Source organism: Hyalangium sp., from assembly GCF_045802625.1.
Lineage (GTDB): Bacteria > Myxococcota > Myxococcia > Myxococcales > Myxococcaceae > Hyalangium.
On record NZ_JBJMQP010000190.1, the window covers coordinates 1 to 113,627 of the forward strand.

The 113,627-nt window shown below is 68.3% G+C and carries 98 protein-coding genes and 2 pseudogenes (1 of these 100 running past the window's edge); 49 read left to right on the forward strand and 51 right to left on the reverse strand.

Going from position 1 to position 113,627, the window contains the following annotated elements; all coding sequences use genetic code 11:
* Positions 1-2,990 (reverse strand): protein kinase domain-containing protein (locus tag ACJ8AT_RS31680; RefSeq protein WP_407741677.1); only part of this gene is annotated, 2,990 nt, incomplete at its 3' end.
* Between the two features lie 274 nt (positions 2,991-3,264).
* Between ACJ8AT_RS31680 and ACJ8AT_RS31685 the strand changes: the two genes are divergently transcribed.
* On the forward strand, positions 3,265-3,720 hold the full coding sequence (locus tag ACJ8AT_RS31685; protein WP_407741678.1) for a PaaI family thioesterase: 456 nt from the start codon (positions 3,265-3,267) through the stop codon (positions 3,718-3,720).
* A 6-nt stretch (positions 3,721-3,726) separates the two neighbouring features.
* Here ACJ8AT_RS31685 and ACJ8AT_RS31690 read toward each other — a convergent pair whose 3' ends face one another.
* Positions 3,727-4,194 carry a DoxX family protein gene (locus tag ACJ8AT_RS31690; protein WP_407741679.1) on the reverse strand — a complete coding sequence of 156 codons (468 nt, stop codon included), beginning with the start codon at positions 4,192-4,194 and terminating at the stop codon, positions 3,727-3,729.
* 471 nt (positions 4,195-4,665) lie between these two features.
* On the opposite strand from ACJ8AT_RS31690, the gene ACJ8AT_RS31695 reads away from it, so the two are divergent.
* The 3 genes from ACJ8AT_RS31695 (at position 4,666) to ACJ8AT_RS31705 (ending at position 6,726) form a co-directional block, all read left to right on the forward strand.
* On the forward strand, positions 4,666-5,439 hold the full coding sequence (locus ACJ8AT_RS31695) for a zinc-dependent metalloprotease (protein ID WP_407741680.1): 774 nt from the start codon (positions 4,666-4,668) through the stop codon (positions 5,437-5,439).
* Complete coding sequence (locus ACJ8AT_RS31700; protein WP_407741681.1) at positions 5,436-6,182, forward strand: trypsin-like serine peptidase; 747 nt, start codon at positions 5,436-5,438, stop codon at positions 6,180-6,182. The genes ACJ8AT_RS31695 and ACJ8AT_RS31700 overlap by 4 nt, the downstream gene beginning before the upstream one ends.
* A 91-nt stretch (positions 6,183-6,273) precedes the next feature.
* Positions 6,274-6,726, forward strand: coding sequence for a hypothetical protein (locus ACJ8AT_RS31705; protein ID WP_407741682.1), 453 nt, complete (start codon positions 6,274-6,276; stop codon positions 6,724-6,726).
* Between the two features lie 121 nt (positions 6,727-6,847).
* Here the strand turns inward: ACJ8AT_RS31705 and ACJ8AT_RS31710 are convergent, their stop codons facing one another.
* Positions 6,848-7,612 carry an esterase family protein gene (locus ACJ8AT_RS31710; protein WP_407741683.1) on the reverse strand — a complete coding sequence of 255 codons (765 nt, stop codon included), beginning with the start codon at positions 7,610-7,612 and terminating at the stop codon, positions 6,848-6,850.
* Between the two features lie 236 nt (positions 7,613-7,848).
* On the opposite strand from ACJ8AT_RS31710, the gene ACJ8AT_RS31715 reads away from it, so the two are divergent.
* Positions 7,849-8,118, forward strand: coding sequence for a hypothetical protein (locus ACJ8AT_RS31715; RefSeq protein WP_407741684.1), 270 nt, complete (start codon positions 7,849-7,851; stop codon positions 8,116-8,118).
* 22 nt (positions 8,119-8,140) lie between these two features.
* Here ACJ8AT_RS31715 and ACJ8AT_RS31720 read toward each other — a convergent pair whose 3' ends face one another.
* From ACJ8AT_RS31720 to ACJ8AT_RS31730, 3 genes are all read right to left on the reverse strand, one after another.
* Complete coding sequence (locus ACJ8AT_RS31720; RefSeq protein WP_407741685.1) at positions 8,141-9,280, reverse strand: tetratricopeptide repeat protein; 1,140 nt, start codon at positions 9,278-9,280, stop codon at positions 8,141-8,143.
* Between the two features lie 193 nt (positions 9,281-9,473).
* The gene (locus ACJ8AT_RS31725) at positions 9,474-10,592 is read right to left on the reverse strand and encodes an ArsA family ATPase (RefSeq protein WP_407741686.1); all 1,119 of its coding nucleotides are present in this window, start codon (positions 10,590-10,592) and stop codon (positions 9,474-9,476) included.
* Entirely contained in the window at positions 10,589-11,503 is a 915-nt protein-coding gene (locus ACJ8AT_RS31730; RefSeq protein WP_407741687.1) for an ArsA family ATPase, read from the reverse strand. Before ACJ8AT_RS31730 ends, ACJ8AT_RS31725 begins: the two co-directional genes overlap by 4 nt.
* Positions 11,504-11,660: 157 nt before the next feature.
* Between ACJ8AT_RS31730 and ACJ8AT_RS31735 the strand changes: the two genes are divergently transcribed.
* Together ACJ8AT_RS31735 and ACJ8AT_RS31740 are read left to right on the forward strand one after the other, a co-directional pair.
* Positions 11,661-11,960 carry a hypothetical protein gene (locus ACJ8AT_RS31735; RefSeq protein WP_407741688.1) on the forward strand — a complete coding sequence of 100 codons (300 nt, stop codon included), beginning with the start codon at positions 11,661-11,663 and terminating at the stop codon, positions 11,958-11,960.
* Between the two features lie 28 nt (positions 11,961-11,988).
* On the forward strand, positions 11,989-12,789 hold the full coding sequence (locus ACJ8AT_RS31740) for a ParA family protein (protein WP_407741689.1): 801 nt from the start codon (positions 11,989-11,991) through the stop codon (positions 12,787-12,789).
* Between the two features lie 21 nt (positions 12,790-12,810).
* Here the strand turns inward: ACJ8AT_RS31740 and ACJ8AT_RS31745 are convergent, their stop codons facing one another.
* Complete coding sequence (locus tag ACJ8AT_RS31745) at positions 12,811-13,485, reverse strand: polyhydroxyalkanoate synthesis regulator DNA-binding domain-containing protein (RefSeq protein WP_407741690.1); 675 nt, start codon at positions 13,483-13,485, stop codon at positions 12,811-12,813.
* A 147-nt stretch (positions 13,486-13,632) separates the two neighbouring features.
* On the opposite strand from ACJ8AT_RS31745, the gene ACJ8AT_RS31750 reads away from it, so the two are divergent.
* From ACJ8AT_RS31750 to ACJ8AT_RS31760, 3 genes are read left to right on the forward strand one after another with little or no spacing between them, the layout of a single operon-like run.
* Positions 13,633-16,467, forward strand: coding sequence for a zinc-ribbon domain-containing protein (locus tag ACJ8AT_RS31750; protein WP_407741691.1), 2,835 nt, complete (start codon positions 13,633-13,635; stop codon positions 16,465-16,467).
* Between the two features lie 14 nt (positions 16,468-16,481).
* Positions 16,482-17,234 carry a hypothetical protein gene (locus ACJ8AT_RS31755; protein ID WP_407741692.1) on the forward strand — a complete coding sequence of 251 codons (753 nt, stop codon included), beginning with the start codon at positions 16,482-16,484 and terminating at the stop codon, positions 17,232-17,234.
* 57 nt (positions 17,235-17,291) lie between these two features.
* Positions 17,292-17,789 (forward strand): VOC family protein, encoded by a 498-nt coding sequence (locus ACJ8AT_RS31760; RefSeq protein ID WP_407741693.1) that lies wholly within the window; start codon positions 17,292-17,294, stop codon positions 17,787-17,789.
* Positions 17,790-17,796: 7 nt separating this feature from the next.
* Here the strand turns inward: ACJ8AT_RS31760 and ACJ8AT_RS31765 are convergent, their stop codons facing one another.
* The 4 genes from ACJ8AT_RS31765 to ACJ8AT_RS31780 form a co-directional block, all read right to left on the reverse strand.
* The gene (locus ACJ8AT_RS31765) at positions 17,797-18,228 is read right to left on the reverse strand and encodes an acyl-CoA thioesterase (RefSeq protein ID WP_407741694.1); all 432 of its coding nucleotides are present in this window, start codon (positions 18,226-18,228) and stop codon (positions 17,797-17,799) included.
* A gap of 20 nt (positions 18,229-18,248) precedes the next feature.
* Entirely contained in the window at positions 18,249-19,556 is a 1,308-nt protein-coding gene (locus tag ACJ8AT_RS31770) for a hydroxyacid-oxoacid transhydrogenase (protein ID WP_407741695.1), read from the reverse strand.
* A gap of 68 nt (positions 19,557-19,624) precedes the next feature.
* Positions 19,625-20,179 (reverse strand): hypothetical protein, encoded by a 555-nt coding sequence (locus tag ACJ8AT_RS31775; RefSeq protein ID WP_407741696.1) that lies wholly within the window; start codon positions 20,177-20,179, stop codon positions 19,625-19,627.
* Positions 20,180-20,199: 20 nt separating this feature from the next.
* A complete protein-coding gene (locus tag ACJ8AT_RS31780; RefSeq protein ID WP_407741697.1) occupies positions 20,200-20,418 on the reverse strand; it encodes a twin-arginine translocase TatA/TatE family subunit in 219 nt (72 codons plus the stop codon).
* A gap of 109 nt (positions 20,419-20,527) precedes the next feature.
* On the opposite strand from ACJ8AT_RS31780, the gene ACJ8AT_RS31785 reads away from it, so the two are divergent.
* The gene (locus tag ACJ8AT_RS31785) at positions 20,528-21,253 is read left to right on the forward strand and encodes a glycerophosphodiester phosphodiesterase (RefSeq protein WP_407741698.1); all 726 of its coding nucleotides are present in this window, start codon (positions 20,528-20,530) and stop codon (positions 21,251-21,253) included.
* Here the strand turns inward: ACJ8AT_RS31785 and ACJ8AT_RS31790 are convergent.
* The 3 genes from ACJ8AT_RS31790 to ACJ8AT_RS31800 form a co-directional block, all read right to left on the reverse strand.
* Positions 21,250-22,167: a hypothetical protein gene (locus tag ACJ8AT_RS31790; RefSeq protein ID WP_407741699.1), complete on the reverse strand. Its 918-nt coding sequence runs from the start codon at positions 22,165-22,167 to the stop codon at positions 21,250-21,252. The two genes, ACJ8AT_RS31785 and ACJ8AT_RS31790, sit on opposite strands and share 4 nt — an antisense overlap.
* 162 nt (positions 22,168-22,329) lie before the next feature.
* Positions 22,330-25,572, reverse strand: a complete 3,243-nt coding sequence (locus ACJ8AT_RS31795) for an MXAN_5808 family serine peptidase (RefSeq protein WP_407741700.1) — start codon at positions 25,570-25,572, stop codon at positions 22,330-22,332.
* A 235-nt stretch (positions 25,573-25,807) separates the two neighbouring features.
* A complete protein-coding gene (locus tag ACJ8AT_RS31800; RefSeq protein WP_407741701.1) occupies positions 25,808-26,620 on the reverse strand; it encodes an EI24 domain-containing protein in 813 nt (270 codons plus the stop codon).
* Positions 26,621-26,647: 27 nt separating this feature from the next.
* Between ACJ8AT_RS31800 and ACJ8AT_RS31805 the strand changes: the two genes are divergently transcribed.
* Complete coding sequence (locus tag ACJ8AT_RS31805; protein WP_407741702.1) at positions 26,648-27,988, forward strand: glutamate--cysteine ligase; 1,341 nt, start codon at positions 26,648-26,650, stop codon at positions 27,986-27,988.
* 82 nt (positions 27,989-28,070) lie between these two features.
* Here ACJ8AT_RS31805 and ACJ8AT_RS31810 read toward each other — a convergent pair whose 3' ends face one another.
* The 6 genes from ACJ8AT_RS31810 to ACJ8AT_RS31835 form a co-directional block, all read right to left on the reverse strand.
* Complete coding sequence (locus ACJ8AT_RS31810; RefSeq protein ID WP_407741703.1) at positions 28,071-29,045, reverse strand: nucleotidyltransferase family protein; 975 nt, start codon at positions 29,043-29,045, stop codon at positions 28,071-28,073.
* Positions 29,032-29,850 (reverse strand): hypothetical protein, encoded by an 819-nt coding sequence (locus tag ACJ8AT_RS31815; protein ID WP_407741704.1) that lies wholly within the window; start codon positions 29,848-29,850, stop codon positions 29,032-29,034. The genes ACJ8AT_RS31810 and ACJ8AT_RS31815 overlap by 14 nt, the downstream gene beginning before the upstream one ends.
* The gene (locus ACJ8AT_RS31820; protein WP_407741705.1) at positions 29,823-30,113 is read right to left on the reverse strand and encodes a PqqD family protein; all 291 of its coding nucleotides are present in this window, start codon (positions 30,111-30,113) and stop codon (positions 29,823-29,825) included. The genes ACJ8AT_RS31815 and ACJ8AT_RS31820 overlap by 28 nt, the downstream gene beginning before the upstream one ends.
* Positions 30,110-31,291: a radical SAM/SPASM domain-containing protein gene (locus ACJ8AT_RS31825; protein WP_407741706.1), complete on the reverse strand. Its 1,182-nt coding sequence runs from the start codon at positions 31,289-31,291 to the stop codon at positions 30,110-30,112. The genes ACJ8AT_RS31820 and ACJ8AT_RS31825 overlap by 4 nt, the downstream gene beginning before the upstream one ends.
* Before the next feature lie 11 nt (positions 31,292-31,302).
* Positions 31,303-31,548 carry a hypothetical protein gene (locus ACJ8AT_RS31830; protein WP_407741707.1) on the reverse strand — a complete coding sequence of 82 codons (246 nt, stop codon included), beginning with the start codon at positions 31,546-31,548 and terminating at the stop codon, positions 31,303-31,305.
* Between the two features lie 210 nt (positions 31,549-31,758).
* Positions 31,759-32,376, reverse strand: a complete 618-nt coding sequence (locus tag ACJ8AT_RS31835) for a hypothetical protein (RefSeq protein ID WP_407741708.1) — start codon at positions 32,374-32,376, stop codon at positions 31,759-31,761.
* A 177-nt stretch (positions 32,377-32,553) separates the two neighbouring features.
* On the opposite strand from ACJ8AT_RS31835, the pseudogene ACJ8AT_RS31840 reads away from it, so the two are divergent.
* The 4 genes and pseudogenes from ACJ8AT_RS31840 to ACJ8AT_RS31855 form a co-directional block, all read left to right on the forward strand.
* Positions 32,554-32,709: pseudogene (locus tag ACJ8AT_RS31840) on the forward strand (cytochrome P450); the annotation flags it as partial.
* A gap of 16 nt (positions 32,710-32,725) precedes the next feature.
* Positions 32,726-33,403 (forward strand): hypothetical protein, encoded by a 678-nt coding sequence (locus tag ACJ8AT_RS31845; RefSeq protein ID WP_407741709.1) that lies wholly within the window; start codon positions 32,726-32,728, stop codon positions 33,401-33,403.
* Positions 33,404-33,412: 9 nt separating this feature from the next.
* Positions 33,413-34,429 (forward strand): hypothetical protein, encoded by a 1,017-nt coding sequence (locus ACJ8AT_RS31850; protein WP_407741710.1) that lies wholly within the window; start codon positions 33,413-33,415, stop codon positions 34,427-34,429.
* A 1-nt stretch (position 34,430) separates the two neighbouring features.
* Positions 34,431-35,744: a Dyp-type peroxidase gene (locus ACJ8AT_RS31855; RefSeq protein WP_407741711.1), complete on the forward strand. Its 1,314-nt coding sequence runs from the start codon at positions 34,431-34,433 to the stop codon at positions 35,742-35,744.
* A 45-nt stretch (positions 35,745-35,789) separates the two neighbouring features.
* On the opposite strand, the gene ACJ8AT_RS31860 is transcribed toward ACJ8AT_RS31855, so the two are convergent.
* The 3 genes from ACJ8AT_RS31860 to alaS are packed head-to-tail and all read right to left on the reverse strand — an operon-like array spanning position 35,790 to position 41,714.
* Entirely contained in the window at positions 35,790-38,369 is a 2,580-nt protein-coding gene (locus ACJ8AT_RS31860) for a TIGR02266 family protein (protein ID WP_407741712.1), read from the reverse strand.
* Positions 38,370-38,391: 22 nt separating this feature from the next.
* Entirely contained in the window at positions 38,392-39,030 is a 639-nt protein-coding gene (locus ACJ8AT_RS31865; RefSeq protein WP_407741713.1) for a hypothetical protein, read from the reverse strand.
* Positions 39,027-41,714 carry an alanine--tRNA ligase gene (alaS, locus tag ACJ8AT_RS31870; protein WP_407741714.1) on the reverse strand — a complete coding sequence of 896 codons (2,688 nt, stop codon included), beginning with the start codon at positions 41,712-41,714 and terminating at the stop codon, positions 39,027-39,029. The genes ACJ8AT_RS31865 and alaS overlap by 4 nt, the downstream gene beginning before the upstream one ends.
* A gap of 182 nt (positions 41,715-41,896) precedes the next feature.
* On the opposite strand from alaS, the gene ACJ8AT_RS31875 reads away from it, so the two are divergent.
* The 5 genes from ACJ8AT_RS31875 to ACJ8AT_RS31895 all read left to right on the forward strand — a co-directional run bounded on the left by ACJ8AT_RS31875 (position 41,897) and on the right by ACJ8AT_RS31895 (position 44,374).
* Entirely contained in the window at positions 41,897-42,628 is a 732-nt protein-coding gene (locus ACJ8AT_RS31875; protein WP_407741715.1) for a HEAT repeat domain-containing protein, read from the forward strand.
* Between the two features lie 4 nt (positions 42,629-42,632).
* Positions 42,633-43,367 carry a signal protein gene (locus tag ACJ8AT_RS31880; RefSeq protein ID WP_407741716.1) on the forward strand — a complete coding sequence of 245 codons (735 nt, stop codon included), beginning with the start codon at positions 42,633-42,635 and terminating at the stop codon, positions 43,365-43,367.
* A gap of 34 nt (positions 43,368-43,401) precedes the next feature.
* A complete protein-coding gene (locus tag ACJ8AT_RS31885; RefSeq protein ID WP_407741717.1) occupies positions 43,402-43,677 on the forward strand; it encodes a hypothetical protein in 276 nt (91 codons plus the stop codon).
* A gap of 23 nt (positions 43,678-43,700) precedes the next feature.
* Positions 43,701-43,907: a hypothetical protein gene (locus ACJ8AT_RS31890; RefSeq protein WP_407741718.1), complete on the forward strand. Its 207-nt coding sequence runs from the start codon at positions 43,701-43,703 to the stop codon at positions 43,905-43,907.
* 209 nt (positions 43,908-44,116) lie between these two features.
* Positions 44,117-44,374 (forward strand): hypothetical protein, encoded by a 258-nt coding sequence (locus tag ACJ8AT_RS31895; RefSeq protein ID WP_407741719.1) that lies wholly within the window; start codon positions 44,117-44,119, stop codon positions 44,372-44,374.
* Here ACJ8AT_RS31895 and ACJ8AT_RS31900 read toward each other — a convergent pair.
* From ACJ8AT_RS31900 to ACJ8AT_RS31935, 8 genes are all read right to left on the reverse strand, one after another.
* Positions 44,332-45,645, reverse strand: coding sequence for a restriction endonuclease subunit S (locus ACJ8AT_RS31900; protein ID WP_407741720.1), 1,314 nt, complete (start codon positions 45,643-45,645; stop codon positions 44,332-44,334). The two genes, ACJ8AT_RS31895 and ACJ8AT_RS31900, sit on opposite strands and share 43 nt — an antisense overlap.
* Positions 45,635-47,170, reverse strand: coding sequence for an N-6 DNA methylase (locus ACJ8AT_RS31905; RefSeq protein ID WP_407741721.1), 1,536 nt, complete (start codon positions 47,168-47,170; stop codon positions 45,635-45,637). Before ACJ8AT_RS31905 ends, ACJ8AT_RS31900 begins: the two co-directional genes overlap by 11 nt.
* 132 nt (positions 47,171-47,302) lie before the next feature.
* Positions 47,303-50,254, reverse strand: coding sequence for a helicase C-terminal domain-containing protein (locus ACJ8AT_RS31910; RefSeq protein WP_407741722.1), 2,952 nt, complete (start codon positions 50,252-50,254; stop codon positions 47,303-47,305).
* Between the two features lie 43 nt (positions 50,255-50,297).
* Positions 50,298-50,699, reverse strand: a complete 402-nt coding sequence (locus ACJ8AT_RS31915) for a cupredoxin domain-containing protein (protein WP_407741723.1) — start codon at positions 50,697-50,699, stop codon at positions 50,298-50,300.
* Positions 50,700-50,710: 11 nt separating this feature from the next.
* Positions 50,711-51,511: a hypothetical protein gene (locus tag ACJ8AT_RS31920; RefSeq protein WP_407741724.1), complete on the reverse strand. Its 801-nt coding sequence runs from the start codon at positions 51,509-51,511 to the stop codon at positions 50,711-50,713.
* Between the two features lie 423 nt (positions 51,512-51,934).
* A complete protein-coding gene (locus ACJ8AT_RS31925; RefSeq protein WP_407741725.1) occupies positions 51,935-52,339 on the reverse strand; it encodes a hypothetical protein in 405 nt (134 codons plus the stop codon).
* Between the two features lie 47 nt (positions 52,340-52,386).
* Entirely contained in the window at positions 52,387-53,436 is a 1,050-nt protein-coding gene (locus tag ACJ8AT_RS31930) for a diguanylate cyclase (protein ID WP_407741726.1), read from the reverse strand.
* Between the two features lie 94 nt (positions 53,437-53,530).
* Positions 53,531-54,151, reverse strand: a complete 621-nt coding sequence (locus ACJ8AT_RS31935) for a tRNA (guanine(46)-N(7))-methyltransferase TrmB (RefSeq protein ID WP_407741727.1) — start codon at positions 54,149-54,151, stop codon at positions 53,531-53,533.
* Positions 54,152-54,232: 81 nt separating this feature from the next.
* On the opposite strand from ACJ8AT_RS31935, the gene ribF reads away from it, so the two are divergent.
* The 6 genes from ribF (at position 54,233) to ACJ8AT_RS31965 (ending at position 62,541) form a co-directional block, all read left to right on the forward strand.
* Positions 54,233-55,156 carry a riboflavin biosynthesis protein RibF gene (gene ribF, locus ACJ8AT_RS31940; protein ID WP_407741728.1) on the forward strand — a complete coding sequence of 308 codons (924 nt, stop codon included), beginning with the start codon at positions 54,233-54,235 and terminating at the stop codon, positions 55,154-55,156.
* A 199-nt stretch (positions 55,157-55,355) separates the two neighbouring features.
* Entirely contained in the window at positions 55,356-57,059 is a 1,704-nt protein-coding gene (pilB, locus tag ACJ8AT_RS31945) for a type IV-A pilus assembly ATPase PilB (RefSeq protein ID WP_407741729.1), read from the forward strand.
* Between the two features lie 44 nt (positions 57,060-57,103).
* Positions 57,104-58,216 carry a type IV pilus twitching motility protein PilT gene (locus tag ACJ8AT_RS31950; protein WP_407741730.1) on the forward strand — a complete coding sequence of 371 codons (1,113 nt, stop codon included), beginning with the start codon at positions 57,104-57,106 and terminating at the stop codon, positions 58,214-58,216.
* 55 nt (positions 58,217-58,271) lie between these two features.
* Positions 58,272-59,507 (forward strand): type II secretion system F family protein, encoded by a 1,236-nt coding sequence (locus tag ACJ8AT_RS31955; protein WP_407741731.1) that lies wholly within the window; start codon positions 58,272-58,274, stop codon positions 59,505-59,507.
* Positions 59,508-59,522: 15 nt separating this feature from the next.
* Positions 59,523-61,169 carry a two-component system sensor histidine kinase NtrB gene (locus tag ACJ8AT_RS31960; protein ID WP_407741732.1) on the forward strand — a complete coding sequence of 549 codons (1,647 nt, stop codon included), beginning with the start codon at positions 59,523-59,525 and terminating at the stop codon, positions 61,167-61,169.
* Positions 61,170-61,179: 10 nt separating this feature from the next.
* Positions 61,180-62,541, forward strand: a complete 1,362-nt coding sequence (locus ACJ8AT_RS31965; protein WP_407741792.1) for a sigma-54-dependent transcriptional regulator — start codon at positions 61,180-61,182, stop codon at positions 62,539-62,541.
* Positions 62,542-62,629: 88 nt separating this feature from the next.
* Here the strand turns inward: ACJ8AT_RS31965 and ACJ8AT_RS31970 are convergent, their stop codons facing one another.
* The 6 genes and pseudogenes from ACJ8AT_RS31970 to ACJ8AT_RS31995 all read right to left on the reverse strand — a co-directional run bounded on the left by ACJ8AT_RS31970 (position 62,630) and on the right by ACJ8AT_RS31995 (position 66,750).
* Positions 62,630-63,397 (reverse strand): ABC transporter permease, encoded by a 768-nt coding sequence (locus tag ACJ8AT_RS31970; protein WP_407741793.1) that lies wholly within the window; start codon positions 63,395-63,397, stop codon positions 62,630-62,632.
* Entirely contained in the window at positions 63,397-64,368 is a 972-nt protein-coding gene (locus tag ACJ8AT_RS31975; RefSeq protein WP_407741733.1) for an ABC transporter ATP-binding protein, read from the reverse strand. The genes ACJ8AT_RS31970 and ACJ8AT_RS31975 overlap by 1 nt, the downstream gene beginning before the upstream one ends.
* Positions 64,365-65,315, reverse strand: a complete 951-nt coding sequence (locus ACJ8AT_RS31980; RefSeq protein ID WP_407741734.1) for a pilus assembly protein — start codon at positions 65,313-65,315, stop codon at positions 64,365-64,367. The genes ACJ8AT_RS31975 and ACJ8AT_RS31980 overlap by 4 nt, the downstream gene beginning before the upstream one ends.
* A 77-nt stretch (positions 65,316-65,392) precedes the next feature.
* Entirely contained in the window at positions 65,393-65,965 is a 573-nt protein-coding gene (locus tag ACJ8AT_RS31985) for a pilin (protein WP_407741794.1), read from the reverse strand.
* Positions 65,938-66,031: pseudogene (locus ACJ8AT_RS31990) on the reverse strand (prepilin-type N-terminal cleavage/methylation domain-containing protein); the annotation flags it as partial. The gene ACJ8AT_RS31985 and the pseudogene ACJ8AT_RS31990, both read right to left, overlap by 28 nt.
* Before the next feature lie 80 nt (positions 66,032-66,111).
* Positions 66,112-66,750, reverse strand: coding sequence for a prepilin-type N-terminal cleavage/methylation domain-containing protein (locus tag ACJ8AT_RS31995; RefSeq protein ID WP_407741735.1), 639 nt, complete (start codon positions 66,748-66,750; stop codon positions 66,112-66,114).
* Positions 66,751-67,056: 306 nt separating this feature from the next.
* On the opposite strand from ACJ8AT_RS31995, the gene ACJ8AT_RS32000 reads away from it, so the two are divergent.
* The 18 genes from ACJ8AT_RS32000 (at position 67,057) to ACJ8AT_RS32085 (ending at position 92,524) form a co-directional block, all read left to right on the forward strand.
* On the forward strand, positions 67,057-68,073 hold the full coding sequence (locus tag ACJ8AT_RS32000) for a prepilin peptidase (RefSeq protein WP_407741795.1): 1,017 nt from the start codon (positions 67,057-67,059) through the stop codon (positions 68,071-68,073).
* Positions 68,074-68,089: 16 nt separating this feature from the next.
* Positions 68,090-69,208, forward strand: coding sequence for a sensor histidine kinase (locus ACJ8AT_RS32005; protein ID WP_407741736.1), 1,119 nt, complete (start codon positions 68,090-68,092; stop codon positions 69,206-69,208).
* A gap of 54 nt (positions 69,209-69,262) precedes the next feature.
* Complete coding sequence (locus ACJ8AT_RS32010; RefSeq protein WP_407741796.1) at positions 69,263-70,669, forward strand: sigma-54-dependent transcriptional regulator; 1,407 nt, start codon at positions 69,263-69,265, stop codon at positions 70,667-70,669.
* 198 nt (positions 70,670-70,867) lie between these two features.
* Positions 70,868-71,950, forward strand: a complete 1,083-nt coding sequence (gene pilM / locus ACJ8AT_RS32015; protein ID WP_407741737.1) for a type IV pilus assembly protein PilM — start codon at positions 70,868-70,870, stop codon at positions 71,948-71,950.
* Between the two features lie 38 nt (positions 71,951-71,988).
* On the forward strand, positions 71,989-72,672 hold the full coding sequence (locus ACJ8AT_RS32020) for a PilN domain-containing protein (protein WP_407741738.1): 684 nt from the start codon (positions 71,989-71,991) through the stop codon (positions 72,670-72,672).
* Between the two features lie 15 nt (positions 72,673-72,687).
* On the forward strand, positions 72,688-73,296 hold the full coding sequence (locus ACJ8AT_RS32025; RefSeq protein WP_407741739.1) for a type 4a pilus biogenesis protein PilO: 609 nt from the start codon (positions 72,688-72,690) through the stop codon (positions 73,294-73,296).
* Between the two features lie 21 nt (positions 73,297-73,317).
* On the forward strand, positions 73,318-73,875 hold the full coding sequence (locus ACJ8AT_RS32030) for a pilus assembly protein PilP (RefSeq protein WP_407741740.1): 558 nt from the start codon (positions 73,318-73,320) through the stop codon (positions 73,873-73,875).
* Between the two features lie 52 nt (positions 73,876-73,927).
* On the forward strand, positions 73,928-76,927 hold the full coding sequence (pilQ, locus tag ACJ8AT_RS32035; RefSeq protein ID WP_407741741.1) for a type IV pilus secretin PilQ: 3,000 nt from the start codon (positions 73,928-73,930) through the stop codon (positions 76,925-76,927).
* Between the two features lie 32 nt (positions 76,928-76,959).
* Positions 76,960-77,574 (forward strand): hypothetical protein, encoded by a 615-nt coding sequence (locus tag ACJ8AT_RS32040; RefSeq protein ID WP_407741742.1) that lies wholly within the window; start codon positions 76,960-76,962, stop codon positions 77,572-77,574.
* 50 nt (positions 77,575-77,624) lie between these two features.
* Positions 77,625-77,987 (forward strand): roadblock/LC7 domain-containing protein, encoded by a 363-nt coding sequence (locus tag ACJ8AT_RS32045; RefSeq protein ID WP_407741743.1) that lies wholly within the window; start codon positions 77,625-77,627, stop codon positions 77,985-77,987.
* 107 nt (positions 77,988-78,094) lie between these two features.
* On the forward strand, positions 78,095-78,673 hold the full coding sequence (efp, locus tag ACJ8AT_RS32050; RefSeq protein WP_407741744.1) for an elongation factor P: 579 nt from the start codon (positions 78,095-78,097) through the stop codon (positions 78,671-78,673).
* A 32-nt stretch (positions 78,674-78,705) separates the two neighbouring features.
* Positions 78,706-79,281, forward strand: coding sequence for an acetyl-CoA carboxylase biotin carboxyl carrier protein (gene accB / locus ACJ8AT_RS32055; RefSeq protein WP_407741745.1), 576 nt, complete (start codon positions 78,706-78,708; stop codon positions 79,279-79,281).
* 51 nt (positions 79,282-79,332) lie between these two features.
* Positions 79,333-80,718 carry an acetyl-CoA carboxylase biotin carboxylase subunit gene (gene accC / locus ACJ8AT_RS32060; protein ID WP_407741746.1) on the forward strand — a complete coding sequence of 462 codons (1,386 nt, stop codon included), beginning with the start codon at positions 79,333-79,335 and terminating at the stop codon, positions 80,716-80,718.
* 179 nt (positions 80,719-80,897) lie between these two features.
* A complete protein-coding gene (locus ACJ8AT_RS32065; RefSeq protein ID WP_407741747.1) occupies positions 80,898-84,068 on the forward strand; it encodes a hypothetical protein in 3,171 nt (1,056 codons plus the stop codon).
* An 18-nt stretch (positions 84,069-84,086) separates the two neighbouring features.
* The gene (locus ACJ8AT_RS32070) at positions 84,087-85,028 is read left to right on the forward strand and encodes an ExeA family protein (protein ID WP_407741748.1); all 942 of its coding nucleotides are present in this window, start codon (positions 84,087-84,089) and stop codon (positions 85,026-85,028) included.
* Between the two features lie 65 nt (positions 85,029-85,093).
* Positions 85,094-88,951 (forward strand): translocation/assembly module TamB domain-containing protein, encoded by a 3,858-nt coding sequence (locus ACJ8AT_RS32075; RefSeq protein WP_407741749.1) that lies wholly within the window; start codon positions 85,094-85,096, stop codon positions 88,949-88,951.
* 20 nt (positions 88,952-88,971) lie between these two features.
* Positions 88,972-91,971 (forward strand): POTRA domain-containing protein, encoded by a 3,000-nt coding sequence (locus tag ACJ8AT_RS32080; RefSeq protein ID WP_407741750.1) that lies wholly within the window; start codon positions 88,972-88,974, stop codon positions 91,969-91,971.
* Positions 91,972-91,981: 10 nt separating this feature from the next.
* The gene (locus ACJ8AT_RS32085; RefSeq protein ID WP_407741751.1) at positions 91,982-92,524 is read left to right on the forward strand and encodes a hypothetical protein; all 543 of its coding nucleotides are present in this window, start codon (positions 91,982-91,984) and stop codon (positions 92,522-92,524) included.
* 23 nt (positions 92,525-92,547) lie between these two features.
* Here ACJ8AT_RS32085 and ACJ8AT_RS32090 read toward each other — a convergent pair whose 3' ends face one another.
* From ACJ8AT_RS32090 to ACJ8AT_RS32100, 3 genes are all read right to left on the reverse strand, one after another.
* Entirely contained in the window at positions 92,548-95,859 is a 3,312-nt protein-coding gene (locus tag ACJ8AT_RS32090) for an FAD-dependent oxidoreductase (protein WP_407741752.1), read from the reverse strand.
* Between the two features lie 174 nt (positions 95,860-96,033).
* A complete protein-coding gene (locus ACJ8AT_RS32095) occupies positions 96,034-97,008 on the reverse strand; it encodes an NADPH:quinone oxidoreductase family protein (protein ID WP_407741797.1) in 975 nt (324 codons plus the stop codon).
* Between the two features lie 715 nt (positions 97,009-97,723).
* On the reverse strand, positions 97,724-98,548 hold the full coding sequence (locus ACJ8AT_RS32100) for an Ig-like domain-containing protein (protein WP_407741753.1): 825 nt from the start codon (positions 98,546-98,548) through the stop codon (positions 97,724-97,726).
* Between the two features lie 477 nt (positions 98,549-99,025).
* Between ACJ8AT_RS32100 and ACJ8AT_RS32105 the strand changes: the two genes are divergently transcribed.
* Positions 99,026-100,357 carry a lysophospholipid acyltransferase family protein gene (locus tag ACJ8AT_RS32105; RefSeq protein ID WP_407741754.1) on the forward strand — a complete coding sequence of 444 codons (1,332 nt, stop codon included), beginning with the start codon at positions 99,026-99,028 and terminating at the stop codon, positions 100,355-100,357.
* 38 nt (positions 100,358-100,395) lie between these two features.
* Here ACJ8AT_RS32105 and ACJ8AT_RS32110 read toward each other — a convergent pair whose 3' ends face one another.
* Positions 100,396-101,343 (reverse strand): hypothetical protein, encoded by a 948-nt coding sequence (locus ACJ8AT_RS32110; protein WP_407741755.1) that lies wholly within the window; start codon positions 101,341-101,343, stop codon positions 100,396-100,398.
* Positions 101,343-102,329, reverse strand: coding sequence for a hypothetical protein (locus ACJ8AT_RS32115; RefSeq protein WP_407741756.1), 987 nt, complete (start codon positions 102,327-102,329; stop codon positions 101,343-101,345). The genes ACJ8AT_RS32110 and ACJ8AT_RS32115 overlap by 1 nt, the downstream gene beginning before the upstream one ends.
* Positions 102,330-102,656: 327 nt before the next feature.
* Here ACJ8AT_RS32115 and ACJ8AT_RS32120 point away from each other — a divergent pair, with 327 nt between their 5' ends.
* Positions 102,657-103,574, forward strand: coding sequence for a hypothetical protein (locus tag ACJ8AT_RS32120; RefSeq protein ID WP_407741757.1), 918 nt, complete (start codon positions 102,657-102,659; stop codon positions 103,572-103,574).
* 6 nt (positions 103,575-103,580) lie between these two features.
* On the opposite strand, the gene ACJ8AT_RS32125 is transcribed toward ACJ8AT_RS32120, so the two are convergent.
* Positions 103,581-104,630 carry a fatty acid desaturase family protein gene (locus ACJ8AT_RS32125; RefSeq protein ID WP_407741758.1) on the reverse strand — a complete coding sequence of 350 codons (1,050 nt, stop codon included), beginning with the start codon at positions 104,628-104,630 and terminating at the stop codon, positions 103,581-103,583.
* Positions 104,631-104,732: 102 nt separating this feature from the next.
* On the opposite strand from ACJ8AT_RS32125, the gene ACJ8AT_RS32130 reads away from it, so the two are divergent.
* Positions 104,733-105,620 (forward strand): acetoacetate decarboxylase family protein, encoded by an 888-nt coding sequence (locus tag ACJ8AT_RS32130; RefSeq protein ID WP_407741759.1) that lies wholly within the window; start codon positions 104,733-104,735, stop codon positions 105,618-105,620.
* Positions 105,621-105,659: 39 nt separating this feature from the next.
* On the opposite strand, the gene ACJ8AT_RS32135 is transcribed toward ACJ8AT_RS32130, so the two are convergent.
* The 8 genes from ACJ8AT_RS32135 to ACJ8AT_RS32170 all read right to left on the reverse strand — a co-directional run bounded on the left by ACJ8AT_RS32135 (position 105,660) and on the right by ACJ8AT_RS32170 (position 112,721).
* Positions 105,660-106,022, reverse strand: coding sequence for a hypothetical protein (locus ACJ8AT_RS32135; protein ID WP_407741760.1), 363 nt, complete (start codon positions 106,020-106,022; stop codon positions 105,660-105,662).
* A gap of 21 nt (positions 106,023-106,043) precedes the next feature.
* Entirely contained in the window at positions 106,044-107,267 is a 1,224-nt protein-coding gene (locus tag ACJ8AT_RS32140; protein ID WP_407741798.1) for a spinster family MFS transporter, read from the reverse strand.
* A gap of 83 nt (positions 107,268-107,350) precedes the next feature.
* On the reverse strand, positions 107,351-108,280 hold the full coding sequence (locus ACJ8AT_RS32145; protein ID WP_407741761.1) for a Ppx/GppA family phosphatase: 930 nt from the start codon (positions 108,278-108,280) through the stop codon (positions 107,351-107,353).
* Between the two features lie 16 nt (positions 108,281-108,296).
* Complete coding sequence (locus ACJ8AT_RS32150) at positions 108,297-109,484, reverse strand: aminotransferase class V-fold PLP-dependent enzyme (protein ID WP_407741762.1); 1,188 nt, start codon at positions 109,482-109,484, stop codon at positions 108,297-108,299.
* Positions 109,481-110,761 carry a DPP IV N-terminal domain-containing protein gene (locus ACJ8AT_RS32155; protein WP_407741763.1) on the reverse strand — a complete coding sequence of 427 codons (1,281 nt, stop codon included), beginning with the start codon at positions 110,759-110,761 and terminating at the stop codon, positions 109,481-109,483. The genes ACJ8AT_RS32150 and ACJ8AT_RS32155 overlap by 4 nt, the downstream gene beginning before the upstream one ends.
* On the reverse strand, positions 110,758-111,531 hold the full coding sequence (locus ACJ8AT_RS32160; protein ID WP_407741764.1) for a TonB family protein: 774 nt from the start codon (positions 111,529-111,531) through the stop codon (positions 110,758-110,760). The genes ACJ8AT_RS32155 and ACJ8AT_RS32160 overlap by 4 nt, the downstream gene beginning before the upstream one ends.
* Positions 111,532-111,534: 3 nt before the next feature.
* On the reverse strand, positions 111,535-112,002 hold the full coding sequence (gene tolR, locus ACJ8AT_RS32165) for a protein TolR (protein ID WP_407741765.1): 468 nt from the start codon (positions 112,000-112,002) through the stop codon (positions 111,535-111,537).
* Positions 112,003-112,013: 11 nt separating this feature from the next.
* The gene (locus tag ACJ8AT_RS32170; protein WP_407741766.1) at positions 112,014-112,721 is read right to left on the reverse strand and encodes a MotA/TolQ/ExbB proton channel family protein; all 708 of its coding nucleotides are present in this window, start codon (positions 112,719-112,721) and stop codon (positions 112,014-112,016) included.
* A 162-nt stretch (positions 112,722-112,883) separates the two neighbouring features.
* On the opposite strand from ACJ8AT_RS32170, the gene ACJ8AT_RS32175 reads away from it, so the two are divergent.
* Positions 112,884-113,627, forward strand: the 5' portion of a protein-coding gene (locus ACJ8AT_RS32175; RefSeq protein ID WP_407741767.1) for a hypothetical protein. It continues 258 nt past the right edge of the window; 744 of the gene's 1,002 nt are visible here — the first part of the coding sequence; the start codon lies at positions 112,884-112,886; its stop codon lies beyond the right edge, outside the window.

Consider the following 113,627-nt stretch of genomic DNA (forward strand, 5'->3'; position numbering starts at 1 on the left):
TCCCGGATGATGACGGCTGTGGCCGGCTCTTCTCCCACGCGCACATCCAGCTCGAAGGAGCCTCGGCCGATGACCTTGCGGAACGTCACGGGCAGCGCGAGCTGGGTCCACGTGGGCGGGATCGACTCGGGTCTCCCCTCACCTTGCAGCACCAGGGTGGGGACCTGCTGCTCTCCGATCTGGGCAAAGGTCCCCATCCGGGCCGAGAGGCTCACAAGCGTCGTGTCCCCCGGCCTCTTGCAGCTCCGAAACAGCAGAAGCGTCACCGGCTGATCAGGGAGCGCGCGCCCCTGGTAGTTGATCTGCCCCACGCACTGCGCGGACTGCCACCGGGCCTCCTGCGGCTGGGTCGCGAGGAAATAGCCGCCGAAGAGCAACAGGGTCAGCGTCGAGCCCGCGGCCAGGTAGCGCAGGCGGCGATCTCGCCGCTGGTTCTCCACGCTGGCCGGGGGCGTGATGTGGTGCTGGACCCAGTCTTCCAGCAGGGGAATCGTGATGCGCTCGTGTCCTTCCCGGTGCTCGACGAGCCCCATGCGGCGCAGGCGCTCCAGGGACAGGTCACACTGCTCGGCGGAGACCTGGCCCTTCAGGCTGTTGCAGAGCGTCTTCACGGTGCGAGGGCGCTGGCTGGCCACCACCTCCAACACCTGCTTGTCGGTGGGGTCCAGCCAGGGGAGCAGGTTGCCCCGGAAGGTGTCGCTGGTCCCCGCGACCTGGACCGCGGCCCGCGCGATGTCCCTCTTGCGGACGTGCAGCTCCTGGAGGGGGCTCACCGCGCTCGCGCGCCGCCGCAGCTGAATGGCCTGGCTGCAGAGGCTGCGCACGACGCGGACATTGCCAGCGGAGAGCTCGTAGATGCGCCGCAAGGCGGCTTCGTCGAAGGTGACGTTGATCTGTCGGCCGAGCTCCGTGCACATCCTCCGCACATCCTCGAGCGAGAGCAGCTCGACGCGCAGGACATGCACCTGGTTGGCCAGCGGGTTGGCCCACCCCGAGAGCACGGTGTCGCTCAGCTGGGAGCCCGCCAGACTCGTCACCACCACCGCACAGGCACCCGCCCGGCTCTGGTCCGCGAGCGAGGTCCAGAACAGTCGCGCATCCCGGCGCTCCTCCTCCGAGGCCCGCTCGTCCGTCAAGGCGGAGATGCAGAAGTCCGCGTCCTCGATCACCAGGACGATGCGCTGCCCTTGCGCCCGCTCCTTCGCCGAGGAGATCGCTGCCTCGAGCCGCTCGCGAATCCCCGGTGGGGGCCCAGCGGTGGCAGGGGCCTCGAGCGCGCGCCCCACGAGCGCTGCCACCTCGGACACGCGGCGCTCGGAGACCTCGATGCAGCGGACGCTGACGAAGCGCGCGTCCTCGAGGCCATAGCGCGCCAGCTCGATGAGCGCGGTCTTGCCGGTGCCAGGCAGGCCCGTCAGCGAGATGAACGGGGTGGCCTCCTGGAGCAGCCGCGTCAGCTCGTTGACGAGGCGCCGCATGCCGAAGACGGCCGTCGGATCCACCTTCCGCGAGCCGATCGCGAAGACATCCGGGGGCGTGTGGAAGTCCGAGAGCCGCTCCAGGAAGATCTGGTGGGGCTGCTTCTCCTTGAGCGCGCTGGCCAGCTCCCGGACATGCAGCGGGAGGACGATGGCGCCGAACTTCTTCCGGAGCTCGAAGATCCGTCCGCGGACTCCGCCCCCGAGCTCCTCCGAGTCCACGATGGCGATGACGACCTTGCGAGCGCCGCTCTCCAGCAGGCTGAGGTGCTCTTCGAGCGGCTCGCTGTACTGGATGAAGGTCCGGGTCTGGAGACGCGCCTCGCGGCTGTCGGCGCCCGCGACGAAGATGGCGAAGAAGGGCTGCGAGCCGCTCTGCTCGAAGAGCGGATGCCCGAGCTGGACGACGTTGCGCGCCACGGGGTGAAAGCCGTCGAAGAGCGAGCGAAGGAATTGGACGACTGTCATCGCGTGCAGCTGGAAGGTGCCCGGCAGGAGGGGAGCCAGCCCCTCCCAAGGCGTCTCGCGTCCACTCAGCCCCGTGCCCGTCGGCCTTGGGAACCCCGGGAGCGTGAACTCCATGTCGTGGAACACGCTGGGATCAGATGCGGACGGAGGGGGCGGCGCGATGGGAAGGGGAAGGGGGACGCCCGTCAGCGGTCCGATGGCCTCGGTGAAGGCCGCGGCCAGCTCGTGGGCGCTTGGGAAGCGCTCGGCCGGAGCCTTGGCCAGCGCGCGGAGGAAGAACGCGTCGAGGCCCGTGCCCAGCTCCTGGAGGATCTGGGAGGGAAGCAAGGGCTTCTCCTGGAGGATCTTGGCGAACATCGCCATGGCGCTGTCCGCCTCGAAAGGAAGGTGGCCCGTGAGCGCTTCGAACAGGACGACAGCCAGCGACCAGAGATCCGCGGAAGGGCCTACCGCTGAGGAGCCGAGGAGCTGCTCCGGGCTGAGGTAGGAAGGGGTGCCGAGGACCAGGTTCGTCGGCGTCAGGTGCCGGGGTTCCTCATTTCGAGGCTGCGGGAACTTCGCGACCCCGAAGTCGAGCACCTTGACGGACTCGCTGCCGCCACGCGTATCGAAGAAGATGTTCCCCGGAGTGATGTCCCGGTGGATGAGCCCCACGCCATGTGCCGACTCCAGGGCGGCCGCGACCCCTTGAGCGATCAGGAGGCACGTCTTCAAGGGTACGCGTTGAGTACGCCCGAGCCGCGTGGAGAGCGACTCGCCCTCAAGCATCTCCATGATGAGATAGGGCGTGCCCTCCTCGATGCCCGTGCTGAAGATCTGGACGACATGGGGGCTGCGAAACCTGGCGAGCGAGCGCGCCTCATTCGAGAAGCGCTGCAGGGCGGAGGTCGATTCCGTGGCCAGGCTGCTGAGGAGCTTGATCGCCACGGGCCGATCGAGTTGGACATCGTGGGCTTCCCAGACCGCACCCGTGCCGCCCATGCCAATCAAGCGCTTGAGCAGGAACTGCCCGGCAATCAACTTCCCTTCTTGCGGCAAGAGCACGTGGCACTCCAGCGGGATCCAGGCAGGCTACCAGCCCAGGAGCGCACCTTAGCAGGGGTGTACGCTGCCCGGATTTGCGCTGGGCGAGGCCCTGATAACCCCCGCGCCACCGGCTGCGCCCACCATGCTTCCAGCGTGTTCATTTCTTCCCCCCCTCGTTGTTCTTCCAGAGGACGCGCAGGATGGCGAGCTCGGCCCGGGTGGGCTGGGGAGTGGCGCTCTCATGGGGCCAGATTACGACGAGCGTCGTAACTGTAAACGACGCTCGTCGTAGATGTCGCCGCTCGCGTTCTCCCCAGACTATCTTGCGGGGATGGACAGCATGGAGAGGACACCAGCGTTCTTCAATCAATGGAGCCAGGGACGGCTGCCCGGGCTGTTGGGGGTCGACATCATCGAGCTCGCTCCCGGGCGCTTGAGAGCGAGGCTGCCGGTACGGCCGGAGTTGCTGGCCCCCAACGGCTACCTCCATGCGGGCACCGTGGTGGCGTTCTCGGACACCTGTGCAGGGTATGGGTGCATCACCAGCCTGCCGGAGGGGGCGAGCAGCTTCACCACGATCGACCTGAGCTCCAACTTCCTGGGGACGGCCCGCGCTGGAGTCATCCTGGCGGAGGCCCTCATGCGCCACGGAGGACGCACCACTCAGGTGTGGGACGTCACCGTGACGCATGAGGAAAACAACAAAGTCATCGCTTTGTTTCGGTGCACGCAACTGCTGCTGAAATGAAAGGACCTACGCGAAGGCTTGCAGGGGGCTCAGCCGGAAGCGCGGCAGCGGCTTCAAGAGCAGGTACAGGCTGATCACCAGCAGGCTCACCTCCAGCGGCAGCCGCCAGGGTTGAGCGGTGACGGCAATGTCATGCACCCGCACCGGGTGGCCCATGGCGTTCGGCACGCCGACCGTGAGCGTGGCCACGATCATGTCCACCATGAGCGGGAAGGCTGTCATTCGCGTGAGCTGCGTGGAGAAGCGCTGGGGCAGGAAAGGGCTGATCATCAGCAGCGCGCCGCAGATCACCTCCACCAGGCAAACCATATAGGCATTGAAGAGCGGGAAGGGGACGCCGATCGCGGAGAGGTACACCGCGAAGCCCTCGGGCCCCCGCGGCAGGACGATGGCGTCGGTCCCCAGGTGGATCGAGTCGAAGAACTTCACCTGCCCGAGGAAGATGAAGATCACCCCTGCAAAGACTCGCAGCAAGAAACGCCCGCGGGACTCCATGAGCTGCGGAAGGTGAAAGGATGGCTCTCGCGATACAGTGCTTTGAGTTTTCATGAAACACCTCCCTGAAGTGTGAATCCGCGCAACGAATGACTGCCATTCACTGCTGCTGAGAGGTTGCAAGGGTGGGGCCAGCAAGGCCCTCACCCGTAACCGTGTGAATCGTTGGAAAGAAACCGTGGAACTCGCGCCAGCACCGCGCAAGCTGCGACGCGCGTGCGCACTCCATCTGTCCTGAAAGAAGACAGAATCCGAGGGTGAGATGCGATGGGCCACTGTAGTGCCTTGGCGGATGTTTCCATGCTCGCCGGGTAAAGCACGTTTGTTTGACTTCCTTATTTTGTTGGATTTCGGGGTTAAAATGTTCTAAAGAGTCTGTAATCCCCCTCGGGGAGCCCGTGCCGGGACCGTGGGATGGATCCATTCCGGGACAACAAGGAGACACCAAGCATGTTCAAGAAAGCGGCAGTTCTCGTGGCGAGCTGTGGCGCGTTGCTGGCCGGCTGCGGTACCGATCTGCAGACCGAGAACCAGGAGATCGTCTCCAACCTGATCGAGGCGGGGTTTCGGGCCGACGACATCATGATCGTCGACGACTCCGTGTACGTAGGTCTTGACGCTCAGGTGAGCCTCACGGCGTCCCGGGAGATGCTCCAGCACGACAAGCAGACCCAGGAGCAGTTCAGGACGACCAACCTCGTTGGCACCGGCGTGACGAAGATCTGCGTCGTCCCCACCTCCCAGTTCAACAGCTACCCCAATCTCAGCGCGGGGCTCGATCTGGCCATCGACAACTACAATAGCCAGGGGCTCCGGCTGACCTTCGCGCGGGGCTCGGCCTCCGACTGCACCGCGACCATCAGCGCGAAGACCACGACCGGCGCCGGCGGCTCTTCTGGATTCCCCACGGGCGGCAAGCCCTACGGCACCATCAATATCGGCACCGGGACGGACAGCTACGGCGCTGATGTGTGCGAGCACGTCATCACCCACGAGATTGGCCACACGATCGGCTTCCGCCACTCGGACTACTACGATCGGTCCATCAGCTGCGGCGGCGCGGCCTCCAACGAAGGCGCCTCGAACGTGGGTGCCATCCTCATCCCCGGGACGCCGAGCACGGCCAAGGTGGGCGGGTCGATCATGAACTCCTGCTTCCGGGCGAGCGAGACCGGCGAGTGGAGCACCTCTGACAAGACTGCGTTGAAGGCCCTCTATCCGTGACGCTGAGGGGGTCGATCCTCGCGGGCACCCTCCTCCTGGGCGTTGTGGCCTGTGGAAAGGATGAGGTGCCCGTGGATCCCCCGGTCTGCGGTAATTCGAAGCTGCCAGAGGTGCACAGCCTCTGGCAGTGCGGCCCGACCCTGGATTTCACCCCCATCAACAGCTACCAGGGCGAGTTCGCTGACGTCGTCCAGGACAGGGAAGACGCCGTCGCTCTGATCGACGGACGCTGCACCGGAACGTTGATTGCGGCGAGCGCGGGGCCGGTGGTGGTGACCGCGGGGCACTGTGTGGGGCTCGGGGACCGGTCGCTGCTGGTCTTCAACTTCGAGGACAACCCGGACGGCGATCCGCTGGTGACCGAGGGCTCTGTCATCGAGCAATCGCTCGACCCCGACTATGCGCTCATCCAGCTCGACGAGCTTCCCGCGGCCACGCCCGTCTTGCTGACGACCCAGGCCACCGAGCGGTTGGCGATCATCCAGCATCCCCGGGGCCATCCCAAGGTCATCGCTGAAGGCAACTTCCTGGCCTCATGTCATCAGCTTGTTTACTACACGGACCTGGACACCCTGGTCGGGAGCTCCGGCGCTGGCGTGCTCAACCGTCAAGGCTACCTGCTGGGCATCCACACCGACGGCGATTGCGACGAAGAGGGCCACGGAACCAACAGGGGCTGGACCGCGGAAGCCATTGTCGAAGCGTCCCCGTACCTGCAGAGCACCGACATCGCTGATCGTTGAGGCCCATTCACGAATGCGCCGATAACGGTTGGACAGCTCTGCCGGAGTCGCTCGGTTTTGACCTGTCGGCGCGGATCAGCGAGAACGGGGCATGGTCATTTGCCCGATGTGCCTTCAATCGACCGTCGGAGAGCAAGGCGAAGAGATCACCTGCACCCATTGCGCGACGCGATTTGTCCCGGGTCAGCCAGTTGCTCTGAAGGCGCGGCATCCTCCGCAGAAGAAGACATCGAGGCCAAGGGCCTCGCCTGCGTTGATTCTGTGCGCGCTGGTTCCCTTCGTCGCTCCGGTGGCCGCGCTGGTGGCCGGGCTGGCCGCAGACAACCTCAGCCCAAACTCCTTCGGCATGGCTTTTTTCCCTGTGGCGGTGATGACCTTCCTCGGCTGCTGGCTGTTGGGAGGTCTTGCGGTCGTGAAGGCCAAGAGAATCGGTTCGCGCTGGAGCACCGTGGCCGCCGTCGGAATCGGGTTCTCGCTCATCGAAACTCCGCTCTTCTGCTATCTCGTATTCACCGCCGCAATGCACGGGATGCCACGTGGCTGACTTCGGAGGAAGGCAGGAGCGGGAGCGCATCCCTTGATCTCCTCGGCGCTGATCTGGGCCGGAGTGAGGCCCGCGGCTGCGGCCTGGGCCTCCACTTCGGCTGATGAAACTCCCGCTCGAATCAGTACCCGAGCCGCTCGGCCACGTAGTGGTCGAGCTGCCGGTGCCAGGTGGACCAGTCGTGGGGCATGTCGTGGCCCCAGATGTCCAGGTTGTGGGGGATGCCGCGCTGGTGCAGCAGGTGGCTGAAGTGCTCCGAGAAGTGGGGGTGCTCCCACGCGCCGCGGCTGGACACCAGGTGGATGCGGCTGTGGTGGCGGAGCAGGTCCAGCGCAGGACCCTCGGACAGGTTCGGGACGTAGGAGACGGGGTTGTTGAAGTAGACCTCGTCACTCCAGTAGCCGTGGAGGAGCTCCGGCTGGAGATCGTAGAGGCCGCCCAGGCCCAGGAGCACCTCGAATTGATCCGGGCGCCGGAAGAAGGCGTTGGCGGCGTGGAAGGCCCCGAAGCTGGCGCCCACCGCGCCGATGCGCGCGTGATCATTTCCCAGGCAGCCGCGGATGTACGGGACGATCTCCTGCTCCACGTACTCCGAGAAGAGCGCCTGGTTGCAGGCCTTCTCGTGCATGGGCATGCCGTGATTCAGCCACGCCCAGGGGTTGATGCTGTTGATGCTGAAGAGCTGGAGCCGGCCGGCGAACAGGTGGTGCGCGACGGCCTGGATGAGCCCCATGCGCTCGGCCTCGAGGAAGTCGCCTCCGGCGGTGGGGAAGAGCAGCAGCGCGGGGCCCCAGTGGCCGTAGCGGGCGACGGGCATGTCCATGCCCAGCCGGTGGCTGTACCAGCCGAAGAGCTCCCGGCGCAGGTGCGGATCGACGAATGACATGAGGGTGGTCTCCTCGGTGAGTGGGCCCGCCCTCTCTTAGCAGGCTCGTGAGCACCGTCCAGCGGCCTGCGCCCCGCCGCCACCCGTCTCCAGGGTGGACACCTGCTGACAACCGCGTGGACAGCGGGCCCTGCCCCGCCCATGAATTCAATGGGATACAGTAGGGCACGGCCCTTGCTCTCCTCGAGAACATGAACCCGACCTATCCCATCCACCGCTCTTCCCTGGCGCTCCCCGTGCTCTCCTTCATGGCGGGGGGGATCACCCTCATCCTGGGGGCTGGCGCAGGGTTTTTCTGGCTCAGCTACTACTTTGTTTTCATTGGACTGGTGCTGGGGGTGCTGAATGTGGCCGCGTGCTTCGGGACGGTCTTCATGGGCGCCGCTGCGTACAAGGCCGCTAGCAGGGGAAGAGGCCTCGCCATCGCCGGGATGGTGATGGCGTTGCTCAGCCTGCTCCCCAACTTCCTCTGTTTTGGGTCTCTGTGGTTCCGCTCGAGCGAGTGAAGGCTGGCGCGCAGCGCCCCGCTCAGGAGTGAGGCTTCGGCGCCGTGTCCGGCTCGGGCGGTGGGGGCGCGTCGCCCTCCGCGTCCGCGTCCGCCAGCAGCAGCTCGCGCACCTTGCGCAGGCTCTCGCGCGTCTTGTCCACGAAGGCGTTCTGCGAGCCGATGCGCTCGGCCGCCTCCAGCGTCCGCTCGTAGATGTTGATGGACTTGGTGAGCAGCACGCGGATCTTCTTGCGCAGCTCCTGGCGGTACACCTGGGCCTCCTCCGCGTTCAGCTCCGGCGGGGCCTGGGTGTGCACCATGTGATCATAGAGGTTCTCGTACATGGCGCCGATCTGCGCGCCCGCCGCCGTGGCCCAGTAGCCGTTGCCCACGCGGATGGAGCGCAGGTAGTGCCCCTGCGCCGACAGCAGCAGCTCGGCCTTGTAGTTCAGGTCCTCGGCCAGCTTGTCGGTGCCCCGGGCCGGATCCAGCTTCACGTCCTCGTAGTGCAGCCGGTAGATCTCCCCCATGAAGAAGTGCGCCTGGGCGGGGAAGTAGTCCTCCACCTCGTCCTTGTCCGAGAGCGCCTCGTAGTCGCTCACCGCCTTGCGCAGCGTGCCCTCCGCCTGCTCGGAGTGGCCGGCCTCCAGCTCGCAGACGCCCTGCTGCACCCGCGCCTCCATGCGGCGGCCCACGGGAACGTCCTGCCGGTTGGCCAGCGTGGCCAGCACCTTCGCCGCGTCGTCGTAGCGCTCCAGGTGGTACTGCGTCTCCGCCACGCGGAAGGCGGCGTCCAGCGCGTCTCCGGTGCCCTTCTCCGCGTCCGCCAGCTCGGAGAAGCGGTGGTAGGCCTCCTCCCACTCCTTGAGCCGCTGGTGCGCCAGCCCCGCGTTGTAGAGCGCCTCGCGGCGGTGGCGGCTCTCGGGGTGGAAGTCGACGAGCCGCCCGAAGTAGCGTGCCGCCTGCTTGAAGTCCTCCGCCGCGAAGGCCGAGGTGCCGCCCGCGAACAGCTCCTCGTCGTTGAGCTTCTCCAGGTCGAGATCCGCCGTCACCTCCACCGGATCAAACTGGAGCTCCTGCCGAGGCTTCTTCCCGTCCTCGCGCACCGCCGTCCCCGTCGTGCGACAGCCCATCAGGCCAATCACACCCACCAATACCCACCGTTGCCATGTGACCGACATGTGCGTCCTCTTGCTCATGCTCTCCGTCCAGGCCCTCGCGAGCCGATGCCACCAGAGGACAGCATCGGCCGGCGCAGGGTTCCCTTGTGTCCGCGCGCCCAGCTTAATGCGCTCCGGGGCTTCTGGCTCCCCTGGCTGCCTGGTCGAGCGCAGGACAATGGACAGAAAACCCGGGGCGTGGCCCGGCGAGCCTTCAGGCGATCTGCTCGTCGCCCAGCAGGAAGCGGCCGGTGCGCCAGAGCGCCGTGAGATCGTGCACGTCCAGCTCGAAGCGGGGCACTTGGATGAGCGGCACATCCGGGCAGGCGGCCGAGAGCTGGGCGATGGCGGCGGCGTCCTGCTCGGCCAGCACCTTCAGCTCGTTCAGCGTCTCCAGCACCTTGGCCCGGCGGGTGCTCGCCAGCCGCGCCGCGTCATCCCACAGGGACGGGGGCGGCATGGGGTGAACGCGGTTCACCACCAGCGCGAGCACCTCCATCTGGTTCTGCTTCAAGAGCGCGCGGAAGTGCGTCACCTCGTCGAGCCGCTCCGGGTGCGGGCCGGTGACGAGCACGAAGCCTGTCTGCGGATCCTTGAGCAGCTCGCGCACGCCGCGGGCGCGCTCGCGGAAGCCCTCGTTCATGGTGGAGATGGCCAGCATGAAGCTGGAGAGCTCCTGGAGCGTCTCGACGCCGGTGAACTTGGAGAGCTGCTTGGCCACGTAGCTGCTGCCGAGGTTGAACAGGGACAGGCCGATCTTCCCCGCCTTGAGCGCCGGGGTGAGCAGCCACTTGGCCGCCTCGTTGTCCAGGAAGTCCAGGATGCGGTTGGGCGCGTCCAGGAAGTCCAGCGCGTGCGCGGTGGGCGGCGTGTCCAGGACGATCAGCTCGTAGTTGCTGCGGCGGCGCAAGTCCCAGAGCTTCTCCAGCGCGATGTACTCCTGGCTGCCGGCCAGCGCGGTGGACAGCGACTGATAGAAGCGGTTGGAGAGGATGCGCTCGCGCTGCTCGGGTGGGGCGAACCGGGTGATGAGCTCGTCCCACGTCTGCTTCATGTCGAGCATCATCGCGTGCAGCGAGGCCTTGGGCTTCACGCCCAGCCCCTCCAGCACCTGGGCGGGCACCTGCGTCTCGGCGTTCCCGAGCGCCGTGAGCCCCAGCGAGTTGGCCAGCCGCTTGGCCGGATCAATGGTGCACACCAAGCTGGAGCGGCCATCCACCGCGGCGCGCAGGGCCAGCGTGGCCGCCACCGTGGTCTTCCCCACGCCGCCCGAGCCGACGCACACCAGCACGCGCTTCTTCGCGAGCGCGGGGCCAAGGGAGGTGGTGCTCATTTCGCCCCCGTCACCAGCGGCTCGAGGTGTCCCATCACCTGCTCGATGGCCTTGCGCCCGAAGGTGGGCGTGAAGATCCGAGGCACCGTGTGCACGGGCACGTGGAGGTTGCGCTCCAGCTTCGTCTCGGCCAGCACCGCCAGGGATGCGCGATCGTGGTGCGCCTTCGCCACGTGGAGCAGCTCCGGGTGGCCCGCGAGCGCCTCCAGGTCTCCCTGGGTGAAGCGCTCGGTGAAGGCGCCGTTGAGGACCGCCGCGTGGGTGCGGATCTTCACCGTGTCGCGCAGCGCCGCGTGCAGCTCCAGGGCCTCGTTGACCGGCAGCTCCTCGGGCATGGCCACCAGCACCGCCGCCGTCACCTGGGGATCCACCAGCAGATCCCTCATCTTCAGCGCCTCCTTGGACATGGGGCCCGGCGGCACGGTGCGCAGCAGCACCTGCGGCACGTTGAGGAAGGTGATGGCGTGCCCGGTGGCCGGCGCGTCCAGGACGATCGTCTCGTAGCGGTAGCTCCCGTCCGGCCGCTTCTCCTGCAGGTGGAAGAGGATCTTCCCCAGCATCACCAGCTCCTGCAGCGAGGGGATGAAGCGCAGGAAGTAGCGCACCACGCGGTTCTCGAAGACAGTTTTGTAGAGCGTCTCGAAGCGCAGGACCATGAGCGCGTACTCGCGCATGGCCTCCTGGGGGCGCACGTCCACGGCCCAGAGGTTGTCCTCCAAGAGCTTCACCTCGGGGCCGGCGGGGGAGCGCTCCAGGAGGCGGCTGATGCGCTCCTGGGTGTTCACCTCGCAGACCAAGGTGCGGCGACTCGCGCGAGCCGAGCGCAGGGCCAGCGCGGCCGAGATGGTGCTCTTGCCCACGCCACCCTTGCCAGAGACGATCCACAGGCGCTTGTCGAGCAGGCCGGGCATAAGGGAGCGGCGAACCGTAGGGATGGCTCCGGGCGCTGTCAACGGGAGTTGACACGTCGCGTTGGCCGCCCCCACAGTGCGCAGTCTTCTTCCCGACTCGCCGGAGGCCCGGCGGGCCCATGAGGACCCAGCGAGGACCCACGAGGACTCAGAGACCATGCTCAAAGACAATCCGGTGATGAAGAAGCTGGTGGAGACGGGCGAGGAGCGCATCGGCAAGATCGCTCAGGCGCTGCTCTCCAACGAGAAGTTCGTCGGGATGGTGCAGTCGCTGGTGTCGCGCTCGCTGGCGGCCAAGGGCACGCTGGACACGGCGCTGCGCACGGCGCTGTCCGCCATGAACCTGCCGTCCACCGCGGACCTGGAGCTGCTGCGCGCCAAGGTGGATGACCTGGAGAAGCTGCTCGCCTCCGTCGAGGGAAAGATCGACACGCTGGTGGACAGCAAGAAGAAGTAGCTCGAAGGAGCCTGGGGAGCCCCAAGCCATGCGGCGCATCGCGTTCATCAACGAGAAGGGTGGCACCGGCAAGACGACGCTCGCGGTGAACACCGCCGCGTGGCTGGCTCGGGAGCGCGGGCTGAAGGTGCTCCTGGTGGACCTGGACACCCAGGGCCATGCGGGCAAGTCGCTCGGGGTGGACGTGCGCACGCTGCCGCGCAACGTCTTCCACCTGCTCACCGAGGACAGCGTGCGCCTGGAGGACGTGGTGCAGCCCTCCGCCGTCGAGGGGCTCAGCGTGCTGCCCTCCTATAAGGAGATGGCCGACTTCCCCGTCGTCGTGTCCCAGGACGCGCGGCGCGCGCACCGGCTGGCCGAGCGCCTCGCTCCGGCGGAGGCCGCGGGCTACCAGGCCCTTGTGTTCGACGCGCCGCCCTCCATGGGGCTCACCACGCGCAACATCCTGGTGGCCGCCACGGAGGTGGTGGTGCCCGTGGCGCTCACGTACCTGGCGCTCGATGGGTGCGCGGAGATGGTGGAGACGGTGCGCCAGGTGGGCGAGGCCGAGGGCCGGCCGGACCTGCGCGTCACCAAGGTGGTGCCCACGCTCTACCGGAAGACAGCCCTGGCCGACGCCATCCTCGAGCGCCTCAAGGCCTACTTCCCGGAGGCGCTGGCCTCCACGCCCCTGGGCTTCAACGTGAAGATCGACGAGGCCCAGAGCCACGGGAAGACGATCTGGGAGTACGCCCCCAGCAGCCGCGGCGCGGAGCTGCTCGCGGCCATTGCCCAGGAGATCCACGACGCGGCCTCCCCCAAGAAGGGGAAGGCGCCTCGGGTGGCTTGAGCCCCGGAAGGGCGGCTCAGCTCAGGGCTTCTTCTGCTGCTCGACTTCCGCGAGCTTCTTCTCCAGCTCCTCGAGCCGCTGCGTCAGCATCTGCAGATCTCTCCCGAGCGCCGGCAGGTTGCCCGTGAGGCCCTCGACGACGTGCTTGACGCGATCGTCGATCTTCCGCTGCCACTCCTCGAAGGCGCGCTGGCTGGCCTTGAGCAGCTCCGAGGGGTTGATGGCCGTCCCCGCCGCCGCCGCCGGAGCCTCCGCTGCCGCCGCATCCGCCGCCGGAGCCTGCGCGGGCTGGCCCTCGGCCTCGGGGGCCTTCACCTCGTCGCCGCGCCGCAGCAGCTTGTCCAGCCGGGACTCGGCCTCCTCGCGGATGGAGGCCACGCGCGGAGTGACCTCCTTCTGGATGAAGCCCGAGATGGACTCGCCGGGGTGGCGGATGATCTCCCGCAGCACCGCCAGCGGCATCTGGTTCTTCTTCTTCTCCTCCTCGAAGATGATCTGCGCCAGCGTCACGGAGGTGAGATCCTCCTTGGTCCGGTTGTCGACAATCCGGACCTCGACGCCGTCTTTGATCATCGCGGCGATCTCATCCAGCGTGACGTACCGGCTCTCCACAGTGTCGTAGAGCTTCCGGTTGGTGTAGCGCTTGATGACCTTTGGCTCCTTGCTCGGAGCGCTTGCCTGCTCTGCTTCGCTCATGTTCGGTCCTCCGCCCACGTCCGGCAGCCTTGCGCGTGAAGCATGGAAATCCGGACCCTGTAGCAAAGGGGGGAGAGGGGAGCAAGCTGGCTCGGTTGCTTGCTCGCGGTGGACGGGCTGTCCGCCTATACTGCCGGACCTGAGCAAATGATCGTCAAGTGCGAGCAGTGCCAGACGCGATTCAAGATCCCCGACGAGAAGGTGACGGACAAGGGGGTCAAGGTCCGCTGCACCAAGTGTGGCCATACCTTCCGCGTGACGCGGGAGTCGGCGGCGTCCGCCTCGGGATCGCATGCCACGGTGCCTCCGGCGCCGGCCCCGGCCCCCTCGGGAGGCGGGTTCGATCCCTTTGAGCGCTTTGGCGCGGCTCCCGAGCCTCCCAAGGGGGTTCATGTCACCCGGCCGGGCTTCTTCGCCGAGGGGGTCGAGGCCTCCCGCCCCGCGACGCCGGCCGCGAGCGCCCCGGCTCCCATTCCTCCGGCTCCGTGGAACTCGGCGGACTCGGGGGTGGAGGAGGACGCCTTCCACGAGACCACGCGGGTCATGCCCATCCAGGTCCCCGTGGAGGCGCGGCCTCCCGTGCCGTCGCTGCCGCCCCTGCCTTTCGATCTCCCCCCGGTCGCGCCGGTGGGAGGCGGTCTGCGGCAGAACACCCCCGCTCCCGGGCAGGGTCTTCCTGGAGCCGGGGCCGTTTCGTTCAAGCCTTCGGCGTCGTCTCCGGGCCCCCTGCCGGGCGTTCCGAGCATTGCGCCCCCTACCGGGGCCCGGGGCCTTCCCACGCCCGCTCCGGTGAAGTTGGCGGCGCCCGCCGCGCAGAAAGCGCTGGGGGGAGCCGCGCCGAGGCCGTTGGCGCCTCCCGCGATTCCTGTTCCCACCGCCTCGGCGGGGACACCTGCCAGCGGCACGCGCCCGGTCGCCAAGCCCGGGACTCTGGCTCCGGCTCCCGCCAACGTGCCGGGGGCGTCGGACCTGTTCTCGGAGTTCTTCGCCAACCCCGCTGGGGGCGCGACGGCTCCCTTGCCGGACTTGCCTCCGCCTGAGTTGCCGCCCGTCGCGGCGTCTCCGGCGCAGGCCTGGCCTGCCGCTCCGAGCCCCTCGTTCGCGCCTCCGGATGACGATCCCTTCGGCTCGGTGAGTGGAGAGCTGGGCGAGGTTCCCCAGGAGCTCGGGGCCGCGCCGGAGTTCGATCCCACGGCGATGTTCTCGGATCCCGCGCCCGTGCCCGTGGCGCCGCCGATGCCCTCCGCCGTGGGGCGGTCTCCGTCCGTGCCGCCCACGCCCGCGCCGATCTCCCTGGGACGGCCTGGGCCTCAGCTGTCCGCTCCCGCGGCGGGTCGGCTGCCTCCCTCGCCCGCATTTCGCGCGGCGCCACCGCCACCCGCGCCGGCACCCGCTCCCGCGCGGTTCCCCGAGGCCGATCCGTTCGGTCCGTCGAATGCCGATCTGAGCGAGCCCTCCAACGAGTTCGGCTTCGGAGCGGATCCAGAGCCCGCGCCGGCGTTCGCCGCGCCCGAGCCGGCTCCCTTGGGGTTCTCTGAAGAGGATCCGTTCGGTTCTGGAGGCGTGGAACTGGGCAGTGTTCCCGAGGCGCCCACTGCGCCTGCTCCTGCCTACTACGCGGCTCCGGAGCCCATGCCGGCGCCAGCGATTGACGAGTTCGGCCCGTCCTTCGGATCGCCCGCGCCCATGGAGCAGGCGGCTCCGAGCGCTCCGGCCCCGAGCTTCGTGCCTCCCGGTCCCATGGACTTCGGGATGATCGGCGACGATCAGATGTCCCAGGATCCCTCGATGGGGGCGCCCGGTGGCATGCCGGATCCATTCGCCCCGCCGGAGGCGGATCCGTTCGCGCCTCCGTCTCCCGCGGGGGGCATGCCGGATCCGTTCGCCGCGCAGGGGGCGGATCCATTCGCTCAGCCAGAGGCGGATCCATTCGCTCAGCCAGAGGCGGATCCATTCGCTCGGCCAGAGGCGGATCCGTTCGCGGCCCCGGCCCCGGCCGGAGGCATGGAGGACCCCTTCGCTGCCCAAGCCTCCCAGGCTGGCATGCAGGATCCCTTCGCGGCGCAAGCCTCCCAGGCTGGCATGTCGGATCCGTTCGCGGCGGCGGAGCCTGCCTTCTCGCCCACGACGACGGGGCGGCAGATGCTCGGCACCGGGAGCCCGTCCGAGGGCTTCCTCACCCAGACGGATACGAGCCACCAGGTCATCAGCCCCACCGACACCGGGCGCCAGCTCCTGGACCTTCCTCAGCACTCGGGCGCCGAGCCGGCCGCGGGCGAGGAGTTCAACGCGTCTGCCTCCCGCGAGCTGATCGATCTGCCGCGGCAGCCCGAGGCACCTCCACCGGCTCCCAAGTCCGCGCCCACGCTGGCGTCTCCCGCCATTGCCCGGCCCGCGGGCCGTCCGGCGGACATGGGCATCCCCGAGCGGCGCAAGGTCAGCGCGGCTCAGCAGGTGACGAGCCAGGTGGCCTACCTCACCATCGCCGCGGGCCTGCTCTTGGCGCTCACCGCGGTGGGCGGCGTGTACATGAAGGAGGGCCATGTGGACGCGGCGGCGCTGTCGCCCGGCCACCTGATTCAACTGCTGACGCCCAGCCAGTTCGTCCCTCACAACGTCAGCAACGGCCTCTATGACACGCGCGGCGCCAACCCGATCTTCTACGTCCGCGGCGAGGCGGAGAACCGCTCCTCGAAGCCCGTGCGCGTGAAGGTGGTGGCCGGGCTCTACGACGGGGACCAGCGAGTGAAGTCCGTGGAGGGGCTGGCGGGGGCGGTGCCCTCGCCCGAGGATCTCCACGCCGTCACCAGCGCCGAGGCCGCCGGGGAGCTGCGCCTGCGCCTGGACAAGGCAGCCACGGTGGTGCCTCCGGGTGGGCGAGCCCCCTTCACGCTCGTGTTCCAGGAGTATCCGCAGGACCTGAGCGCCTTCCGGCTCCAGGTGACCCTGGAGCCGGCTCCCGAGGAGGGGAGCAAGCCGTAAGGGAGGCAGCCACCATGCCCACCCAGGAGCAGGCCAGAAACCTCGCGCTGCGGCTGCATGGCCTGAGCGGCAGCAGCGAGATCCTCCGCAAGGCCGCGGCGCGCGAGATCGCCCGGTTCGATCCGCTCGACGCCAACGAGCTGATCAGCCACCTCATCGCCCTGGCCCGCTCGGGCTGGGAGCCCGCCACTCATGTGCTCTCGGCCTTCGTGGCGGCGCTGGCGATGGAGGCCGCGCAGATCCCCTACGCGGAGGCGCTGCGGCGGCTGGCGCAGGTGCAGGCCCTGCCCACGGTGGCGGATCTCTTCGCCGACGGCCCCCCTCGCCAGGAGATGGACCCGGGCGCGGCGGCCAAGGCGGATGCGCGAGCCTTCACCCAGTCCCTGGGGCACCTCAAGCAGCAGGCGCGCCTGACGAGGGATCCGGATGTGCTCGCGCGGCTCGTCACGATGAGCAACCCCTCCGTGGTGCGCAACGCCCTGCTCAACCCGCGCCTCACCGAGCCCCTGGTGGTGCGCATGGCCGCGCGCCGCCCGGCCCGGCCCGAGCCGCTGGTGGAGATCTGGAAGTCCTCCCGCTGGTCGTCCCGCCACTCGGTGCGCCGAGCCCTGGTCTTCAACCCGTACCTGCCGCCGGAGGTGGGGGCGAAGATCGTCCCCCTGCTCAATGCCACCGATCTGGCGGAGCTGGCCGGGGACTCCTCCGTGCACCCGTCCCTGCGAGAGCAGGCCGCTCGCCTGCTGGAGCAGGGGCCGATGGGCGGGTAAGGGGCTGGCGCTGTCCCCTGCCTTTGTGGAAAGGATCCACCGGGAGAGACACGCAAAATGAGCAAAAGCCATTTTCCTGGACTGACCCGCGTCGATCACATCGGGCTGACCGTACCGGATCTCGACGCGGCGGTGAGCTTCTACAAGGACACATTCGGAGCCACCGAGCTGTTTCGGCTCGGGCCCTTCGACGCGAAGGATCTGCCGAGGATGGCGGACGGCCGCGACTGGACGGCGGCCCACGTGAATGTCCCCGGCGCGCGGCTCTCGCTGGTGATGCTGCAGCTGTGCCCCAACCTGAGGCTGGAGCTGCTCCGGTACGAGCTCCCCGCCGACGCGAGGACCACGCCCCCGCGCAACTGTGACGTGGGCGCGCAGCACATCGCGCTCAAGGTCTCCAACTTGGAGGTGGCGGTGGAGCACCTCCGCTCGCGAGGCGTGCGAGTGTTGGCGGGCCCCATCGCCGTCACCGAGGGGCCCGCGGCGGGGCTCCGGGTGCACTACTTCCTGGATCCGTGGGGCACCCAGCTCGAGCTGGTGGAGTACAAGGACTAGCGCCCGCTCAGCCCACGGAGATCCGCGCGAGCGCCTCCCGCAGGCGCTCGGGCATGGCCACGGCCTTGCGCGACTGGCGATCCACGAAGACGTGGACGAAGTGCCCGTGGGCGGCGGCCTGCTCCTCGCCCTCCTTGAAGATGCCAATGCCATACGTCACCGAGCGGTTGCCGAGCTTGTCCACGCGCAGGCCCGCGCGGAGGCGCTCCGGATATGCGAGCGGAGCGCGGTAGCTGCACCGGGACTCGACGACCAGGCCGATGACGGGGCTGGTGAGGATGTCCAGGCCGCCCTCGTGGATGAGGTAGTGGTTCGCCACGGTGTCGAAGTAGCTGTAGTAGGTGACGTTGTTGATGTGGCCGTAGACGTCGTTGTCCATCCACCGGGTGGTGATGGGCAGGAAGTAGCGATAGCGGTCTGCGGACTCGGCGTCGGACACGGTGGGGGCCTCCGCGGCGGTTACCAGTAGTGCATCGCCTGGCGGAACAGCTGGGTGAGGACGGGCTGGCTCATCTCCCGAGGCGCATTCTGGAGCAGGCGCTGCTGCGGCCAGGCTCCCGCGGTGAGGGGCTCCAGATCGGCCTCGGAATAGCCCACGCCGCTCAGGCCGTTGGGCATGCCCACCGCGCGCATGATCTGGATCAGCTTCCCGGCGAGCACCTCGCCCGCATCCTCCGGCGTGGCGCCTCGCACGTCCGTGCCCAGGGACTCCGCGGCCTCCAGGTGGCGCTCGGGGCTCACCTCCGCGGTGTAGCGGAACACGGCCGGGGCATTCACGATGACGGACATGCCATGCGGCACCATGGGCTCCTCCTGCGGATAGCCCGCGGGCCGGAAGTCGCGCACCAGCCCGGCCACGGCGTAGGCCATGCCATGCGGCGCGTGCACTCCCGCGTTGCCGAAGGCGATGCCGGCCAGCGTGGAGGCCCACATCAACTGCTCGCGAGCCTCGTGGTCCCGCGCATCCGCCACCGCTCGCTCCAGGTACAGGCCCAGCAGGCGCAGGGCCTCGCGGCAGCCGAGATCGCTCCACGGGTTGGCGCCCTGGCTCATGGGGCGCAGGCTCGGCCGCGCGGGAGCGGGGCGGCGCACGTACGGCCTCGCCGTATAGGACTCCAGCGCGTGGGACAGCACATCCAGCGCGCTGGCGGCCACCACTCCGCTGGGCAGGGTCGCGGTGCAGTCTGGATCAATCAGCGCCTCGGTGGGCCGCAGCGCCGGAGAGGCGATGCCCGTCTTCGCCTTCATCGAGAGCAGATCAAAGATGGTGATGCCCGTCACCTCGCTGCCCGTCCCCGAGGTGGTGGGGCAGGCGATGTGCGGCTTGAGGGGACCGGGCACCGGGCGGCCTCCGCCCACGGGCGCGTTGACGTAGGCCAGGAAGTCCGCGGGGTGCGTGGCGTAGAGGTTGGCCGCCTTGCAGGTGTCGATGACCGAGCCGCCGCCCAGGGAGAGGTAGCCATCCGGCCGGGCCTCGGTGGCAAACCGCGCCGCCTCCAGGAAGGACTGGTCCGTGGGCTCGACGTGCACGTCCGTGTAGACGGCCACGTCCAGCCCGGCGGCGCTCAAGGACTGGCGCGCCTTCTCGAAGTGCGGCAGCCGGGCCAGGCGCTCGTCCGAGAACAGGGCCACGCGCTTCATCCCGAGCGCCTTGGCGCGGTCGCCCACCTCGGCCAGGCAGCCGCGGCCGAAGGTGATACGCGAGGCATCCACGGTGAAGGCGCTGTCACAGCCTTCGCCCACGAGGTGGTAGTGGCGACAGAGCACGGCATCCCTCCGGAGCGTTCGCGGCACACTGTACTGGAGCTGCCCCAGGTGACGGGGGCGGCACCGCGCTACTTGGTGGGCTTCACGGACAGACACATCGCCTTGAGCTCCTCCAGGTGGGAGCTCGGCCCGGTGCAGTGCGCCTTCGCCTGGATCTCCTTGCCGTTGCGAGTCACGTCCACGGCATAGGTGTCGTAGTCCGGGCCGATGACCACCAGGAAGCCGCCAGGGACCTCCCGCTGCTCGGTGATGTTGGGCGGCGGGCCTCCGCGGGGCCGCTGCGAGAGGGCGGCCTCGACGGCCTTGTCCACGGTGGTGACGGGAGTCAGCTCGTCCAGCGTCTCCACCCGGACGGTGGCATTGAGCTTCTCGGAGTCTGCGGCAAGCAGCACGGCGTAGGACGTACTCCACTCGTCCCGTTTCTCCGTGGCCTCCCCGGGCACCTTGAGGGTGAAGCCCTTGGGGTCGGACTTCTCCACCCACTGGGGGCGCTTTGCCGCGCTGGCCTTGCTGGCGGAAGCGTGCCCGGCGCTCTTGGTGGGCTTCTTCTCCTTGGCGATCGCCGGGGGGGCGAGCAGCACGCAGAGGAGGGTGCTGAGCACCATGGTTCGGATGGACGTCATACGGCCCTCCGTGAGAACCCTCAGCTCTTCTTCGAGTCAGTGTACTCGGCGTCCGTGGTGCCGCGCCGGGAGGGCGGCAGGGGCTTCACATCCACGAAGCCCTCGCCCTTGGAGGCCTTGCGGAACGAGTAGACGAACTTGCCCACGGCGTTGCCGAGCTGACCCATCCTCGAGGCGGAGAACACCACCACCAGGATGAAACCGAGGACGATGATTTCTCCGAGGCCCAACCCGAACATGGGGCGCACAGTGCAGCAAACCCCCAGGCGAGGCAAGCCACCTGTCCGTGGAAGACGGAAGGCCGAACTCCTGTCGCCCCCAGGGCCAGTTCTGATGCACATTGCCCCCATGCTTCTGCTCGCTCACCGGGGCGCCAGCGCCGACGCCCCCGAGAACACCCTGGAGGCCTTCGCCGAGGCCGTTCGCCAGAGAGCCGACGGCGTGGAGCTGGATGCCATGGTGTGCGGCTCCGGCGAGGTGGTGGTCTGCCACGACGAGAAGCTGGACCGGCTCGCGCGCCTGCCCTGGGAAGTCCGCACCACCGCCTGGTGGAAGCTCCAGCGAGCGGACGTGGGCACGCCCCTTGGCTTCAAGCCCGCGCGCATCCCCCTGCTGGAGGAGGTGCTGGAGGCCCTGCCCGCGCACTTCCTCATCAACATCGAGCTCAAGTGCGACCACTTCAATGACGGGGGCCTGGCCAGGAAGGTGGCGGAGCTCGTCACCCGGCGCAAGCTGGCCGAGCGGGTGGTGGTCTCCAGCTTCAACCCCATGTGCTTGTTCCGGCTGGCCGCCGCCGCGCCCTCGCTGCGCCGCGGCTTCCTGATCGATCCGGACAAGCCCTGGGGGCCGCAGGCCTACGTGCTGAGCCCGCTGGTGTCCTCGCACTCGGTGCACCCGTTCCACGAGGCCTGCACGCCCGAGCGCGTGGCCGAGTGGACCGCGGCGGGCCTGCGCGTGGCGGTGTGGACAGTGGATGAGCCCGAGCGCGCCCGGGAGCTGGAGGCGCTTGGGATCTCCTACCTCATCACCAACCGCCCCGGAGCGCTGCGAGCGGCCCTGCGCCGAGCGGCCTAGAAGTCCAGGCCGAGCGAGGTGTTGAAGGTGACGACGGTGGGCAGGGTGCGCCCCTCGCTCGCGTTGTTGGCCGGGTCCAGCTTCACGCTGCCCAGGCGCGTGAAGGAGATCTCCGCGCCCAGCTGCAGCACGCCGCCGATGAAGCGCACGCCGCCGTAGAGGCGCTGGGTCTGGTTGTCCGTGAGCTTCGTCCGCTTGTAGGCCTCGGTGCTCTGGGCGAGCAGGCCCTGCGAGTCGTTCGGCTGCGGGTTGGTGGAGCCCTCCGAGGGGAAATAGAGGTTGCTCGAGCTGGCGCCGGTGAAGAGGAAGTCCAGGCCGCCGTACGGGGTGAAGGTCACCATGCCGCCCACGGGGAACTGCTTGCCGATGCCCACGTCCACGCCCGTGGAGGTGAGGCCCAGATCCTTCACGCCCATCAGGCGGGTGACGTGGCCGCGCACGCCCAGGTCCGGCAGGTAGGTGAAGCCCTCGTTGACGGCCCACTTCAGCTCGGCGGTGGTGGCCACCATGCGGCTCTTCTCCACCCAGCCCACGCGCCCGCCCAGCTCCAGCGAGAAGGGCAGGCCCTTGCGCACGTGGAACGAGGGCACCAGCATCGTGCCCGGCTGCGCCCCCGTGGTGGGGATCTGGACGGTGCTGGGCAGGCTGACGACGGCCAGCTCCGCGTTCACGTTGAAGCCCGCGTGGCCCACCGTCTCCGGTGGCATCAGGTTCGTCGAGGTCAGGCTCGCGGCGAAGGCGCGGGCGAAGGACTGGAACTGAGAGCTGCCCGTGGGGCAGGCGTCGGACGTGCAGGACTGCGCCGTCTCGTTCGGCCGCCCCAGGCTGGTGATCTGCAAATCATTCTGATCCGCGTGCGCGGCGACCCCCGACAACACCGTCGCGAGGGCCAACCACCGACTGAACGCGTGCATCCTCAAGACCGCCTCTCAAGCGCCCGCCGGCAACGGGCGCGAATCCCTCCGGACGCTAACGTGGGCTCGCCGAGAGCGTCAATAAAACGGGCGGCCCCGCCAGAAGCCCTGTGAAGGGGCCTCCGGGGAGCCGCCCGGTGAGCGTCGCGATGTGGGTGCGGCCTACTGCGGCTTCTGCGTCTCGGTGGGGGTAGGCCCCGCCACCTTCTGGGCCACCGCCTGCGGCCGGCGCCGGACGACCAGCGTCTTCCGGCTGGCGAAGTCCTGATCCTCCCGCGCCACCACGAGGACGTTGTTGTTGCCCTCCTTGAGCGCGAAGTCCGCGGAGAACTTCATCTTGTGCTGCTCCTGGGCCTTGGGGTCCACCGCCTGGAAGTAGACCTTCTGGTCGTTGACGAGCACGTACATATCCAGCAGCCCGTCCGGATCCGCCACCGTGCCGGTGAGGGTGAAGTGGTCGCCGTTGGCCACCACGCCGCCGTGAGAGGTGTCCACATCCAGGTGGATGTCCGGCGGGTGCAGGTTGGTGACCCAGTCCATCTTCTTCGGGAGCACGGCCTTGCCCGCCTTTGTCTCGCGGGCATCCGCGGTGCGGACGAAGGCGAAGCGATCCTCCCCCAGGGAGACCTTGTAGAAGCCCTTGCCCACGGCCAGGGTCGGCAGCACCGCCGCCCCCGCCTTCGCCACCGGCCGCGCGTCCGCCAGCGGCGCCGACAGCAGCTCGGCCTTGTCGGACAGCTTCACCAGGCTCTTGGAGGGCTCCATCGTCAGCGCGGGCGCGTCACGCACCGGCACCTCCATCTTCTCGGTGACGAACTCCTCCAGCGGCTCGTCGATGATGGCCAGCTTCAGCGGGAAGCTGTCGCCCTTGTAGCCCTTCTTCAGCTCGAGCTGGAAGCGCGCCGACTTCGTCTCGCCCGGGGCGATCTCCCCCAGCTTGAAGCGGCCCTTCTCGATGAAGACGTTCGCGTCGCCTGTGTTCTTGATCTGCGCGAACGAGTCCATCGCCACGCCGGGGCCCACGTTCGTCACATCCAGCACCACGTTGATGTCCTCGCCGGGCTGGACCACGCCGTCGCCGTTGCACGTGGCGCAGTCATCCAGCACCTGCCAGTTGAAGGCGAAGGCCGGCCGCGGCAGCTCCAGGAAGCTCACCTCGTTGACCAGCGTCTTGGGCAGCGCCCCGCTGTCGTCGAAGAACTTCACCGTCACGTCATCCCGCCGCGAGGTGAGATCCTTGGGCAGCTTCACCTGCACCTTCCAGGTCTTCTTCTCGCCCGGAGCGATGGAGCCGAAGACGAACTCGCGGCGATCGATGAAGGCGTTGTCGCTCTCGGTCCACGCGCGCACGCGCTTGAGCGGCTCGGGGCCCTTGTTCTCCGCCGTCACCACCATCTCCAGGTTGTCCCCGGCGTGCACCGGCTGATCCGTGCCCGGCGAGAAGGTGCCCTCCAGCTGCACGCTCTTCGGCGTGGGGCCCGGGCTCCAGTCCACCCCGAGCGCCGCGATGGCCGAGTTGATGTGCTGCTCCTCCTCCTGGCGCTTCTGGTCGATGAAGGCCTTGCCCTGCTTCATCTGCTCCAGGCGGTTGCTGGAGGTGGCCTTGAGCACGAAGTCCCGGGCGAACGCCACCTCGAAGTCCTCCTTGATCTCGTCCTGGCTCTCCGCGTCCAGCTGGTCCTCCAGGTCCTCGCCCTGGCCCGCGGTGTCCGTGTCGATCAGCGGATCATGCTCGCCGTGGCGGCCGTCCTTGCCGTCCTTCTGAACGGCCTTCGTCTTCTCGGCCAGCTCCTTGTCCTTGGCCTTCTTCTCGGCGGCGGCCTGGGCCTGGGCCTTCTCGTCCACCTTCAGGTACTTCAGGCTCTCGGTGGGCTTCTCGCGGTCGATCACGTCCTCGCGCTTCTTGGCCACCTTGTCCGAGTCCGGGTTGCCGAAGTGCTGATCCAGATCCGCCTCGCCCATGGAGCGGCGGGGGGCGAACACGTCGATGCTCTTCTCGGTGACGCGCGTGGGCACCAGCTGGATGTCCGGGATGATGCCCACCTCCTGGATGGAGACGTCGCCCGGCGTCAGGTACTTGGCGATGGTCAGCTTCAGCGCGCTGTCATCCGGGAAGTCGTACAGCACCTGCACGCTGCCCTTGCCGAACGTCTGCCGGCCGATGATCACGGCGCGGTTCAGGTTCTTCAGCGCGCCGGCCACGATCTCCGACGCCGAGGCGCTGCCCGAGTTCACCAGCACCGCGAGGGGGAAGGCGTCCTCGCCCTCCTGCGGCCGGGCGCGCTTCTCCTCGCGCAGCTTGTCGGACAGGCCCACCGTGGCGACGATGACGCCGTTGGAGATGAACTCGTCGGACACCTGGATGGCCTGCTCCAAGAGGCCGCCCGGGTTGCCGCGCAGATCCAACACCAGGCCCTTCATGCTGCCGCCCTTGGTCTCGGCCTGCTTGCGCATGTCCGACAGCGCCGCCTCCAAGTCGCGCGTGGTGTTGCCCTGGAAGTTCTTCAGCCGCACATAGCCCACGTTCTGGGCCAGCAGCTTGTGCTGCACGCTCTCCACCGAGATGGTGGCGCGGCTGAGCGTCATGACATGGGGCTTGTCCCAGCCCTTGCGCTCCACGGTGATGGTGACCTTGCTGTCCACCGGGCCGCGCAGCTTGGACACGGCCTCGTTGAGGTCCATGCTCACCGTGGACTCCTCGCCGATCTTCTTGATCTGGTCATCCTTCTGGATGCCCGCGCGCGCCGCCGGCGTCTTGGCCAGCACGCGGACCACGGTGAGGTTGCCCTCGCGCATCTGGATGACGAAGCCCAGGCCGCCGAACTCACCCTTGGTGGAGACCTTCATCTCCCGGTACAGCTCCGGCCGCAGCAGCACCGAGTGCGGATCCAGCGTGGACAGCGCGCCGTTGACGGCCGCGTATTCAATGTCCCGCGTGTCCTCCACCGGGCGCATGTTCTTGGAGATGAAGTCGAACACGTCCTTCATGGTGAAGGACATCTTCCACAGCGAGTCCACGTGGCTGATGTCGAACTCGCGCTGGTGGCCGTTGACGTTGATGTTGAGCTTGCCCGTCTCGGCGTTGCCGTCCACGAGCACGTCCGGCACGCTCTTCTCCACGTACTCCAGCGACGCGATCATCATCTCCTTGGGCTTCACGCGCTTGGGGTCGACGTAGTTGTCCTTCACGTAGAGGATGACCTTCGTGAAGATGCGCAGGGAGGAGAGATCATGCGGCGCCTTCTCTCCCTTCTGCTGTGCGAGCGAGCCGTCCCAGCCTTGGCTGGCCTGGGCAGCTCCCATCGTGAGGGGGAGGGGCGCCCGGTCGCTGCCCACGAGGGCCCAGGCGCCGAGGAGGACAGCGACGGCGATGATCCGGCGAAGCATTCGCGGCATGTCGTTCATCCAAGCTGGGGCCCGAAAGGCCCCGGGGTGATGCGTGAGAAAAAGCTTTGTGAATCCAGGTGTTTGTGGAGGACGGAGGACACCCAAAGCAACCGGGCAAGCCTAATCATGGACTCTGGGTGCTTCAAGGCGTCCGCTCCTCGGTATCGGTTAGGAACGTTCTTGGAAGGCACTGCGTTCCCGGTGGCCCGGACCCAAGGGTCCTCTTCCGAGCGGAGACACCTGGGGCCACGGTTTATTTCACCGCCCCGCGAGCGGCGGGGGGAGGGGGGAGCTGGCCGGCCTCGAGCAGCCCCCGGTAGAGCAGCGTCCCGGCGATGATGGCCACCGGCAGGAAGAGGGTGTTGAGCACGGGCACCCAGAGGAGCAGGTAGACGCCCGCGCCGAGCCCCAGGCAGAGGGCCCGGCGCTCGCGCAGCATCCGCCGCACCTCGGAGAAGGGGTACAGGTGGCGGGTCATCGGGGCGGCCAGGTGCTCGCCCGCCATCCACATCATGCTCCAGAGGCTGCCCAGGGCCGTCCATAGAATGCTGCCCATGCCGGGGATCAGGTTGAGGGGAGCCAGCACTCCCAGTCCCAGCACGAGGAAGAAGAGGCGGGCCAGGGTGTGTGTGATTCCGGTCACCAGCCCTCGGAAGAAGGCCCCCAGGCTGAAGGGCGGGGAGGAGGAACCGCCGCACAGCTCCTCGGTGGCTTCGGAGATCGGGTCCTGCAAGGGGGCGAGCAGCAGCGGGGGCACGGCGTTGGCGCCCACCACCAGGAGCACCACGAAGGTGAGGACGAGCACCAGGTACCAGAGGGGCTGGAGGTACACGGAGTCAGGGCGGGCGAAGAAGTGGCTGACCAGCCCCGGGGTGTACCTCCAGAGGAGAACCGCCAGCGCCACGAGGCTGACGAGCGTGACGATGGCGCACAGCGTCGAGAGCAGGAACAGCCGGCGCGAGCGGAAGATGAGCCCGAAGGCGCGGCCCAGCAGCGCGAGCCCCTGGAAGAAGTCCCCAAAAGTAGGGCGGGGAGCGATGGTGGGCACCGAGGGGGTGGGATTCATCCGGGGGGACGTTATATAGGCGCGGCCATGTCTCTGGATCTCAAACGCGCCATCGCCCAGCCCATTACCTCCATTGACGCCCTGGTGGACACCTTCCGGGCCGCGGAGAAGCCTCGAAGCGAGCACCGGCTGGGGCTCGAGCACGAGAAGTTCATCTACCCGAAGGCCGGGGGGAAGCCCGTTCCGTACGAGGGGCCGTCCGGTATCGGGGCGCTGCTGGAGAAGATGGGCGCGACAGGGAGCTACGTCCCGTTCCGGGAGACGCCGGACTCGCCGGTGATCGCGCTCCAGCGAGGCATCGAGACGGTGTCCCTGGAGCCGGGCGGCCAGTTCGAGCTGTCGGGCAGCCCGTTCTTCACCGCTCGCGAGGCCCACGCCGAGAACCTGCGGCACCTGTCCGAGGCGAAGGCCGCGGCGGAGCCGCTGGGGTTGCAGCTGGTGGCGATGGGGTACCGGCCCTTTGGCACGACGGGCGACATGCCGTGGATGCCGAAGACCCGGTACAAGGTGATGCGGCGCACGCTGCCCGAGCGCGGCAAGCTGGCGCTGAACATGATGTTGATGACCTCCACGGGGCAGGCCTCGTACGACTGGGCGGACGAGGAGGACGCTGTCCGCAAGACGGTGCTGGTGGCGCGGCTGGCCCCGCTGATGGTGGCCCTGTACGCCAACAGCCCGCTGCTGGAGGGCAAGCCCTCCGGGTACATGAGCTTCCGCAACCGCGTCTGGGAGGAGGTGGATCCCTCCCGCTGCGGCTACCTGCCAGCCTTCTTCGATGGCTCCTTCTCGTACCGCGCCTATGTGGAGTGGGCGCTGGACGCGCCGCTGCTGTTCTTGCGCCGGCGGGGGGAGTACCTCCACCCGAAGCTCACCTTCCGCCAGTTGCTGAAGGAGGGCTTCGAGGGCCAGCCCGCGGAGATGGGCGACTGGACGGACCACCTGTCCACGATGTTCCCCGAGGTGCGGCTCAAGAAGGTCATCGAGGTGCGGGGCGCGGACTGTGCCTCGGCGGAGATGACGGGCGGGCTGGCGGCGCTGTGGCGGGGGCTGCTCTACGACAAGACGGCGCTGGAGGAGGGCGAGCGGCTGCTGCCGAAGCTGTCCTTCACCGAGCACAAGGCCTTCCACGACACCGCGCGCCGGCAGGGGCTGGCGGGGAAGCTGAGGCAGCAGGAGCTTGACCGGCTGGCCGCGGAGATGGTGGCCATCGCCCGCCGCGGGCTGGAGCGGCTGGATCCGCAGGACGCGCCGCTGGTGGATCCGCTGGCGCGAGTGGCCGCCTCGGGCCGCTCGCCCGCTCAGGCGGTGCTGGAGGCCTGGGAGAAGGATCCGCGCCCCGAGGCGCTGCTGGCGCGCTTCACGCTGTAGGCGAGGGATCCTCCTTCTTCTCCCGGCATTCCATGGGGAGTCCGTCCCCGGCTCACTTCAATGCGTGCGACGCAGCCGAGGCTCAGCGCTCGCGCCGCAGGCCGTCGAGCGCGGTCCATGCGTGCGCGAACCCAAGCCCAGCGATCTGGAGCGGGCCGTCGGTGAGCAGCAGCTTCTGCGCGATCTGACGCGCTCGCCGTGGACGCACCCCGCGCAGCACGTCATCGGTGGTAGGCAGCACCGTCGATCCGAGCCCGAGCGCCGGGTGGCCGGTCGCACCCATCGCGAGCAGCTCGGTCATCGAACGCACCGCCGCGATCGCTCGGGTGACCTCGAACTCGCGCGCCCGGCGGTCCAGCTCAGCGCGCTCGGCGGCGTCGAGCCGCTCGGTCAGCCGGGCGACGTCCACGTAGTTGAGCAGCGGCACCGCGAGCTCGTGGCGCGCGACGTGGACCATGCACACGAGCAGCTCGTCGACCCGGTCGAGCCGCTCGCCGCCGCTGCCCAGCGGATCGGGCCCTGCGCGCCGCCACAGGTCGCCGGCCCGTATCGCCGTGCGGCTGTGCTGGACGATGTTGCGGTGGAGTTCAACCACCATGTCCGCTCGCGAGAACGCGACCGCGTGAGAGTAGCCTGACAGCGTGCGAGCCCTCCCGGCCCGCGCAAAACCAATCGCGTACAGCGCGCGAGCGGCGTCGGCCATCCGTGGCGCCGGCACCAGGAGGTCCAGGTCGAGCATCGGCCGGGTCGCGGGATCCGGGTAGATCGTGCCGGTAAGCCCGCAGCCCTTGAGCAGCGCAGCCCGTACACCCACGGTGCGCAGCGTGGCGAGCACCTCGGCGAGCACCGCCTGGCGCCGGAGCGAGACGATCAGCGACGCCGCGTAGTCGTCGCGATGCTCGAGCAACCCGAGCGAGTAGGCCAGCGGTCCGAGGTTGCCGCGGCGGACCAGCTCCTCCGGCGCGCTCGGGGCCGGCCGCCCGGTCAACACCGCGGCCGCGAACGCCCGCATCCGGTCGACATCCGTCGGCGTGATCGGGTCATCAGGCCGGGACAATGGCGAGCTCCGCCGCGAGCGCGGCCATGCGGTCGAGCGCGTGCTCAGGGCGCCGGGTCGACAGCCGGTAAGCGGGGACGTGGGCGAGCACCGCCGCGGCGTCGGCAATCGCGGTGGCGTCGGGCCGGAGCACGGCGGGCCAAAGCGCGGTGAGCGCCGCGCCCCCTGTCAGGGGCTCGAGCGTACCGGGAGCGTCCGGCCCGTGGTCGATCGCGATCACCGCGGCCGCACGCGCCGTGCCACGCCAGATCGTGCGCGCCGGCGGATGAGCGAGCCAAGGCGCGCGGGCGACGCCGCGCAGCGGATAGGGCTCGATGGTGAATCCGGGCGGCAGCGCGGCCTCGTCGGGGCTGACGTGGAGCGCGCGGGCGAGGCCAATACACGTGCCGCCGGGTTGGAGCGCGACGCACTCCTCGGACAGGTACGACAACCCGCGGGCGAGCAGTGCGCGCACCAACGTGCTCTTACCGCTGCCCGAGCGCCCGGCGACCACCAGCGCCCGTCCATCAGCGCCGACCACCGCGCCGGCATGAAGAGGCAGCCCGGGCACGCGGGCGATCACCTGCGTGTACAGATCGAGCTCAAGAGCCGGCACCAGATCGCCATCCTCATCGTGGCGCGAGGCCACCGCCCCATCACGCACCAGTTGCGGCCACGCGGCGTGGTCGAGCACGTAGTCGATCGCCACCGGCCCGGGCGCGTCAGCGTAGCTGCGCAGCACGGCGGCGAGCAGCGCGTCGAGCGCAGGCAGCCGAGACTCGATCCCGACCGCGATACCTAGGCAGTCGACGGTGCGCCGCCACATGGCTCCACGATCTCCAAGCGCACCAGTTGCGCCACGAGCTCTGCGACATCGCGCCGGATCGCCGCGGGATCCTGGCCCGGGAAGCTGTTGATGAACACCTCGGCGAGCTCGTCCTCGGTGCAGGCCTCGGCGAGCAGCTCGAGGATCGCGTACGCCGAGCCGTTGACGATCACCGCTTCGGCGCCGTTCGCGCTGGCGACCACTGCGTCGCCACCGGGCAGCGGCCGGATCGTGAGGCCCTCGCGCAGCCGCAGCTGGGTCATGGCGTCTCCGCGCTCGCGTCGCGCAGAAACCCGAGCGCAGCGTCGGTCAGCCGGCAGCTCGCGCACTGCAGCCGCCGGGCTGCATCGGCAACCCTGGGCAGGCCGCGCCGCGCCTTGGCCTGCGCCCGTGCACCAGCCACGAACTCTGACAGCGTGCCGCCCGCCCGCACGTTGCCCAGCACGGTGTCGCGCTGGAAGATGCACGGCACGACATCGCCGGTGTAGGTCACGCACAGCTTGCCGAGGCCAGCGCGCACCCCAGGTGCAGTGTGCCCGCCGCCCTCGACGGCCTGTGGGCCACCGTTCGCCCCGGCCCGCGGTCCCGCGACGCCGACGTCCGCGAGCTCGGTGCCGCGGCCGACCGCATAGGTCCGTGTCCATGACACCATACCGACCCCGTGCGAGCGCAGCAGGGCGACCACCGCGTCGATGTCGGTCGACGGCTCGAGTACCACCACAGCGGCGCGTGTGGTCAGCCCGCGAGCGACCGCCCGATCGATCGCTGCGAGCGTGCGCCGGTGGCTGCCGGGCGTGCGGGTCACGCGATCGTGGGCCTCGGGATCGGCGCTGTAGAACGAGAACGCGAACGCTGGCCGGTGCGGCGCGAGCTGATCGAGCAGCTGGGGGGTGAGCGCGAGCCCGTTGGTGAAGATCTCGATATTCGGCACGCCACGCGCCGCGGCGTGGGCGACCGCCTCGGGTAGGAACTCGCACAGCAGTGGATCGCCGCCGGTGAACTGAATCCGGCGGAACCTCTCGGCGGCCGCCTGATCGATCACCGCCAGCACCAGGTCACGCTCGAGCGCGCCCGTCACTTCCGGGGCGGCGTCGGCGTAACAGTGGAGACAGCGCTCGTTGCAGCGGCCCAGCAGCTCGAGGAACAGCGTGTCGAACCCGTCGAGCCGGACCGCGTTGTCGCGGGTGAGCGGCACCGCGGGTGTCGCGAGCCACGCCACGAGCTCTCCGAGCGCGGGATGAGCGAGGGCGAGCCGGGTGAGCCCCGGGGTCGCCTCCCCGCGGGCGAGCGAGTCCTCGATGTCGGCGCAGATCCGGCCCCGGACGTGCGAGCGTGCACCCGAGCCCGAGATCAACACGAACCCCTCGCCATCACGCGCCACCATCGCGGCCACGCTGGGGAACAGCACCCCGCTCCTCACCGGCGAGAGTTCGGCACTCAATCAGGCCTCGCTCAGCCGTTCGGGGTGCACGTGTTCGGGTTGCAGCCCATGTTCGGCGAGCATGGGTTGTTGTCGGGGTTGCACGGCTGGGTCGACGGGGAGCACGTCCCGGGGTTGCACGATGGGGCGGCCTGACACCCGCCCTGCTGAAGCGCCACGATCCCCAGCACGACGGGCGGCACATACACCGCCATGCCCAGGAGCCGCCGTCGAGCTTGGTTCACCCGCTTGGGATCCTTTGGGTTCGGATCGGACATGGGCTCGCTCCAGCTCAGCTCCCCTGGCTCGCGAAACGTTCATCGGGCGGATCGAGAAGGATGGAATAGGGTAGTTGAACCTCTCTCCGAGGGCAATTGGGCTGTAGGGCGGAGTGCGCTCCCCTGGCCGGTGTGCGGCGGCAGGGGAGCAGGCAGAGGGCGGGAGGCTCTTCTCCGGAGAGGGAGCCCCCTCGCCCATGCGGGTCCTGCTTAGAAGCGCCCGCCCAGGGTAGCGGAGGCGGTGAAGAGGTTGCCGCCGGGCTCGTTGGGCAGGGCGTCCGCGAAGGACTCGCCGAACATCAGCCGGTAGGTGGCACGGGCTCCGGCGGAGATCTTGCCGTAGTGGTACTCCACGCCGGCGGCAAGCGGCACCTCCTCGACGAGATCATTGTCGAAGATCGTCCCCGCGCCCGCGCTGGGGTTGATGAGGCTCAGGCCCGCCCCCACGCCGACGAAAGGCCGCAAGTGGTTCAGCACGAGCGGGCCGGCCTTGGCGAGCAGCCCCGCGTTGTGACGCCAGAGTCCTTCGCCATTGGGCACCAGGGCATAATCAATGGGGATACGCTGGCCCTCGTAGCCTGCCTCGAAGCCCAGATACTTGAAGGGCTGGACCACGCCCGTGATGCCCAGCAGTGGGCCTGTGCCTGTGTCCTTTGCGAGATCACCCGTCAGGTTCCCGAAGCCGACCTGGACATCGAGTCCCGCCTGGACGTTCTCCGGGTTGGGTTTGAGCTGCTTGCTTACCTGTTGCGCTTCGACGGCCAGGGCCGGGCCTGCGCACAGCAGAATGGCCGCCACAAGTCCTCCCATCACGAAACGAATCTTCATCGTGTCCTCCAGGAATGTCGCTCAGCGCGAATATGGACATGAGGAGTGCGTGTGGAGGGCAAGCACAGGTGGGAAGCTCTCGACGGGCGGGAGGAGCGGGAGGCTCTCGGGGCGAAGGGCAGGGGCCCGTCCGTCCGCATGCCGACGACGCCGTCATCGTCGCCCTGATGGGGTTGGATCCCTCGCTGCACTCGCGCTTCAAGAAGTGGGGAGTCGACGGTTGGCGGCGTACGGCTGCCCAAGGGCTCGCTGGTATACGTCCTCCTGGGCTCGGCGCTGCGGGACGAGAACCACTTCCCGGGGGCCGACCGATTCGACATGGACCGGAGGGAGACAGAGAACCTGGCCTTTGGCCGAGGTGCGGCTTGCGCTGGAAGCGCTGCTCGCGCGGGTAAGGACTGGGCTGCGAGTGCTCACCCGCTCGAAGGTGCCCCCCTTGCAGGTTCCGGGAACCGTCGCGAGCTTGAGGTACAAGCGCAATGGGAGCTTCGCGATGGAAATCACGCCCCAAGCCATGGCCATACCCAAGTCAACCGAGCACCTCGAAAAAGGAAAATACGGTCCGATCTTCCCGAAGACCCCCGCATGCTACGGCTTCACGATCATCGCCACCGTCAAGCAGGGACGCGCCGAGCTGATGCGCAGCTACGGCCAGAGAGTGGCTGAAGCGCTCAAGGCCGACCCTGGCCTGCTCGCGCCGCTCAAGCTCCACTACTTGCGCTGGGTCCTCTTCGATAACGACACCCGGTTCATGTACCAGGGCATCTTCGACACGGACTTCGACAAATACACAGAGGACGCGGTCGTTCTCTTCACGAAGTCCGGAATCAACACGGCCTTCGAGAACCTCGAGGGTTTTCCCATGGACTGGAAGACCAATACGCCTGCGTTCGTCCAGTTCCTCCGAGACCACCAGTGCAACAGCTTTCTCGAGTACGGCGAATACCCGTACGTCACGAGCGATGAGATCAAAAAGGCTCTGAAGGTCAAGGCTGCGCTGGCCGAGATGCTCGAGCAGATGCAGTAGGGGGCTGTCATGAGCAAAACGCCCGCGCGAACGTACAACCAGAACCACTCGCCGCGGAAATACTCGAGAAGTCACCGGCGTGTCAGCGTCTACACGTCCTGGAGCTACCCTGGAGAAGCCAATCGAGATCCGACCGAGCTGGACAATCGGTTCTCGACGATGACCGAGGTTCGCCGGGCGCTCTGGCCTGACTACGAGACCCCTCAGTGGGCGGACCCGCGGAGGTTCCAGCAAGGGATCTCGGGCTCCCTGGAGCTCTTCTTCTGGGCGTGGGTGAAGTTCCAGCAGGTGGTCGAGGAGATCACCGGGCACGGGGTCCCCATGTTTCAGCGAGTCGACCAGGCGGGCTTCACCCTGCCGCTCGACGAGCGAGTCCTCGACGATGCGGATACGCTGCTCGTCTTCGGGCTGGACCACAACGTCACCGAGCAGGTCGCCGCCCCGGAGGAGATCGAAGCGGTTCGCGCGTTCCTTGGGCGCGAGGGCACCTGCCTGGTGATCGGCCCACACCACGACGTCGGGCACTCACCGGACATGAAGGAGCGCACTCTCGAGTACGCCCACCATGGCGACGCGCTGGTGCCTCGGCAGCAACGCTTCGGCGGCTATACGCGCTCGTTGATGAAGGGGCTGGGAATCCCCGTCGAGAATCGATGGGGCCTGCGCCCCGCCGTCGTCAAAGGGACGAACCGGAGCGCCCCCTTGACGGTGTTGAAGGACCTGGACACGCGCGGGTGGCTCACCGGAGTCCAGAACTTCAACTTCCACATGCACCTGCCGCACTACGCGGTCACGACGGAGGACTCCCGCTCGATCCACGTTCTGGCCAGGCAGCCGATCGATCTGAGCAAGCCCCATCCCTTCACGAACGCGGGGAACACCGAGTTCAACGCGCTGGTGTGGGTGCCGCCGGGCGGCGGCAGGGCCGGTGATGTGCTGGTGGCCGACTCCACGATCTTCAGCACCTTGTTCGGAGCGGACGAGAGCCTCGAGCGCTTCTGGAAGAACCTCGCCACGGCCCATTGACATGCTTGAACTGGACGACATTCAGAGCGGAGTGCTGCGGCCCCGGCCTTCTCCGTATGTTGCGACCTACATCATCCTCCGCATCGACGACCGGAGCGCGGGACGGAAGTTGATGGAGCGGCTCAGCTCGGTGGTGGCCTCGGCTGCCCATCCGGCCAGCCCGAGTGCCGATTGCTGGGTCAGCGTCGCGCTCACGTATCACGGGCTCGAGGCGCTGGGAGTACCGCAGGACTCCCTGGACAGCTTCGCGTGGGAGTTCCGGCAGGGGATGGCCGCCCGGGCGAAGGCCTTGGGAGACGTCGGCGAGAGCAGCCCCGAGCACTGGGAATCGCCGCTGGGCACGAGAGACGTCCACGTCGTGCTGACGGCTCTCTCGCCGGACCAGGCTCAGCTCGACGCCGCGCTGGGGCGCGCGCACAAGGCCCTGCGAGAGCTGGGTGGCATCGAGGCGATCTGGCGTCAGGACTGCCACGCACTGAGCACCGGAAAGGAGCCGTTCGGGTTCAGGGATGGCATCAGTCACCCGGCCATCGAGGGTAGCGGCATTCCGGGAAGCAATCCCCGCGAGGAACCGCTCAAAGCAGGTGAGTTCGTCCTCGGCTACCCCGACGAGACGGGCAGCTTGCCCCCGATGCCCCAGCCCGACGTCCTGGGCCGCAATGGAACGTACATCGTCTTCCGCAAGCTTCATCAGCGTGTGGCCGCTTTCAGGCAGTACATGAAGGACAACTCGAGCAGCCCGGAGGACGAGGAGCTCCTGGCCGCGAAGATGATGGGGCGGTGGCGGAGCGGCGCTCCGCTGGCACTGTGCCCTCACCACGACGATTCCAACCTGGGCGCCGATCCGCGGCGCAGCAATGACTTCCTCTATTCGGATGACCCGACCGGGTACATGACGCCTCCCGCGTCGCACGTCCGGCGAGCGAACCCCCGTGACGCGTCCGTCGCTGGCGTGGTCCGGCTCCATCGGATGATCCGGCGCGGAACCGCCTATGGACCCGAGCTGCCCGAGGGTGTCCTCGAGGACGACGGCGCCGATCGAGGGTTGATGTTCGCCTTCGTCGGCGCGCACATCGGACGGCAGTTCGAGTTCGTGCAATCGGAGTGGATCAACGGCGGTGAGTTTCTAGGGTTGGGCGATGCGAAGGACCCCTTGGCCGGGGCCAACTCCGGAACCGGCGTGTTCTCATTCCCGAGGCGGCCCATCGCCAGGCGGCTTCAAGGCCTTCCGCGGTTCGTGGTCACGCGCGGAGGAGAGTATTGCCTCATGCCCGGACTGCGCGCTCTGCGGTGGCTGGCGGACCTGCGGACCTGAACGCCGCGGTCTCCTCGTTCAGCCCAGCCCCAGCTCCGCTGGCGCCTACCGCTTCCCGAACAGCTTGCGCAGCCCAGAGAAGAGGCCGGTAGGGCTCTCCTTGGTTTCGGTGGCGAAGGGCGAGCGGGTGATGAGGCCCTCTCGGGCCGCGTCATCGAGCTCCTCCGTGGCGAGCGTCGCCGGCTGGCGCTTCGAGCCGGGCAGTGTGGCCGCCAGCGAGAGGATGCCATCCTGGGAGAGGGAGAAGTGGATCTCCGCCTCGCCCGCGCGCTCGAGCTGGAAGTGGAGCGCGCCGAGGTACTCGTTCTCCAAGGCGAGGGTAGAGGTTCCCTGGAAGATGGCCAGCGAGAGCGGCCCTGGGGTGACGGGGATGACGAGCGTCTTGTCCGCGGGCAAGCGGGTGTTGCGCTCGAAGACCCGGCGGAGGGGGCCCCCGCGCTCGGCCACGCCCAGCGGAACGGACAGCACATCCGAGACGGTGGCGCCCGGCTTGCCGGATTCGATCTCCAGCAACGAGTGGCCCAGCAGCGCCGCACCCAAGGCCACCGCCCCGAGCGGATCCACATCCGAGCGCACCGGCACCCCGAGGCTCTCCTCGAGCCGCCGCTTCACAAGCGGAGCCCGGCCCTGGCCTCCCACGAGCACCACGGCGTCCAGCCCTTGGGGCGTGAGCGAGCTGGACTCCAACACCTCTCGGGTGGCCTCCGTCACACGCTGCGCGAGATCCGCGGTGAGCGCCTCCACGCGCTCGCGAGTGAGGGTAGGGCCGGCGCCCTCTCGGAGCCGGACGAGAGTCTGCTCCTGCTCGCTGAGGGTCACCTTGGCGGACTCGGCCGCGGCGCGCAGCGGCCCCCAGTCGAGCGGCTGCTCGGAGGTGGACGAGCCTTGCGCCCGGAGCTCGCTCAACAGCGCCTCGGCGATGCGCGCGTCGAAGTCCATGCCTCCCAGGGTCGGATCACAGCCCGTGGTGACGATCTCGAGGTCATCGCCCGTAACTTGGACGACGGAGGCCTCGAAGCCGCCTCCGCCGAGATCCACCACGAGGACACGCTTGCGCGCCAGCCCCCGGCCATGACCGTAGGCGAGGGTCGCGGCGGCGGGCGCGTTGAGCACACGCAGCACGGTGAGCCCGGCTCGCTCGGCGGCTTCGCGCAGGGCCGCGCGCTGACGGGCATCGAAGTAGGCGGGGACGCAGAGCACCGCGCGAGTCGCCTCGCGGCCCAGGAACGTACTGGCGGCGGACTTGAGCTCGCGCAGGAGCTGGGTGGCGAAGTCCGTCAGGGGGATGACGCGCCCACGCAGCTCGATGCCCGCGTCGCCGCGTGGGTCCGGCACGACGGGGAAGGGGAGCCCCACGAAGCTGCGCAGCCGTGGGGAACGCGCGCGCAGCCCGAGCAGACGCTTGAGGCCGACGGCGGCGTGGCGGGGAGCGCGCTCGGCCTCGGAGAGCGCGGCCGTTCCAACGAGGAGCTGGCCCGCGGCATCCACGGCCAGCGCGGAGGGAATCCCTCTCGTCTCGGAGTCTCCCATGGGGATGAGCCGGACTGTTCCCTCGTGGAACACCGCGACGCGGGCCTGCGTGGTGCCCACGTCGATGCCGAGCACCACCTCGGGCACGGAGGGCGCGGCGGGAGCGACGACCGGCACGTCGAGCACGGTCCTCCGGCGCCCTTTGGGCTCGGGGGTTCGGCGCGAGTCTTCCGCTGGCGGAGGAACAGGCGCCTCGGCGCGAGGTGTCTCCGTGGATGGGGGACGGGGCGCCGACGTCTCCTGCGAGCGAGGCTCAGGCGGCAACGAGGGGACCGCAGGCCCAGGCTTGACGGGAACGGGGGCCGGCCGCGCAGCCGTAGGCGCCGGAGGTGAGAGCGCCTGTGCGGTGGGGGCTGGCTCGACGGGGCGTGGAGGCGTGGAGGGTGCCGCGCTGGAAGCAGGAGCCGGTGCCGCGGGAGGCGGGGGCACGGGCGCTGCGGCCGGAGCGGCGGTGGAAGGGGCAGGCTGCGGCGATGAAGGGATCGCGAACATCCGAACCGTCGGAGCCTTGAGCGGCCGAGGCGCTTCGGAGGCGGGCGTGGCGACAGGAGGTGGGGCCGACGGCGCGGCCGCTGAGTTGGGAGCCTGAGACGTCCGGCGAACCATTCCCGGAGGCGGGGCCATGGGCTGCGGCGGCGGTGCACTCCGGACTGGCGATGGAGCCGAAGTCGAAACCGGCGCGGGCGGCGGGGCCGGAGCCGGTGTCGGTGGGGAGGCCTCGAACTGCGCAGGAGGCTCGGCGCGTGGCGTGCTGGCTTCTGCCCCCGAAGCGGGCTCCCCGGTGCGCCGTGCCACCACCCGATCGATGAGCGCCTTGCTGGGCGCATCCAGCTTCGTGAAGCGCACGGTCATGCCCGAGCGCCCGCCGCCCTCATCCACCTGGGCCTTCACGACGACACCCTCGCCGCGCAGTACCCGCGTGCCGTCCGCGAGGATGAACTCGAAGGCGAGCCCGGTGCCCTCCTCCTTGAGCGCCCGGGTGGCGATGAACACGCCCCCGCGCCCCAGGTTCGACCCGTAGCGATCGATGAACTCCTCCTCCGTGGTGTACGGGAGGCGGATGCGCAGCGGGAGGAGCTTGGGCGCGACCGTCACCGTTCACCGCCTCACGGGGAGCTCACCGAAGCGCGAGGCGGACGTCCCCGCTGGTCGCCGGAAGCACGAGCGTCAGGCCGGAGTCGAGGGCCGAGGGGGGAACTTCGAAGAAGAGCACCACCTCGGTGCGCTCCTCGGGAGCCCAGGTGTGCCGCAGGTCGCGCGTGCCAGCGGCGATCTGCGCATCCCGAGCCACTTTGTACTCCTTGCCACTCCCATCCACCAACCGAGCACCCTCCAAGCCCACGGTGGCGGGGGCCGGGCCCACGTTCTGGGCGATGAGCTGCACGCGGAGGAAGAGCTCCTCGGTCGTGAGGCTCAGCTTGCCTCCCTTCACCGAGTGGGAGGACTCCAGGCCCGTCAGCTTCATGGCCACGGTGTCCACGTGCTGGGTGTCATTGGGCTCGGGCAGGCGCAGCTTGTGCCCGGCGCCCTCGGTCTCGGCGGTGGCCAGGTCCGCGAGGGTCGCGTTGGGATCCGCGGGCGCCGTGTTGCGCACAGGCGGGCCCGAGGGAGCACCTCCCTTTCCCACGCGGTCCGCCTCGGCGCGCAGCTTGGCCAGCGTGCGATCCTCCTGCTGGGGCGGAGCCTCCTCCTTCGAGCAGCCCCACACGAGGGCCGCCGCCAGGAGCAGCGGGGAGAGAGAGGTGCGCCAGCTCATGCGCGGGCCTTCACCAGCTCGTACAGCTTGTCGAGCGCCGCGGGCAGCTTGGATGCATCCGGGCCGCCAGCCTGGGCCATGTCGGGCTTGCCACCGCCCTTGCCGCCCACCTCCTTGGCCATCTCGCGCACCAGATCTCCGGCGCTGATGCCCCTGGCCACCAGGTCCTTGGTCGCAGCCACGAGGATGAGCGCCTTGCCGTCCTTCTCCCCGGCGATGGCGATGACGCCCGAGCGGATCCGATCGCGGAGCTGATCGGCCAGCCCGCGATAGACCTTGTCGTCGGCCGGATCCACGCGCGTGGCCAGCACCTTGATGCCATTCACGTCGCGCGCCTGATCGAGCAGGTCCTTGCTGGAGGCCGTCTGCGCCTTCACGGCGACCTCCTCGACCTTCTTCTCCAGCTCCTTCACGCGCTTCTGGGTGGCCTCGACGCGCTTGACCAGCTCCTTGGGGTTGGTCTTGAGCACATCGGCCGCCTTGCGCAGCTCGCGCTCGGTCTCGCGCAGGTACTGGAGCGCGCCCACGCCCGTGACGGCGGTGACGCGCCGCACGCCCGAGGCGATGCCGCTCTCGCTGACGATCTTGAACAGGCCGATGTCACCGCTGCGCCGCACGTGCGTGCCGCCGCACAGCTCGGTGGACTGCGGGTGCACGGTGACGACGCGCACCGTCTCGCCGTACTTCTCGCCGAACATGGCCACCGCGCCGGACTTCTTCGCCTCGTCCAGCTTCATGAGGCGCGTCTGGGACTCGGCGTTCTCGCGGATCCACCCGTTGACCAGGTCCTCCACCTGCTCGAGCTGCTCGGGGGCGGGCACCGCGAAGTGCGAGTAGTCGAAGCGCAGGTAGTCCGGCGCCACCACGGAGCCGGCCTGCTTCACATGGTCGCCCAGCACCATCTTGAGCGCCTTGTGCATCAGGTGCGTGGCCGAGTGGTTCGCGCGGATGGCCTTGCGCCGCTCGCCGTCCACGCTCGCCTGCACCATGTCGCCCGGCTTGAAGGTGCCCTGCTTCACCTCCACCTTGTGGACGGTGAGCCCCTGCACCGGGCGCTGCGCGTCGAGCACCTGCGCCTCGGACTTGCCGCCGTGGCCGACGACGCGGCCGGTGTCGCCAATCTGGCCGCCAGACTCGCCGTAGAAGGGCGTGCGATCCACCACCAGCTCCACCGTCTCGCCCGCGGAGGCCTGCGGCACCTCCTGGCCATTCTTGACGATGGCGCGCACGGAGCCCTCGCCCTCGTGGCCCTCTCCCTCGTAGCCCAGGAACTCGGTGGGGCCCAGCCGCTCGAGCAGCTTCAGGTAGATGTCCCCGATGGCCTTCTCATCGGTGAGCTTGCCGCCGCCCGCGCCGCGCGGGTTGGCCATGATCTCCTTGAACTTCTCCACGTCCACGTCGAAGCCGCGCTCGCGGGCGATGATCTGCGTCAGATCCCACGGGAAGCCGTGCGTGTCGTGGAGGAAGAACGTCGCCTCGCCGGAGATGACCTTGCCGCCGGTCTCCTTCAGCCGGGCGATCTCCTCGTCGATCATCTTCAGGCCGCGGTTGAGCGTGCGCCGGAAGCTCTCCTCCTCGTGGCGGGAGACTTCCAGGGTGAAGGTGCGGCTCTCGCGCAGCTCGGGGAAGGCGTCGCCCATCAGCTCGATGACGCGGTCCACCACCTTGAAGAAGAACACGTCCTCCAGGCCCAGCAGCGAGCCGTGGCGGATGGCGCGGCGCATGATGCGGCGGAGCACGTAGCCGCGGCCCTCGTTGGACGGCTGCACGCCGTCGGAGATCAGGAACGCGGCCGCGCGGCTGTGGTCGGCGATCACGCGCATGGAGGCTCCGCCCTCCTGCGTGTACGGCTTGCCCACCAGCTCGCTCACCTTGGAGAGGATGCCCTGGAACAGGTCCGTGTCGTAGTTGGAGCGCTTGCCCTGAACCACCGATGCCATGCGCTCCAGGCCCGCGCCCGTGTCGATGGACGGCTTGGGCAGCGGAATGAGCGGCGCGTCCTTCTCCTTGCGCTCGAACTGCATGAACACCAGGTTCCAGATCTCCAGCCACCGGTCGCAGTCGCACGCCACGCCCTGGCACGGCCGGCCCGCGGCTACCTCGGCGCAGGGGATGTCATCGCCCTGGTGGAAGTGGATCTCCGAGCACGGGCCGCAGGGGCCGGTGTCGCCCATGGCCCAGAAGTTGTCCTTGAGGCCCAGCTTGTAGATGCGCTCGCGCGGCACGCCCTGCTTGGCCCACAGCTCGAAGGCCTCCTCGTCCCAGGGGATGCCGCCCTCGCCGTTGAACACGGTGACGGCCAGGCGCTTCGTGTCCAGCCCGAGCGTCTTGGTGACGAACTCCCAGCCGTACGCGATGGCGTCCTTCTTGAAGTAGTCGCCGAAGGAGAAGTTGCCGAGCATCTCGAAGAACGTGTGGTGCCGGGCGGTGTAGCCCACGTTGTCGAGATCGTTGTGCTTGCCACCGGCGCGCACGCACTTCTGCGAGGTGGTGGCGCGGGTGTAGTCGCGCTTCTCGCGTCCGGTGAACACGTCCTTGAACTGGACCATGCCGGCGTTGGTGAACAGCAGCGTCGGATCGTTCTGGGGGACGAGCGAGGAGGAGGCGATGCGGCGGTGGCCGCGCTCCTCGAAGAACTTGAGGAACGCCTCGCGAATCTGGGAAGCCGTTAGAGCGGAAGGCATGGTGTGGGTATATGCCACAAGAGGACGCCTCGCAGGAGTTCTTGCTGACCCTGAGCCCCCCGGGCCAGCAGCCGAGCGCCCTCTGGGTGCTGGGAGGCCCTGGCCCCGGGTGGGGTAGGGAAGTCTGCGAGATCATTCATTCCAGCCGCCGCGCGGGGTGGGCTAGAGTCTTCTGCCACCCCATGCGGCTGCTGCTCGTTGCGCTCCTGCTCTTGGCCATGCCTGCCCTGGCGCAGGTGGATGCCCGCGTAGCCTTCCTCACGAAGCAACTGGAGAAGGGCAAGGATCCGCGCGCCCGCTCGCAGGCGGCGCTGGGGCTGGGCGTCACCGAGGAGCCCGAGGCGCTCCAGCCCTTGTGCACGGGCCTGGAGGACGTGAGCGAGCTGGTGAGGGCCTCCGCCGCCAAGGGGCTGGCGACGCTGCGAGAGGTCTCCGCGATCGACTGTCTGAAGAAGCACAAGGAGACGGACGCGGCCACGCTGGTGGCCATCCGCGAGGCCATCAAGGCGCTGGAGGACTTCAAGGCTCGCCCGCCGCACCTCTACGTGGACTTCGAGGGTGTGAAGGACAAGACGGGCTCGCTGCCGGCGGAGCTGGTGAAGATCACCGAGGAGCGGCTCAAGCGGAAGCTGATCCTGACGGGAGCGCTGCTGGCGCCGCCCAAGGAGCCGAAGAAGGCGGCCCAGGGAGTCCTGAAGAAGTACGGCATCTCCGGCTACCGGCTGAGCGCGCAGATCCAGAACACGGAGAGCGGAGGGTTGCGCATTGCACTGGTGTGCCTCAGTTATCCGGGTCTGGCGCTGCTCGGTCAGGTAGAAGTGCAGGCCACCGGCGCCGCCCCGGCGGATCTCCTGAAGGCGCTGGTCCCAAAGGCCATCCAGGAGGTCGCGCAAACCTTTGAGTGGAGCACCTGAACCCATGGCTACCCCACACTCTGATCAGGATGGCAGCAAGAAGCGCCGGTGGCGCAACTTCCTCCTCGAGCCGAAGTTTCAGCTCAAGTTCGCCGCGTACCTCGTCACGGTGACGGTGTTGGTGGGGGCGCTGCTGGGGGTGTTCCTGTACCGCAACACGCTGGCGCTCTTGGACGAGGCCAGCAACTCGCTGGAGGCCCGCTCGCGCGCCGCGGAGGTCAGCCACGAGCTGTCCAACGCCGCGCTGTCCAACGAGCTGATCCAGAAGATGGGGGATCCGGTCTTCGTGGCGCAGTTGGAGAGAGCGTCGAAGAAGATCGACGAGCGCTACGAGGCCGAACAGGCGGCCATCCTGGAGCAGCGCGGGAAGCTGGTGCGGCGACAGCAGACCACGTGGCTGGTGTTCATAGGGACGCTGGCGGGGTTCCTGGTGCTCGTCTCGCTGACGACGATCATGCTGACGCACCGGGTGGCCGGGCCGCTGATGCGCATCCGGCGCATGGTGAAGGACGTGGCCTCGGGGCAGATCCGCCCGCCGCCGTACGGGCTGCGCGAGACGGACGAGCTGAAGGACATCTTCGACGCGACGCGGGGCATGGTGCACGTGCTGCGCAAGCAGAACGAGGATGACATGCTGGTGCTCTCGCACGCCCTGGAGCGCGCGCAGAAGGAGGGCGCCAAGGGCGAGTGGCTCGACGACCTGCGTACGCTGGAGTCCCGCATCAAAGCCCGGCTGTGACACGCTCGCGCTCGGGCACCTGACGGGAGGCTCGATGCCCACAAGGCTTGGTTGGATCGTGGTGCTGGGACTGCTGTTGGAAGGCTTGCTGGGGTGCGGAACCAACCCCAACGTCCGGGCGCGTCGCCTGCCGGATAAACGCATTCAGGTCGATGGCCCACTGGCCGGTCCGTTCAAGACGACCGAAGAACTGGGGGCGCGAGCCTGCGAGATCATGACCAGCCAGGGCGGTGCATCAGGTGGGAACGAGGGGTCGGAGTACTGCGCGGTTCATTACTACAGAATCGACAATTCTCGCCTGGAGACTTGAAAGGTCGTTGGATTCCGCCTCGTGTGGCTGACAAGAAAACAGGCCGTGTCTTCCAGCGCGAGTTGTTTTTGTTTTATCGCGAAAGATCTGGAGAGTGCAGAGCGTACAGCTACAACTATGCCACGCGCATCGTGGCAGCTCTACGTGAGGGGAAATGGAACCCCATTGGTCAGGTCTCCACCGATTCCGGTGATTTTCAGATGTTTGAAGGAAAAGATTGGTTGCCCTGATCGGTTGAATACACGTACTCCGTTGAGAGGTGGTCACAATGAGGGCGCTGCTTGTCATTGTCTGCTGCTGCAGCTCCAGTCTGCTGACGGGTTGCTCCTACTTCGGATACTACAAACTCCCGAAGGCGGAGCGAGCGCCACCCCAAGAGGCTGAGAAGGTGGTCTTCCCAAATTCCTACGCAGAGGGAATTCACCTGGATGGCCCAACGATGGCGGCGCTTGAAATCGCCAGGCACGAATTCATGCCCCCAGGAGTGAAGGCGACCTCCAGCGATGAGCGACTGGCGCACTGTCTGGCTCGCCGGGATGTCTATGACGTTACGGTGCTGAAGGCGAATGACGATCTCTACTTCGTCAGCTTTCTTCCGAACCTGGCTCGTTGTGGCATCGAGCCTGAAGTCATGCTGATGGATGCGGGTGCCGTCTACGCGATTGATGGACGCGGGCGCGTGCTCAATGTGCTGTGAGACTTGGCTTCCAGAACCTGGAACTCGCCAGAGATGAGCTGAGGCAACAGGCGGTCGCGCAGTGCTGCCAGCGTCTGGCCCACATGGATGTTGGCGAGCAGCTTGTCGAAGAGGGGCCGTGTGAGCTGGTCGAACGCCTCGACGCACTGCTCGTCGGGGAGGGCGATGGGGTAGCGGGACATGCGCTCCCAGCTCGTGCGGGGCATCCGGGTGCCATCGGAGCCCGCGTCGGCGAAGGTGACGAACTCGGTGCTGGACAGGTGTCCGAGCACGAGGCCGAGGAAGGCCTCTCGTTGGGGCTCCACCACGACGATGTCGGTCGAGCAGACTCCATCGACCGGAGCGAGCCCCACCTTGTGGAAGTAGGGGCGCAGCTTGCCGAACAGCAACTGCCCCCGGCGGAATCGGAACTTCTGGCTCTGTACCTGCGCGGCCGTGCCCCACTGCGCGAGCGCAATGGAGCGCTGAGGCATGTGCTCCAGGCCGATATAGGGCGTTGAGGCCTCGAGCTCTCCCGGCCGCGCGCGCGCCCGAACCTGCCGGGCGACGTCTCCGAGCGTTCCCCAGCGCCAGCCCTTGGGCAGGGGGCCGTCATCCGTCGAGGTGAACTCGCTGGGGAACAGCGCGGCGGCCTCGTCACTCAGGCCGATGGGTCTCCGGCCCTCGGACTTCGCCGTGACGGGGTAGAACTCGACGAACCAGGCCTGGAACAGCTTCGAGGCCAGCGCCTCCAGCGTGCGGTTGAGCTGCCGGGCCAGCTCGATGCGCTCATCGAGGGTTCCAAGCCTCTCGGCGATGTGTCGCTGGGCTGTGAGCGGAGGCAGCCGCACCTGGATCTCCTCCAGGACGGAAGTCTTGAGGTACGGCAACGCCGAGCCCTCGATCAGCTCCTCGAAGTCGAGCGTGCAGAGCAGGTAGTACAGGAAGCCGGGGTCCACGCCCTCGCGGGGAACGGCCGCCATCAGGTTGTTGTCGAGGAGCGTGGGACGGGTGGTCAGCCGCTTGCGGTTCTGACGGATCGCCTCGCCAATCTTCGCGAAGATGACCGAGGCGGCGGGGACAGGCCGGGCCCTCAGCGTGGCGGCGGCCTCGGAGTCCACCCAGTTCTCGGCGCGAGAGATGAACAGCTCATTGCCCGAGCGGTTCAGATCGCTGACCTTGATGAACGGCAGCTCGCCCCGGCGGCGCCCCTGGAACTGGAGCGGGAAGCCCACTCCGGCTCGGAACTCACAGATGTCCCTGAGCGGCAAGGCCTTGCCTTCACGAGCCACGGTTGAGCTCCTTCACCAGTGCGCGCAGCCGCTCGTCCAGCACCGTGGCTCGGGTGAGCTCCTGCTCCAGTTGAGTGGTCAGCCGCGGCAGGCTCTCCTCGAAGTCCTCGGCGTCCTCCACATCCGCGGCCCCCACGTACCGCCCGGGGGTGAGCGCATAGCCCTGCGCTCGAATCTCCTGGAGGCCGGTCACCCGGGCGAAGCCTGGCACCTCGTTGGGGCGGCCGGTGCGGCGGAACTCGCGGTAGACGGAGGCGACGCGCTCCACATCCGCGTCGCTGAGCTGGCGCTGCTTGCGCGACCCTGGAATCAGCGCCCCCAGCGCCCGCCCATCGATGAACAGCAGCTCTCCCTGCCGCTTGCGGCTGTCCCGTCCTCCCGCGCGGGCCTTCGAGAGGAACCACAACGTGCAGGGAATCTGCGTGTTGGCGAAGAGCTGCGAGGAGAGCTGGACCACGCAGTCCACCAGGTCGGCCTCGACGAGGGCCGTTCGCACCTCCAGCCGCCCGGCGTGGTTGTTGGAGAGCTCTCCGGCCGCCATCACGAAGCCCGCCGTGCCTCCCGCCTTGAGGTGATGCAGGAAGTGCATCATCCACATCGGGTTCGCGTTGCGGGGCGCGAGCGGCATCCGCTTCCCGGCAACCCGCAGGCGCGGATCCGCCTGGGAGATCTCGTCCACGCCCCAGCCCTCGCGGCCTTTCGAGCCGTCGTTGAAGGGCGGGTTGGCCAGGATGTAGTCGGCCTTCAGCGCCGGGTGCTTGTCGTCGAAGTAGGTGTTGCCGAGGCGGACGTCACCCTCGAGGCCGTGGATGAACAGGTTCATCCGGCACAGGCGGTAGGTGAACTCCTTGCTCTCCTGGCCGAAGAACGAGAGCTTCCGGCTGTGCTTCGCGAAGATGTCCGACTGCACGAACATGCCGCCGGAGCCGCAGCACGGATCGTAGACGATGCCCCGCGTTGGCTCGAGCATGGCGACCAGCAGCCGCACGATGCTGGCCGGCGTGAAGTACTCGCCGCCACGCTTGCCCTCGGAGGAGGCGAACTCGCCGATGAAGTACTCGTAGACGCGGCCGAGCAGATCCTCCCCGCCATGCTCCTGGGTGAAGATCTCTCGCGAGAACAGGTGGAGCAGCCGCGTCACGTTCTGCCGGTCCATGTGGGACGTGGCGTAGATCCTCGGCAGCAGGCCCCGCAGCCTGGCGGGGTAGGCCGTCTCCAGGGCTTCCAGGGCGTCATCGAGCCGGAGCTTGATGTCGTCATCGCTGGCGTGCGCGAGCAGCTCGCTCCAGCGGGCCTTCTTGGGGACGGGGTAGGCGCCGGGCCGGCGGAGCTCGGCTCGGAGCGAGAGGTAGCGCAGGAAGATGAGGGGGAGGACGAAGCGCTTGTACTCGGCCGGCTCGATGGCACCCCGGAGCGTGACGGCAGCCTGCCAGAGCTCCTTGATCAGCTCCGTGGAGCCGGTGCCCTCCAGCGCCAGGGTCCTGAGGCCCCGCTTTCGATCGGCGGATGCTGATGTCCTGGCCAACGTTCTCCCCCCCTTGAGGAAACCGTCACGAGTCTGTCACGCAACAACGCTAACAGCGTGAAACAGTGTTTCACGTGTTTCGGCGAGCAGTCTTCATTTCACGGAAGACTTGACACGGGGAGTAAGTCGTCTTCACGGGCGGTTCGGGTCGACGGTGAGCCCCATCTCGCGCAGCTCCGCATGGAGCTTCAGCCGGGCCTGGGCCCAGGGCAGGGCCTCCACCCGGTAGCCGGAGAGCGCATCGAGCAGCTGCGCGCGATAGCTCGGGTTGCCGGGGTCGGCGATCACCACCACGCCGCGATCGGCATGGGAGCGGATGAGCCGGCCCACGCCCTGGCGCAGCAGCAGCAGCGCTCTCGGCAGGCGGTACTGGACGAAGCCCAGGTACTCGCTGCCGCCGCGGATCAGCGCTTCCTCACGCGCGGCCACCAGGGGCCGGGACGGAGGCTCCAGCGGCAGCTTGTCGATGAAGACGCAGCCCACGCCGCGCCCGGGGATGTCCACGCCCTGCCAGAAGCTCTTCGTGCCCAGCAGCACCGTCCCCGCGTCCCGCTCCTGCCGAGCCACCAGCGAGCGCCCGTGGCCGCGGGTCTGCCGCAGCACCTCGATGCCCAGCGGCTCCAGCCGCGTCTGGACGCCAGCGGCCACCCGCTCCAGCCGACGCGTGGAGGCAAACAGCCCCAGCAGCCGGCCTCCCATGGCCTGGGCGAGCCCGGCGATGCGCATCGCCGCCCAGTCCACGAAGGGCTCCTCGTGGGCGCGCGGCGCGTCCGTGACCAGCACGACGAGCGCCTGCTCGCGCAGCCGGAAGGGGGAGGGGGCTCGCAACAGCCGAGGCGCGGGCACCTCGCCCCGTCCGGTCAGCCCCAGGCGCCGCAGGACGAAGGGGCTCTCGGGGCCCGTGCTCAGCGTGGCCGAGGTGAGCACCAGCGCCCGCTTCGTCGCCGCGAAGTCCTTCGAGACGAAGGCCGAGACGTCGATTGGCTGGGCCCCCACGCTCCACCGCTGCCGCTTGGGCTCCGCCGTGGCCGCGTAGCACCGGCCCTCGGAGGGCTCACCCGCGAGCTCTTCCGCCAGCGCCGTGAGATCCGCCAGCTCCGACACCGCGCCGGACAGCTCGCGCTCCAGCGCCGGTTGCCGCACCGCCAGCTCGGGCAACACCTCCAGCGCGCGCACGGACAGCAGCTTGTGCAGCTCTCGCAGCGTCCCGTGCACCTCCCGGATGCCGTCGCGGACCGGCGCCCAGGCGGGCAGGGCGCGCACGGCCTCCGTGATTCGGAGCTCCGGTGCGTAGGCCGCCTCGTCCGAGTCCTCGTTGGGCGCCGCCGCGGGCTCGCACAGCGCCATCACCCGATCGCCCAGCTCCCGGCCCGCGGAGAGCAGCGCCTGGAGCGCGGACTCCACCTCGCTCATGAGCACGCGGCTCTCGGCTCGCCTCGTGGCCGCGAGCGCCCGCCGCAGCTCGGCGAACAGGCCCCGCCGCCCGTCCCGTCCGTGCAGCCGCTCGGTGAGCCGGAAGAAGGCCGCGTCCGACAGCTCCAGCGTGCGGGCCGTGGTGGCCACGTCCTCCACCTCGTGGGCCTCGTCCAGCACCAGGTGATCCAGCTTCGGGTAGCGAGGCGGCCAGGCGAAGGCCAGCGACTGGTTGATCACGAGCACGTCCGCCGCTTTCGCCTGCGCCACCGCCGAGTGGTAGTAGCAGCGGCGGTAGTGCGGGCAGCGCTCGCCCAGCGTCGTCGCCGCCTCCGAGCGCACCGCCGGCACCAGCATGTTGAGCTGGGGGAAGCGCTCGCGGAACCAGTGGCTCAGCCGGTCCAGGTCTCCATCCGGGCTGCGCCGCAGGAAAGCGCGCAGGTAGGCTCGGGGGGCGCGCGCCTCGTGCGTCATCCCCGGCTCCACCAGCGTCGCCTCCAGCGCGCGCCGGCGGCACAGGTAGTTCGTCTGGCCCTTGAGCAGCGCGTACCCGAAGGCGCCTCCCGTGGCGCGGTGGAGCCTCGGCAGATCCTTGTCGATGAGCTGGTCCTGCAGCGTCTTGGTGTGGGGCGCCACCGCCACCTTGCGCCCGTTGCGCGCCGCGAACAGCGCCGCCGGAGCCAGGTAGGCCAGGGACTTGCCCGTCCCCGTGCTGGCCTCCACCGCCAGCTGGCCGCCCTCGGAGAGCGTGCGCGCCACCGCCTGGGACATCTCGAGCTGGGCGGGCCGGCTCTTGAAGCCCTCCTCCATCCGCTCCAGCGCGCCGCCGGGACCGAGCAGCGCAGCCACCTCCGAGGCCTTCACGGGCTGCACCGGTGTCCCAGGCTCGGGCTCGGGTGGGGCCTTGGCGCCTCCCGCGCGCAGGCGATCGGCGCGGCCCGGCAGGAAGCCTCCGGTCGTCTCCAGCTTCAGGGCCACAGGCGTTGCCCGGCACGCCTCCCACAAGCGAGTCAGCAGCGCCACCAGCGGGCGCTCCTCGGCGCCAGCCTCCGGCTCCGGCTCCGCCTCACCCGCCTCGGCCTGGGCCAGCCTCAGCACCGAGCGCTGGCGGGGATCCAACGTGCTCAGCAGCTCCGCCACGTCGTCCGCGCGGCCCTCGCGGATGTAGCCGTCCAGCGCGTGGAGCAGCACCGCGTGCGTGGCCAGGCAGTCCGTCACCACGCGGTGGGCCGTGCGCGGCTTGTGCCCCGCCCACCGCAGCATCGACTCCAGCGAGTGGCTCGACAGCTCCGGGTGCAGGTAGTGCAGCAGCTCGCACGAGTCGAGCACCGGAGCGCGGATGGGGCCCAGCAGCTTCGGCAGGAAGCCCTTCTCGAAGGGCGCGTTGTGCGCCACCACCGTCCAGCCGGCGAGCGCCTCGCGCAGCTCCGCCAGATCGCTGCCGAAGCGGGGCTTGCCCGCGAGCAGCTCATCATCGATGCCCGTCAGCCGGCGGATGGTGATGGGCAGGGGCCGGGACGCCGAGTACAGCCGGGCGATGCGGCGCACCTCCTGGCCGTTCTCGAAGAAGAGGGCGCCCAGCTCGATGACCTCGTCCACGCGGGGGTCAAGCCCCGTCGTCTCGAGGTCGAGAAATACATGCCGCGTGAAGAGCTCCGACGCGCCGCCCATGGGTAGGGTTCAGCTTAGCCGCCTTCGGGCGTCGGGCCGAGCCTCACTCCACCATGAAGGTGCCGCTGACCATCTGCCCCATCGCGCAGCCGTAGGTGAGCGTCCCCTCCTTGGTCGGGGTGAACGCGATTTCCACGGGCTGGTTGAGCGGCAGCGGGGTGTTGATGTTGTAGTCCTTCATCACCAGATCATTGGCGCAGGTGTGCTCCGTCGTCCGGGTCACCACCAGCTTCACCGGCTCGTCCTTCTTGAGGGTGATGGGGCTGGGCTCGTAGCCCTTCTCCGTCACGCTCAGGGCGACGACGCGAGGGCCCTCTCCAGGCTTGCGCGCCGCCGCGGGAGCCTGCTCCGGCTTGGACTCCTTGGAGCAGCCCTGCTGCGAGAGGACCGCCCCCGCCAGCGCCAGGGCCAGCAGCGGCTTGATCATCTTGGAGAAGAAATGCATGGGTCCTTGTCTCAGGGCGCGGGGGCCGGCTCGTCGGGAGTCTGGGGCTCGAAGCGCAGGATGGCGTGCAGCGGAACGAAGATCTCGCTCCCGGGCTCACCCAGCAGCAGATCGAACCGCCCCGCCTTCTGTAGAGTCATCATCAAGGTGATGCCATTGCGCAGCACCAGGCGGACGGGCTGCCCCACCTGCGGCAGGAAGGGCCGCGGATCAGAGAACGGGCGCTTGTCCGGCTGCCGGGCCACGCTGGAGGGCTTCTGGGTGAGCTTCGGGTCGCGCTCCAGGGAGGGCAGCAGCTTGTCCCAGTCCGTCCGGCGCGCCAGCAGCACCACCTGGAGCTTCTCCAGCCGTCCGGTGCGCTCGAAGGTGAAGGCGATGGGTTCCTCGGTCACGAGCGTGTCCAGCACCGTCCGCTCGGCGAGCACCACCGCCACCTCCGTCTTCGCCGACACCAGGCTGGCCAGGAACTCGGCCACCGCGGCGTTGTCCACCTCGCCGCGCGCCTGCTTGATGGCCGCCTTGCGCTGGGTGCGCTCCTTGCGCGCCATGAACTCGGCGACGGTCATCCCGCTCTGCACCACACCGAAGGCGTCGCCCAGCACGAGCCCCGGGTTCTGGCCCATCAGCTCGTACACCTGATCGAAGCGCTTGGCCTCCTCGGCGTGCAGCTTGCGCCAGATGCGGCACTTCATCTTCCCTTCCAGCTCACCCTTGGCGATGCGCGCGGGCACGTGCTCGCGCGTGGCCAGCGCGAGGATCTGCTCGGGCGTGGGGGGAGGCCGCGGGGCGCCTCGGGGCGGGCGGGCGCCCATGGGAGGACGGGAAGAGAACCCAGGCCCTGCTCCGGGCCCTCGGGGCGGGCCGGAGGGGCGAGGCCCGGGGCTGGCAGGGCGAGGGCTCGGCGAGGCAACGCCGGGGACCGGCCGCGCCGTGGGAGCCGGCACCGGAGTGCTGACGGGCCGCGGCGTGGGGGCCGGCACCGGAGCGCTCGCGGGATGCGGAGCCGCCACGGGAGCGGCTGCCGCCGGAGGCCTCGGGGTCGGCGCGGGCGCGGTGGGCCGCGGGGTGGGAGTGGGGCTGGGACTCGGGGTCGAGGATGACGTGGGCGACACGCCGCCCGGCGTCGACGCGGCAGGGCGCCGGATGACCTCGACTGCGGGAGCGACCCGCCGTGGTTTCCGATCGTTCACGGTCTCACGCTACCTGATAGCCATGACCTGGGGGAGCACAAGGGCTTATGGCTTGAGAGAATCTGATAGGTCAATCTTCCACCCCAAGGCCTCGCGCACCAATCGCACCTCGCGGGCCTGACCCGAGGAGAGCACGCGCACGGTCGCCACGTCCCCCTCCTCCTTTACCAACGTAACTTCCGTAACAGCCGAGGGCAGCGGGGAATTCGTGAAGAGGAGCTCGTAGGGCTCGGGCTTCACGCTGCCGCCGGAGGCATCTTTCAGGGCCTGAGTGCGCGCCGTCAGCATGTCCCGGGTGCTCTGGGACAGCGCCGCATAAGCCCCCTTGTAGTCCCCTTTCCTTACATCCTTCTCGAAGGTCTTGTAGGCATCCACGGGTGTACTGGCGGGTTTGCAGCCGCCCAGGGAGAGCAGGGCCAGCACGAGGAGCGGCATCGCGAACAGGCGCATGACGTACGATCTAGGCCAAAGCCCGCCCAGCGCAAAGCGTCACGCGCTCACTCTTCATGCTGGCGGACGCGGTTACGCCCTGCTCCCTTGGCCGCATAGAGGCATTCGTCCGCCGCGCGCAGCAGATCCTCGGGGGCCTGCAGGGTGGGGGAGGGGAGAGTGGCCACTCCCAGCGACGCGGTGCAGCGCACCTGCCGCTTCGTCCCGTCCGTGCCCTGGTAGTCCAGCTGCAGGCCCTCGATGGCCTCGCGCACCCGCTCGCAGGCGCGCAGCGCGTCCGCGGGGCCCGTCTCGGGCAGCAGGGCTATGAGCTCCTCGCCGCCGTAGCGCGCCAGCAGGTCCACCTCGCGCAGCCGCGCCCGCGTCACCTGGGCCACCGCGCGCAGCACCTCGTCCCCGAACGGGTGGCCGAAGGTGTCGTTGATGCGCTTGAAGAAGTCGATGTCCAGCATCACCAGCGACAGCGGCGAGCGGTAGCGCCGGGCGCGGGCGAACTCCTCCTGCAGCCGCTCCTCGAAGTAGCGGCGGTTGCTGAGGCTGGTGAGCGGATCCGTGCGGCTGAGCGCCAGCAGCTCCTCGCGCTTGCGGGCCAGCTCCTTGTTGGCGCGGTCCAGCTCGCGGTTCTTCTCGATCAGCGCGTCCTGCAGCGCCTTGAGCCGCAGCATGGACTTCACCCGCGCGCCCAGCTCCAGCATGTCGAAGGGCTTCACCAGGTAATCATCCGCGCCCAGCTCCAGCCCCTCGACTTTTCCCGCCGCCTGCCGCGCCGTCATCAGGATGACGGGGATGAAGCCGAAGCCGCCCTCGCCCGAGTTGGCCTTGATGATGCGGCACACCTCCACTCCGCCCAGGCCCGGCATCTCCACGTCCATCAGGATGAGATCCGGCCGGTGCTCGCGGATGGCGGACAGCGCCTGCGCTCCGTCCCGGGCCTCGCGGAAGCGGTAGCCGTGCGGGGCCAGGCCCTGCCGCACGTGCTGCACGTGCGCCGGATCGTCGTCCACGATCAGCACGGTGCGATCGGCCAATTCGCCCGCGGGGCTCGCACGGCGGCCGCCTTCGGGGGGTTTCTTGCTGGCGCTGCTCTCCGGCATCATCGTTCCCACCCCGCAAGAACCCTCATGCCGCACGGGCGTTCCCGGATTCTCTCCAGGCGGGTGGGCAATGCCAAGTCGCCCCCTTGGGGATTCTTCAGGCAGGCTTCACCAGCCGCCCCCGGTAGACGGGCTCTCCGCTCTGCAGGTAGCGCCGCTCGCGCGTGGAGGGCACCTCCTCCGGCTCATACGGATGGAAGGCGCCGCGCCCGAGCGGATTGACGAAGCCGGCCTCCTCCAGGATGGCCAGCATGTTGCGGCCGCGGTCCTCCACGTCCGTGCGCATGTCGAACTTCCCCCCCGGCTGCAATCTGTCCAGAAGCAGACGGGCGAAGTCCGGCTGGATGATGGCGCGCTTGAAGTGGGCGCGCTTCCACCACGGATCCGGGAACTGGAGGTGCACGGCGGCCAGCGAGCCCGAGGCGAAGATGCGGGGCACCACCCCGCGCGCATCGGCCTCGATGACGCGCAGGTTCTTCAGGCCCAGCTTCTCCCCGCGGTTCAGGGTGTCGCGGGCGTACTTCTTGCGCCACTCGAAGGCCACATAGCGCACCTGGGGGTTGCGGCGGCAGTACTCGAGCGCGTGGCCCCCAGCGCCAGAGCCAATCTCCAGCTCCAGCGGGCCGGTGAAGCCGAACTCCGCGTCCCAGTCCGGAGGAGCTTCGAGGTTGACGAACTTCAGGCCGACCGGGTCGGGCAACAGGCGAGGACGAGCCATGATGTGGGCCGCGCTCTATGCCCCACGGCGGCAGGCTTGAACAGGGCAAAAACGCGGGGTTGGGGGTATACACCCACGCTCATGAAGGTCTTCCACTCGGTGTCGGAGGCGCGAGAGCTGGCCGGAGGGGCCGTGGCCCTGGGCAACTTCGACGGAGCCCACGTGGGCCACCAGGCCCTCTTCGCCGAGGCGCGCCGCCACGGGCCCGCCGCCGCGCTCACGTTCAATCCCCACCCGGGCAAGGTGCTGCAGCCGGAGCTGGCGCCCAAGCTCATCACCCTGCTGCCGCGCAAGCTGGAGCTCTTCGAGGCCTATGGGCTTGCGGCCGCGGTGGTGCAGCCCTTCAGCCGCGAGTACGCGCGCACGCCCGCCTCCGCCTTCGAGGAGTCCCTGCTGGACGTGCTGGGCGCGCGTCACCTGGTGGTGGGCTCGGATTTCACCTACGGCGCGGCGCGCTCGGGCACGGTGGCCACCCTGCGCGAGGCCGCGGTCCAGCGCGGAGCCCAGGTGCACGTGGTGCAGCCCGTCACCGTGGACGGCGTGGTGGCCTCCTCCAGCAAGGTGCGCGAGTACATCCTCGAGGGCCGGGTGGCCGCGGCGCAGAAGCTGCTCGGGCGGCCCTTTGATCTGGACGGGCTGGTGGTGCCGGGCGCGGGGCGCGGGCGCGGCATCGGCTTTCCCACCGCCAACGTGGACACCCAGAACGAGCTCCGGCCCGCTCCCGGCGTGTACGCCATCCGGGTACGCCTCAAGGAGGACTCCGAGGGGCTCTGGCGCCCGGCGGTGGCCAATATCGGCGTCAAGCCCACCTTCGGCGGCTCCGTGGTCACCATCGAGGCCCACCTGCTGGGCTACCAGGGCGATCTCTACGGCAAGGAGCTGCGGGTGCAGTTCCTGGAGCGCCTGCGCGCCGAGCAGCGTTTTGGCTCCGTGGCCGAACTCGTGGGCCAGATCAAGCGGGATGTCGAGGCTGCTCGCACGGTCATCGCCCGAGCAGACGTTTAACCCTTTTCAGCGCTTTTCCCGTGTCGGTTCAATGGTTTGCCACTTCTGGAAGCTTTGGGCACTTACCTTGACAGGCTGTGCACGGGTTCTCTCTAATCCCGGGCGGATTCTGACAACTGGTCCGTCCCACCCTGCCCCTCGGCAGCGCCAGGCGCTCCAGGGGTGATTGCTCGTCTTTCCTTCCGCTCGAGGCTGCTGAATGTCCGGTCGACTTGGTGAACTGCTGGTCCGCGAGAACCTCATCACCGTTCAGGCTCTACGCAAAGCGCAGGAGGAGCAGCAGAAGAGCGGCGCGCGCATTGGCACCGCGCTCATCCGCACGGGCGCCATCGAGGAGTCCAAGCTCACGGACTTCCTCTCCAAGCAGTACGGCGTGCCGGCCATCAACCTCAAGGACTTCGACATCGACCCGGAGATCATCAAGCTGGTCCCCAAGGAGGTCGCCGAGAAGCATCTGGTCATCCCCGTCAACCGCGCCGGCCCGTCGCTGATCGTCGCGATGTGCGATCCGTCCAACATCTACGCGGTGGACGACCTGAAGTTCCTCACCGGCTACAACATCGAGTCGGTGGTGGCCTCGGAGATCTCCATCCGCGAGGCCATTGAGCGCTACTACGCGGAGAAGGGCCCCTCGCTCGACAAGATCGTCGAGGAGATGGCCGACGAGGACATCGAGGTCTCCAAGGAAGAGGACGAGAACATCGAGGAGATGGCCAAGGCCGCTGACGACGCGCCCGTGGTCAAGCTGGTGAACCTCATCCTCATGGACGCCATCAAGAAGGGCGCGTCCGATATCCACGTGGAGCCGTACGAGAAGGACTTCCGCGTGCGCTTCCGCATCGACGGCTCGCTCTACGAGGTCATGCGCCCGCCGATGAAGCTGCGCAACGCCATCACCAGCCGTCTGAAGATCATGGCGGAGCTGGACATCTCCGAGCGCCGCCTGCCGCAGGACGGCCGCATCAAGATCAAGATGGGCGGCGGCAAGGAGATGGACTTCCGCGTCAGCGTGTGCCCCACGCTGTTCGGCGAGAAGGTCGTTATGCGTCTGCTGGACAAGTCGAACCTCCAGCTGGACATGACGAAGCTGGGCTTCGATGCGACGCCGCTGGCCTGGTTCAAGGAGGCCATCGAGCGGCCCTACGGCATGGTGCTGGTGACGGGGCCGACGGGTTCGGGCAAGACGACGACGCTGTACTCGGCGCTCTCGTCGCTCAACCAGATCGACACCAACATCTCCACCGCCGAGGACCCGGTCGAGTTCAACTTCGCCGGCATCAACCAGGTGCAGATGCATGAAGACATCGGCCTGAACTTCGCCGCGGCGCTGCGCAGCTTCCTGCGTCAGGACCCCGACATCATCATGATCGGCGAGATCCGAGACTTCGAGACGGGCGAGATCGCGGTGAAGGCCGCGCTCACCGGCCACCTGGTGCTCTCCACGCTGCACACCAACGACGCCCCTGGCACCGTGAGCCGTCTGCTCAACATGGGCATCGAGCCGTTCCTCGTCACGGCCTCGCTCAACCTGATCCTGGCCCAGCGTCTGTGCCGCCGCCTGTGCAAGGAGTGCAAGCGCCCGGCGGCCAACGTGGACGAGAAGGCGCTCATCGACGCGGGCGTGCCCCCGGAGAAGATCGGCGCCTTCACCATGTACGAGAAGGTTGGCTGCCGCGAGTGCAATGACCGTGGCTACCGCGGCCGCGTGGCCGTGTACGAGGTCATGCCCTTCTGGGACGGTCTCAAGGAGCTGGTCATCAACGGCGCCTCCGCCGCCGAGCTCAAGCAAGAGGCCATCCGCCTGGGCATGAGCTCTCTGCGCATGTCCGCCCTGGCCAAGATGATGGACGGCGTCACCACGCTCGAAGAGGTGGTGGGCAACACCGCTCCGGATCGCTTCTAACTCTTTCCACCTCACACTTCACCGCAGCTCGAAGGACTTCCTCCGTGGCAAACCTGCACCAGCTTCTCAAGGCGATGGTCGAGAAGGGCGCTTCCGACCTCCACATCACCACTGGCTCCCCGCCGCAGCTCCGCGTGGACGGCGAGCTGGTGCCGCTGAAGACGGCCCCCCTCACGCCGGTGGAGACCAAGCAGCTCTGCTACTCGATCCTCACGGACGCCCAGAAGCACAAGTTCGAGGAGGACAACGAGCTGGACCTGTCCTTCGGCGTGAAGGGCCTGTCGCGCTTCCGCGCCAACGTCTACATGCAGCGCGGCGCGGTGGCCGGCGCCTTCCGGACCATTCCCTTCAAGATCCTCACCTTCGCGGAGCTGGGGCTGCCGCCGGTGGTGGCCGAGCTGGTCAAGCGCCCCCGCGGCCTCATCCTCGTCACGGGCCCCACGGGCTCGGGCAAGTCCACCACGCTGGCGTCGATGATCGACAAGATCAACACCGAGCGTCATGAGCACATCATGACGATCGAGGATCCGATCGAATACCTGCACCCGCACAAGAACTGCCTGGTCAACCAGCGCGAGGTGGGCGCCGACACGCGCAACTTCAAGACGGCGCTCAAGTACATCCTCCGCCAGGACCCGGACATCGTGCTGGTGGGCGAGCTGCGAGACCTGGAGACCATCGAAGCGGCGCTCACCATCGCCGAGACGGGCCACACCTGCTACGCCACGCTGCACACCAACAGCGCGGTGCAGACCATCAACCGGGTGCTGGACGTGTTCCCGCCGTACCAGCAGCCGCAGGTGCGCGCTCAGATGTCCTTCGTGCTCGAGGGCGTGATGAGCCAGTCCCTGGTGGCCAAGGCGGGCGGCCCCGGCCGCGTGCTGGCGCTGGAGGTCATGGTGCCCACGCCCGCTATCCGCAACCTGATCCGCGAGGACAAGGTGCACCAGGTCTACTCCTCCATGCAGGTGGGCCAGGCGAAGTACGGCATGCAGACCTTCAACCAGGCTCTGGCGCAGCTGCTGGCGCGCAGGTTGATCAGCCAGGAGGAGGCCTTCGGCCGCTCCAGCGATCCTGAGGAGCTGCGCAACATTCTGTCGGGCAGTGTACCCGGCGGCGCACCGCAGCGGCCAGGCGGCGGAGCCCCCGGCCGTTAGTTATGGGTTTTGAAGACGCGCGGTAGACTGTCGGTCCCCGCGGAGGTCCATTGTCATGGCGGCAACAGCACAGAGACAGATTCAGAAGAAGACCACCCAGTGGCTCTGGGAAGCCAAGACCAAGGGCGGGGAGACCAAGAAGGGCGAGATGGAGGCCGGCGACGCCGAGGCCGTCAACGCGCGCCTCAAGTCGCTCGGCCTCAACCCGGTCAAGGTCAAGAAGAAGCCGATCGAGATCAACATCAGCATCGGCTCGGGCGTGACGGGCAAGGACATCCTTGTCTTCACCCGCCAGTTCGCCACGATGATCGACGCCGGCCTTCCCCTGGTGCAGTGCCTGGACATCCTGGGCAGCCAGATGGACAACCCGGCCTTCAAGAAGGTCGTCTTCCAGATCAAGGGCAAGGTCGAGCAAGGCTCCACCTTCGCGGACGCGCTCAAGGATCACCCCAAGGTCTTCGACGAGCTGTTCGTGCAGCTGTGCGCCGCGGGCGAGGTGGGCGGTATCCTCGACACCATCCTCAACCGTCTGGCGGCCTACCGTGAGAAGGCCGAGAAGCTCAAGCGCAAGGTCAAGAGCGCGATGACCTACCCGGCCATCGTCATCCTCGTGGCCATCGGCGTGACGGCGCTGCTGCTGCTCAAGGTGACGCCGGTGTTCGCGAAGATGTTCGCGGACTTCGGCTCGGCGCTGCCGGCGCCCACCCAGTTCGTGGTGGACACCTCCGAGTGGCTGCAGAAGTACATCATGCACCTGCTGATCAGCATCGGCTCCGTGGTCTTCTTCTTCTGGTGGACCTACAACAACCCGAAGGGCCGGAAGATCCTGGACAAGGTGGTGCTGAAGTTGCCGCTGTTCGGGTCGGTGATCCGCAAGGTGGCGGTGGCGCGCTTTACCCGCACGCTGGGGACGATGATCTCCTCGGGCGTGCCCATCCTGGACGCGCTGGACGTGACGGCGAAGACGGCGGGTAACCGCACCGTGGAAGAGGCCATCTACTACGTGCGCGGTAAGATCGCCGAGGGTAAGAACATCGCCGGCCCGCTGCTGGAGACGGGCGTGTTCCCCTCCATGGTGGTGCAGATGATCGGCGTGGGTGAGGCCACGGGCGCCATGGACGCGATGCTCAACAAGATCGCCGACTTCTATGATGACGAGGTGGACACGGCCGTCGCCGGCCTGACGGCGATGATCGAGCCGCTGCTGATGGTGTTCCTGGGCGGCGTGGTGGGTGGCTTCCTCATCGCGATGTACCTGCCCATCTTCTCCATCGCCGGTGCCATCAAGTAAGCAGAGCTCCCTCCGGTGACATCCAGTCGAGCCGCGGCGCTCGCCCCGCTGCCGGGCGAGCCCGAGCTGCGCGTCCGGTTGACGTGGTTGTCCGTCTTCCGGGCCGTCGCCACCAGCCTGCTGTTGACCGTGTTCGCGCTGCGGCTGCTCGCCTCGTCAACCACGAGCGAGCTGTCGCGCCGGGACACCCTGGCCTTCCTGGGCATCGGGCTCATCTACGTCCTGACGCTCATCTACGGGCTGTGGCTGCGCCGGGGCCGGGTGGGCCGCTCGGCCGCCATCGTCCAGGTGGCGGGAGATGTGCTCATCGCCTCGGGCCTGGTGGCCGCGACGGGTGGGGCGGACTCTCCGCTGGCCTTTACGTACTCGCTGGCGGTGATCGCCGCCTCCATCCTCTTGTCGCAGCGCGGGGCCTTCGTGACGGCCGCGGCCTGCTCGGGGGTGTACGGCGCCGTGGTGGCCACGCACCTGCTGCAGCTGGGCTCCGAGCCACCCGCGGCGCTGCTGGTGCAGTTCAGCTTCACCTACGCCAGCAACGTCCTGGCGCACTTCCTGATCGCGGCGCTGGCGGGCTTCCTCAGCCGGCAGCTGCTGGCGGCGGGCGGGCGGCTCTCGGCCAGCCAGGCGGATCTGCGGCGGCTGGCCACCCTCCATCAGCAGATCCTCGACAGCAGCCCCTCCGGGCTCCTCACCTGCGAGGAGGATGGGCGCATCTCGTTCATCAACCGCGCCGGCCTGAGCATCCTCGGCGTGGATGAGGGTGCCGCGCGGACCCGGCGCGTGCAGGAGCTGCTGCCCGGGCTGCCGGTGATGGAGCGGGTGCCGCGCTCGGAGCTGAAGGTGGAGACGGCCCGGGGGCCTCGCATCCTCGGCCTCACGCTGGCGCCGCTGGAGGGCACCGGCCACGCCAGCCGCCTCATCGTCTTCCAGGATCTGACGGCGCTGCGGCGCGCCGAGGACGAGCTGCGGCGGGCGGACCGGCTGGCGGCGCTGGGCACGCTGGCGGCGCAGCTGGCGCACGAGATTCGCAACCCGCTGGCGGCGATGCGCGGCTCGGCGCAGATGCTGGCGCAGGACGGGGCCGAGGATCCGGGCATGTCGCGGCTGACCACCATCCTGCTGCGCGAGTCGGATCGGCTCTCGCGGTTGGTGGAGGAGTTCCTGCGCTTTGCCCGCCCGCCCAAGCCGGTGGCCCGGCCGGTGGAGCTGGAGCAGCTCGTCCGGGAGACGCTGGAGATGCTGCAGACGGATCCGCTCAGCAGCGGCGTGGAGCTGGAGCTGGACGTGCGGCCGGTGGCGGCCACGGTGGATCCGGATCAGCTCCGCCAGGTGCTGCTCAACCTGGCGCGCAACGCCTTCGAGGCGGCGGGGGCGGGCGGCCGGGTCCGCGTGTCCCTGGCGAGCGAGGGGGGCGTGGTACGGCTGTGCGTGTGGGACTCGGCGGGCGCGATACCGGAGTCACACCTGGGGCGTATCTTCGAGCCGTTCTTCACCACGCGAAGTGGCGGGACGGGATTGGGGCTGGCTACGGCATACTCCATCGTGCGGGCGCACGAGGGCCGTCTCCAGGTGGCCTCCACGCCCGAGACGGGGACGGAGTTCACGGTGGAGCTGCCGCTGGCCGCGGAGGAGGTGCAGGGTGCACGTGCTGGTAGTGGATGACGAGCTGTCGATGCGCGAGTACCTCGAGGTGCTGCTGTCCCGCGTGGGCTACCGCGTCAGCATCGCGGGCAATGAGAAGGCCGCCGTCGAGACGCTGGGCGCGGGGGGCGTGGACGTCGTCATCTCCGACATGAAGCTGGGGACAGGCAGCGGGCTGAGCGTGCTGAAGGCCGCGCGGGCCCAGTCGGCGCCGCCCGAGGTCATCCTCATCACCGCGTTTGGCACGCCGGCGGCCGCCGTGGAGGCGATGCGGGCGGGCGCGTACGACTACATCTGCAAGCCCTTCGACAACGAAGAGCTGAAGCTGCTGGTGCAGAAGGCCCTGGAGAAGCGGGGGCTGCGCGAGGAGAACCGGCAGCTGCGCCGCTCGCTCAGCGGCATGCGCGGGCTGTGGGTGGGAGAGAGCCCGGCGATGCAGGAGGTCTGGGGGCTGGTGGAGAAGGTGGCGCCCAGCCGCACCACCGTGCTCATCATGGGCGAGAGCGGCACGGGCAAGGAGCTGGTGGCGCGCGCGCTCCACCTGCGCAGCACGCGCGCCGGAGCGCCCTTTCTCCCCGTCAACTGCGCCGCGCTCAACGAGGGCGTGCTGGAGAGCGAGCTGTTCGGCCACATCAAGGGCGCCTTCACGGGGGCCCAGGCGGACCGCGCGGGCATCCTCGTCTCGGCGGGGGAGGGCACCGTCTTCCTGGATGAGATCGGCGAGGTGCCGATGTCCACGCAGGTGAAGCTGCTGCGCGTGCTGCAGGAGCGGCGGGTGAAGCCGGTGGGCAGCTCCACCGAGGTGCCCTTCCAGGCGCGCGTGGTGGCGGCCACCAACAAGCGGCTGGAGGCCGAGGTGAAGGCCGGCCGCTTCCGCGAGGATCTGCTCTACCGCCTCAACGTCATCACCGTGGATCTGCCGCCCCTGCGCGAGCGCACGGGAGACATTCCGCTGCTGGCGCGCCACTTCCTGGCGCAGATGCGCGAGGAGCTGGGGCGGCCCAACCTGGACTTCTCGCCGACGGCCATCGAGGTGCTGGAGCGCTATTCCTTTCCGGGCAACGTGCGCCAGCTCCAGAACATCATCGAGCGCGCCGCCACGCTCGCGGACACGGATGTGCTCGGGCCGGAGACGCTGCCCTCCGCGCTGCGCGGAGAGGGAGAGGCAGAGCAGCAGTCCGCGGGCACCGTGGAGCTGCCCAATGGCTTCTCGCTCGAGCGCTACCTGGATGATGCGGAGCGGCGCTACCTGCTGGCCGCGCTCCAGCGGGCCGGAGGCGTGAAGACGCGCGCGGCGGAGCTGCTCGGGCTGAGCTTCCGCTCCTTCCGCTACCGGGCCGCCAAGCACGGCCTCGGAGACCGCGAGGACGGCGGCGACTCCGGTCCGGCGTAGCGCCCGGAGCAGCTGGACACATAAAAAAGGCGAGCGACGAAGGGTCGCTCGCCTTTCTCATGGGCTCAAAGCCTGGGCGCCGCGCGGGCTACTTGAAGTCGCGGCGCGAGAACAGGACGATCGCGATGGCGATCATCACCGCCGAGTAGGCCACCGCGTAGAGCATGGACGGCAGCAGCTGGGACAGCGGCGTGGGCAGCTCGTACGTGGCCTGCACGCGGTAGTTGAGGCGCGCCAGGTCCGGCAGCGCGTAGTACACGCCCCTGCCCACCCACCGCAGCAGCGGGCTCTCCGACTTGCGCGACAGCTCGTAGATGTCACCGCCCAGGTGGCCGGCGAAGTACGCGCCAATCGTCACCGTCGCCGACACCATCTGGCTGGAGAAGCTGGACATCAAGAAGCCGATGCTGCTGAGCACCAGCAGCTCGAAGAAGAGCATGCCGATGGCGACGAACTGGGCCTGGGTGAAGCTCGTTCCGTACAGGGCGATCTGCCCGAAGAAGAGCAGCCCCATGGCCGCCAGCAGCACCGCCAGGGTGAGCATGTTGCCCGCGAAGCGCGCGGTGAGGAACGTCGCTCGGGAGATGGGCTTGGAGACGATGAGGAACAGCGTCTTGCGCTCGATCTCCCGGCTCAGCATGCCGCTGGACAGGAAGACGGAGAGCAGCACCAGCACGATGCTCATCACCCCGAGGCCCACGTCCGTGAGCACGCGATCAAAGGTGGAGACGGCCAGGTTGGTGAGCAGGGTGGAGGCCACCAGGAGCCCGAAGGCGAACGCGCCCACCACCACGGTGACGCGGTTGCGCCGGGCCTCCCGGAAGCCATTGAGGGTGAGCGCGAGGAACGGCCGCATCATGACTGAATCTCTCCTCCGACAGTGCCGTGCTTGGCCTCGCTCATGGCCTGGAGGAACAGCTCCTCCAGCGAGAAGCGGGCTGGCTGCAGTTGGGTGACGCGGCCGCCCGCACTCAGCACGCTCTTGAGCAGCGGCTGCACGTGGGCGTCTCCGGCGCGCACCCGCACGCGGTTGGTCAAGTCCTGCACCTGCTCCAGCGGGTGCCCCAGGCCGCGCACCGCGTCCGGGGCCAGGCCCTCGATGGTGAGCTCCACCAGCGGCACCTGCGTCGTGAGCAGCTCCTGCACGCTGCCCTCGCGCGCCAGCTTGCCGTTGACGAGCACCGCCACGCGGTTACACAGCGCCTCCACGTCCGGGATGATGTGCGTGCAGAAGAGCACCGTGGTGCCCCGCTCGCGCTCCTGGAGGATGAGATCTCGAATCTCCCGGCGGCCCACCGGATCCAGGCCGCTGGTGGGCTCGTCCAGGATGAGCAGCTTGGGCCGGCCGACAATGGCCTGCGCCAGGCCAATGCGCTGCACCATGCCCTTGGAGTAGCGGCGGATCTGCAGGCCCGCGGTGCGGCCCATGCCCACCGAGCCCAGCACCTCCTTCACCCGCTGATCCAGCTCATGCCCGCTCAGCCCCACGAGCTGGCCGGCCAGCCGGACGAACTCCTCGCCCGTGAGGTACTCGTAGGGGGCGGGGTTCTCCGGCAGGAAGCCCACATTGCGGCGGGCCTCCTTCGCGTCCGGCGCGTGCCCGAAGAGCCGCGCCGTGCCGCTGGTGGCCTGGACGAGGTTCATCAGGATCTTGATGGTGGTGGACTTGCCGGCCCCGTTGGGACCGAGCAGGCCATAGACCTGTCCGGGCTGAATGGAGAGGGTGAGGCCCTGAAGTGCCAGCACCCGCTTGTTCATCCAGAAACCCAGGCGGTACGTCTTCGACAGGTCCCGGGTCTCAATGGCTAACGTTTCGGGAGCGCTCATGGCGTGTTGTGTGCGTCGTGTTGGTCCGGCTGCGGCGATTGCTGCTGCTGCTGCTGCTGCTGCTGTTCCTTCGCGAGCTCTTTGTCGAACTCGGGCGGCCTCAGGCGCGTCCGGCGGTTGCTGGACCAGCTCTTCCCGTCCGGATCGAAGCCGATGTACCCGCCCATGGGATCCGCGGGGATGCTGGGTAGATCACCCTGGGCGACCAGCTCGGACATGGTCTGCGGCATGCGGCCCTCGCGCTTCTTGAAGGCGGCGATGGCGTCATCCACCTTCACCAGCACCTGTTCCAGGCGGATGTCCGCGGCGCGCTCCTCGAACATCTGGCGCATCTCCGGGTCCGTCTCGTTGTCCCGGAACATCTCCACCATGGCGAGGGCGGTGTCGAAGCGGCGGTTGAAGGCCAGCATGCGCGTGGCGAACTCCGGCACGAACTTGCTCGTGTTGGGCAGCGTGGCGGCGATGCGCAGGTGCTCGGCGGCGGCGGCGTGCTCGCCAAAGTAGTAGCTCAGGTTGTACGCGAGGAACAGGCGCAGGTCCGCGTCCTCGGGGAAGACCTTCACTCCCTTCTCGAGGATCTTCCGCGCCTCCACCGTGTTCACCCACGTCTCGCGGCCCAGGTTGGTGGGGATGGCGTTGCCCGCGTAGGCGTAGACCTTGTGGAACTGGGGGTCCAGGTCCGTGATCAGGTCCGCGTAGTAGAAGAGATCCAGGTAGCGCGTGGGATCCTGGCTCTCGCCGCCCCGGCCCGCGGCCTGGATGGCCTGCAGCCAGTAGTAGTCGGTGACGAGCGAGCGCTGCCCGGCGCCCAGCACGCGCAACATCTCGAGGCGGGGGAGCAGCGGAGCCCGGTAGGGCCCACGGGGCGGGTCTCGCGGCGGCTCCGAGAGCGCGCCCACGGTCCCAATTCCCAAGAGGCAGATGGCCAGTGTCAGAGGGGACTTCATCGCTTGAGATCCGCACACTACTGGCGCCAGGCGTGGCAGACCAGCAGGAGTCAAACCCGTGGCGGGCGTCCGCCTGCCTAGTCGCAGTTGACGTCGTTGTTGACGTTGAACGGCTCACCCGCGGCCACGTGGATGGCCACGCCGCCGGTCGAGGGGCAAGCAGGGGTGACATCGCCATCCGACGAGGAGACCAGCCAGGTGTCCGCCGTGTCGCCGAGCGTGTTGTCCACATCCCCCGTGGCAAAGCCCAGGAAGTCCCAGCTCTCTCCGCTGCCCTTGAGCCCAGGCGTCGTGGTCAGGCCATTGGCGGTGGCCTTGGCGTTCCAGTTGGCCGAGGCCGGAGCCACGATGGGGAAGGTGGTGGGGAAGCCGGTGAACTTGAAGGTGTCCACCGCGACGCAGTCGTCGTTGGGGTTCTGCTTCAGGTTGATGGTCGTGCGATCCTCCACGGTGGTGCACGGATCATTCATGAGGTAGCTGTAGCGGTTGCCGCGCTCAGGGTTGAACCCTGGCACCCGGATCTCCGGGTTCGGCCGCTTGGACAGGGTGCGGAACCCCGTGAACAGGGTCTTGAGGTTGGCGTTGGCCTCAGACTGTCGGGCTCGCGCTTGGAAGCGGAGGAAGTTTGGGATCGCGATGGCCGCGAGGATGCCGATGATCGCCACCACGATCATCAACTCAATCAGCGTGAAGCCGCGTGGATTCTGCCGAGTCATGCGAGGGTCTCCCAAACAAAACAGGCCGGGATGAACGGGCATCCCGGCCTGTCGGACATCATCAACTGTCAACGCAGGAGTTAGTCGCAGTTCACGTCGTTGTAGACGTTGAACGGCTCGCCAGCGGCAACAGGCTGGCCGGCGGAGGTCGGGCAGTTGGCGCCCAGGCTGCCGTCAGAGGAGCCGATCACCCAGGTGTCAGCCTTGTCGGTGCCCAGGGTGTTGTCCACGTCACCCGCGGCGTAGGCCAGGAAGCACCAGTTGTCCTGGCTGCCGAAGATGCCGGCGGCGCCCGCCATCGACACGCCGGAGCACTTGGCATCCCACGTCACGGAGGTCAGGGCCTCGGGGGCGAAGAACAGGGGGAAGCTGGTGAACTTGAACTGGTCCGTACCAACGCAGGTGTCGTTGTTGTTCTGCTTGGTGTCCACCTTGCTGCGGTCCTCAGTGGAGGAGCAGGCGTTCTCCAGGTGGTAGCTGTAGCGGTTGCCGCGCTCCGGGGCGAAGCTGGTGGCGCGGATGACCTGGGGCGGCATGCGCTGCTGGGTGCGCAGACCGGTGAAGAGGGACTTGAGGTTGGTGTTCGCCTCGGACTGACGAGCGCGCGCCTGGAACCGGATGAAGTTCGGGATCGCGATGGCCGCGAGGATACCGATGATCGCCACCACGATCATGAGCTCGATGAGGGTAAAACCACGATTGCGACGAGTCTGGGTCATGTCTGCTGCTCCTTACAGTCGGCGAGGACTGGGGGTGAACGACGGGCTCCGTCATAGCAAGGGAAGGGCCACCTGCGCCAGATCTGCTAAGTGCGCTGATCGCTTAGAGCCTCCCGGGGGCCCTGCGGGCCAAGAGCCGGGGAGATCGACAAATTTTGGCACCCAGCGACGAAATTGGGCACCCGGATCAGCGCCGTCCGGCGTTTTCGGGCACCGCGGCGAGGCGCTCGAAGGTAGCCTCAGTGGCCCATGGCTCTGGAGTTGCCGCCCTTTCTCTCTTCTCTGCTGACTGTCTGGCTCTTCGTGATGGGCCTGTGCGTCGGCAGTTTCTTGAATGTCGTCATTGCGCGCGTTCCGCACGGAGAAAGCATCGTCCGGCCGGGCTCTCGCTGCCCGAAGTGTGGTCACGCCCTCTCCTGGTACGAGAACATTCCGCTCCTCTCGTGGCTGGCGTTGAGGGGCCGTTGCCGGAGCTGCAAGGCCCCCATCTCGATTCGCTACCCGCTGGTGGAGCTGCTCGTGGGGCTGCTCTTCCTGGCGTGCGTGCGCCGGTTCGACTTCTCGTGGGGCTTGGTGTCCGGGCTGGTGCTCGTCTCGCTGCTGGTACCGCTGACCTTCATTGATCTGGAGCATTGGATCCTGCCCTTCTCCCTCACCGTCCCAGGCATCGTGGCGGGGGTGGCTCTGGCCATTCCGCAGGGCCTGGGGGCGCTGCGCGATGCGGCTCTGGGCGCGGTGGTGGGGTTCCTCGCCTTCCGGCTGATGGAGTACGTGGGCTGGAAGCTGCTCAAGCAGGAGGCGCTCGGCGCGGGCGACAAGTACCTGGTGGCGATGCTGGGCGCGTTCCTCTCCTGGCGGACCCTGCTGGGTGTCCTCTTCCTCTCCTCGCTCCAGGGCGCCGTGGTGGGCGTGCTGCTGATTGCGCTCACGGGCCGGGCGGGGCCGCGCTCCGAGTCCGCGCCGGCCGAGTCCTCTCCGCCGCCCGAGCCCGGGGCCGAGTCTCCGTCACCCGAGTCCGGCGCTCAGTCTCCAGAGGAAGAGGACAAGCCGCTGCCCGAGCTGACGATGACGTGGGAGTTCACCAAGCCGGGGTTGCCGCTGTGGTGGCGGCTGGTGCTGGTGCCCTACTGCTTGCTCTTCCAGGACATCCCGGATCCGCCCACGGACGAGGCGGGAGAGGAGATCGACTGGGTGCCGGGCAAGACGAACATCCCCTTCGGGCCCTGGCTGGCGCTGGCGGGGCTGGAGATCCTGCTGCTGGCGCCGTGGCTGGCTCAGGTGCTGCCGCCCCAGCTCGCCGTGCTGGTGGGAGGCGCGCGGTGAGGAGGCGCGGGGCGAGATGAAGTGGCGCATCGCCAGCGTGGCCTTCCTCCTGGGCTCGATCAGCACGGGGCTGTCGTGGCTCACGCTCCAGCCCGCGCTCATCCGGTTGCTGGAGGTCGCGCGCCGGTTTGCTCCCGCCGACAGCCCCGAGGCAGAGGTGCTCTCGCGCGTGCGGGGCTTCCTGCCCTTCGCGCTCGGGCTGGATCTGCTGGTGCTGGGAGCGCTGGTGTACTTCGTGCTCGACCTGACCGTGGGCCGGCCGCTGCGCAACACGGAGATCGCCGTGGAGCAGCTCGGCAGGCTCGAGCTGGATCTGGCGCCGGTGTCCCAGGGCGGGCCGCTGCTGTCACGCATCCAGAGCGCGCTGAACCGGATGGCCGAGGCGCTGCGCGAGGAGCAGGCCAAGACGCGCGCTCAGCTCGAGGCGCTGCGGCAGGCCAACGCGCGGCTGTCACGCGCGCAGACGGAGCTGATCTCCGCCGAGCGGCTGGCCACCGTGGGCAAGCTGGCGGCGGGCGTGGCCCACGAGGTGGGCAACCCGCTGGCCGGAATCCTCGGCTACCTCTCTCTGGCGCGCATGCGAGCCCCCACTCCCGAGCTGAAGGAATATCTGGAGCGCATCGATCATGAGGTGAACCGCATTGACGGCATCGTCCGTGGGCTGCTGGATCTGGGGCGCCCCAGGCCCGCCACGCTGGGGCCGGTGGACGTCAGCCAGGTGGTGGAGACGTGCGTGAAGCTGGTGCGCGCGGGCCCGGAGCTGTCCCGGGTGAAGGTGGACTTCGCGCTCGAGCCGGGGCTGCTGGCGCGCGCCGACACCGGGCCGCTCTCGCAGATCCTCATCAACCTGGTGCTCAACGCCGCGCAGGCCATGGGAGGGGAGGGTGGGGTGCGCGTCTCCTCCCGGCGCGAGGGCGGCGAGGTGCGCCTGGAGGTGGAGGACACCGGGCCCGGCATTCCCGCGGACGTCATGCCGCGCCTCTTCGAGCCCTTCTTCACTACCAAGGAGGGCAAGGGCACCGGGCTGGGGCTGGCCGTGTCGCTGCACCTGGCGCAGAGCATGGGCGGCCGGCTCTCCGCGGAGAACGTCCCGGGGGGCGGCGCTCGCTTCATTGTCCACCTTTCGGCGCCTTGAGACGGGAACTCCCTTTCGTCAGGGCGCTGGGAGATGATGGGGCTCTTCGCCACCATGCCCACCTTCCGCTCGATTCTCGTCGCCGATGACGAGCCCTCCATCCGCCATGTCCTCTCGCTGGTGCTCAAGGAGCACGGGTACGAGGTCCGCGCCGTGTCCGACGGCGAGGAGGCCGTGCGCGAGCTGGCCGCGCGCAGCTACGACGTGCTGCTGTGCGACGTGCGCATGCCCAAGCGCGATGGCCTCTCCGTCCTGCGCCAGGCCAAGGCCGAGCACCCCGGCCTCACCGTGCTGGTGATGAGCGCCTACGGCTCGCAGGAGCAGGCGCTGGAGGCCGTTGGCGCCGGCGCGTACGACTACGTCCAGAAGCCCTTCAAGCCCGAGGAGATCGTCTTCGTCCTGCGCAAGGCCGAGGAGCGCGAGCGGCTGCTGCGCGAGAACCGGCGCCTGCGCACGGCCGCGGCTCCGCCTCCCGAGCGCATCCTCGGCGAGAGCGAGGGCCTCAAGGCCGTGCTGCGCCAGGTGGACCGGCTCGCGCCCGTGAACACCACCGTCCTCATCACCGGCGAGAGCGGCACCGGCAAGGAGCTCATCGCCCGCGCGCTGCACGAGCGCTCCGCGAGGGCCGCCAACCCCTTCGTCGCCGTCAACTGCGGCGCCATCCCCGCGGGGCTGATCGAGAGCGAGCTGTTCGGCCACGCCAAGGGCGCCTTCACCGATGCGCGCACCGCCAAGCAGGGCCTCTTCAGTGAGGCCGATGGAGGCACGCTCTTCCTGGATGAGGTGGGCGAGCTGCCGCTGCCCGCGCAGGTGAAGCTGCTGCGCGTGCTCCAGGAGGGAGAGATCCGCCCCGTGGGCGAGAGCCGCGCCGAGCGCGTGGACGTGCGCGTCATCGCCGCGACGCTGAGAGATCTGGGCAAGCTGGTGGAGCGCGGCGAGTTCCGAGAGGATCTCTACTACCGCCTCAACGTGGTGAACCTGCGGATGCCGCCCCTGCGCGAGCGCCGCGAGGACATCCCGCTGCTGACGCGCGCCTTCATCCACCGCTTCAACCGCCAGCTCAACCGCGAGCCGCCCATCGAGAGCCTCAGCCCCGAGGCCGAGGCGCTCATGGCCGCCTACGCCTGGCCCGGCAACGTGCGCGAGCTGGAGAACGCCATGGAGCGCGCCGTGCTCCTGGCGGACGGGCCTCAGCTCCTACCCTCCAACCTCCCCGAGCGGCTCTGGGCCGCGCCCCAGCCGGCTGCCGGCTCGCCCTCCGTGCAACAGGCCGGTAGCGACTTGTCCCTCAAGCGCGCCATGCGCGAGCTGGAGGAGACATACATTCGCGCAGCCCTGCGCCGAACCCGTGGCAACCGCACCCGCGCTGCGGAAGTTCTGGACATCAGCCATCGCGCGCTCCTGTACAAGATCAAGGAGTACGGAATTGATCCGGACGCGGAAGCCGAGAAGGGCAGCTAGGCGTCCGGCTGAGCACATTGTGGGGATTTGACGCCGCTGGCGGCAGGCCGGAAAATCGGCCTCGCGGTGCCATAGAGGGCGCGGCCGGTGGGCGTGCAGCGGGTGCCCAGACGGCCGTGGAGCAAGCAGGCGCCGGTCAACTTTTAGGCGGGGTTGCGCGCTGATGCTACGCTGGCGCCCTCTCCACGGGAGAACTGCATGGCGAAGGGCAAACTGGCACTCGGTCTCGATATCGGATCGACCTCTGTAAAGATGATCCTCCTCAAGGAGCAGCGCAAGCGTGGCGAGGTCGGCTACGCGCTGCAGAGCTTCGGCATGAAGCCGCTGCCTCCCGAGGCCATCGTCGATGGCGCGTTGATGAACTCCACGGCCATCGTTCAGGCGGTGCAGGAGCTGATGAACGAGCTGAAGGTGAAGAACAGGGAGGTCGCCATCGGCGTCTCCGGCCACTCGGTCATCATCAAGAAGATCCAGATGCCTCGCATGAGCCAGGAAGAGCTCGAGGAGAGCATCCAGTGGGAGGCGGAGCAGTACATCCCCTTCGACGTCAAGGACGTGAACATCGACACGCAGATCCTCGACGCGGGCGCCAATGACGCCACCGGGCAGATGGATGTGCTGCTGGTGGCCGCCAAGAAGGACATGATCAACGACTACACCACCGTGGTCTCCGAGGCGGGACTGGCGCCGGTGGTGGTGGACGTGGACGCCTTCGCCGTCCAGAACATGTTCGCCGCCAACTACGACATCCCCGAGAAGGAGACCGTGGTGCTCATCAACGCGGGCGCCTCGGTGGTGAACATCAACATCATCGCCAACGGCATCACGGTCTTCACCCGCGACGTGACGATCGGCGGCAACCAGTTCACCGAGGAGATCCAGAAGCAGCTCAACGTCTCCTACGAGGAGGCCGAGGCGCTGAAGCTGGGCGGCAACGGCAAGGACGCCGACGCCGTGGTGCCCCAGGACGTGGAGCGCGTGCTCACCAGCGTGGCCGAGCAGGTGGCCGGTGAGATCCAGCGCTCGCTGGACTTCTACGCGGGCACCGCCGCCGACGCCAACTTCAGCAAGGTGTTCCTGTCCGGCGGCACCGCGAAGATCCCCGCGCTGTTCAAGACGATTGAGGCGCGCGTGGGCGTTCCGGTCGAGATCCTCAACCCGTTCCGGAAGATCGAAGTGGACAACCGCAGGTTCGACCCCGCCTTCATCATGGACGTGGCGCCCATGGCGGCCGTCGCGGTGGGCCTGGCCCTGCGCCGCCCTGGTGACAAGCTGAACTGAGATTCCCCGCTCACTGATTATCGAAGGAACTGACTCATATGATGATCCGTATCAATCTCCTGCCCGTCCGGGCGGCGAAGAAGAAGGAGATGGGGAAGCAGATCCTGGTCCTCTTCGCCATCGTCCTGATCGCCGCGTTCGTGGGTAACTACATGTGGTACTCGGGCCGCAAGGCCGAGTTCGACCAGAACGCCGCGGGCATCGCCCAGGTCAAGACCAAGATCGCCGAGCTCGACAAAGTCATCGGCGAGGTCAGCAAGATCAACGACCGCAAGGCCGAGGTCGAGAAGAAGCTCAACGTGCTCGACAACCTGCGCAAGGGCCGCTCCGGTCCGGTGAAGATGCTGGACGCGCTGGCCACGGCCACGCCGAAGAAGCTGTGGCTCAAGGGCTTCACCGAGGACAAGGGCGCGGTGAAGGTCACCGGCTCGGCCATCAGCCACGACGAGGTGGCCGAGTTCATGGCCAGCCTGGGGCACATGGTGTGGACGCCCAAGGGCATGGGGCGGCTGGTGGAGTCTCGCAAGGACTCGCCCACCTCACGCGTGGAGCTGCTCACCCCGGACGCCGCCATCGAGGAGTTCCCGGTGGCCTCCGTGAAGCTGTTCTTCAACAACATCGAGCTGAAGACCGCGGTGGCGAAGCCCGCGTCCGGTGGCGAGACGGGTGAGTTCTCGACCGTCGACTTCGACATCAGCCTGACGGCCGACTACGCCATCTGAGAGGACCTGGCACCCATGGAACAGTACCTGGACAAGATTGCGAAGGCCCCGGCGGCGGCGAAGTACGGCGGTCTGGCGGCCGCGGTCGTGGCGCTCACCGCCCTCAACTTCTTCCTGCTGATTCAGCCCACGGAAGACTCGATCAAGCAGCAGGTGGAGCAGCGCCGGAAGCTGGACATCGATCTGGCGGAGAAGAGCGAGATCGCCCAGAACCTCAACGAGCGCCGGCGCGAGATGGACGTGCTGGAGCAGAAGCTGGCCGAGGCGCTCACCGAGCTGCCCGAGAAGAAAGAGATCGACGAGCTGCTCGCGCAGCTCAACGACATTGGCAAGAAGTCCGGCCTGGAGATCTCTCGCGTGGAGCCGGGCAAGGAGACCACCGGCAGCGAGTTCTTCGCGCGCATCCCCATCAAGATGACGGTGAGTGGCAACTACCACGAGATCGCCATGTTCATGCAGGAGATCGCGAACATGCGCCGCATCGTCAACGTGAACGGGATCGATCTAGGTAAGGGGACGGTGAAGAACGAGAAGGTCATCCTGCAGAGTTCCTTCACGGCGACCACGTTCCGGTTCGTCGAGCAGGCAAAGCCCGGTCAGAAAGTTGCGCAGCCCAATAAATAGGGTGACAAGAGGAATCAGAGGATGAAGACGCTCAAGTTCAAGATCACCACGGTTGCGCTGGCCATGCTGACGCTGGCCGCATGCGGCGGGAACGAGCATGCGGCTCCCGTCGCCAGGCCACCTCCGCCCAAGCAGGTGGCGGCTGCAACCGAGACGAAGGAAGCGCCTGCCGGGTCCTCCGTGAATTATTCGTACAACCCTGTCGGCAAGCGGGATCCGTTCCGCAGCCCGATTGATGAGTTGTCGCACACGCGCACGGACGCGCAGGTCCAGTCCTGCAACGAGCCGCTCTGCGCGTGGGATCTGGATCAGCTCAAGCTGGTGGCGGTCGTCACGGGCGACGCCAATCCGATTGCGATGGTGGAGGATCCGCTGGGGCGCGGACACATCGTGCGCCGCAACGCACGCATGGGGAAGCAGGGCGGGAGGGTGACCCAGATCCTTCGGGATTCGGTGACGGTGACCGAGTACATCCCGACGGAAGGCAAGGTCATTGCCAATCCCGTGAGCCTGCAGCTCAAGCAGGATAACAAGCGGGACCCGATGTACGACTTGTCCACGGGCAAGAACTGGGAGTAGCGCCGACGGGCCGGCAGCTCAGCCCGACGATTCCAACTTGTAGAGGGGTAGCATGCTCGGGAAGAGCGATGTGACGAGGGGCAAGTGGATGATTGCGGCCGCGTTGTTCGCGGTCGCAGTCGTGAGCGCCAAGGCGGAAGGCGCCGAACTCAACACGCTGAGGGACCTGCAGGTGGTCCCTACAGCTTCTGGCGCCCAGGTGGTCGTCTCGGGCACCCGTCCGCCTACCTTCACCGTATTCCGGCTCAGTGGGCCGGAGCGGCTGGTGGTGGACCTCTCGTCGGCGGACGCCACGAGCATCAAGGGACACCACGACGGGGCGGGCCCCGTGGCGGGCATTGTCACGTCCCAGTTCTCGGACGAGCGCGCGAGCGTGGGCCGGGTGCTGGTGGCGCTCGACAAGGCCTCGCAGTACGACGTGCGCGCTGACGGCAACCGGGTGATCATCTCGGTGGACGGCGCGGCGGCGGAGCCGATCACGGCCGAGGCGGACAAGCTCGAGGCGAGCAAGCCCGAGCAGGCCCCCGCCGTGGCTGAGAAGGCTCCCGCCGTGGAGAAGGCGCCGGTGGCCGAGAAGGCTCCGGTGGCCGAGAAGATGGCTACCGCCGAGAAGGCACCGGTGGCCGAGAAGATGGCTACCGCCGAGAAGGCACCGGTGGCCGAGAAGGCGCCGGTGGCCGAGAAGGCGCCGGTGGCCGAGAAGGTCGCCGTCGCCGAGAAGGCTCCGGCCGTGGAGAAGGCTCCGGCGGCCGAGAAGGCTCCGGCCGTGGCCCAGGCCCCCGCGCCTGTCCCGGCCAAGCCCGCCGAGCCGGCCACGCCTGCTCCGGTGGTGGCCCAGGCCGCGGCGCCCCAGGCGGCCCCGGTGGTCGTCGAGGCGGGTGAGCCGCAGGAGGCTCCCGGCCGCGAGAACGTGGTGGCCGCCGAGGCCGACGAGCGCGAGGTGACGCACCCGGCCAAGCGCATCACGGGCATCACCTTCGCCCGGGACACGCTGGCGGTCCGCACCGACGGCGAGGTCGCTCGCTACGAGGTGCTCGAGCTGGCGGATCCGCCGCGGCTGGCGGTCGACGTGTACAGCGTGGGCCTGTCGGCCAAGGCGCCGCGCGTCCACGGCAAGCTGCTGAAGGGCGTGCGCGTGGGTGCTCACGCCGACAAGGTCCGCCTGGTGCTGGACATGCCCAGCGGCATGCCGGCCTACCGCGTGGATCGCGCCGAGCACGGCCTGGAGGTGCTGCTCGGTGGCGCGGTGGCTCGCAAGGCTCCGCCCCCGGCCACCGAGGATCACGCGGCCGTGGCCGAGAGCGCCCCGCTGCGCCCGGCGTCCACGGCGGCCGAGCCGGCGCAGGGCGCGCTGGTGGACGTCAAGGAGCTCACCTTCGTTGAGAGCGACACCGGCGGCCGCGTGCAGCTCAAGCTGTCCGGCCCTGCCACCTGGAAGGTGGATCGCCCGGATCCGCGCAGCGCCGTGCTGACGCTGGACAACGCCAAGCTGCCGCGCAAGCTGGAGCGCAGCCTGGACACCTCGGCGCTGAGCACGCCGGTGAAGATGATCAGCGCCTTTACGGTGCCCGGCGAGGGCAACCGCGTGCGCCTGGTGGTGGCCGCTGACGGCGCCATCGAGGAGTCGGTGATCCAGAACGGCGGCGCGCTGAGCTGGAACCTCTCCGTGCAGGGCGTGAAGACGGAGCAGGTGGCCGTCACCCAGCGCACCGCCGGCTTCACCGCCGAGGCGCCCACCTACGCCTCCGAGGGCGCGCCGCAGCAGTCCCGCTACCACGGCAAGCGCGTGTCCTTCGAGTTCAAGGACATCGACATCCAGAACCTGCTGCGCGTCATCGCGGAGATCTCGAAGAAGAACATCGTGGTCGCCGACGACGTGCAGGGCAAGGTGACCATCCGCCTGCGCAACGTGCCCTGGGATCAGGCGCTGGATCTCATCCTGCGCACCAAGAACCTGGGCAAGGAGGAGGTGGGCAACATCGTCCGCATCGCTCCGCTCAAGACGCTGGAGGAGGAGGCGCGCCTGCGCGCCGATCGCATCAAGAGCATGAAGCAGCAGGAGGATCTGCTCGTCAACCTGATCCCGGTGAACTACGCGGTGGCGCAGGAGATGTCCGCGCGCGTGAAGGACATCCTGTCCGATCGCGGCTCGGTGACGGTGGACACGCGCACCAACGTGCTCATCGTCAAGGATCTGCGCGCCAACGTCGAGAAGGTGCGCGCGCTGGTGCGCAACCTGGACACCCAGACGCCGCAGGTGCTCATCGAGAGCCGCATCGTCGAGGCGACGACGTCCTTCTCCCGGCAGATCGGTGTGCAGTGGGGTGGTAACGCCACGGCCAACGCGGCCACGGGCAACACCACGGGCCTGATCTTCCCCAACTCGGTGAACCTGTTCGGCTCCTCGTCGGTCACGCAGCCGCCGGGCTTCGCCACGGACCCGAACTTCGCCATCAACCTGCCGGCGGCGACCAACCTGGGTGTCGGTGGCGGCATCGGTATGACGTTCGGCTCGGCCGGCGGCGCGCTGCAGCTCAACCTGCGCCTGTCCGCCGCGGAGAACGAGGGCTATGTGAAGACCATCTCCGCGCCCAAGGTCACCACGCTGGACAACAACACCGCGCGCATCAGCCAGGGCGTGTCCATCCCGTTCAGCCAGACGTCGGCGCAGGGTACGAACACGGTGTTCATCGAGGCGCGTCTGTCGCTCGAGGTGACGCCGCACATCACCCAGGACGGCAGCATCCTGATGAACATCAACGCCCAGAACAACCAGCCGGACCCGGCGAACACCGGCGCCAACGGCCAGCCCGCCATCCAGCGCAAGGAGGCGCAGACGCAGGTGCTGGTGAAGGACGGCGACACCACGGTGATTGGTGGCATCTACGTGCGCCGCGGCAGCACGGCGGTGGCCTCCATTCCATTCCTCGGGAAGATTCCGGTGCTGGGTTACTTCTTCCGTCAGAACACGGAGCGCGATGATCGGCAGGAGCTGCTGATCTTCGTCACGCCCCGTATCCTCAACCGGCAGACCATTGCGCAGACCCTGTGAGCCAGGGCCTGCCCTCCACGGAGTTCACTTCTATGAAGCGCCTGTTGTTCATCGCCACCCTGGCCGCCAGCGCCTCTGCCTGCGTCAATGGGAACAACCCTGTCCAGCTCCTCGACGCTCGCCCGGTGGATTCCAAGACGTGCGAGCGGTCGGAGAAGGCCATCCTCCGCGGGTCGCTGAACTACAACGTCAACACCCACTACATCACCACGTTCTCCGTCTTCTCTCCGCTGACCGAGAACACCACGTCGGGGAGCGGGACGGGCTTCTACGGGGAAGAGGTGGACCTCTCGTACACCGCCAAGAAGGTGACCACCACGTTCACTGACGAGAGCCTGCCGATCCTCTACGTGGTGCCCGCCGGGGCCCAGCCGGGCGATTCCTTCTTCACCGTGGATCTGATCGGGGATGAGGCGCGCAAGAAGCTGGAGGCCGTGGTGCCCTCGGAGCCGGACAGCATGACGCTGCTGGTGACGATCAAGCTCAAGGGCAAGCTGGCCTCGGGCAAGGCCGCCGAGACCAACGAGGTGACCTTCCCCATCGAGATCACCCGGGGCGCCTCGTGCCCGCCCAACCAGACGCCCATGCCGGGCGCGGAGGACAAGTGCTTCCCGGGCCAGGATGGGGTCGCCTTCTCCTGCGGGTAGGGAAGAGGGCCCTTGACGGGGCCCCTCTCTTCTCCTAAGCGCTCGCCGCCATGTCCTTCCGCACACACCTCGAGTCGGTGGTCAATCAGGTCGACGGGGCCCTCGCGTGCAGCGTGATGGGCTTCGACGGCATCGCCGTGGAGACCTTCCAGAGGGACGAGGCCGGGGAGCTGGAGCTCAACGGCGCCTGGGTGGAGTACGCCAACCTGCTCACCCAGCTGAAGAACGCCGCGGACGTGCTGAGGACGGGCGCCGTCACGGAGCTGAGTGTCAACAGTGAGAAAGTGTTGACCATCATCCGCCTGGTGTCGCCCGAGTACTTCCTGGTGCTGGCGCTCAAGGCGGAGGGCAACTACGGCAAGGGCCGCTACGTGCTGCGGATTACCGCGCCGAAGGTCCGCGCCGAGTTGTAAGGCAGGCAGACGCTCGACGCGCCGCCCCACCGCTTTCCCCTTTCCAAAGGGGAGTTGCATCGGCTAGACACCCCGGACTTTTTCAGCAGTCCGAAGGAGCTGTTTCCATGGCCGGTGTCATTGATACCTCCGAGTTCCGCAAGGGCCTCAAGATCGAGATCGACGGAGAGCCGTTCGAGATCGTCGATTTCCAGCACGTCAAGCCGGGCAAGGGCGCGGCGATTGTCCGCACCTCCATCCGCAGCCTGATCACTGGACGCCTGCTCACGCCGACGATGAAGTCTGGCGACAAGGTGGGCCGGCCGGACATCGAGGAGAAGGACATGCAGTACCTCTATGTCCAGGGCGATGACTACTACTTCATGGACACGCGCAACTACGAGCAGACCTTCCTCAGCGAGAAGGAGCTCGGGGACGCGAAGAATTACCTGAAGGAGAACGTCAACGTCTCGGTGCTCTTCTACAACGGGAAGGCCATTGGCGTGACGATGCCCAACTCGGTGGATCTCAAGGTCACCAAGTGCGATCCGGGCGTGCGCGGCGACACGGTGTCGGGCGCGATGAAGCCGGCGACGCTGGAGACGGGCTACACGGTGAACGTGCCGCTCTTCATCAACGAGGGCGACGTCCTGAAGATCGACACGCGTGACGGCAAGTACCTCACGCGCGTGGCCACCGGGGGATAAGTCCGGGCCGTAGCCCGGCTGGGAGGGGACGCATGGCGACGAAGCGCAAGGCAACGCGGGCTGAAGGCGAGCCCGCGCCGGCCGGTGGCCGGGACTCGGAGGCGACGTCCCTGGACGTGGACGCCCTCCGGCAGATCGTGGAGATGCTGGAGGCCTCGGATGTGACGAGGCTGGTGTGGCAGCGGGGGGATGAGCGGCTGTACATCCGCCGCGGCCATGGGCCGGCTCCGACAATCGTCCACCACGCGGCGCCGGTGAGCCCGTCGGTGAGCCCGGTGCCAGTGCAGGCGGTGGAGTACGCGGCCCCCGCGCGGGCGCAGGCTCCGGCGGCCTCGGCGGCCGCTCCCGCCAAGCCGCCCGAGAAGCCCGGCCATGTCATCTCCAGCCCGTTCGTGGGGACGTTCTACCGGACGCCCGCCCCGGACCAGCCTCCCTTCGTGGAGGTGGGCTCGGTGGTGAAGAAGGGCCAGGTGCTCTGCATCATCGAGGCGATGAAGCTGATGAACGAGATCGAGGCCGAGGTGGCAGGCAAGGTGGCCGAGATCCTGGCGCAGAACGGCCAGCCGGTGGAGTTTGGCCAGCCGCTGTTCCGCATCGAGCCGGCCTAGTTCCCAGGGCCGGCCACGCGCTGGCCCCTTGTGCCGAGAGGAGTGCAGGGCGTGTTCAAGAAGGTGCTGATTGCCAACCGCGGGGAGATTGCCCTGCGGGTCATCCGCGCCTGCCGGGAGCTGGGCATCGCCACGGTGGCGGTGCACTCCACGGCGGATGCCAACGCGCTGCACGTGCGCTTCGCCGATGAGTCGGTGTGCATTGGCCCGCCGCCGTCCAAGGAGAGCTACCTCAACATCCCCCAGCTCTTGTCCGCCGCGGAGATCACCCGCGCGGACGCCATCCACCCCGGCTATGGCTTCCTCTCGGAGAACGCCGAGTTCGCCGAGGTGTGTGAGAACTGCAAGATCCGCTTCATTGGCCCCCGGCCGGAGATGTTGCGGCTGATGGGCAACAAGGTGCGCGCCAAGCAGGCCGCCCGCGAGGCGGGCATTCCCCTGCTGCCGGGCAGCACCGGCGTGGTGAAGGATCCGAAGGAGGCCGAGGCCATTGCCCGGGAGATCGGCTTCCCCGTCATCATCAAGGCGGCGGCGGGCGGTGGCGGCAAGGGGATGAAGATCGTCCGCGAGCCGGGCGCGCTGGCGCAGGCATTCGCCACCGCGGCGGCCGAGGCGGTGGCCAGCTTCAACAACGGCGATCTCTACATCGAGCGGTACGTGGAGAAGCCGCGCCACATCGAGATCCAGATCGTCGCGGACGAGCACGGCAACGTCATCCACCTGGGCGAGCGCGAGTGCTCGGTGCAGCGGCGGCACCAGAAGCTGATTGAGGAGAGCCCGTCACCGGCGCTCACCCCGGCGCTGCGCGAGACGATGGGGCGCACCTCCGTCGAGGCGATGCAGAAGCTGCGCTACAACAACGTGGGCACCATCGAGTACCTGCTGGATGAGCGCGGCCAGTTCTACTTCATGGAGATGAACACCCGCATCCAGGTGGAGCACCCGGTGACGGAGCTCGTCACGGGAATCGACTTGGTGCGCGAGCAGATCCGCATGGCCTACGGCCACCCGCTGCGCTTCAAGCAGTCCGACATCCAGATGAAGGGCGCCGCCATCGAGTGCCGCGTCAACGCGGAGGATCCCGTCACCTTCGCCCCCTGGCCGGGGAAGATCACCGGCTACAGCGTGCCCGGTGGTTATGGCGTGCGTGTAGACTCTGCTGCGTATGAGAACTACACTGTGCTCCCTTTCTACGACAGCCTGCTGGCCAAGCTGATCGTCCATGCGGAGGACCGCGAGACGGCGATCCGGCGGATGCAGCGGGCACTCGGGGAGTACGTGGTGGAGGGCATTCGCACCAACATCCCGTTCCACCGGGCCGCTCTGGCGGAGGAGGCCTTCCAGGAAGGCCAGTACGACACCCGGTTCGTCGAGCGGCTGCTGGCCAGTGAGACAGGCACCCACCGGCTGAAGAAGGCCATCGAAGAAACGCCCTGAAGGCTGCCTGCTTGGGGGTTATTCACGCAACCCCCTGATCCGTCTTGGGGGCGGCCCGGCGATTTCTTGACCCGCGCGAGCCGATTCCGTTAGCCTCCGTATCTCCCTCGCTGATCCCAAGAAGGACGCAGGAAACTCCCGAAGTTCCAGGGGGTTAGCCCGGCCGGAAGCCCTGCTCGATGGACAAGAACAAGATCATCGAAGCCGCCGCGAAGCTCGTCGCGAAGGGCTCCTACGACAAGGCCATCAAGGAGTACGAGAAGGTCCTTGCTGCGGACGCCAAGGATGTACGCGTCCTGCAGAAGATGGGGGAGCTGTACCAGAAGAAGAACGACAACTCCCAGGCGGCGCACTACTTCACCAAGGTCGCCGAGAGCTACTCCTCGGATGGGTTCTTCCTCAAGGCCGTCGCGCTCTACAAGCAGGTCCTCAAGCTCAACCCGAACCTGCTGGACGTGAACCTGAAGCTGGCGGAGCTCCACCAGCAGCTCGGGCTGATGTCCGAGGCGATGGCGTACTTCCAGATCGTCGCCAACCACTACGACAAGCAGGGCGACACCAAGCTGCTGCTCGACACGCTCAAGCGGATGGTCGATCTCGACCCCGAGAACGTGGTGTCGAAGCAGAAGCTGGGCGAGCTGTACGCCAAGGAAGGCCTCACCAAGGAGGCCGTGGCCGAGTTCCGCCGCGCCGCCGAGTACCTCAAGAAGAACGCCCGCACGGATGACTACCTGCGCGTGGCCGAGCGCCTGTCCTCGCTGGAGCCCGAGAACCTGGGGCTCTCCAAGGAGCTGGCCAAGGCGTACCTGGAGAAGGGCGATCAGAAGCGCGCCCTGGCCAAGCTCCAGGTGGCCTTCAAGGCCGATGGCCGCGACGTCGAGACGCTGAGCCTGCTGGCCCAGGCGTTCCAAGGGCTGGGGCAGACCTCCAAGACGGTCTCCGTCTACAAGGAGCTGGCCAAGGTCTACCAGGACTCGGGCCGCTCCCAGGAAGCCCACGGCATCTGGGACAAGATCGCCGAGCTGGATCCCCAGGACTCGGATGTGCTCGCGCGCAGCGCTCCGGCCGCCGCCCCCGCACGGGCTCCTGCCCGGCCCAGTGCGCCCGCTCCCGCTCCTCGCGCTCCCGCACCCGCGCCGGCTCCCGCGCCGGCTCCTCGGGCTCCGGCTCCGGCTCCGGCTGCCGCGGCTCCCGCACCCGCGCCGGCTCGGGCTCAGGGTTCCGCGCCCGCGCCCGCTCGGGCTCCCGTGTCCGCGCCCGCGCCGGGCCCCGCCACGCGCCCGGGCCATCTGGCGCCCGCCACTCCCGCTCCGGTGGGCCCGCTCACCCGCGAGCAGCTCGCCAAGCTGCTCACGGAGACCGACGTCTACGTCAAATACGGCCTCCACGACAAAGCGCTCGAGCACCTGCGGAAGATCTTCGCCGTCGATCCCGAGAACCTCGACGCGCACGAGAAGGCCTACAACATCTACGTCGCCGCCGGGAACACCACCCAGGCCGGTGAGCAGCTCCTCAACGTGCTGCGCCTGTGCACCCGCCGCGAGGCCGTGCAGCGCGCCCAGCCGTACCTGGCCACCATCCTCCAGCAGAACCCCAACCACCCCGAGGTCCCCGCCTTCCTCGCCGTGCTCCGCGTGGACGAGGCCGAAGCTCCGGTGGCGCACGTGGAGTCGCTCGGCGAGGACGAGATCCTCGTGGACTCCAACGACGAGGAGATCGTCGTCGCCGAGGCTCCCGAGGACGCGCTCGCGCGGCCGCCCGGGGATGAGCTGGCGCTGGCCGCCATCGGCTCGGCCGAGTCCGAGGAGATCATCGATGACGGCTCCTCGGAGGCCGTGATCAGCGACGAGGCGCTGGTCGGAGAGACCATCGTCTCCGGCGAGGCCGAGGCCTACGTCGGCGATGATGCCACCTCGCTGGATGGCGTAGCCGACGAGAGCCTGGTGGTGGGCACCGAGGAGACGACGTCCACTCACCTCACGGACGAGCCGCTCATGGCGGGCTCCGCCGAGGACGAGTCCTTCACCGAGGTGACGTCGTCATCGATCCTGGTGGACGAGTCCGGCGCTGCGGAGGACGAGCCCATCGTCGATGATCCCGCGCTGGCGGGCGTGGCGCTTGGGGACGAGGATGCGCCGCCCACGCGGCCGGCGATGCCCTCGGCGGAGCTGCTCCAGAGCACGGGCCCCCGCCGCAGGCCCGCGCTGGGAGAGGACGAGGACCAGCCGACGCGGGTGTCCGCTCGCGCCATGGACGACGAGTCCTTCGGCGAGGTGGAGCTCACCTCGTCCGGCGCGGTGGCCTACGAGCCCGAGGAGCCCGAGGAGGCCACCGTCATCGGCGTGATGGGCGTGGAGGCCTCCGAGGACGAGTCCTTCGCGACGGACGCCAGCGCCGAGGTGGCCACCGAGTCGGTGGAGGCGCTCGAGAGCTCCGCGCCCGCCGAGGAGGAGCCGGCCTCCGAGGAGTGCGACGAGGCGTCCTTCTTCCTGGATCAGGGCCTGACCGAGGAGGCGCGAGAGATCCTCGAGAACGTGATGATCGCCTTCCCGGGCCACGTGCGCGCCAGCGAGCTGATGGCTCGGCTGGAGGCGCTCGAGGCCGGAGGTGGCGCCTCGGCGCAGGAGGCCGAGCCGGCCGCCGTGCCCGCCGTGGAGCCGGTGATGGATGCGCCCGCCGAGAGCAGCGCGTTCGATCTGGCCGCGGAGCTGGCCGAGGACTTTGGCGAGCTGGCCGCCGAGCCGCCCGCTCCCGCCACGTCCGATGACGACTTCCAGTACTCGGTGGACGAGGTGTTCGCCGAGTTCAAGAAGGGCCTGGAGAAGGTGGTCAAGCCCGAGGACGTGGAGACGCACTACGACTTGGGCATCGCCTACAAGGAGATGGGCCTCACGGACGACGCGCTGGGCGAGTTCAGCGTGGCGCGCCAGGGCTGCGCGGGCACCAAGCGCGAGCTGGACTGCATCATGATGATTGGCATGCTGCAGACCCAGCGCGGCGAGCACGCGGAGGCCGTCAAGGTCTTCAAGGAAGGGCTCTCCAGCGAGCACGCCAAGGACGAGTCCGCCAAGGCGCTGGGCTTCGAGCTGGCCATGGTCTACGAGGCCATGGGCGAGAACGGCAAGGCGCTCTACCACTACCTGCGCGTGGCGAAGCTGGACCCCAAGTACCGCGACGTCTCCACTCAGGTGCAGCGGCTGACCGGCTCGGTCGAGCCCGAGGATGATCCTCCCACTCCCGCCGCCAAGGCGAAGGGCGGTGGCGGGGCCCCTCCCGCGGCGGCCGCGGCCAAGCCCGCCGCCGCAGCTTCCTCGGGCGCTCAGAAAGCGCGCAAGGTAGGCTATCTTTAGTCCCCCTCCGGCGAGCCCATGACGACCTACCTCGACTTTTTCGAGCTCTCGACGGAGCCCTTCTCCAACGCGCCGGTCAGCCGGTTCTATTACAACTCCGCCCAGCACTCGCAGGCCCTCACCCGGCTGATGCACGCCGTGGGCTACATGAAGGGCCTGTCCATCCTCGTGGGCGACATTGGCGCGGGGAAGACCACGCTGGCCCGGCGGATGCTCGATTCGCTCCCCGAGTCCGAGTACGAGGCGGCCCTGCTCGTCATCATCCACTCGGGCATTACGGCCAACTGGCTGCTGCGCCGGATTGCCTTGCAGCTGGGCGTGGAGAACCCCGCCCAGGAGAAGCTGGCCCTGCTGTCCCAGCTCTACCAGCGCCTCTTGCAGATCTACGAGTCCGGCAAGAAGGCCGTCGTCCTCATTGACGAGGCCCAGATGCTGGAGACGCGCGAGCTGATGGAGGAGTTCCGCGGTCTGCTCAACCTCGAGGTTCCCGAGCGCAAGCTCATCTCCTTCGTCTTCTTCGGGCTGCCCGAGATCGAGAAGAACCTCAAGCTGGACCCGCCGCTCGCCCAGCGCGTGGCGTTCCGCTACAAGCTCGAGCCCTTCACCGCCGAGTCCACCGAGGCCTACGTCAAGCATCGCCTGCGGCTGGCGAGCTCGCCCCGGCTGCCCTTCAGCCCCGAGGCCCTGTTGGCCATCCACCAGGCCTCCGGCGGCACCCCGCGCGTCATCAACACCCTGTGCGACAACGCCCTCTTCGAGGCGTTCCTGGCCCGCCAGGAGACCATTGGCGCCGAGCTGGTCCGCCGGGTGGCGGACAACCTGGGCCTGGTGGGCTCCGCGCTCCCCGCCCCAGAGGGCGCCCTGGCCAAGCCTGCTCCCCTGCCCACCAGCCGGGCAGCCGGCTCGAAGGTCGATCTCGCGGAGATCGATCGCTATCTCGAGGGTCTCGGTAAGCTGTAGCGGCTTTGGCCACGCAGAGCCGTCAGGGAGCGCTCCGAGCGCTTGCGGTATTGGCTGTCCTCACCGTGGGGGCCGTCTGGGCTCTGCGTACGCCCACGGCCTGGGACACGGCCTGTACGCTCGCGCGCCGCAACCTGCCGGAGCTGCTCCACCTGGAGGTGGGCATCGGCCAGTGTGAGCTGGATCCGCTCGGGCAGAAGGTCATCCTCCGCGGCGTGTCCCTGTTCGCTCCCGGCACCGACACGCCCGTGTTCGCCGCGGATCTCGCCGAGGTCCAGTTCGGGCTCACGCGCCCCTTCTCCGGCAAGCTGTCCCTGGATCTGGTGCGCGTGCAGCGGCCTCGCTTGGCGGTGGATCTGTCCAAGCCCTCGAAGGGGACTCCCGGCGAGGAGGTGCCGTGTCCGCTGGGGCCCCTGCAGCGGTTGAAGATCTCCCGGCTGGCGCTCACCGGCGCGCAGGTGCGCGTGGTGCTGCCCGGTGGGCGGCGCGTCGAGGTGACGGATCTCGACGTGGGGTGGAAGGAGCGCTGGGGCGTCTCCGAGTTCGACGTGGAGGCCCGGCGCGGCGTGGTGGGGCTCGGGCCCGGCGGCGCGGAGCTGATCCTGAGCCGGCTGGTGCTCAGCGGCGGCCTGGATGTGGACGCGCAGTCGCTGGAGCTCAGCCGCGCCGAGGTGGCCCTGGATGATGTCACCGTGAGCGTCACCGGGCGCGTGGAGGAGCTGTGCCGGCCGATGCTCGCGCTGGACGCGCAGGTGTTCTTCCCGCTGCGGACGCTGACGCAGGCGGGCGTGCTGTCCCGGCCGGCCTCGGGCCATGTCTGGTCTCGCGTCGCGGTGAATGGCCGGCCCGCCTCGCCCAGCCTCTCCGTGGAGGTCAACGCCAACAACCTCACGTATGACCACTATGGCCCCACCTCGCTCACCGCGCGGCTGCAGTACTCGGGCGAGCGCGTGCGGGTGGAGAAGCTCTCGGTGCCCGTGGGCAACGGGCGCGTGGACGTGGACGGCACGCTCCGGCTCACGCCCAACCTCCCGGTGGAGCTGGACGTGAAGACCTCGGACGCGTCCTGGGGCCGCATGCTCGCGCAGGCGGGGGTGAGGGGCTCGTGGGTGGACTTCCCGGCGACGGCCACGGCGCACGTGGCGGGGACTTTGCTGCCGCGGCCGCAGCTCTCCGGAGACGCGGACCTGCGCACCGGCCGCTTCGTGCTGGCCACGAAGGCCTTCGACGCGCCCGAGCAGAAGGGGCTCACGCTGCTGACCTTCGAGCACGGCCGGGTGCAGACGCAGGTGAGGATCCTCCCGGATCGGGTGAGCTTTGTCGGGGCGCAGGTGGAGTCGGGACGCTCGAAGATGAGCACGGACGTGACGCTCTTCTACGAGCCGGCGCGCGGGCTGGAGGTGCACGGCCAGGGCGAGCTGGAGCTGTCCGACTACGGCGCCGTCGCCCAGCTTCCGTGGGCCGGCCGTGGGACGGCGAACGTCTCCGTGGTGGGGCCCTACAAGGACGTCCACGTGGAGGCGGGCCTGTCCATGCGCGACTTCACCTTCTGGGGCTTTGGGCTGGGCGTGGTGCAGGGCAAGGTGAGCTACGACAACCTCGTGCTGTCCTTCCCCTCCATCACCGGGCAGAAGGGCCGCACCCAGTACTATGGCAAGGCCGCGCTCACCTTCGGCACGTCGCTCCACGCCAAGGCCGAGGTGAACGTGCCGCAGGGCCGCACCGAGGATCTGTTGGATGTCATCGCCGGCCTGCACCCGAACATCGCCGTGATGCAGGGGACCGTTGCCGGGCTGGCCTCGGGCCGGGTGGAGATCGACAGCCCGGTGGACCGTTTCGAGGGTCTGGCGGCGTTCGACTTCAAGGACACCACCTACTACGGGCGCCGCATGGGAGAGGGCTCCATGCGCCTGCGCTTCGTGGACGGCAAGTCCATGGTGCTCGAGCGCACCACGCTGGTGGGACCGCTCGGCAAGAGCTGGGTCGAGGGCACCTTCACCTTCGCCGGTGGGCTGGACTACCGCTTCGGCGGCGAGAACCTCTCCCTGGCGGAGATGGTGGGGCCGGAGGTGGCCCAGCGCATGGGCGCGCATGGCTCGCTCTCGCTGGAGGGCTCCGTGAGCGGCAACTCCGCGCTGCCCATCGTCGACGCGACGCTGAAGAGCCCCCACATCACCTTCGCGGATCGCGATCTGGGCGCCATGTACCTGGTGGGCAAGATGACGGGCCGCGAGCTGGAGATCTCCGGCAAGCCCTTCGCGGATGCCAACGGCTTCCTGAACATGAAGGTGAAGGAGCCCTTCCCGTTCGATGTGTCCGTGGTGCTGGCGCTGCCGGAGATCCGCCCGCTGCTGCCGGTGAACGCGGTGACGCAGGGGATGACTGGCTCGCTCTCCGGCACCCTCAGCGCCCAGGGCACGCTGCGCAATCTGGACGGGGTGCAGGTGACCGCCACGGTGGATCGGCTCGCCCTGTCTCGCGGCAGCTTCCATGGCACCAACGGCGAGCTGCCCATCACCCTGAACTACTCGGGCGGCAAGCTGAACGTGGAGCCCTTCACCTTCCGCGGGCCGGACACCCAGCTGGACGCCTCCGGCTGGCTGGGGCCTCGCGCCGTGGATCTCAACGTGCACGGCAGCTTGGATCTGCGCATCGCGGAGCTGCTGGTGCCCGAGGTGGAGCGCACCGGCGGCAAGCTCGAGTTCCAGGGGCGGGCCACCGGCACCCTGGACAAGCCCGCCCTGGTGGGCGAGGCCTCCGTGTCCGACTTGCGCCTGTCCTGGCGCGGCAAGCCGGTGACGCTGCGCGGTGTGTCCGGCCTGGCCACCTTCACCGAGCAGGGCGTGCTGCTCAAGGGCTTCCATGGCCTGCTCAACGAGGGCCGCGTCACCGCCAACGGCGAGCTGGGCCTGAAGAACTTCGAGCCGGATCGCATCTCCCTCGTGGCCGAGCTGGAGGATGTCACCTACCGCTACTCGGATGATCTGCCCATCACCGCCTCCGGCAACCTGCAGATCACCGGCTCGCCGGACGCCATGCTGCTCGCGGGCGACGTGGATCTGCTCCACCTGTACTACCAGAAGGGCCTGGAGCTGGACTCCATGCTCAAGAATCTGGGCAAGCGGACGGGCGGGGTGCTGCCCACCACCGCCGACAAGCCTCGCGAGTTCCTCACGTATGACGTGCGCGTACACCTCAGGGATGTGCGCGTGGACAACAACCTGGCCCGCGCCCGGCTGCTGGGCGACTTGCGGCTCACCGGCACCAACGTGCGCCCTGGCCTGCTCGGCCGCGTGGAGGCCGACGAGGGCAGCCAGGCGTTCTTCCGCAACAACGCGTTCGCCATCAACCAGGCCCAGATCGAGTTCCGGGACAGGAACGGCGTGGATCTCGTGTTCGACGTGCGCGCCCAGACGCAGGTGCGCGAGTACACCGTCAAGGTGCACGCCTTTGGCCGGCCCGCGGATCCTCAAGTCCTCTTCTCCTCCGAGCCCTCCCTGGCCGACGCGGATGTGCTCTCCCTGCTCACTCTGGGTGTAACGAGCACGGACAAGGAGACGGCCGCCTCGGCCAGCGCGGGCCTGGCAGCCGAGGCCCTGTTCAACGTCTCGGGATTGGACCGGCAGGTGAAGCGGTTCCTGCCCAGCAACCCCGTGCTCCGGGACTTGTCCTTCCAAATCTCCACCACGTACAACGATGCGACCCGGCAGGCGGAGCCGACCGCACAACTGGAGTCGAAGATCCTCAGCGATCAGCTTAAGATCGGCATGACCCAGCCCGTCAGCGGGCGCGGCACTCGCGCCCGGGCCGAGTACCGCTTCGACAACCGCCTCTCCGCGCAGGCCCAGTGGGACAACGAGAACAGCGAAGCCTCGTTCGGCAACCTCGGACTCGAGCTCAAGCTGAGCTGGCAGGTCGAGTAACGCTCGCGCTGTGCCTGCTCGTGGCGGGTGGGGCGCTGGCGCGCTCGCCCGCGCAGGAGCCCGCGCCCGCCGCCGATTCGAGCGCGGAGGCCCGGCCCGAGCCCCTGCCAGACGTCGTCGCGGTGGAGCTGGTGCTGCCACCTGGCTCGGACACCCAGGGCCTGTCCGCCCTGGTGGCGGTCCGCCGGGGGCAGGTGCTCTCTCCGCTCGCGGTGCGCCGCAGTGTGGAGGCCCTGTGGAGCACCGGCCGCTTCACCAACGTGGAGGCCCGCGCCGTGGAGGGGCCCGGCGGCGTGCGGCTGGTGTTCCACCTCACGCCGGTGCAGCAGCTGGTGCGGCTCGTCATCGAGGGCAACGTCGCGCTCACGGACGAGGAGATCCGCCAGGCCAGCGGCCTGCAGGAGTATGCCCCGCTCAATCCCGACAGCGTGGACGCGGCGCGCGGCGCCATCGAGGAGGCCTACAGCCACAAGGGCTATGATCAGGCGCGGGTGATGGTGTCCCAGGAGCCCACGGTGGGCGGCGTGGAGCTGGTGCTCACCCTGGACGAGGGGCAGCCCACCCGGCTGGGGAGCATGACGCTGGCGGGTAGCCCCGGCCTGCCTCTGCCCCGGCTGCTGAAGGCGCTGGGGCTGCAGCCCGGTGCGGTGTTCGATCAGGCCAAGCTCGACGGCGGGGTGGAGCGGCTCAAGGCCCTGTACCGCGAGCAGCACTACTACCGCGCCCGGATTGGCTCGCCCACGGTGTCCCTGGAGCAGGGCCGCGCGACGGTGGCGCTGCCGGTGTCCGCCGGGCCTCGCTACAGCTTCCACTTCCACGGCAACCACCACTTCCCGGACGCGCTGCTGGAGCGCGTGCTGGCGTATGACGGCGCCGAGCCGCTGGAGCCCGGCGTGGTGGGCAACCTGGCGCGCCGGGTGGCTACCTTCTACCGCTACCGGGGCTTTCACGACGTGCGCGTCACCCCGCGCGAGGTGCGCCGGCCCGACCAGGGCGAGGCGGTGCTCGTGTTCGAGATTGAAGAGGGCCACCCGCTCACGGTGACGGAGGTGCGCTTCCGGGGAAACCACGGGCTGCCCACGGTCGTGCTCCAGGAGGTGCTCGCCGAGCGCATCCGCGCCAGCGAGCCGCTGCCGGACGTGGAGCTGTCGGCCTCCATCCCCATGGCCCCGGATCCGCACACCGTCTTCGTGGAGGAGGCGTACGTGGAGGCCGCGGAGGTGCTCACCGAGGCCTACCGCGAGCGCGGCTTCCCCGACGCCCAGGTGCGCTTCCACCGGTTGGACGTGGACGTGAGCGCCCGCACGGCCGTGGCGGAGTTCGAGGTGGAGGTGGGTTCGGAGGCCCTGGTGGGCAAGGTGGCCGCCGTGCCGCCGGACCTGGACATCTCGAACCTGGGGCTCAAGGAGGGAGCCCTGCTGAGCGAGGATGATGTGGAGAAGGCGCGGCAGAGCTTGGCGCGGCGGCTCTCGCAGGAGGGGCACCTGTTCGCCCGCGTGGAGGTGGAGGTGCTGCCCGGCGCCGAGGATCCGCACTACGTGACGGTCCTCTTCAAGGTGGATCCGGGCCCCCAGGTGCGCGTGGGCCGCATCATCGTCCAGGGCTTGACTCGCACGGATGAGCGCACGGTGCGCTCCTTCCTGGACTTGGAGGTGGGCAAGACGCTGGACATGGAGAAGCTGGCCGAGGGCCGGCGCCGGCTCTCGCGCCTGAACATCTTCCGCCAGGTGGAGGTGCAGCTGCGCGAGCCCAACCGCCGCGAGGAGATCAAAGACATCCTCGTCACCGTGCAGGAGCGTCCGCGCATCGACGGCGAGGTGTCCGGCGGGTACTTCCTGGTGGACGGCCCCCGCGTCACGGTGGACACGGCCTTCCCCAACGTGGACGGGCGCGGGCTCAACCTGCTGGGCCGCGCGAAGATCAATTACGCGGGCTGGAGCCAGGAGGCCTTCTCCGGGCGCTACGCGGGCGTGCAGGACAGCTCGCTCCAGGGCTGGCAGGGCTTAGGCGGACGGGGCAGCGTGTCGCTCACCCAGCCGCGCCTCAGCCTCTTCCTGCCGCAGGAGGTGGGTGCGCGGGTGGACCTCATTGGCGAGCGCGTGCACCGGCCCTCGTATGTGTCCACGCGGTTCGCCACCGTGGCGGGCCTGGACTGGGCAGTGGCGCGGTGGCTGAACGTGTCGCTGCAGACCGAACTGGAGCACAACCGCCTGCGCTCGCGCGGCGGCGTGCTCAGCGTGCCGAGCCGCGCGGACCAGGAGCGCCTGCGCTTCCCGTACGGCGTGTTCACCCTGTACTCGCTGCGGCCGTCCGCCTCGCTGGACTTCCGGGATGATCCGGCCAACCCGCGCAAGGGCGTGCTGCTCTCCACCAGCGCGGAGTTCACCAGGGACTTGGCCGTGGCGCCCACGGATGCGCAGGGGCACTCCGCGCCGGACTTCCCCATCAACGAGGTGAAGCTGTCCGGCAGCCTGAGCGGCTATGTCCCGCTGGGGCGGCGGGCCAGCGTGGCGCTCTCGGCGCGGGCGGGCACCATCGTCCCGCTGGAGCCGGACGCGCAGTCCATCGGCTCGAAGCTGTTCTACCTGGGCGGCTCCTCGAGCCTGCGCGGCTTCCGCGAGGATGGAGTCATTCCCGAGGATCTGCGCGCCGCTGTGCGCCGGCAGCTCCAGGAGTGCCGCTCGGTGATCAACTCGCTGGGGTGCTCGCCGGAGCTGGCGTCGGTGCTCTCGGGGCAAGCGCCCGTGAGCCAGGGCGGCGAGCTGTTCACCCTGGGCAAGGCGGAGCTGCGCGTGCCGGCGTTCTCCTCGTTGGATCTGGGCCTGTTCTTCGAGGCGGGCAACCTGTGGGTGGATCGAACGAGCTTCGATCCGACGGTGCTGCGCTACACGGCGGGCGCGGGCCTGCGCTACCTCACGCCGGTGGGCCCGCTGTCCTTCGACGTGGGCTTCAACCTGAAGCCGGACGAGGCCGTCAACGAGCCCGCCGCCCAGTTTCACTTCAGCATCGGCGTCTTCTAAGGAGGTGCGCGTGTCCCAGGGTTGGAGCATGCAGCGGAGCCGCGCCGCCGTGCTGGCCGCGTGTTTGAGCGCGGGGTGCGCCAGCGCTCCGGCTCCGGTGGTGACGGCGCAGCGCCCCAAGTGGATGCCGCCGGTGATGACGTGCCCGGCGGACGCCCTGGAGCAGATGAAGCGGATGGGGCTGAAGGTGGGGGACCACATTCCCGTGGTGGTGGACGAGACGCAGAACCGCCCGGGCTCGGCGCACTACAAGAGCCGGTTCGTCATGTCGCTGCCGAAGGTGGAGCAGGGCGAGCTGAAGGACATGAGCATCGCCGGCTACCTGTACGTGGCCAACCACCGGGTGTTCGGGCGGTATGACCGCGCCTACGTGCGCTACTACGAGGGCGGCAAGCTGAGAGACTTCTACGAGGTGCCCTTCTGCGGCGTGCTCGTGGATCCGCGCTGGGACAAGGACGGGGAGGGGATTATCGCCTACCCGGGGCCCGAGAGAGGCACGGCGGTGGTGCAGGACTCCAAGGGCATCATCGAGGTGGTGGACCGGTTCCCGTGAGCCGATGAACGCTCATCCCCGAGTCACTCCCACTCCCTGAGCAGGTGCTCACACTCGGCTTCGCATCGCTTGTCTTTGTGCTTGCGAGCAGCCGCGCAGGCTTGATCAAGCAGCTCGCGTGCCTCGTTCAAGGCAGAGCGGGCGTGAAGCACCCGTGCCAGGCTGATGCGGCACCAGGCGGCCTCGCGGATGGCTTGGAGTCTCAGGAACAGCTCCAAGGCACTCTTGCAGCGCTCCTCGGCTTCCAGGGGCTGGCCGCGCTTCAGGGCGATGTCCCCGAGGGTGTGCTGGCAGTGCGCCAGATTGCGCTGCTCTCCAGTGTGGGAGAAGATCTCGCAGGCCTTGAGGAGGGACTTCTCGTCCTCTTCCTGGGTTCCCAGGTGCCGCAGGCTGTAGGCCTCCCCGAGGAGATCCTCCTGCTCGAGAAACATCTGGAGGGCCTTCCGGAAGAGGTCGCGAGCCTCTTCGGGCTCATTCTGGAAGCGCCTGACCCGGGCGAGCCCATGGAAGCAATACGCCTTGCCAATGGGATCCTGGAACTGCTGCTGCATGGTGAGCGACTGTTGAAAGCAGCGCTCGGCTTCGTTCAGCTTGGCCTCGTCCGTCTGCTCCAACTCGTACTCGTTGGTGGCGGTGTGGCCCAGCTCGCGGAGACAGTCTGCTTCGGCTCTTTGATCCCCGGCCTTTTTGCAAAGCCTCATGGCCTCGTCCAGACATTGCCTGGCCAGGTTGTACCGGGCCTTGCGAAGCAGGTGGAGCCGCCCCAATGCCAGCAAGCACTGGGCTTCCTTCAGAGGCTGGCCCTGTTGCTTCGCCAGCATACGAGCCCGCTCCAAGGGACGAGCAGAGCCCCGCCCCGAGAACCGGATGAAATCGCTCAGCTGGAGCGCCGTCGCGATGACGGTCTCCGCGTCCTCCCCCTCAGGCTGCTCCAGGAGCAACTCCTCGATGTTGTCGATCTCCTCGGAGAGCCGGTCGAGCGCTTCACTTCCATGGGGCTTGCCGATCTGCGGGCCCCGCCGCTGGGCCAGCGAGAAGTAGAAGTCGAGGGTCTTCTTCCGGTCCTCGGCGCGGGGAGGCCGGTGCTTGCGGATATGCTCGCGGATGACCATGAGCAGTCTCCAGCGGTCTTCCTCTTTCTCCTTCTCCACCAGAGCGGCTTTTTGCAGGCGTGCGATGGCCGCTGTGCTCTCGGGGATGATGGAGCCGCGGTCGGCTACCGCCATGCCCGCGGGGAGCAGTGACAATATCGAGAGGAGCTGGATGGCCTCTGGGGTCAGCTCCGGGCTCTTGAGCGAGAGCTCGATGGAGATGGCGAGGTTGGAGCCCGGATCCGTGCCCGACTGGAGCATCTCCGTGCGCTCGCTCTTCCAGCGCTGAAGGGTGGTATCAAAATCCACGCCCTCCGCCTGCCTGGCCAGGAGCTTCACCGCGAGCGCTACCCCCTCGAGCTCCTCAAGCAGCTCGGAGAGGCCGGGCTGGTCCGGACGAATGTCGTAGGCGATGGAGCAGAACAGCTCGCGCGACTCTTCCAGCGTCAGGGGCCCGACCTTAACCACGAGGCTGGGAGAGCCGCCGAAGTCTGGGCGCGTCTTGCCCCGGAGGGTGGTGATGAGCGCCAGGGTCGGCTTGCGGGCCAGTACCTGGAGAAACTCCTCCATCCCGCTGGGGTCGCTCTGCCTGAGGGTATCCGCGTTGTCGAGTACGAGCAGGGTGGGGGCCCTGTCCAACTCCGCTTGAATGCCTGCCATGGAGTCCGAGAGGCTGGTGGCTCGGATTTCCTGGGCGACTCGGGCGGAGACCGTCTCGACCGTGTCCGCACCGTCCAGGCGGACGAAGAAGCGGCGCTTCCCATAGTGCCTCTCGGCCTCCTCATCCTGGAGCGCCGCGCGGGCGACGGTGCTCTTGCCAATGCCAGGAGGCCCGAGCACCACCACCGGGGAGGGGGTGGGAGCGAGGATGGCGTTGATGATCTGTTGGACCTCTTGCTTCCGGCCGATGATCGGGGCTGGCTTTGAAAGGGATGTGGTGGGAGTGGCTCTCGAATTGACTGTGGCCTGGCTCCGCTTGGGGGCGAAGGTCTCCTTGGCCCAGAGGGGCTCGCGGCTCTCATCGAGCGTGTTGATGCTTCGCAGGTGACTGGAGGCTTCCTGCCATATCTGGGGAAAGTCCTGCTCCAGAGTAGAGCGAGCGCCATGGCGGATAATGACGCGGTGGAAGGAGGCTGGCGGGCCCGCTTCGAAGGACACCCTGTAAGCCCCGCCCTTCTGGGGCTCCACACAGGTGATGGCGCCTGGGCGGTACTCGAGTCCCTCGACCCGCAGCAACCGGGACAGCAGGAAGCGGTTGAGGATGCTGGCCTTGGGGCTCACCGGGTAGGGCTCTGGGCTGTTGAGCACCACGTGGGTGTCGTCACGCAGCCGCTCACGGATGCGTTGATGCAGCGACTCGGGGACCTCCAGGTTCTCGTATCGTTGGTACAGCTCGCGGGCGGACAGACCGCGCTGCTGCAGGTCCTGCTCAATCCCGAGCAGCGCGCTTTTGACAGGCTCCAGCTCGGAGTCCTCCAAGAGTTCCCGGACGATGTGATCATGCTGGAAGCCTTTGAAGCGCAGCCGCAAGAGATCCACGACGCCACCGTCGCCGATTCCCGAGACGAGGAATCGAGTGTCTGGCGAGGACACATGTTGGTGCAGAGCGTCGTCCTCCCAGTAGGAGGGAGTCTCTGCTCCCGGAAACTGTTTCTCCTCGCCGAAGCCCACGGCAAAAACAACGATGACGAAAGCGTCGCTATGGAACCCCTGCGCATGCCAGGTGAACTCGTGCTCGTCTTTCGAGCCGGGCGCAGGCTGGATGTTCTTCGCGTGGCAGAAGACGTGGATGCCGTGCTCCGCCTTCAAGGCGTGCCACTGATCAAGCAGAGTCCGCGCGACCGCTCCCGCCAGGTCCGTGGACCAGGTCATCAAGGGCAGCTCGGCGTCCTTGTTTTCCGAGCCAGGACTCGGCCATTCATAGACGTGGGGATGGAGCCAGCGGGTGTCGTTGCCCTGGAACGTGGAGAGCACCTCGCCTCGCCGTTCGAGCAAGGTGACCTCTGCTCCCAGGCGAGCCGCTCCCGCGGCGAAGGTCAGCCCGGCGGCGCCCCCTCCGATGACGAGCACCTTGGCCCCAGGAGTGAGGCGTTGTACCTCGGCCAGTGAAAAGGCCAGGTTCAGCGCGCGCACCTGCTGCGAGTACAACGTCACGCGTTGCTCGAAGGAGCCCAGGATGAAGACTCCTCGCAAGGAGGGGATCTCCATGTGCTTCAGGAACTGCTGGGGAAGGAGGGGACTCATAGGGCGAGCGCAGTCGGCATCCTACCTGCTCCAGCGGGGATGCAGCGTCCTTGTGCCGCCATGCATGGGCTTGGAGGACACTCCTCCTTGAGGGGGGATTCCGAGGGGGGCCGCTGGACGGTGCGGAGGCCTGGAAGCTGTTTGTCACAACCCGGCCACCCCTTCCTCGGCCGTTCAGCCCGGACGCACGCGCAGCACCACCTTGCCGGTGGCGCGCCGCTGCTCCAACTCTCGCAGCGCCTGCGCTCCCTGCTCCAGCGGGTAGACAGTCCCCACCAGTGGGGAGACGACGCCCTGTTCCGCCAGCTTCGCGAGTTCCTGGGCGATGGCGGGCGTGAGCGCCGGATCGCTCATCAGGAACGCGCCCCAGGCCACGCCCACCACCTCGATGTTGCGCAGCAGCAGCTTGTTCACCGGCACCGACGGGATGCGCCCGCTGGTGAAGCCCACCACCAGCAGCCGCCCCTCCGGCGCCAGGCACTTGAGGCTCCGGTCGAAGATGTCGCCTCCCACCGGATCCATCACCACGTCCGCGCCGCGGCCGTCTGTCTTCTCTCGCACCTGCTGGACCCAGTCTCCCGTGGACAGCAGCACCTCGTGCGCTCCGGCCCTCCGAGCCACCTCCGCCTTGCGCTCGTCACTGACCACGGCGAGCACTCGCGCTCCAGCGCCGCGCGCCACCTGGATCGTCGCCGTCCCCACGCCGCCCGCCGCGCCGTGCACCAGCACCGTCTCTCCGGACTTCAGCCGGCCACGCCGGTGCAGCGCGAAGTGGGCCGTGTGGTAGTTCATCACCATGCCCGCCGCGGCCTCGAAGCTCCAGCTGTCGGGGATGCGGAAGGTCATCTCCGGCGGCGCCACGGCGGCCTCGGCGAAGCCTCCGAACATGGTGAAGGCCATCACCCGGTCGCCCTCGCGCACCGCCGCCCCAGCCGGAGCCCGGCGCACCACGCCCGCCACCTCCACTCCCGGTACGAAGGGCAGCTCTGGCTTGGCCTGGTACAGGCCTCGGGTGAGCAGCGCGTCCGGAAAGCTCACCCCGGTGGCCACCACGTCAATGAGCACCTGATCCCCGGCCTCGGGCTCGGGGAGATCCACCAGGGCCAGCCCCTCGGGGCCTTCCAACCGTTGAAGCTGCAGCGCGCGCATGGGCCTGTCTCCGGGGCTCGGATCTTCGTCCAGCGGGAGATTGAGCCTCAGATGCCGGGCAGCCGCCAGCGTCTCGTAACGGCCCGAGGCTGCTTCGTGGGGAAGGTGGGGCAGCGGAAGCGGGGCCAACAGGGCCTCGCGCAGCTGCTCCCGCTGCGCCTCCACCACGAAGTTGTAGAGCCAGCCCATGCGGTGGTGGAGGCAGCTCGTCTCGGACAGACGCTGGAGCATGGCCATACGCGCCTGCTCGAGTATCAGGCCCTGCTGGGCGGCCCCCTTCACCTGCCGCGTTTCTCACGGGAACATGTGTCTGGACCTCTGGAAGTAGCCAAGCTCGAAGGGCAGAGCACATGGCGGGCCAAGCTCTGGACTGCCCAGAAAACGGCTACTTACGAAGGCGAGGCACCTCAGCACCGTCCAAGAACGTGGACTGGACCGTCCTCAGCGGGAGACGGTGTGAAGGGGTGGCTCCCCACCAGTGGGGAGTGGACCCTGGCCTCCAACCAGTTGGAGGCGGACCCAGGCTCCCCACCAGTGGGGAGTGAACCCTGGCCTCCAACCAGTTGGAGGCGGACCCAGGCTCCCCACGCGTCAGGGGCCCACCTGCGCGCCCGGAGGCAGGTGGGCCCGATGGAGCGAGGGTGGCGAAGCGCTGGGCAAGGAGTCCTCGAAGCAGGCAAGGCCCGTGGCAGCCTCCCACTCCGAGAAGCCTCCCTCAGGGCGTGTACAGCTCCGCGGAGGAGATGGCGACCGACCCATAGCCATTGGGAGAGCCCCCGGCGATGAGCACCTGGTCGGAGGGGAGCAGGGTGGCGGTGTGGAAGCCGCGGCTCACGGCCATGGTGCCTGCGGGAGACCAGGAGCGGGTGAAGGAGGGAGCGAAGCGCGTGGTGGAGGTGGAGGCGATGCAGAGGTTGAGAGCGCCCGTGGTCTGCCCTCCGTGTCCATCCTGAACGGTGACAGTGAGCCGGCAGTTGTTACAAGCGCTGGCTGGCACCGAGGAGGGGACGAAGGAGGCGGCGCTGGAGGTGGCATTGGTCCAGGTGCCGGGGCAGGAGGCGGTCCACTGATAGGAGAGGGAATCCCCATCGGCATCGGAGGCGGTGGCGGAGACGGAGGTGGACTGTCCCGCGTCGAGGCGGTTGAGAGAGGCGGAGACCTTGGAGACGACAGGGAAGAGGTTGAAGGAGATGTTGAGGGCTGCGTTGCCGGTGGAGGCGCCGGAGACGACGTTGACGGCGAGAGAAACAGAGACAGCCGCCCCCTGAGAGTCAGTCAAGGTGAGAGTGAGGGTCTGGGCGCCGGTGGAAGCAGGTGCCGTCCATGAGGTGTTCGCGGCAGAGGGGGTGGAGAAGGTGCCGCCAGAAGAGGTCCACGCCAGGGTAAGCGTATCGCCGGTGTTGGGATCATGAACCGTCGTGGTGAGGGAGAGAGAGCCTCCGGTCTGGACGGAGGTGGAGGAGGCGACGAAGGAGTCAATGACAGGGGCCTCATTGGAGTAGGGAGGCGGAGGAGCCAGCTCCTGCAGGGTGACAGCCACCGCGGTGGTCTGGTTGGCGGCGATGGTGACCCCCAGAAGTCTGGCCCTGAAAGCGTTTGGTGCCAGAGGAGTCAAAGGCCTCGGCCATGAAGGAGCGGTTGGAGCCCGCGGGGATGTTGCCGATGAGGCCGCCCCAGGAGCCATTGGTCTTGGCCAGATCGACTGCCATGGAAGTCATATCCGAGGCGGAGACAGTGAGCTTGACGCGGGTGACATCACTGGCAGAGAGGGCTTGCTGAGCGGTGGCAGCGAACTGGACGGAGCCTTGGGGCTGCGAAGAGGAGCAGGCGGCAAGGGCAGAGCAGCAGTGCGACGGCGAGAGAGGGGAGACGTCGGAAGGGGGGTATGATTTTCCACTCGGGGTGCGGGTGTACCCAAAGGAGCCACCGAGTCGGAAAACGATGCAGGGGATTCGCGCCTTGGCTTCCCACTGGTGGGGACCGGACGACGCCCCGCCCCCGGTGTAGAGTGCCCCCCGTGTTCTACGCGTTCATCCGTGGTCTGGTGTCCCTGGCGTTGCGGCTGTTCTACCGGGTGAAGGTGAATGCCCCGGCCGCCGAGCCCCAGGGGCCCGTCATCTTCGTCGGCAACCACCCCAACGCGCTGATCGATCCGGCGCTGGTGTTCGTCATCACCCGGCGCGAAGTCACCTTCCTGGCCAAGGAACCCCTGTTCCGGATGCCGGTGATCGGGTGGATCCTCAAGGGGCTGAACGCGCTGCCGGTGTACCGCAAGCAGGACAACCCCGGGCAGCAGGTGAAGAACGAGGGCACGCTGGACGCGGCGCGGGCGGCACTCTTGAAGGGCCGGGCCATCACCATCTTCCCCGAGGGCAAGAGCCACTCGGAGCCGATGCTGGCGGAGCTGAAGACGGGGGCGGCGCGCATTGCCCTGGGGGCGGCGCGCGAGGGCGCCGCGGTGCGCATCGTCCCGGTGGGCTTCACCTACGAGGAGAAGAACGTGTTCCGCAGCACGGTGCTCATCGAGGTGGGTCCGGCGCTCGAGGTGACGTCCTTCCTGCCGCCCGCGGGCGCCACGGAGGCCGAGGACAAGGAGTCCTCGCGCCAGCTCACCGAGCGCATCGCCGCGGGCCTCAAGGCGGTGACGATCAACCTCTCGCAGTGGGAGGACCTGCCGCTCATCCACACCGCCGAGCAGCTCTACGCGTTCCGCCAGGGCGAGCAGGTGGATCGCGAGCGGCTGAAGCACTGGGCGCAGGGCCTGCAGCTGTTTCGCTCCGAGCAGCCCGAGCGTTTCGAGCTGGTGCGCACCGCGCTGATGTCCTTCCGGAAGCGGCTGGAGCTGGTGCACGCGGACCCCAAGGACTTGCGGCTGGTGTACCAGGGCGGGCAGGTGGCCACGTTCGTGGTGAAGAACCTGCTGGCGCTGTGCCTGGGGCTGCCGCTGTTCGCGCTGGGGCTGGCGCTGTTCATCCTGCCGTACCAGGTGCCGCGGCTGGCCTCTCGCAACGCGGAGCTGGACACGCAGGCGACGGTGAAGTTCCTGGGGGCGCTGCTGATGACGCTGGTGTGGTGGCCGGGGCTCACGGTGGCCGTGTGGCTGTGGGGCAGCTGGGTGTGGGGCGTGGTGGCGCTGGTGGGGGTGCCGCCGCTGGCGCTCTTCACCCTCTACTTCGCCGAGCGCTGGGAGGGGCTGAAGCGGGACATCGGCGTGTTCTTCACGCTGGGCAGCCGGGCCCGGCTCAAGGCCCTGCTGCTGCAGGATGGCGAGCGCCTGTCCGCCGAGGTGGAGAAGCTCGCCGGCGAGTACCGGCCCCGGGTGGGGCCGGCCGAGCCCGCACTGACGTAGGGCGGGGGCGCCGCGCTACGGCAGGAGCAGCCTTCGCCTCACCACCATCGGGTCTCGACTGCCCATGCGGCGACCCTGAGGGGAGCGTCCGGGCCGTTCGACAGCACCAGGCGCCAGATGAACCCCTCGGGGAAATCGCGCCCGACGCTGTCAGCGTCCTCGACGACGGCGGCGAAGCGGATGACGGCATCCAGACGCCCGTCGCCGTTGAGGTCCCCGACGAACACGGGCTGCAGATGGACTCCGTTCGACTTCAGCCCGGGGACATCGATGCGCACTTCGTCCGAGTCGGCGCTGCCCCTCGGCTTCAGCTCCACTGCGGGCGTGTTGACTGGCCGCTCCGCCACCCACACCCCCTCGCTCGAGTAGCCGCTGGCTCTCACATGCAACTCGCTGTCGTCTAGCTGCGCGCTCCCCTCGCCGATACCGTCATGGACGTCCCACTGAATGGGGGCGGCTCGCACCGCGGATGCCGCGAGCCCGACGATGACGACGTCCGCGTCGCACGCCACCGAAACCTCACGGCCTGGGCCTTCGACTCCGTCCATGCGGACTGCCTTGACCTGGATGGGCAGGACCCTCGGAGCGTCGTGACACAAGGCGAGGCCGAGCTCACCATCCATTATCTCCATGCCGGGGAGGAGCCTTCGGGCGCTGGTCACACCGGTGACCGCCATGCGAATGCCCGTCGACGTCAGGCGCTGCTGCTCGGCGCGCAGCGTCGCTTCTATCCCGGGAGCACGCCCACGCGCCTGGCTCTCTTGCATCAGGGCCACTGCCGCGTTCGAGCCGACCGCGTAGGCGCGCTCGTACTGCAAGTAGTAGGCAGCTGTGAGCATTTCATAGGCATGGGTGGCGAACTCCTCCACGGCCGACGCGGTGGAATCCGGGGGAGCGCCCTGCTGTGCGCGAGCCGGACCGGCGAAGCACAAAAGGAGGGCCATGGCAGGCCCCGCGGCGAATGAGAAGGAGAGAGGCGGTGCCATCACTCACACTCCACGGGCTCTTCGGCCCTGGCGGCAATCATGGGGAGCTGCGTCACGTTCGACTTCGAGGACAACAGCAACAGCCCCACTCGGCGGCAGAGATCGAGATCAACGGTGGCCACGATGACATCCAGGCGGCCATCCCCATCAAGATCCCCCGCGAAGCTGAACTCCGAGGCCTCGGCGAAATCCAGGTTCATGTGTCGCCCGCTCGTGGGCTCCCACAGCCAGACGGTCCGCGCCAGGCTGGTGCGCTCCCCTGTGCGGAGCTCCTGGTCTCCCAGCCGCGCGACTGTCGCCTCGAGGGTGCCAACCCGGACCTTGCTCCTGGGCAGTCCCGCGATCGCATACACAGGCAGAGGGGGCGCCTTGCCTCGAGAGGCTTTGCAGCCCACCGAGACCCCGTACCCGGCTATCACCCCGTAGTCCTTCACGTGGACCGGGAGCCACCGGGGGCCTTCGGGACAGAGCGCGAGCACCTGCTCACCGTCCCGGAGCGAGGGGCGCGACTGCACACCGCCCACTGCCGCGAAGCGCACTGGGGTTCGTGCAGCCTCCTTGAGCGAGAGCTCCTTCGCCTGCGTATCCACCACCGCCGCTCGCTTGCGCTGGCCGACGGCCAGGTATGCCGCCTCGAGTGCCCTCAGACAGGTGTGAGTGGGGGAGAGCGCGCAAGCCCGCTCGAGGTCGCTCACGGCCCGCGCGGCAAGCTGCTGCTTCGTGGGGGGCGTCGGGCCCAGGTGCCCCTCCGGCAGCCACCCCTGCCGCTGGTAAGCCGGCGCCGTCACGGCGCAGAAGCCATTGGCGCAGGAGCTCACCAGGACCTTCTCGCCCAGGGGCAGCTTGGGCCCCTGGGCGAAGGGGACGCCGCCGGGGGAGAGCAGGGGCGTCTCATGAGCCCAGACGTAATATGGGGTGCCGGCAGCGGAGTTGGGATCGGCATCCACCGTGAGGAGGACTGCCAGGACAAGAGAGCCGATGTGCATGGGTGAGCTCAGGCACCCCGAGCAGCGTGAGGCCGGGGTGGATGCCACGAGCTGTGAGCAACCCACGTGCCAGTGCGCCACTGCACGCAAAGGTGTCTCCCGCCGAGAGGAGCGCCTCGTGGCCGTGGTCCGGCACCCACGCTTGTGGTGCTCGGGACACGCGCTGCCTGTCTCGGAGGCACAAGGCGGCCAACCCGCTCCTGGATGTTGGCGCTTGTGTCCGGGAGCGCCCTGAATTAATGGTCATCCATGAAAATCCGGTAAAACTCTCGGAGAGGATAAGGACTCGGCACCATGGCATCCGTCACACAAGAAACGGCGTCTCTTTTGCGTCGCTGGCCGGTGGGCCTGCTGGTCTCCGTGCTCGCGGCCTGTGGCGCGGGGGTGCAGCAGCCCGGGGAGGTGAAGGACTCGGACGCCCTCGCCTCGACGGAACAGGAACTGACGGGCGACTGCACGGCGGACTGGGCCGCCAACCCATGCACCGTCGCGGACACCGCGGCGTGCGGGACTGGCTCGGCGAGCGTGGACTCCACCAACAGCCCCAACAATTGCGAGCTCGGGGGAATGAAGTGCGACCCCCGTCCGCGCCTGTGCAATCGCAACACGAAGACGTACTGGTTCACGGCCACCGGGCCGCTGAACGTCTACGACAGCCTGGGCAACGTGCTCGGCAGCGTGAGCACCGGGACGCAGTTCCGCATCAACCTGGGGACGCGGCAGACGGTCCCCTCGGTCTCGGCCAACTACCTGGCCATGGGCTTCTCGGTCCCGACCAACAACGGGGCGATCAGCGGCCTGATCCGGCCCGACTTGACGGATGCGGGCTACACCAACGTCATGAGCTGGCTGACGCAGAACTACCGGCCGGCGCCGGATCCCGGTGGGACGTACAGCAACTGGTACATCATCCCCTCGAACAACACCCCTTACGAGGGGCTGCACGTGACCACCGACTGCCCGGCCAACGACATGGCCGTCCATTACCTGGGGCGCAACGGCCGCATCAACCTGATCACCAACCTGCCGGGGAAGGGGTCGCCGACGAAGGCGGTCTACCCGAACACCACGGGGCTCAACTTCAAGCGCGCCCAGGCTCAGCACTCGGTCTCGCTGCCACTCTATGACTGCACCAGCGGCAGCGCGGTGAAGGTCTCGCTCACGCTGGACTTCCTCTACGGCTATGTCCAGTCGGGGCACTGGGGTTGGATCGCGATGCCCAACCTTTCGACCACGCCCCCGTAAGAGGGCTCAGGCCGCGGCCTTCAGTGCCTCCGGCCGCGCCACGGGCTGGGGCACCGGGCCCAGCCGCTCGCGCAGCAGTTGGATGATCTCCTGCTCGGAGCGGCGCGGCTCCTGGAGGTCCACGAAGTGGCTGGCGAGCCTCTTGTAGGAGTGCGTCATCAGCAGCGCCCAGATGACGAAGTAGTCGATGCCCCGGAAGATGATGGCGCCCTGGTCGCGGTACTGCACCCGGTGCTTCTCGAAGTCGGTGCGCATCTCCGTCCAGTGCATCTTGGGCTGGATGTGATGGCCAATGTGGTAGCCATCATTGAAGCACCGGTCGTTGTAGACGCACTCGATGCAGGTGATGCTGTTGCGATAGGGATTGTTCGGATCGTCGGCCACCACGAAGGCGTGCTGCGCCCAGTTGCCGCACATCATCGCGAAGCGGGCGATGAGCACCGGCCCCACGAAGACGGTGAGCGTCGCCGCCGGGTGCAGCCACAAGAGCACGAGGCAGGCGGACCAGAAGAGCAGCTCCCCGGCGCGCGCGCGCCGCTCCAGCCGGGCGCGCTGGGTCCGGCGCAGGTAGGCCAGCAGGTGCTTGAGGCCCACGAACATGAACCGGCCGAAGTAGTGCAGGAAGTGCAGGAGGTTGTCGCGCTGGTAGGGCAGCGTGGTGCTGTCATCCTCCCAGAGGTTGTTCTCCGGATGGTGCATCCCCATGTGGTGGGCGGCGTAGGTGCACGGCGTCTGCCCGAGGAAGGGGCTGTAGACCCAGGGGATGAGCTCGTTCATCCACGCGTACTGCTTGCGGAAGAGCTGGCGGTGGGACGAGCAGTGGAGCATCAGCGTGAAGGGCGGGAAGAAGTAGCCCAGCGTCACGCCGAGGTAGAGCGGCGTCATCCACCAGCGGTAGCGCAGGTAGAGCAGGGTCACGGCGGGGACGAACCACAGCGCGGCGCGGAGCATCAGCCAGACGAAGGGGAGATCTCGCGCGTCGTTGAGCAGGTGGGCGAACGGCGAGGGGGCCTCCCGCGAGGTGGCGGTGGAGGAGGGTTCAGGAGGAGTCGCCATGAAGTCCCTTGATCTCACGGCAGCGCCTCTACCCAAAGTGAAATTTCCCACAAAGCAGGCGGAAGAGCCCCTGGATGCTTTGCTCTGCTAGGGTCGCCACGCATGAAGGCGAGCCAGGAAGTCAGTGCCGAGCTCCTCGACAACGCGGCGCGGTTTCGTGACGCGTTCTTCCAGCGGTTCAGCCTGCGGCGGGCGCCTCGGCCGTTGCAGCTGACCGACGCCATCTCCAAGGACTACCTGTTCCCGACGCTGTACGCGGACGTGAGGTGCACGATCGGCATCTTCCACTGCGACTACGCGCGGGCGAAGGCACTCCTGCCTCCTCCGGCCATGGCGCCGGTGCGCATGCCCCGAGGGCGCGCCCTGGTGGCCTTCTCCTGCTACGAGTACCGGCAGGTGCTGGGTGTTGCGCCCTACAACGAGATCGCCATGACCATCCCGGTGATGGTGGGCACCAGGCTCAACGTGCCGGTGCTGCCCATGGTGTTCAGCTCGCTGCCGGGCTTCGGCTACTACGTGTTCGGCATGCCGGTGACCTCGCGCGAGAACCAGCTCCGCGGCAACAAGATCTGGGGGCTGCCCAAGGTGACTCAGGACATCGACATCGAAGAGCGTGACGGGGACTGCGTCACGGTGGCGTATGGCGCCGACGGCCGGGCCTGCTTCGAGCTGCGCGTGCCGATGAGCGGCAAGCCCAAGCAGTTCGATGTGAGCGCCAACCTGTACTCACTGCTCGAGGGCAAGCTGCTGCGGAGCCGGACGAGCTTCCAGGGCACCTTCCGAGTCACCCCGCACATGAAGGCCCTGGCGCGCCGGGGGCTGAGGCCGGACCGCACGTACCTCACGCTCGGCGAGGGGCCCGAGGCGGCGGCCCTGCGAAACCTGGACATCGAGCCTCATCCGTTCCAGTTCCGGTACGCGCCCTCGATGAACAGCGCGTTCGATCTGCCCGACCCGGCATTTCAACTCGAGGTGGATGGAGGGAAGTAGGCCACGGGGGCTCCTCTTCATCTCACCCTGCTGTCGAGCCTATGGGGCGTTGGGCTTCAAGGAATTCGCCCGCTGGATCTCCTCGGCCAACCAGTCCCGGTAAGGGTACGTGCTCATGAAGGCGGGGCCTTCTGCGGAGATCAGGGTTGTGACGCCCATGAGCACGATCCCGCTCTTGTCCTGGCGCAGGCAGGGTTCGCCGCTGCCGCTGGTGAAGGCTTCCCCGTTCTGCTCGAACAGGATTCCCTCATTGGAGGGTGTTGCAAGCCTTGTAATCTTTTTCTGACGAAGGATCTCTCGCTGGGGCATAGGCGACAGTGTCAACGCTGGCTTCCTGGGCGCAGTTTGATCCAGCGTGTAGCGGTAGGGCAACGGGCAGGCCTCGCCAGGATGAGGAGACATGTTGCGCTCCCTGCACAGCCCTCACCGCTGGCGGAGCGCAGCCTCGCGCAGCCACTTCGCGCCCATGAGCAGCGCCGCGCCGCCCAGGAGCACGGGGACGACGTTGAATTGGATCGCCGCGCCCAGGCTGGACTTGTCGGCGACGTAGCCGATGAGCGGGGGAGAGATGGCGTCTCCCAGCATGTGGATGAACAGCACGTTGAGCCCCATCGCGAAGGCGCGGAACGCCGGCGGCACGCAGTTGACGATGGCCGCGTTGATGGGGCCGCTGTTGATGAACAAGAAGAACTGCGCCAGGCCAATCACGATGAAGGTGGCCATCGGCGACTGCAGGTGCACCGCGATGTACATGAACGGCGCCGCCAGCAGCAGCCCGATGCCGGACAGCCACAGCCCGCCGCCCTCGCGCTTGCGGTCCATTCTGTCCCCGAGCCACCCGCCCGCCACCGTCCCCAGCAGGCCCGCCACGGCGGTGACTCCGCCGAACACCGTGCCCGCGTTCTCGAGCATGCCCCGCTCTCTCACCATGTAGAGGGGCATGAAGTTGGCCAGCCCGCCAATGGAGAACGTCATCAGCGTGTAGCCCGCCGTCGTGGCCCAGAAGGCCTTGTTGCCCGCCAGCCCCTGCAGCCCCACCCGGAAAGGCAACTTCACCTGCGCGTCGGGCCCGTCCATGGCGCCGCGCTGGGGCTCGGGCATGAAGCAGGCCAGGGTGCCCAGGATCAGCCCCGGCACTCCGCCCGCGAAGAAGGCCGCATGCCAGGAGTAGGTGTTGCTCAGGAAGTCGCCCAGGCCGTAGCCGGCCGCCGCGCCCACCGGAATGGCCACGTAGAAGTAGGAGAGCACCCGCGTCCGCTGCTCTCTCGGGTAGAGATCCGAGATCACCGAGGGCGCCACCGCGCCATAGCCCGCCTCGCCCACGCCGACGATGGACCGCGCGAGCATCAGCGTGACGAAGGTGCCGGCCAGGCCCGAGGCCCCGGTGGCGAGGCTCCAGACGAGCACGCCGCCCGCGACCAGGAACTTCCGGGGGACCCGGTCCCCCAGGTAGCCACCAATCGGCGAGGCCAGCATGAACACCACGATGAAGACGGAGGCGAGCAGCCCCGACTGCATGTTGTTGATGCCGAGATCCGTCTGGATCTTGGGCAGGGCGCTCGCGACGATGTACCGGTCCAGGTAGTTGATCAGGTTGATCAACGTGAGGATGCTGAGCGCGTAGGCGGCGCCCGCGGCGGGAGACATCCGCGGCGGAGGAGCCACGGCGGGGGAGGTGCCCAGCGGCGGGGGGCTTCCAGCGGGTGAGCCATCAGTAGCGGGAGAGGTGCTCATGGGCGAGAGGCTCCGAAGCGGTGCGCCATCAGTCCCCAGCGAAGGCCGCGATCGCTCACGCGGCACCCGAAGAGCCCCAGGGCCCGCAGGGCCTCCAGCATGATGAGCGCGCCGGAGGGGATGACATCCGCGCGCTTGGGCTGCAGGCCGGGGAGCTTCTGCCGCTCGGCCAGCGGCAGGGTGCAGAGCTGATCCACCAGCTTCTCGAGCTCGGCGCGGGTGAAGGTGGCGCCATGCACGCGCGCCGAGTCGTAGGGCTCAATGCGGTGCTGGAGCGCGTAGAGCGTCGTCACCGTGCCGGCCACGCCCACCAGCTCGGCGGCGGGGGGCGGCGGAGGCAGCGTGGAGAACGTCTCCCGGAGGAAGGAGCGGATGTGCTCGCGCTCGGCGGGGGAGGGCGGATCCGTGCGGACGAACCGCTCCGTCAAACGCACCGAGCCCACATCATAGCTGTGGCGGAACTCCACCCGGCCCGCGGTGTTGCCGTAGATGAACTCGGTGGAGCCGCCGCCAATGTCGATCACGAGCAGCGGCCCCGCGGCCTCGTGGCCAAAGTCCATGTACGCCGAGGCGAACGAGAGCTGCGCCTCCAGCTCGCCGGAGATGATCTCCACGGTGACGCTGGCCCGCGCCTGGGCGGCGGAGAGGAACTCCGCGCCGTTCTGGGCGTCGCGCGCGGCGCTGGTGGCGGACACGGCGATGCCCTCGGCGCCCAGGGAGCGCGCCTCGTCGGCGAAGGCCGTGATGACCGCGAGCGTGGCCTCCATGCCTTCGGGGGACAGGCGGCGGCTCTGGTCCACTCCGCGTCCGAGCCGGGTGATCTCGGCGCGCTCGAGGACGGGCTGGAACTCGCCTTCGGGAGTCCGGTCCGCCACGAGCAGCAGGACCGAGTTGGTTCCCACGTCAATGGTGGCAAAGCGAGGCATGAGCCCGGCAGCCTACTCAACGCAGCAGCGCTTCCAAAGCCTCCGCCAAGCGTTGGTACTCGGTGTGCGTGTTGTAGACCTGGGCGGACACCCGGACATGGCGCTGGGGCGGCTGGGGCCAGGCGATGACAGGCACCTCGATGTGCCACTCCTGGAAGAGCCGATCCTGGAGCGGATCCAGGTAATAAGGAGGGGGCGGCGCGGCCGGGTAGCCGTCCGGCAGGCCGATGGTGGCCATGGAGCCGACCATCTCCTCGGGGCAGTGCGGCGCCAGGCCGAAGCGCTCGTTGAGCATCCGGCGGGCGGCCAGGGCCTTGGCGTGGTTGTCCTGCATGAGCGCCGGCCAGCCGCCGGGGAGCAGGCCGCCCATGAAGCGCAGCGCGTGGGGCACGCAGAGGGCCGGAGTGGGATCCATGGTCCCGGTCCAGTCGAAGTCCAGCCGGAAGCGCGAGCGATCCCTGCGAGGGGAGTTGTGGCCATGGCTCACCGAGGTGGGCTTGAGCCCGGCCTGGAGATCCTTGCGCACGTGGAGGAAGGCGGCGCCCTTGGGGGCACAGAGCCACTTGTGACAGTTGCCGGTGTAGTAGCCGGCGCCGAGCTCGCGCAGGGACAGGGGCACCTGGCCGGGCCCGTGCGCCCCATCCACGAGCGTCTCCACGCCCTGCCCGCGCATGGCGCGCACCAGCGCCTGGAGGGGCATGACGAGCGCCGTCTGGCTGCTGATGTGATCGACGAGCAGCAGGCGGGTGCGCGGGGTGACCTGCTCCAGCACGGCCTGCACGATGGCCTGGGGCGTGGGCTGGGGCCAGGGCAGCCGGGCGACAATCACCTTGGCGCCGGCTCGGCCCGCGACCCAGTCGAGCGCGTTGCGCGAGGCGTTGTACTCGTGGTTGGTGGTGATCAGCTCGTCGCCGGGCTCGAACCTCAGCGAGCGCAGCACGGTGTTCACGCCCGCGGTGGCGTTGGGCACGAAGGCCAGATCATCCGCGTCCGCGTCGAGGAAGGCCGCCAGCGCGGCTCGGGCTTCGTCGAGCAGGGGCTCGAACTCGCGCACGAAGAAGCGGACGGGCTGGGCCTCGAGGCGTGCGCGCAGCTCGGCCTGCACCTGGAGCACCTCGGTGGGGCAGGCGCCGTACGAGCCGTGGTTGAGGAAGAGGGTGTCCGGCTCGAGCGGCCAGCGGGCCCGGAAGGGCGAGGAGCTCATGGAGCCGGGGCCCAGTCCGGCGTGAGGCCCCCGGCCTTGTCCATGGGGAGGGCGATCTGGTTGTTGCCGTCGGCCGTCATGACGTAGAGCCGGGGCGCTCCATCGCGCGTGGAGGTGAAGAGGAGGAGGCGGCCGTTGGGGGAGAAGGTGGGCTCCTCGTTGTTGCCCTGGTCCTGGGTGAGGCGGGTGATCTTCCCGCTGTCCACGTTGACGGTGAAGAGATCGAACGCATTGCGCTCATCGCGGGCGGTGAAGGCGATCAAGTCTCCGCGCGGCGACCAGTCGGGGGTCTGGTTGTAGTTGCCCTGGAAGGTGAGCCGCCTGGGGTTCGAGCCATCCGCGCTCATCACGTAGATCTGCGGCGAGCCGCCCCGGTTGGACACGAAGGCGATGCGCTTGCCGTCCGGAGACCAGGCGGGGCTGGAGTTGATGCCGTATGGCGTATCGGTGATGGCCTTGGGATTCGAGCCGTCCGCGTTGGCGAGGTAGAGCTGGGTGCTCTCGCCCTCGGCCAGGGCGTATGCGATGCGCTTGCCATCCGGAGACCAGGCGATGCCGGTGGCCATCTGCCCATTCTGGACGATGGCGCGAGCCTCCTCGCCGGGCTTCTGCACATACAAGTCGGGCCGGCCCTTGCGGTAGGAGGTGTAGCCCACGGCGCCGCCGGGGCCCAGCGCGGGCAGCAGGTTGATGCCGCCATTGGTGAGGGCGCGGCCGTTGTTGCCATCCCAGTCCGCCACCCAGACGTCGCGGTTGGAGCCCGTCTTGCGCACGAAGGTGATGCGCGAGAGGAACGGGCTGGGCTCGCGGGTGAGGTGGCGGTAGAGGGCGTCCGCGAGGAAGTGCGCGAGCTGGCGCGGCTCGGAGGCGGGCCCGTCGTGGCTGACCTTGAGGTCCTCGCGGCCGGTGCCCACGTTGAACAGGCGCAGCTCGCCGCGCAGCGTGCCGCCCTGGGCGCCCAGCTGCACCTTCACGAGCGACTCGGCGCCCACGTCCGCCCAGCGCGAGAAGTTGATGCTGCCCGCGGTGATGCCCTCCTTGGAGTCGGCCGTGAAGCTGGAGCGGTCCAGCACCTGGAAGATGCCGGAGGCGCGCAAGTCGAAGAGGAACGGCTCGTCGAAGTCGCTGGCGGCCTTCTTGCCGCCCTCATCCACGGTGAGGGGCGCGGCCACGGCGAGCGGGAGGGGCCGGAAGTTGGCGCCGGAGATCTGGATGACCGGGGCCTGCGCGAGCGCCGCGATCGGGAGGAGCAGCAGCGAGACGAGGAGGGCTTTCACGGATGGAACTCCAGGACGACCCCCTGCTTCTGGAGCGCATCGCGCAGGTGATCAGGGGGAGGGGAGAAGGGAGAGGCTTTCTTCACCGCGGCCAGCACGGCGGCGTCGAAGAGATCATTTCCACTGGCGGAGGCCAGGCGCGTCTCCAGCACCTCGCCGGTCCGGCTCAGGCGCAGCTGCACCTGGGCCTTGAGGTACATCCGCTCGGCCTCGGGGATGGTGTCCGCGACGTTGTAGTTGCGGTGAATCTGGGAGGACAGCAGCGCGTAGTAGCGCTCGCCCTCGGCGGTGGCGGCGTCGCCGTTCGGATCGCCGTCCTCGGCGCCCTCCAGCTCTTCGTCCGGAACCTTCTTCGCCGTCTTGTCGAAGGCGCCGAACAGCCGCTTGCGCCGATCGTCCCCGGCCTTGTCGCCCTTCTGGGGCGCGGGCGGAGGCTGGGGCTTCACCGAGGGCACGGCCACCGCGGGCTTCTCGGGAGGCTTGGGCGCCTCGGAGGGCGGGGCGGGCGCGGCCTTCACCTCCTTGGGAGGCGGGGGTGGCTCCTCCTTGCGAGGCAGCAGCTTCTGATCCCTCGGCTTGCCCTGGCGCACCAGGGTGGCCTTGATGACGGGGACGTTCGGGTTCAGCCTCGGCGCGGCGGTCAGGACCGAGTACAGCAGCCCCAGGGCGAGCAGCAGCCCGTGCCCGGCCACGGAGACGCCGAGGAACACGCCCAGCCGCGAGGGCCGGGTGACGAGCATGCTCTGGGAGACGGCCGGGTGAAGGGCCATGGGCTAGCGCTTCCCTCCCTTGTTGGGCTTGGTCTCCTTGGACGCCGCCGGAGCCCCCGCCGGGTCCGTGATCATCCCCACGTTGGAGATGCCGGCGCGCTGGGCGGCGGCCATGACCTCCACCACCACGCCATAGGGCACGTCCCGGTCCGCGTGGAGGTAGATCTCCTTGTCGGCCTGGGCCTTGGCGTTGGCGGCCAGCTTCTTCTCCAGCTCGTCCACCGCCACCTCCGCGTCGCCGATGAACACGCGGCGCGAGACATCAATGGAGAGCACCAGCTTCTTGTCGGCGGCCTCCACCGGCGCGGCCTTGGCCTCCGGCAGGTTCACCTTCACGCCCTGCTGGATGAGGGGGGCGGTGACCATGAAGATGATGAGCAGCACCAGCATCACGTCCACCATGGGCGTGACGTTGATCTCGCTCATGGTGACGCGGCTCGTGCCCTTGTTGCCACCCACGCCCATGCCCATGGCCGAGCCTCCTACTTGAAGAAGTGCCGCTTGATGATGTTGAGGAAGTCCGCCGAGAAGTTGGACATCTCGGTGTCGAACACCTTGATGCGGCTGACGAACGAGTTGTAGGCCACCACCGCCGGAATGGCCGCGAACAGGCCCGCCGCGGTGGCGAACAGCGCGTTGCCCACGGGCGCGGCCACCGTGGACAGCGTGGCGTTGCCCTTGTCGGCGATCTCGTTGAAGGCGTTGAGGATGCCAATCACCGTGCCGAACAGGCCCACGAACGGCGCCGCCGCGCCCACCGTGCCCAGGAAGGGCACTCGCGCCTCCAGCTCCGTGATTTGCGAGGTGGCGGCCCGGTTCAGCGCCCGCTCCACGTTCTCGATGCCCCCGAGCTTGTCGCTCATCGCCCCGTCCGAGCCCTCCTTCGTCTGCGCCAGCTTGGACAGCTCCTCGTACCCGGCGCAGAACACCTTCGACAGCGGCGAGCCCTCCAGCTTCTGCGCCGACTGATAGATGGCCTCCAGCCGCGTCGCCTTCCAGAACGTGTCCAGAAAGGTGAGCGACTGTGCGCGGGCTCGGGACAGCTGGGACTGCTTCATGACGATGAGCGCCCAGGAGCTCACGGACACGCCCATCAGCAGCACGAGCACGGACAGCTCGATGAGCGAGGCGCTGCGGATGATCTCCAGGTAGTTCATGGCGCCGAGCGCCAGGGGCAGGTGGGACATCATGGGTGCAGGCCGTAACACTCTGATCCGAGGCGGTCAAACAAAGCGGGCAGGGCCGGTTGGTGTTCAGGCCGGGGCGGTGAATAATTCCCGCGCCCCCCCGTCCAAGTGGGCACAACGGGCTGGATGCCCGGTCGCCTCCCTCAACACCCAGCGGATGCCCCTATGAACTCCCGATTGCTGTTCGCATTCCTCTGTATCGCCTCGCTGTCCACCGGCTGCATCATCAACGACAACGGAGGTTGCAGCAGTTGCCGCCCCCCTCCCGCCCAGCGGGGCGACGTGACGTTCCTGTGGACGTTCGGCAACCTGCGCTGCGATCAGGCGCGTGACGTCTACGGCGTCAACATCACCATCCCCGGTGAGCAGCTGCTCAACAACGGCAACTACGCGTGCAGCACCAATGGGGTGGACGGCATCACCCTGCATGACTTCGCGCCGGGCTCGTACCCCTACACGCTGCAGGCCGTGGACTTCAACGGCCGCATCCTCTTCGAGGCCAACGGCACCTTCATCATCGACGGCAGCCGGACAGTGATGGTGGACCTGGCGCCCTCGGGCAGCCCGGGCTCGTCCGCGAACCTGAACTGGAACTTCCCGGGCAACGCCAGCTGCTCGACAGCCGGGGTGTACTCGGTGGACGTCACCGTGGACGACAAGACGGCGAACTTCCCGTGCACGCAGGGCCAGACGGCGCAGGGCGTGGCCACCGACTACATCGCCCCGGGCGAGCACTACATCGAGTTCGTGGCCCTGGATGCGCAGCGTCACCCCCTCTACTACTACAACGGTGGGCTCACGACGCAGGCGTACACCTCGGTCAACGCCAGCTACAACCTGTACACGATTGGCGGCGCGTCGATCTCCTGGCGGATGTCGGATTACGCGGACGGCTCGGTGACCTTTGAC

Coding starts and splice junctions, on each gene's coding strand:
- ACJ8AT_RS31685 (WP_407741678.1), top strand. CDS start 3,265: ATGTCGCCGCTCGCGTTCTCCCCAGACTATCTTGCGGGGATGGACAGC.
- ACJ8AT_RS31695 (WP_407741680.1), top strand. CDS start 4,666: ATGTTCAAGAAAGCGGCAGTTCTCGTGGCGAGCTGTGGCGCGTTGCTG.
- ACJ8AT_RS31705 (WP_407741682.1), top strand. CDS start 6,274: ATGGTCATTTGCCCGATGTGCCTTCAATCGACCGTCGGAGAGCAAGGC.
- ACJ8AT_RS31710 (WP_407741683.1), bottom strand. CDS start 7,612: ATGTCATTCGTCGATCCGCACCTGCGCCGGGAGCTCTTCGGCTGGTAC.
- ACJ8AT_RS31720 (WP_407741685.1), bottom strand. CDS start 9,280: ATGTCGGTCACATGGCAACGGTGGGTATTGGTGGGTGTGATTGGCCTG.
- ACJ8AT_RS31725 (WP_407741686.1), bottom strand. CDS start 10,592: ATGAGCACCACCTCCCTTGGCCCCGCGCTCGCGAAGAAGCGCGTGCTG.
- ACJ8AT_RS31730 (WP_407741687.1), bottom strand. CDS start 11,503: ATGCCCGGCCTGCTCGACAAGCGCCTGTGGATCGTCTCTGGCAAGGGT.
- ACJ8AT_RS31735 (WP_407741688.1), top strand. CDS start 11,661: ATGCTCAAAGACAATCCGGTGATGAAGAAGCTGGTGGAGACGGGCGAG.
- ACJ8AT_RS31740 (WP_407741689.1), top strand. CDS start 11,989: ATGCGGCGCATCGCGTTCATCAACGAGAAGGGTGGCACCGGCAAGACG.
- ACJ8AT_RS31745 (WP_407741690.1), bottom strand. CDS start 13,485: ATGAGCGAAGCAGAGCAGGCAAGCGCTCCGAGCAAGGAGCCAAAGGTC.
- ACJ8AT_RS31750 (WP_407741691.1), top strand. CDS start 13,633: ATGATCGTCAAGTGCGAGCAGTGCCAGACGCGATTCAAGATCCCCGAC.
- ACJ8AT_RS31755 (WP_407741692.1), top strand. CDS start 16,482: ATGCCCACCCAGGAGCAGGCCAGAAACCTCGCGCTGCGGCTGCATGGC.
- ACJ8AT_RS31760 (WP_407741693.1), top strand. CDS start 17,292: ATGAGCAAAAGCCATTTTCCTGGACTGACCCGCGTCGATCACATCGGG.
- ACJ8AT_RS31775 (WP_407741696.1), bottom strand. CDS start 20,179: ATGACGTCCATCCGAACCATGGTGCTCAGCACCCTCCTCTGCGTGCTG.
- ACJ8AT_RS31780 (WP_407741697.1), bottom strand. CDS start 20,418: ATGTTCGGGTTGGGCCTCGGAGAAATCATCGTCCTCGGTTTCATCCTG.
- ACJ8AT_RS31785 (WP_407741698.1), top strand. CDS start 20,528: ATGCTTCTGCTCGCTCACCGGGGCGCCAGCGCCGACGCCCCCGAGAAC.
- ACJ8AT_RS31790 (WP_407741699.1), bottom strand. CDS start 22,167: ATGCACGCGTTCAGTCGGTGGTTGGCCCTCGCGACGGTGTTGTCGGGG.
- ACJ8AT_RS31795 (WP_407741700.1), bottom strand. CDS start 25,572: ATGAACGACATGCCGCGAATGCTTCGCCGGATCATCGCCGTCGCTGTC.
- ACJ8AT_RS31800 (WP_407741701.1), bottom strand. CDS start 26,620: ATGAATCCCACCCCCTCGGTGCCCACCATCGCTCCCCGCCCTACTTTT.
- ACJ8AT_RS31805 (WP_407741702.1), top strand. CDS start 26,648: ATGTCTCTGGATCTCAAACGCGCCATCGCCCAGCCCATTACCTCCATT.
- ACJ8AT_RS31815 (WP_407741704.1), bottom strand. CDS start 29,850: ATGTGGCGGCGCACCGTCGACTGCCTAGGTATCGCGGTCGGGATCGAG.
- ACJ8AT_RS31820 (WP_407741705.1), bottom strand. CDS start 30,113: ATGACCCAGCTGCGGCTGCGCGAGGGCCTCACGATCCGGCCGCTGCCC.
- ACJ8AT_RS31830 (WP_407741707.1), bottom strand. CDS start 31,548: ATGTCCGATCCGAACCCAAAGGATCCCAAGCGGGTGAACCAAGCTCGA.
- ACJ8AT_RS31835 (WP_407741708.1), bottom strand. CDS start 32,376: ATGAAGATTCGTTTCGTGATGGGAGGACTTGTGGCGGCCATTCTGCTG.
- ACJ8AT_RS31850 (WP_407741710.1), top strand. CDS start 33,413: ATGAGCAAAACGCCCGCGCGAACGTACAACCAGAACCACTCGCCGCGG.
- ACJ8AT_RS31855 (WP_407741711.1), top strand. CDS start 34,431: ATGCTTGAACTGGACGACATTCAGAGCGGAGTGCTGCGGCCCCGGCCT.
- ACJ8AT_RS31865 (WP_407741713.1), bottom strand. CDS start 39,030: ATGAGCTGGCGCACCTCTCTCTCCCCGCTGCTCCTGGCGGCGGCCCTC.
- alaS (WP_407741714.1), bottom strand. CDS start 41,714: ATGCCTTCCGCTCTAACGGCTTCCCAGATTCGCGAGGCGTTCCTCAAG.
- ACJ8AT_RS31875 (WP_407741715.1), top strand. CDS start 41,897: ATGCGGCTGCTGCTCGTTGCGCTCCTGCTCTTGGCCATGCCTGCCCTG.
- ACJ8AT_RS31880 (WP_407741716.1), top strand. CDS start 42,633: ATGGCTACCCCACACTCTGATCAGGATGGCAGCAAGAAGCGCCGGTGG.
- ACJ8AT_RS31885 (WP_407741717.1), top strand. CDS start 43,402: ATGCCCACAAGGCTTGGTTGGATCGTGGTGCTGGGACTGCTGTTGGAA.
- ACJ8AT_RS31895 (WP_407741719.1), top strand. CDS start 44,117: ATGGCGGCGCTTGAAATCGCCAGGCACGAATTCATGCCCCCAGGAGTG.
- ACJ8AT_RS31910 (WP_407741722.1), bottom strand. CDS start 50,254: ATGGGCGGCGCGTCGGAGCTCTTCACGCGGCATGTATTTCTCGACCTC.
- ACJ8AT_RS31915 (WP_407741723.1), bottom strand. CDS start 50,699: ATGCATTTCTTCTCCAAGATGATCAAGCCGCTGCTGGCCCTGGCGCTG.
- ACJ8AT_RS31920 (WP_407741724.1), bottom strand. CDS start 51,511: ATGGGCGCCCGCCCGCCCCGAGGCGCCCCGCGGCCTCCCCCCACGCCC.
- ACJ8AT_RS31925 (WP_407741725.1), bottom strand. CDS start 52,339: ATGCGCCTGTTCGCGATGCCGCTCCTCGTGCTGGCCCTGCTCTCCCTG.
- ACJ8AT_RS31930 (WP_407741726.1), bottom strand. CDS start 53,436: ATGATGCCGGAGAGCAGCGCCAGCAAGAAACCCCCCGAAGGCGGCCGC.
- ACJ8AT_RS31935 (WP_407741727.1), bottom strand. CDS start 54,151: ATGGCTCGTCCTCGCCTGTTGCCCGACCCGGTCGGCCTGAAGTTCGTC.
- ribF (WP_407741728.1), top strand. CDS start 54,233: ATGAAGGTCTTCCACTCGGTGTCGGAGGCGCGAGAGCTGGCCGGAGGG.
- pilB (WP_407741729.1), top strand. CDS start 55,356: ATGTCCGGTCGACTTGGTGAACTGCTGGTCCGCGAGAACCTCATCACC.
- ACJ8AT_RS31955 (WP_407741731.1), top strand. CDS start 58,272: ATGGCGGCAACAGCACAGAGACAGATTCAGAAGAAGACCACCCAGTGG.
- ACJ8AT_RS31965 (WP_407741792.1), top strand. CDS start 61,180: ATGCGCGAGTACCTCGAGGTGCTGCTGTCCCGCGTGGGCTACCGCGTC.
- ACJ8AT_RS31970 (WP_407741793.1), bottom strand. CDS start 63,397: ATGCGGCCGTTCCTCGCGCTCACCCTCAATGGCTTCCGGGAGGCCCGG.
- ACJ8AT_RS31975 (WP_407741733.1), bottom strand. CDS start 64,368: ATGAGCGCTCCCGAAACGTTAGCCATTGAGACCCGGGACCTGTCGAAG.
- ACJ8AT_RS31980 (WP_407741734.1), bottom strand. CDS start 65,315: ATGAAGTCCCCTCTGACACTGGCCATCTGCCTCTTGGGAATTGGGACC.
- ACJ8AT_RS31995 (WP_407741735.1), bottom strand. CDS start 66,750: ATGACCCAGACTCGTCGCAATCGTGGTTTTACCCTCATCGAGCTCATG.
- ACJ8AT_RS32000 (WP_407741795.1), top strand. CDS start 67,057: ATGGGCCTGTGCGTCGGCAGTTTCTTGAATGTCGTCATTGCGCGCGTT.
- ACJ8AT_RS32005 (WP_407741736.1), top strand. CDS start 68,090: ATGAAGTGGCGCATCGCCAGCGTGGCCTTCCTCCTGGGCTCGATCAGC.
- ACJ8AT_RS32010 (WP_407741796.1), top strand. CDS start 69,263: ATGCCCACCTTCCGCTCGATTCTCGTCGCCGATGACGAGCCCTCCATC.
- pilM (WP_407741737.1), top strand. CDS start 70,868: ATGGCGAAGGGCAAACTGGCACTCGGTCTCGATATCGGATCGACCTCT.
- ACJ8AT_RS32020 (WP_407741738.1), top strand. CDS start 71,989: ATGATGATCCGTATCAATCTCCTGCCCGTCCGGGCGGCGAAGAAGAAG.
- ACJ8AT_RS32025 (WP_407741739.1), top strand. CDS start 72,688: ATGGAACAGTACCTGGACAAGATTGCGAAGGCCCCGGCGGCGGCGAAG.
- ACJ8AT_RS32030 (WP_407741740.1), top strand. CDS start 73,318: ATGAAGACGCTCAAGTTCAAGATCACCACGGTTGCGCTGGCCATGCTG.
- pilQ (WP_407741741.1), top strand. CDS start 73,928: ATGCTCGGGAAGAGCGATGTGACGAGGGGCAAGTGGATGATTGCGGCC.
- ACJ8AT_RS32040 (WP_407741742.1), top strand. CDS start 76,960: ATGAAGCGCCTGTTGTTCATCGCCACCCTGGCCGCCAGCGCCTCTGCC.
- ACJ8AT_RS32045 (WP_407741743.1), top strand. CDS start 77,625: ATGTCCTTCCGCACACACCTCGAGTCGGTGGTCAATCAGGTCGACGGG.
- efp (WP_407741744.1), top strand. CDS start 78,095: ATGGCCGGTGTCATTGATACCTCCGAGTTCCGCAAGGGCCTCAAGATC.
- accB (WP_407741745.1), top strand. CDS start 78,706: ATGGCGACGAAGCGCAAGGCAACGCGGGCTGAAGGCGAGCCCGCGCCG.
- ACJ8AT_RS32065 (WP_407741747.1), top strand. CDS start 80,898: ATGGACAAGAACAAGATCATCGAAGCCGCCGCGAAGCTCGTCGCGAAG.
- ACJ8AT_RS32070 (WP_407741748.1), top strand. CDS start 84,087: ATGACGACCTACCTCGACTTTTTCGAGCTCTCGACGGAGCCCTTCTCC.
- ACJ8AT_RS32090 (WP_407741752.1), bottom strand. CDS start 95,859: ATGAGTCCCCTCCTTCCCCAGCAGTTCCTGAAGCACATGGAGATCCCC.
- ACJ8AT_RS32095 (WP_407741797.1), bottom strand. CDS start 97,008: ATGCGCGCGCTGCAGCTTCAACGGTTGGAAGGCCCCGAGGGGCTGGCC.
- ACJ8AT_RS32110 (WP_407741755.1), bottom strand. CDS start 101,343: ATGGCACCGCCTCTCTCCTTCTCATTCGCCGCGGGGCCTGCCATGGCC.
- ACJ8AT_RS32115 (WP_407741756.1), bottom strand. CDS start 102,329: ATGCACATCGGCTCTCTTGTCCTGGCAGTCCTCCTCACGGTGGATGCC.
- ACJ8AT_RS32125 (WP_407741758.1), bottom strand. CDS start 104,630: ATGGCGACTCCTCCTGAACCCTCCTCCACCGCCACCTCGCGGGAGGCC.
- ACJ8AT_RS32130 (WP_407741759.1), top strand. CDS start 104,733: ATGAAGGCGAGCCAGGAAGTCAGTGCCGAGCTCCTCGACAACGCGGCG.
- ACJ8AT_RS32135 (WP_407741760.1), bottom strand. CDS start 106,022: ATGTCTCCTCATCCTGGCGAGGCCTGCCCGTTGCCCTACCGCTACACG.
- ACJ8AT_RS32140 (WP_407741798.1), bottom strand. CDS start 107,267: ATGTCTCCCGCCGCGGGCGCCGCCTACGCGCTCAGCATCCTCACGTTG.
- ACJ8AT_RS32145 (WP_407741761.1), bottom strand. CDS start 108,280: ATGCCTCGCTTTGCCACCATTGACGTGGGAACCAACTCGGTCCTGCTG.
- ACJ8AT_RS32150 (WP_407741762.1), bottom strand. CDS start 109,484: ATGAGCTCCTCGCCCTTCCGGGCCCGCTGGCCGCTCGAGCCGGACACC.
- ACJ8AT_RS32160 (WP_407741764.1), bottom strand. CDS start 111,531: ATGGCCCTTCACCCGGCCGTCTCCCAGAGCATGCTCGTCACCCGGCCC.
- tolR (WP_407741765.1), bottom strand. CDS start 112,002: ATGGGCATGGGCGTGGGTGGCAACAAGGGCACGAGCCGCGTCACCATG.
- ACJ8AT_RS32170 (WP_407741766.1), bottom strand. CDS start 112,721: ATGATGTCCCACCTGCCCCTGGCGCTCGGCGCCATGAACTACCTGGAG.